This window comes from Arthrobacter sp. TmtSoilC79 (genome assembly GCF_059739405.1).
In genome coordinates, this window is the sequence record NZ_AP046051.1 from 4,624,007 (window position 1) to 4,736,380 (window position 112,374).

The following is a 112,374-nucleotide window of genomic DNA, read 5'->3' on the forward strand; positions in this document are numbered from 1 at the left end:
GCCGGCGTCGGAAGCGCCCGGATAGCACCCCAACGTGAGGCGTTGCTGACCCCGCTGACCCGGACTTTCCGGCGTCGTGCGCAGCAGCGGAGCGCGTTGAAGGTCAACGAGGCCCTGCAGTTCCTGCGGCAGTTTGAGCACGACACCATCGCGCAGTACTCGGACTGGGACCTCATGCTCATGCCCACCTTGGCGCAAACACCACGGCCGATCGGGTGGTTCACCGGTGGCGGCCACAGTGGTGAGCCTTGGCCGAGCGAGTGGGCCGGAGACGCTGATGAGGACTACAAACGGCAGTGCCAATACGCACCCTGGTCCTCCATGGTGAACGTGTGCGGACTCCCGGCCATCAGCATCCCGGTGCACACAACCCATGGCGGCCTGCCCCTGGGGATCCAGCTCATTGGCATGCCGGGATCTGAGCTGCTGCTCCTTCAGCTCGCGGCGGTCCTGGAGAACCGCTGAACCTGCTGTCTAACATATGGAAACTGGTTGCCTCGGGCATATATCGATGTGACAATGCCCGCAGTCAGTGCCAGCATTGAGAAAATGAGCACACCTCAAACCACGGCTGAGTCCGCAAAGCCAGCGGGCGATACGTCATTCTTCGGCCACCCAAAGATGTTGGCCAGCCTCTTCTCCGTGGAAATGTGGGAGCGATTCTCCTTCTACGGCATGCAGGGAATCCTGCTCTACTACATGTACTTCACCGCCGAGCAGGGCGGCCTTTCCATCGACCAGGGCCTCGCCGCTGGTTTGGTGGGTGCGTATGGTGGTGGCGTTTACCTGTCGACGATCCTCGGTGCATGGCTCGCCGACCGTCTCTTCGGCTCCGAAAAGGTCCTGTTCGGCTCGGCCATCATGATCATGGCCGGCCACATTGCGCTGGCACTCCTGCCGGGCATTCCGGGCTTGATCGCGGGCTTGGTGCTGGTGGGCATCGGCTCCGGCGGCCTGAAGGCCAACGCCACAGCCCTTGTAGGCAGCCTGTATGGCGAGAAGGACGAGCGTCGCGACGCCGGCTTCTCCATCTTCTACATGGGCATTAACATCGGTGGGCTCATCGGCCCGCTGGTGACCGGCTGGCTGCAGACGAGCTACGGCTTCCACGTCGGGTTCGGCGCCGCGGCCGTGGGCATGGCGATCGGCCTGGTCATCTACTCGCTGGGTCGCAAGCGCCTTCCCGAGGAAGCCCACCGCGTTCCCAACCCGCTCCCGTCAAAGGACCGCACCAAGTACGGCCTGATTTTCCTGGGCATCCTGGTCATCATCGGCGTCCTGCTCGGCACGGGACTCGTCAACGCCAACAACCTGGCCAGCAGCATGGCCTACGCCGCAATCGGCGCCGCGGTGGTCTACCTGTTCCTGATCTTCCGCAGCCCGCTGGTCACCGGCGTGGAGCGCAAGCGCGTGATCGCGTTCATCCCCTTGTTCATCGCATCGGCCGGGTTCTGGGCACTGTTCCAGCAGCAGTTCACCTTCATCGCTGTGTACTCCCAGGAGAAGCTGGACCGCAACCTGTTCGGCTGGGAAATGCCGGCGGCCTGGGTCCAGTCCATCAACCCGGTGTTCATCATCATCTTTGCCGGCGTCATGGCTGCCCTCTGGACCAAGCTGGGTTCCAAGCAGCCGAGCTCCCCGCTGAAGTTCGCCGCGGGTCTGTTGATCATGGGCTTGGCATTCCTGGCGTTCATCCCGCTGGCCGGCGAAGGCAAGACGCCCCTGCTTGCTCTGGTGGGCATCCTGTTCATGTTCACCCTGGCGGAACTGTTCCTCTCCCCCATTGGCCTGTCCGTGAGCACCAAGCTGGCCCCGCAGGCGTTCCACACGCAGATGGTGGCCTTGTTCTTCCTGTCCGTCTCGCTCGGCACCACCCTCGCCGGCATCCTCGCAGGCCTCTACAACCCCAAGGATGAGCTCCCGTACTTCCTGGGCATTGGAGGCGTGGCTGTGGTCCTGGCCGTTGGCATGGCTGCGGCATCTCCGGCCATCAAGAAGCTGATGGGCGGCGTCCGGTAGCCCGCTCGGCTGACGTTAACCAACGACGGCGACCCTCGCCTCCGGTGGGATTCCCACCAGAGGCAAGGGTCGCCGTCGTACGTTTTTGCTTAGTAGTTGTACCTGCTGGTTGAGGCTCCGATCGCGGCGAAGAAGATAATGCCGAAGATCACCGTCAACGCAATGCCGATGTACCCCATGACCAAACCGGCGATCGCCATGCCCTTGCCTGCGGGCTCGCGCTTGAGGCCGAGGTGACCCAGGATCACTGCGGCGATCTGCGGAAGGATGAAGAATCCGAAGCCCACAAAAATGGCAATTCCACAGCACATGCTGGCAATGCTCAGGCCCTTGGGCTCGGCCTGCATGGCGTAGTACGCGGGCTGGCCGTAGGGTGACTGCGGCTGACCATAAGGCTGCTGGCCGTACGGCTGCTGGTTGAATGCCTGCTGCTGGTACGGGCTGGGCGGCTGGCCGTACGGGGAAGCGGGCTGCTGGCTGTAGTCGCCCGGCGTGTAAGTGCTGGCGGGCGGCTGCGGCTGCGAGTAGAAGTCGTTCTGGCCCTGGGCGTTCTGCGTGTACGGGTCTTGACCGTGCGCGCTCTGCTCGTACGGCGGGAGGGGCTGCGTGGCGTTGGCGCCCTGGTCTGCGTCGGATTGGCCCGCGCTGTAGTCCGGCGTTGTGTCGCCCGGCGTGCTGTGGCCCGGCGTGCTCGATTCGGGGGCGCTGAACTGTGCGGGCGGGACGTACTGGGGCGGTTCGTAGCCCGCCGGCTTGTCTTCGTTGCCCTTGGATGGCTGATCTGACATAGGAATCCCCCTGAAAGTGGTCTTTGCTCCCCACACTACCGCCGTCCGGGGCGCCACATAAGGCAACGCGCACCAAAGCCATGGGTACAACAGCCCATCCACAAAGATTCATGCAAAAGCATGGAATTTTTTCGAGTCCCACTCGGTTTATGAAAGTAGCGACTTAAGCAGCGCTCACCAAAGAAATCGGCGGGATCCGTCCCGCGAAGGAGGAATCATGGGTAACTTCGAAGGCAAGACCGCGCTCGTCACCGGCGGCGGCTCAGGACTTGGGGAAGCGATCAGCAAGGACCTCGCAAAGAACGGCGTCAACGTGGTGGTTGCGGATGTGAACCTCGACGCCGCCACCCGGGTGGCCAACGAGATCACGGCCGACGGCGGCACTGCAGTCCCGTTCCAGGGAAACACAGCGGTGGCTGAGGACAGCAAGAAGGCGGTCGACTTCGCCGTGGAAACCTACGGGGCCCTCAACTACGCCGTGAACAACGCCGGGATCGGCGGTGCCAGTGCGCCTGTTGGCGACGTCGACATCGAAGACTGGGACCGGGTCATTGCCATCAACTTGAGCGGCGTCCTGTACGGCATGCGCTACCAGATCCCCGCCATCCTTGCCGCCGGCGCCTCTGAAGGTGCCATTGTGAACATGGCCTCCATCCATGGCGCGGTCGCTGCTCCGGGCAACGCCGCCTACACCGCCGCCAAGCACGCCGTAGTTGGCCTGACCAAGAACGCCGCAGCCGAATACGGCGCGCAGGGTCTTCGCGTCAACGCCATCGGCCCGGGCTACATCGACACTCCGTTGCTGGCTGCTGCTCCGAAGGAAGTTGTGAGCGGACTTGAAGCCAAGCACCCGCTTGGCCGCTTGGGCACGGCCGAGGAAGTCGCGAACGTCACCACGTTCCTGCTCTCGGACAAGGCCAGTTTCATGACTGGCTCCTACGTGCTGGTCGACGGCGGGTACACCGCCGTCTAGCACTGCTATCGAAGTGCTCCGGCCGGGGGTAAGGGTGGATTTTTCGCCACCGTTACCCCCGATCGGGCCCGCAACCTCTGGAGCGAATCGCGCGAAAGGTGCGCCCCAGGGCCTACGAGCGGCGCGCCAAGCGGGAACAGCTGCACCAAGGTGCGGTCTGAACGGGGAATGAATCTTTGCAGGCTTGGCGGTTTTGTCCTGCCGTAACATCGCCTTTCGGCGTCACAGGGGCCGGATCCCGGACATGTCGTGTCAGCTGACGCCAAGGTCTGGCATGCTGGACCCCATGGCTAGCCGAGCGGGCACAGTTGCCCTTCCCCAGGACCTTGTTGACATCACAGCCCTGCTGGACGCGTATTTCGACGTAACTCCGGACTTGGGCGATCCCGCGCAACGCGTGGCATTTGGAACGTCGGGACACCGCGGATCCAGTTTGAAGGCGTCGTTCAACGAGCCGCACATCCTTGCGATCACCCAGGCAATCGTTGAATACCGCGGCCGCCAGGGCATCACCGGTCCACTCTTCATCGGCCGGGACACCCATGCGCTGAGCGAGCCGGCACAGAACTCCGCCTTGGAGGTGTTGGCCGCCAACGGTGTGACGGTCCTGGTGGACGCCCGCCACGGATACACCCCGACGCCGGCGTTGAGCCACGCAATCCTCAAATACAACCGCGAAGCGGCGCCGGGCACCCCCCAGGCCGACGGCATCGTGGTCACCCCCAGCCACAACCCGCCAGGCGACGGTGGCTTCAAGTACAACCCTCCCCACGGCGGCCCGGCGGACACGGATGCCACAGGATGGATTGCCGACCGCGCCAACCAGCTCCTTGAGAACGGCCTTCGCGGCGTCAAGCGCATCCCCTTGAACGATGCCCTTGCTGCCGACACCACCGGCAAGTTCGATTTCCTCAGCAGCTACGTGGACGACCTCCCGTCTGTGCTTAACCTTGACGCCATCCGCAACGCCGGCGTCCGCATCGGAGCCGACCCCATGGGCGGCGCCTCCGTTGACTACTGGGGTGAGATCGGCGAGCGCCACCAGCTCAACCTCACGGTCGTGAACCCCACCGTCGACCCGCAGTGGGCTTTCATGACCCTCGACTGGGACGAGAAGATCCGCATGGATTGCTCGTCGCCGTCGGCCATGGCGTCCCTTATTCAGCGCATGGCCGCCGGCGCCAACGGCACCGCCGCGTACGACATCGCTACCGGTAACGACGCCGACGCCGATCGCCACGGCATCGTCACGCCTCTTGTTGATGGAGTGGGTGGGCTGATGAACCCGAACCACTACCTCGCCGTTGCCATTGATTACCTGTACCGGAACCGCAGCGGCTGGAACCCGGAGTCCGTGGTGGGCAAGACCCTGGTGTCATCCTCGATCATCGACCGCGTTGCCGGTGGTTTGGGCCGCAAGCTGGTTGAGGTCCCCGTGGGCTTCAAATGGTTCGTGCCTGGCCTCCTCTCCGGCGAAGGGGCTTTCGGTGGCGAAGAATCCGCCGGCGCTTCCTTCAACAAGCTCGACGGCAGCGTGTGGACCACGGACAAGGACGGCATCCTCCTGGCGCTGCTGGCGTCCGAGATCACGGCCGTCACAGGGTCCTCACCGTCACAGCTTTACAAGGGCCTCACCGATCAGTTCGGCGCACCCGTTTACGCCCGCATTGACGCCGCAGCTACCCGGGAACAGAAGTCCAAGCTGGGCAAGCTCTCCGCTGCTGACGTCACCGCCACGTCCCTTGCGGGCGAGGAGATCACGGCCAAGCTCACCGAGGCCCCCGGCAACGGCGCCTCGATCGGCGGCCTGAAAGTGGTCACCGAGAACGCCTGGTTCGCGGCCCGCCCCTCCGGCACCGAGGACGTCTATAAGATCTACGCCGAGTCCTTCAAGGGCGCGGACCACTTGAAGCAGGTGCAGGAAGAGGCCAAGGCGCTGGTCGACGGGGTCATCGCCTAGCCGCACGCTACCTCACGTCCCCGGGGGTTCCAGCCCCACGCTCTCTCACATCCCCCGGGGTCTGCGGCGAGCCCTCTCCCACAACCCCCGGGGTCTGCGGCGAGCCCTTTCCCACAACCCCCGGACATCACGCGAGCCCTCTCTCACCTGCCGCTGGAGTCGGGGCATAGACATCCACTACTTGGGGGAAAACGATGAGGCTTGAGGCATGGCACGTCCTGGTTTTACTCATCCTGCTGGTTGTAGCCATCGTGGTTATCGTGGCAGTGACCTTGCTGGTCCGATGGGTTGTCAGGACGGCCGATCGTAGGGGCGGGTCCAACGGTTCCAAACGCAGGTGATAGAGGGTTCGTCTGAAACCCGGGGGACCTGAGAGACCGTCCGGCCCCAACCCGGGGGACCTGAGAGAGGGCTTGGCTTATGCCCAGGGGATATGCGAGAGGGTCTAGTGGGTTGGGTGGATCCGGGTGTCGAGCAGGATCCGCAGGACTTGTTCAAGCGGTTCGGTGAGTTGCTGCGCCGACGAGGAGGCCAAAGGCTGCACCTCCGTGGCGGTCCGCAGCATTACCAGCCCGAGCATCAACGCGATGGCCATCTGGGCCCGGAGAAGAAGTGGTTGCGAATCGGGGTCACCGGGAGTCCAACCTGCCGCCGCGGCCAGTTGCTCGGTGAAGTGTTCCAAAGTCCTGCGGCGGATCGCGTCGGCATTTTCGTCACCGGATGAGCGGAGCAGGAGCAGGAGTTGCAGGGGGTCGTCCGCGTTCGGAGCCTGGACAACGTGTGCCAGGAGCCGGGCGATGACTTCGTCCACGCTTGCTGCAGATTGCCGGGTTTGGGGATCCAGCTCGTCCACCGTGCGGCTCATGCACGCTTCGAAGAGGCCCTCTTTCGAGCCGAAATATCTGTTGATGAGGGCTACATTGACTCCTGCATCTGCTGCAATATGCCGGACTGTCGTGGCACGGTAGCCCTCGGTAGCGAAGCGCCGTCGGGCAGCGCGAACCAGCGCACGCCGCGTAATGTCCGAGTCCCGACCCGAACGGACCAGTTCGTCGTCCGCCACTGAACCTGCGCCGTCGGGAGTCTTTGCTGCTTGCTTAGCCACTCCCCCACTCTAGCCCGGCCAATCGACAAGTAAACGATTGTTGACATGAGCAACCAATTGGATTTAGAGTCAATGTAATCAACCGTTTACATGCCGAGGAGAACCATGTCCAGCACCATTGAGCGCGCCGCAAGCGCACCAACACCTGGTACGGAGGCCCACCGTAAGCGCGGTTCGGCGATCATCGCCTACCTTTCCCTCGGCGGCCTCTCCTTCGCAGTCCTGCAATCCCTCGTGGCACCCGCTTTGGGCACCATTGGGCGGGACCTTGGCGTGGCTACGAGCGATGCGAGCTGGGTGCTCACCGCTTACTTGCTCTCCGCTTCGGTGCTGACCCCGATCCTTGGCCGCTTGGGTGACATGGTGGGCAAGCGCAAAGTGTTGATAGTTGTCCTCTCACTGCTTCTGGTCGGCGCTGTACTGGCTGCCCTTGCGCCCAACCTGACAGTGCTGATCATTGGCCGCGTGCTTCAAGGCGCGGCAGGTGCAGTGATGCCACTGTCCATTGGCATCGTCCGCGATGAGCTTCCGAAGGAACGCGTGAGCGTCACCATCGGCCTCCTGTCCGCCATCTTTGGCATCGGGGCCGGAGTTGGAATCGTGGCTGCCGGCCCGATTGTTGAAGCATTGTCCTGGCACTGGCTGTTCTGGCTTCCTGCGGGCTTGGTGGTTATCGCCCTCCTGGGGGCGATCTTCGGCATGCCCGAATCTCCCGTAAAGACACCCGGCAAACTTGACCTCCTCGGGACAGGCATCCTTTCCGTAGGACTTGTCGCCGTACTTCTGGCCATCAGCGAAGGCCAAACCTGGGGTTGGGGAGACGGCAAAACCGTCAGCCTGCTCATCGGTGGCGGCATCGCTTTGATCGCCTTTGTGCTGGTGGAACTGCGGGTGGCGGAACCACTGATCGATGTTCGGCTGTTCCGCAACCGCGGCGTGTGGACCGCCCATATCGTCGCTTTGGCGTTCGGCTTTGCAATGTTCGGCACGTTCGTCCTGGTTCCCACGATCCTGCAGCTCCCAACGGTCCTGGGCTACGGGTTCGGCAAGACTGTCAGCGAGGCCGGTATTTATCTGTTGCCGACCGTCGTCGCCATGGTGATTTCCGGCGTCGTTGCAGGTGCCCTCATCCGGAAGGTGGGGCCAAAGATCCCCATGATCCTCGGCGCGGTTGCCGTCACAGTCGCCTTTATCATTCCGGCTCTGGGACATGGTGAGGAATGGCAGATCGTGGTCTCGGGCATTCTCACGGGCATAGGTATCGGCATGGCTCTGGCCGCCACCTCCAATGCGATTGTGGAGAGTGTTCCCGCAACCCAGACCGGGGAAGCCATCAGCGCCAACACAGTGTTGCGCACCATCGGCAGCAGCATCGGCACGGCAGTCATCGCCGCCCTCATCTCCTCCAACATCACCCCTCAGGGCGCACCGGCGGACGATGCTTTCACCATCGGCTTCTGGGTATCCGCAGGTGTTGGCGTGCTGGCGCTCCTCGCAGCGCTGGTTGTACCTTCCCGGGTGAAGCGTCGCCAGAACGCCGAGGCGGCCGGTATCGACGACTTCGACGAAGCCCTCTAACCTCCAGCAACGCAAAAACGCCCGCTCACAGGACAGTGAGCGGGCGTTTTTGCTGCGGAGAACTTGGGCCGTGCGGACTTAGATGGTGCGGACTTGGACGGAGCGAAACTTAGACGGTGCGGACAACGTCTTCGTAAGCGAACTTGGGCTTGGCTTCGCCCCATGCGTCCGGGCCGGGCTGGCCAATGTTGACCACCAGGAAGCTCTTCTGGTCGCCGGCCGGGAAGAATTCGGCGTCGATCGCGGAGAAGTCCGCACCGGTCATGGGGCCGGCGGCGAAACCGAGCGAGCGCACAGCCAGGATGAAGTATCCGGCCTGCAAATGAGCGTTGTTGTTGCCAGTAGCAGCGGCGAAAGCGGGATCGGCGTCGTACATCGCCTTGGGCGCGCCGTACTCGGGAAGGAACTTGTCCCACTGCCCCTGCCAGTCGGTGTCGTAAGAGAGGATGGCGACCAGCGGAGCGGAAGCGGTCTTGGCCTGGTTGCCGCGGGAAAGTGCGTCAACCAGCTTGGCTCGGGCCTCATCGGAGCGGACATATGTCACGCGGAGCGGCTGGGAGTTGAAGGCCGTGGGGCCAAACTTGGTGAGCTCGTAGATGGCGCGGGCCTGCTCCTCGGTGACCTCACCGGCGAAGCTGTTGGCGGTACGGGCTTCGGCAAAAATGGCGTCGACTGCTGCGGCGTCAATGACTGCTTCTTCGTGGGCGATCGTCATTTCGTGAACCTTTCGCTGGGCCTGACCCTGAGCCGGCCGGGCACTTCTGCTTTCCATGGTTGCAACTTCAAGTTCCCTTGTCCTCTTCCCATGACGGCCCGTGACGTTGAGCACACAGCGTGACTCCGCGTGTCGTTTCCTTGCGTTGCGAGGCCCGCTTTGCGCTTAATTCGGTGCGCGAGGCGCGTAGAGCGGGCCCCGCAATGGCGGTAATGTTGCACCGAATCCCAACACTCTTCTGAGGAAGGCCCCGCCATGAGCATGCTCGGCATGAAATGGAAGCTCCACGGTAACGGCAAGTCCATTCGCCCAGGCCACGTGGTTGCACCCGACGAGCGGCTCGCGTGGCCCCTGACCATCGGCATCGGCATGCAGCACGTGGTGGCCATGTTCGGCGCGACGTTCCTGGTCCCCATCATCACGGGCATGCCGCCGGCCACCACCTTGCTCTTCTCCGGCATCGGCACTCTACTGTTCCTCATAATTACCAAGGGCCGGGTGCCCAGCTACCTGGGTTCGAGCTTCGCGTTCATCGCCCCGATCATGGCGTCCCAGCAGCAGTACGGCGTCAGTGGCGCCCTGGGCGGCGTGGTGCTTGCCGGCGTCGTACTGGCGCTTATTGGTGCGGTGGTCCAGAAATTTGGCGCGGAATGGATCAACCGGCTGATGCCGCCGATCGTCACGGGCGCCATTGTGGCGCTGATCGGCCTGAACCTGGCACCGGCAGCGAAGAATAATTTCGACGCCGCACCTGTCACCGCGCTCATCACACTGGTCACGATCATCCTGGTTTCCGTCCTGTTCCGCGGGATTCTGGGTCGCCTGAGCATCCTGGTGGGCGTCGTAGTGGGGTATCTCGTGGCGATGATGCGCGGCGAGGTGTCCTACGAAAAGATGGACGCCGCCGCATGGATCGGCCTGCCCCTGTTCCAGACCCCCGAATTCCACATAGGTGTGGTGGGGCTGTTTGTTCCGGTGGTCCTGGTGCTGGTTGCCGAGAACGTGGGGCACGTGAAGTCGGTGGCCGCGATGACAGGCCAGAACCTCGACGGCGTCTCCGGCCGCGCGCTGATGGCCGACGGTGCCGCGACGGTACTTGCCGGGTTCGGCGGCGGTTCCGGTACCACGACATACGCGGAGAACATCGGCGTCATGGCCGCCACCAAGGTCTACTCGACGGCGGCCTACTGGGTGGCCGGTATCTTCGCCATCCTGCTGAGCTTCTCCCCGAAATTCGGCGAACTTATCGCCACCGTCCCGGCCGGTGTCCTGGGCGGCGCCGCCACCATGCTCTACGGCATGATCGGCGTGCTCGGTGTGAAGATCTGGGTGCAGAACAAGGTCAACTTCTCCAACCCGATCAACCTGACCACCGCTGCTGTTGCCCTGATTATCGGCATCGCGGACTACACCTGGACCATTGGCGAGCTGAAGTTCACGGGTATTGCTCTGGGTTCCGCTGCTGCCCTGGTGATCTACCACGGCATGAAAGGGCTGGCTCGCTGGCGCGGGACCGTGGCTGAGCCGGAGACCGAGCCCGCGGGGCTGCCGCCTGCGGTGAAGTCGGCGATGAACGCTGCGGCTAAGCGGGGCGGGAAGAAGGGGAAGTAGGGTTGCCCTTCAGGATTGCACGCACTGAACGTGGCACTGCGCCGTAACAGAATCGGCAGGCGCACGATGCATTGCCAGCGACGGATCTCGCGGATGCTCTGCTCCAGCTTGGGAGCCAGGATGTGGTGGTCGTCTTCGCACCAGGCTCGGTTGGTGAACCCATCGTCCTACTGAAGGATGAGCCTGAATCCTTTTGCATGACCTGGCTGACAAGTTGAACCCTGCGCCGCACACGGAGGCGTTGCCGTCGATCGTGCTGAGTGACGTCCTGGTTCAGGCGCTGGTTTCCGTGGATCACGAGCAGGCCGTGGAATCGTCGCACCAGCTCACGGCATTGCGCGAGCAGCTGGGGTACTGAGCCCGCCGATCACCATGGCCTACAGTGGACCACTCAAGGCCCTTGCGACTGTGGACGTACTGACTCCCAACGTGTCAGCAATCTCGCTGAGAGTCATCTTCTTACTCCTGAGGTTCCGCGCCGCTTCCAATTTGTGCGGGGTCATCGCCGGTGGCCGCCCACCAAGGCGCCCGAGGGCCCGGGCGGCCGCGAGCCCCACCGTGGTTCGCTCGGACAACCTGCTGCGTTCATAGTTCGCTATGGATTCGAACAACCCGAGGATCACCCGACCGTGCTGGCCTCCGGTATCCAACCAAGGTTCCGCCACTACCCGGAAAGTCACGCTCCGCTCGGCCAGCAGCGCAATGATGCCCACCAAGTCCGAGGTACTGCGTCCCAGCCTCGTCAGGTCACTCACCAGCAGCGAGTCCCCTGGCTTGAGTGCCTCTAAGCAGGCCCGCCATTGCTCCCTGAGCTCAGTTGCCCCGGTTGCACGCTCCTCATAGACATCCACGGCGCCGGCCGCTTTGAGCACTTGGACCTGATCCGCAAGGGACGGACCAAAGTTGCTTTCCCTGGCGTAACCAATAGAAATATTGAGTCTTTCCAATTTCCCAAAAACCCCCATTTTGAGTTGAAACCATTTGAATACCGTATTGGGTTTTGACACATGCGTATCCGTAAATATGCCCAGTAGATACACGGCGCTCACAGGTGCCCGATAATGACTTTTGGAAAGCGCATCCGCGGCTCTGCCATGACTGGAAACACAGGATCTGCCACGCCAGTATGACACAGCGAAATTAGAAACTAAAACAATTTTAAGAAAGTCCTTGATGTCTCTTGTCACATTGTCGACCAGAAGTGATACTCGAGTTACAACCGGCAAAGTGGCCGTGTAATTATCACCTAGGGAGGAGGGATGATGATGAAAAGCAACTATTCTGCTCCGCGTGTAGCGCGGGTGGGTTCGTTCCGTGAAGTGACAAACGGTGTTTGGTTCGGACGCTGGCGCGACATCTTCGGCGGTCGGGCATTCGTTAAGGTCGACATCGGCTGATAGCAGTACAGAGGTACGAGCGGGAGCCTCGTCATCATGACGAGGCTCCCGTTCTGCATCAGGCTTCCATCCGCCCAACACACGTCAGGTGCCAGGACACAATGCCACAACTCTTCTTAGCCAACAGGGGCAGTGCCACGGGATTGATCGACGAATCCACGGCATTGCCGTCCAGCGCCGATGTCATCATCCTCGATTCCAGGCTCAGTGAGCGGCAGCTGAGGGATTCTGTCATCCCCCATCATTCACGTGATAACAATGGAGCAACGCCGGGCTACGCTCGCGCCACCACCGGATCAATCTCAACAGCAGAGACGCTGTACTGGACTGACATCGGCGGAACACCGATTGCCTCGACATCCCAGGGAGCACTGCGGCGGATTGCCCACAGCAAGCTCGATGACAGCCGGGTCCGTCTGGCCCTGTGCACAAATTTGCCCGGCTTCCTGCGCCACCTTTCCTTCTGGGAAGGAATCAATACAGTGAAACCAGGTTCCACGCTCACCTACCACAATGGGCGTCCCCAGGTGCTGGATCAGGCAGTTGCGACGGACCACCCCAACCTGGATCTACCCGAAGCGGCTGAACTGCTGCTCGCTGAGCTGACACGGTCCATAGAACGCCGCATCTTGTCATACGGGACATTGAGCGCTGATGTGTCGGGCGGCATGGACTCCACCAGCTTGGCCTACGTACTGGATTCACTTCAGAAAGACAGCATTTACTACCATGCGGGTACGGACGATCCTCATAACCGGGATAGCCAGTACGCACGTCGAGCAGCATCGGAATTACACGGGGATTTCACTGAGCTAGAGTCGCTGACCGCCACAGCAGGCGCGTTCAGCGAATTCGATCAGAACATCCAAGGCCTCGATGACGGCCCGCTGGCATGGGCGGGGAATTCCAAGCACCTTAGGTTACTGCTCATTGATGCCTCCCAACGTGGGGTCAAGGCTCACCTGACGGGCGTTGGCGGCGACGAATTGTTTGATCCACTTCCCGCGACGGCCCTTGATCTCCTCACGACGTCATCGTGGAAAGCAGGTCTTCGGATAATTCGCCGGCTAGGGAAAATGCAGCGATGGTCCACGCTGGCTGTAGCCCGAGCGGTGGGGTCCAACGTCAACTTTGAAACTGAAATGCTGAGGCGCGTTGAGGCCCCAGCGGGGAACATCGTGGGGCCTGCTGAAGCTTTCTCGTGGGCGCCCGGATTCGGCATCTCCAAATTCGCCACAGCAGAAACCCGGGAAGTAGTGGCGGAAAAAGCCAAGGATGCGCTCAGACAAGGAGCCGGTCCGCACCATAAGGATCGCTTCAGGCATCAGATGACCGAGGCGGTCATGTTCCAAGGCGAAATTGTGCGTCAAGTGAATCATGCCTACGAACACCTCGGCGTTGCTTGGGAGGCGCCCTACTTGGACGATGCGGTAGTCCGTCTCGTTCTGAGTCTGCCTACAGACATCCTCATTGGAACGCGCGACAACAAACCGCTCCTGGCACGGGCGACGGAGCCTGTTGCCCCCCGTTGGTTGTTCACTCGCGAAGACAAGGGTGAATACAGTTCCGACCTGTTCACCGAGTACAAGAAGCGACGACACGATCTGTCCCGCCTTTTCGACGAAAGTTACCTAGTGGACATGGGCCATATCAACGCTGACGCTGTACGCGATGCCTTAAGCATGCCGGTAGTCAGCACGGACGAACTCTTTGAAATCGAACAACTCGCCGGCGTCGAGAGATGGGTCAGGACCATTCAATGAGGAAGAACACAACCCGAACCGTCGAAGCTGGAGACGTATTCCAACCTTCACCGAAAATCACCTTCAACGTAGATGATGACGGGGTAACGGTCTTCGACGCCCGAGGCGGCACTTACTGGCGTGGAAACGCCACAGCGGCCGACGTCATGGCTGCAATCGAGCAAAATCTTCAGGTGGGTGACGTCGTTGACAAAATCTCTGAATCCTACGGAGTTGACCCCCACCGTGTGCGCCGGGACGTCCACGCTTTGATTGGTGAACTACAGCAGTCCGGAATTATCCGGAGGGTCAGCCTATGAGCCTCCCCATTAGTCGACAGCCGACCGTCGTGCCACGGCGGCTGTTCCGGTTTCGGACTCACGCGGCAGTCGGCGTCGCCTGGGTGATGACCTTGCTGCCGCCGACGCTTCTTCGGTCAGTTCTCCATGGCCTTTCGCATCCACACCGTTCCACCAACACCCGTCAAGCACGCCTCATGCGGGCGGCCGTATGTGCCGTTAGTGCCCGCTGCGCCGGCGAGGGGTGTCTGCAGCGGTCGATCGCAGCCTTCATGCTCTGTCGGATGGAAGGTCACTCTCCGGGATGGAAAACGGGATACCAACTTGAGCCCTTCGCTGCCCATGCATGGATTGAAGTGGACGGGGTGCCGATCGACGAGCCGCATCGTATCCGCAGCTACGTCCCTGTCCTCACCGTGGCTCAGCCCGGAGAAACGAGCAACAAATGAAGACCACAGCCAATACCTCTCGACGTGCCGGACTGACTGAATTGTTCCGTCACGTAGCCGTTCAACGCCGACTCGTTGTCCTCATCGTGATCCTCAGCCTTTTGGGATCTGCGCTTTCTTTGGCACAACCTTTGCTGGTCCGTGAAGTGATCGACCGAGTCAGCGCTTCCAAGCCCTTGGAACTCCTGCCATGGCTTGTTGGTGGGCTCATCCTTGTGGGGGGAGTTCTTGGTGGCATCAGGCAGTACCTAATCCAGCGCACCGCCGAGACCGCCATCAGGAGGTCTCGCCACAACCTCATCGACCACATCCTTCACCTTCCGGTTCCCACATTGGACCAGCGCCGCGTAGGCGATCTTGTGGCACGCGTGACGACGGACACCACAGTGATACGGAACATGCTGAGCCAAGGCTTTGTGGAATCCTTCGCAGGTGTTTTCACCATCATCGGCGCACTCGTGGCAATGCTCTTCCTGGACCCCGTTCTGGTGATCATTGCCTTGGGAGCCGCTCTGGTTTCGGTCGCAGCAGTCGTTTGGGTCACCTCCTACATCGAACGCGCCAGCCTCGGCGTACAAACTGCCCTGGGGAAGCTCTCGTCCTCCATGGACCGCGCCATCCGAGCGACACGAACTGTGCGTGCAGCCAACGCAAGTACACGTGAATCCCAACGCGTTAAGGAAGACGCGAACAGCGTCTGGACCATTGGACTACGCGTCGCGGCCACTACAGCATTGGTTTCCCCTATTTCCTCCATCGCCATGCAAGTGACCTTCCTCGCCGTTATAGGAGTCGGCGGGCTAAGAGTGGCATCGGGCGAATTGACGGTGGCCGACCTCGTTTCGTTCATTCTCTTCCTGTTCCTCCTCATCATGCCCCTCGGCCAACTGTTCGGCACCGTGAGTGCCATAGGGGAAGCGCTTGGAGGCGTGGCGCGTATTAACGAAATCCTGCAGCTCCCCACCGAACGGGACACACCCGTCGTGGCGGGCAACACGGTCCCCACCATCAGAGATTCAAGCCTGGTTTTCCGTGGTGTGAGCTTTGAGTACGACCATCCTTCCGAGGAGACGGAAGGGTCCAGTCAGCGGTCAACGTTGAGCGATGTCTCATTCCAGATCGGATCAAGTCAGCGAGTTGCAATCGTTGGTCCTTCCGGGGCAGGTAAGAGCACTATCCTGAACCTCATCGCCCGCTTCTACGATGCTTCCGATGGGCAAATCTTGTTCGGCGGAACCGACGTCAACCAAGTAGCCAGGTCAGCGGTCCGGGCCAACATCGCCTATGTCGAGCAGGACGCACCCGCTGTTGCCGGGACCCTCCGGGACAACCTAAACATAGGGAGTCCGGATGCCTCCGACGAGGACATGATGGCCATTCTTGAACGACTGAATCTCACATCTGTCCTTCGGAGGTCAGAACTTGGCCTCGACGCGGAAGTCGGTGAAGGAGCCGTGCTCCTCTCCGGAGGAGAACGGCAGCGAATTGCTGTGGCCCGGGCCTTGCTTGCAAACCCTTCGATGCTTCTTCTGGACGAATCGACCTCCAACCTGGACGGTGTGAGCGAGGAAAAGGTGAGGGAACTCATCGCCGACGTAACTTCGGGGTGCACCTTGGTCATCGTTGCCCACCGCCTCGCCACCGTGCAAAGCTCTGACTTGATCCTGGTGCTCGATGAAGGCAAGGTCGTGGCAAGCGGTACCCATACAGAATTGATGCAGACGTCGCCTCTTTATCGGGAACTCGCTCAGAACCAATTCCTGACAAATGAGATGGCCTATGAAGCAACGACACCCGAGCACGACGCGCAGCGCTGATCCAGAAAACGTTCGCCCCTCCGTAGTCCGGGAAACGATTATTCCGGTTCTGCTAAACGGTCTGGTCGGCCTCATTGTGGTGGCCGGGCTTTGGATCACCGTGGTTCCGCCGGAATCACCAGGACGGTTGGTCCAGCTGGCCCTGGGGGGCCTTGTTGTCCTCGGGCTCTGCCTTCGGTCCCGGTTTCCATGGCTTGCCGCTGCCTGGACCGGCGCCGTCACGGCGGCGGGGTGGGCGTTAGGAATGACTGAGGATCCTTTCCTGCTTACAGGGCTCTGTCTCTACATCGCCGCGGAAAGATTCGGGACACGCCTCTTTCCTGCATGGTTGATCGCGCTGGAAATTCTTCTGTTCGCATCCTTGCTTCTTGTCTCCGCCGAGGGCGCCGAAGCGCGCATCCGGGGAATTATCCTTGGCGCTGTCATCATCGGGGCAGCGTGGGTCTTGGGAATCCGCACCCAGCGCATGCGGTACGAAACCGAGCGCAATGCCCGCGCGCAGGAACGGCTTCGGCTCGCCCGTGATATTCACGACGTGCTGTCTCACACCCTGGGAGGGATTGGACTGCGGGCAGGTGTCGTGGCCCATGTAAAGTCGTCCACCACAGACGATCTACGATCCGCGCTGCAGGACATCGAGTCCGACGCCCGTGACGCGTTGAGACAACTCCAGGTCTTGATGCGCCGGGAACGCAGTGAAGCGGCTGACGACACTCCCCTGGGAAGCCTTCCGGAACTGGTGCAGGAGCTGTCGCAGCCGGCCATACGAGCCGGGATATCTGTTGTGATCGACGCCGACGAAGGTACCCAGGGCCTTCCGGCCGCGCAGCGAACCACCGCGTATCGGATCATTCAGGAGGCCCTGACAAACGTGATCCGTCATTCCGGAGCAAAAACCTGCCGGATCACCATCAGGACCGAAGGCGACGACCTGCGAATCAGCGTCCTCGACGACGGTTCGGGGGCAGCATTGGCTTCCAAGAACGGTCACGGGCTCACAGGAATGCGTGAACGGGCTGAGTTATTGGGCGGAACCTTCCAAGCAGGACGGGAGGCCAATGGATACGGGGTGGCTGTTTCACTGCCGGGAACTGCAGCGAGGGTGGAACACCGATGAACGAGATCAGCGTCCTCATCGCAGACGACGATGCTCATACCAGGACATCGCTGCGCCTTTTGATCGAGCATGAGCCGGACATGACGGTGACCGCCGTGGTTGTGGACGGCGCAGAGGCCGTAGAAGCCATCATGGATCATCAACCAGACGTGGCGTTGATGGATGTTCGAATGCCCCGGATGACCGGTCTTGAAGCTGCGGGGGTTCTGGCATCACGGAAGTCCCGCACCCGGCTGGTCATGCTGACCACCTTCGATATGGATGACTACGTTTATCAGGCGCTCCGCCAGGGTGCCTCCGGCTTTCTTCTCAAGAACGCACCGTTGCCTGACATTCTCAAGGCAATCCGAACCGCACATGAAGGAAACGCCCTCCTCGCCCCAGAGATCACCCGCCGCCTCATAGACCGCTTCACTCTGGGCCCGGCCGCACACGAACGCATCAGCGAACTGACAGTTCGCGAACGCGAAACCTTGACCCTCATCGGACAAGGCGCCTCCAATAACGAGATAGCAGCGGCCCTGTTTCTCACGCGAACCACTGCGCGGACTTATGTGAGTCGAATTCTGACAAAACTGGGCGCCCGGGACAGGGCACAACTCGTAGTTATCGCCTACGAAAGCGGCTTGGTGGGCCCCTCGACCGTCTAATTTGGGTGACACAACTGTCTACACCTGCAGACAGACAAGCGGTGCCGGGCCGGATTGACTTGAGTCATGCCAGCATCTTCCAACGCGACCTCCGATGTGGGGACGGGATCGCGAACCACCATGATGCGCGCTGTCAGGGCCGAAACCACCAAACTTCTGACACTGCGTCTTTGCCTCAACACCATGGCAGGAACGGTGCTGCTCACGGTGCTTCTTTCCTGGATACTGACCAGCCTGATCGACGCTGCCCATAAAGCAGGGAGACCTGACGAGGCAGCCGGCCTTGAGGCTGGCACGGCCTTTTTGGTCATCCTCCACTATGGACAAATAGGGGTCATCCTTCTGGCGGCATGGTCCATGCACCAGGAATCGGACACTGGCTCTCTTCGGAGCACCTTGATCAGCCTCCCGCAGCGCAGTGTTGTGTTGGCGGCCAAAGCGATCGTGATTGTCGTTGCCGTTTTCGTCACGGCGGTTCTGAGTGTGTTCGGGTCGGCCGGGATTCGTTGCGTGGTCATCGACTGCACCGCCGAAAGCAGCCATATAGCAGCCACTCCACAAGCGGGATCAGGAATCCTGTGGGGCGTGGTCCTTTACTGGATCCTCATCGCCCTGTTCACCTACGCCTTGTCGGTGGTCCTGCGCAGCGGGCTGGCAGCCATGGGTACGGTCTTGGCGATGGCCCTCATTGTCTCCACGTACCTGGTGAACATCACCCCCTTCGCCAAGTTCCTGCCGGATCAGGCCGGAGCCCAGCTCTACCAATTGCCGCCTCCTGCGCCGGGCGACTTGGGACCTGCCACGGGCGGATTGGTCCTCGCGGTTTGGGTGGTCGCGGCTCTGATCGCTGCACTTGTTCTGTTCCGCCGCCAACCAGTTCGCCGCTAAGTGACATCGACTACCAAGGAGATCAATCAGTGATCGAGATCAAGAATTTGAGCAAGAAATACGGGCAGTCGGACGGAATCATCGACGTCTCACTGACTGCCGAGCCCTGGAAAGTTACTGCCTTTCTCGGGCCGAACGGGGCCGGCAAATCGACAACTTTCCGTCTGCTTCTAGGCCTCGATCGGGCGGACAGCGGGTCCGCTCTCATCGAGGGAAAACCCTACCGGGACCTCACCGCCCCCCTCTGGACCGTAGGAGCTCAGTTCGACGGCTCGGGAGCCCACAAAGGCCGCACGGCCAAGGCCCATCTCACCTGGCTTGCGCAATCCAACGGCATTCCGCAGTCGAGGATCGGTGAAGTTCTGGAGGTCGTCGGGCTTTCGGACGCCGCCCGGAAGCGCGTGGGAGCGTACTCACTGGGTATGGGTCAGCGACTGGGGATCGCCGCGGCCCTCCTCGGCGATCCACGCATTATTGTTCTCGATGAGCCGACCAACGGCTTGGATCCCGAAGGCATTCGCTGGATCCGGGGGCTCCTGAGGACCCTTGCAGCCAACGGCAAGACGGTTCTTATTTCCAGCCATCTTATTAATGAGGTCCAGCACGTCGCTGACCACATCGTGGTCATTTCCGGTGGCCGCATTGTTCAGTCCGGAAACGTCGATGATCTGGTAGCCGGTCACCATGACCTGGAAGCCGCCTACTTCGATTGGACCGGCAGTGCGGCTAAAGGAAACGCCGTATGACTACGCTGGTGGACACTACCCGGAAGTCCAGCCTATTCCGCGCCGAACTCACCAAACTCATCACGTTGAGGTCCGTATGGATCACTGCAGCCCTGACGTGGCTCATCGTTGTTCTCATCGGGTGGTCCCAGGCGGCCCCGGTGGGAGACGCACTCCGAACCAACGACCCCGGGCTTGCACCAGGAGCGAGCCCGGAGACGGTGGGTTTTGACTGGGTTGCGCTGGGACTGATCGGAATCATTGTCATCGGCGTCATAGCCGCATCGAGTGAATACGTGTCGGGCCAACTGCGGAGCAGCCTGGTGGCCGCGCCGAACCGCGAGCGCCTGTATTGGGCGAAATGCGCTGCGTTGACAGTGTTCGTCACACTGCTGGGGCTCGTGACCATTCCGCTGTTGAGCTTGCTATCCCAGTCTGGTCTCGGCGAACTTTCCGTCATCAACGGGACCGTTCCGGCAGGCCTCCTTCTCCGCTGGGTTGGTGCCATAGCTTTCTGGGATGCCATAGCCCTCATTGGGTTCGCACTGGGCATCCTGCTCAAACAGACGCTGATACCGCTGTTTACGCTCATTGTGGTGTCGCAATTGTCGTTGATGTTGCTGCTGCTGACTCCAGCTTTTGCCTATTTACCCACTGTGGCCGGGGTCCTGCTGTTCGACCCAGGCCTGGTTACAGGTTCCTATCCGAATGCAGATCTGGGTTCTCTCACCGCCGCGATAGTAACCTTCACCTGGACAGCCGGCCTCGTGGCTTTTGCAGGGTTCAGGTTCAGCACGCGTGACGTCCGCGGCTGACTGAAGCACGACGGCGGTCCTCACCGACTGCTCGGGCGTGGATCGCCGTCGTGGTTCTCAATAGAACGTGCGGCGACGCCGTGTTCTTTCCAGTCACTGACCCGCTCCAACCACTCACCAAGGAGGGCCGCCGTTAGCTCCGGCTGGTCCAAATGCGCGTTATGCCCGGCCCGATCCAAGACGGCGGTGGTGGACTGTGCGTAGCTGCGCGCCAGCGCAGTCTGATCCTCAAACCCCACCACATGGTCCTGGCGCCCGGCGAGAATCAGCGTGGGCCCCTTAAAGCTGGCGAAGCGATTTTCCGGCTCGGTACGGAGTGCGTAACTGCTGGAAATCCGCTGGACTGCTGCCTGATCAAAGATTCGAAACCCCGGCAGAGCCGCGTCTCGGAAACGAAGCCAATTCTCGGGGGATTGGACCACGGCCATGGCCTCATAGTCGGCCGCATCCGCGGGTTCCAAGGCCGCCAAAAGGGTCGGGTCTGTTTGGAGCACTGTCTTGGCAGGCAGAGTTCGGGACCCGTTATCCGCAACGACCACTGGGCAAAGGAGTGCCAGGCCAAGAACCTGCTCCCCGAATTCTGCGACCATGTGGCGGGCGATCATGCCGCCGAAGGAGTTTCCGAGGACTGCGAACTTTTCGGCACCGAAGCTCTGCCGGGCAAAGGAGACCACTGTTTCGGCCACGGCATCCGCGCTATCGATCTCGGGTCCTGCCGCTGATTGGCCCATGCCCGGCAAGTCCACGTAGACCCGCCGCCACTGACCGTGAGCTTCGAACACGGGGTCGAGCCCCAGCAGTAGGCGATGATCGACACAGAATCCGTGGATGATCAGGATTGGGGTCCCCGCCCCGCAGTCAACAGAATGCACCCTCGAACGCTAACACCGGCGGCATGTGATCGCGGGTCAAACGTGACGAGTTGAGGACTCGTGAGCATCAACAATGAGCGGTACTCAGCCACCGAGGGGCGGGTTCTCGGCAGAAAGAGCCCCCAATACCCCCGAGAACTAACCCCTCACCAACTTGAGATCTAACCCCTCGGCGGCGGGGAGGAGCGGCCACACCGAGGGGCGGGTTCTCGGCAGAAAGAGCCCCCCAGTACCCCCGAGAACTAACCCCTCACCAACTTGAGATCTAACCCCTCGGCGGGCCGACTCACAACGACACAGAACCAACCCCAGAGAGCGCTCTCTTGACGCGAGTGACCCACAGCACATACTGTGAACCCACATCCCAGAGAGCGCTCTCTCGCCCTAGGCGTACGGTCGCTCGAACACACAAAGGAGTGATCGTGGAGTTTTCGCGACTAAGGAAATTCACTGCCCTGGCGGGCGTAGCCTCACTGGCCCTCGTGGCAGCAGGCTGCAGCGGCGGAGGCGATAAGGCGGCGAGCGCCGACAACCCCGTCACGCTGACAGTGACCACGTTCGGCACTTTCGGATACGACGACCTGTATGCCGAATACGAGAAGCAGAACCCCGGCGTCAACATCGAGGCCACCAACATTGACCGTGGTTCCAACGCCCGGACCGATGCGTTCACCAAGCTGGCCGCCGGCTCCGGACTCAGCGACGTCACGGCCATCGAGGAAGGCTGGCTCGGCTCCATCATGGAGGTCTCGGACCAGTTCGTTGACCTCAAGGAGTACGGCGCCGAGGACATCAAGGACAACTGGGTGGACTGGAAGTTCAAGCAGGGCACCGACCCCAACGGCCGCGTGATCGGCTATGGCACGGACATTGGACCGCAGGCCCTGTGCTTCAACGGCAAGCTCTTCGAAGCAGCCGGTCTGCCGAGCGACCGCGAGAAGGTCGCGGAGCTTTTCGGCGGCAAGGACGCGAGCTGGGATACGTACTTCAAGCTGGGCCGCCAGTACAAAGAGGCAACCGGCAAGGCCTGGTATGACCAGTCCGGCTTCGTGTGGAACTCCATGGTCAACCAGATGGACGAGGGTTACTACACCAAGGACGGCAAGCTGAACGTTGAGGGCAACAAGGAAATGCGGGCAAAGTTCGACATGCTCGCTGCCGGCACTGCCGATGGCCTGTCCTCCAACCAGACCCAGTTCGACTGGGGCAACGGCAAGGCATTCGTTGACGGTTCCTTCGCAACCCACGTATGCCCGGCCTGGATGCTCGGCACCATCAAGGGCCAGCTCGAGTCGGCAGGCGGCGGCGCAGCCAGCGGCTGGGATGTAGCCGACGTCTTCCCCGGCGGTGCCTCCAACTGGGGCGGTGCTTTCCTCTCCGTTCCCAAGAGCTCCAAGCACCCCGCTGAAGCAGCCAAGCTGGCAGCATGGCTGACCGCACCCGAGCAGCAGATCAAGCAGTCCGCTGCGGCGAACAACTTCCCCAGCACGCTGGAAGCACAGGCAAAGATCGTTGAAGCAGCAAAGCCGAACGAGCTGTTCAACAACGCTCCCTACGGCGCCATCTTTGAGTCCCGCGCCGAGGGTGTCATCGCCCAGTTCAAGGGTCCGGATGACTCTGTAATCCAGGAAAACGTCTTTGGTCCGGCCCTCAAGATGCTCGATTCGGGCAAGGGCAACGCCGATCAAGCCTGGAATGAAGCCGTCAAGCTCCTCAACGACCTCGTGGTCAACAACTAGCAGCACCCGGCCGTGGGGCCTCCGGGAAACCGGAGGCCCCCTCACAGAGTCTGAGAACCGACCATGACCACCACATTGAACCGCCCGGCCGCCGGTAGAACGGCCGCCACCAAACCGAAACCGACCTTCCGCCAACGCCTCAACGTGTTCGACATGAAGGCGTCCCCCTACCTCTACATCGCCCCGTTTTTCATCCTGTTCGCCTTGGTGGGCCTCTTTCCCCTGGGCTACACGTTCTTCGTCTCCCTCTTCGACTGGCATCTCCTCAAAGGCCAGGGAGAGTTTGTTGGGTTCCAGAACTTCGTTGAGGTCCTTCAGGACCGTTTCTTCTGGAACTCCCTGTTCAACACCGTCAGCATCTTCCTGATCTCCACCATCCCGCAGCTGATCATGGCCACCATCATCGCCGCGGTCCTGGATCAGAACCTGCGCGCCAAGACCTTCTGGCGCATGAGCATCCTGCTCCCCTACGTTGTGACTCCCGTGGCTGTCGCCATGATCTTCACCAACATGTTCGGCGAGCAGTACGGGCTCATCAACAACATCCTGTCCAGCTTCGGCATCGATCCGATCATGTGGAAGAACGACACCCTCCCGAGCCACATCGCCATCGCCACCATGGTGAACTGGCGCTGGACCGGCTACAACGCGCTGATCCTCCTGGCCGCCATGCAGTCAGTACCGCGCGATATCTACGAGTCCGCTGCAATCGACGGCGCCGGCTCCATGCGCCGCTTCTTCAGCATCACGCTGCCGAGCATCCGGCCCACAATGGTGTTCGTTATTGTCACAGCGACCATCGGCGGACTGCAGATCTTCACGGAGCCCAGGCTGTTCGATCCCGTTGCGGCCGGCGGAACGGCCCGACAGTTCCAGACCACCGTGCTGTACCTGTGGGAGATGGCGTTCCAGCGCCAGAACTTCGGCAAGGCCTCCACCATCGCCTGGCTCCTGTTCCTGATCATCCTGCTCTTCGGCATCGTGAACTGGCTGATCTCCCGCCGCATCGCCACCAACGGCGACGATCGCGGAGCAGCTAGCCGCCGCCGTCGTCAGCGTTCTTCCGCTGCGAAAACAAAAGCGGACGACGCCGGCCTCGCCGCCCAGGCGGTCACCGCACCGGCAGCGGCACCAGACTCGACCCCGAGGAGCGGGAAATGACCCTCACGCAAAACCGGCCGGCAGCACCGGCTGCCCAGCAGAGTTCCCGGGCCCTGGCCACGCGGAAAGCCCTCTTCGGCAACGGCCGGCGCCCCGGCTTCCTCACTTACGGGCTCCTGATTGCGTTCTTCCTGGCCTCGGCCTACCCGCTCTGGTGGTCCGTGATCATCGGCAGCCGCTCCAACGAAGCCCTCGGTGAGACCTGGCCGCCGCTGCTCCCTGGCGGCAACTTCTGGACCAACGTGGGTGAAGTCTTCGACACCGTCCCGTTCTGGCTGGCACTGGGCAACAGCGTGCTGATCTCCGGCATCATCACCATCTCCGTGGTGGGGTTCTCCACCCTAGCCGGATACGCGTTCGCCAAACTGCGCTTCCGCGGCCGGAACTGGCTGATGGTTGCAGTGATCGCCACCATGGCCATCCCGACGCAGCTGGGCATCATCCCGTTGTTCATGCTGATGCGCACGCTGGGCTGGACAGGTGAGATCGGCGCCGTCGTGATCCCTACTCTTGTCACAGCGTTTGGCGTCTTCTTCATGCGGCAGTACCTCGTGGACGTGATCCCGGACGAGCTGATCGAATCGGCACGCATGGACGGGGCATCCATGATCTCCACGTTCTGGCATGTAGCGTTGCCCGCGGCGCGTCCGGCCATGGCAATCCTCGGCCTGTTCACGTTCATGACGGCGTGGACCGATTTCCTCTGGCCCCTGCTGGTGCTCGACGCCGGCAACCCCACTTTGCAGACGGCGCTTAGCCAACTGCAGTCGGCCCGTTACGTGGACTACTCGATCGTCCTGGCCGGCGCCGTCATGGCAACACTTCCGCTACTGGCCCTCTTCGTCCTGGCGGGACGTCAACTCATATCCGGAATCATGCAAGGAGCAGTGAAGGGCTAATGCCATTCGAAGCAACAAACCACCCCGCGACCCCTCCCTTTAACAGGGTGTGGCCCGAGGGCTTCCTCTGGGGCTCGGCTACCGCCGCAGCCCAGGTGGAAGGTGCCAGCCATGAAGGCGGCAAGGAAGATTCCGTCTGGGACGCTTTCGCCCGCGTTCCTGGCGCCATTGCCAACGGCGAGACGTTGAAGAACGCGGTGCAGCACTACCACCGCATGCCCCAGGACGTCAGGATCATGAAGGAGCTGGGCCTGGATTCCTACCGGTTCTCCACCAGCTGGTCCCGCGTCCGGCCCGGCGGCCGCACTGCGAACGCCGAGGGCTTGGACTTTTACTCACGCTTGGTGGATGAACTGCTCGACGCCGGCATCCTCCCTTGGTTGACCCTTTACCACTGGGACCTGCCGCAGGCGCTGGAGGAGAAGGGCGGCTGGGCCAACCGCGACACCGCCTACCGCTTCGTCGACTACGCGAACGATGTCTATTCGGCCCTCGGCGACCGTGTTCAGCACTGGACCACGTTCAACGAACCGTTCTGCTCATCCCTGCTTGGCTATGCGGCGGGCGTGCATGCACCCGGCCGCCAGGAACCGGAAGCAGCCGTCGCGGCCATCCATCACCAGCACCTCGCCCACGGTCTGGTAGTCAATGAGCTGCGGGGCCGCGGCGCCCAGCAGCTGGGGATCACGCTCAACCTCAGCAACTCCATTCCGCGGGATCCTTCCGACCCCGTGGACCTCGATGCCGCACGCCGGTTTGATTCGCTGCAGAACCGGATCTTCCTGGATCCGATCCTCCGCGGCGCCTATCCGGAGGACACCCTCAATGACCTTGAGCAGTTCGGCATCCGGGATGTCATCAAGCCCGGCGACCTGGACATCATCGGTGCACCCATCGATTTCCTGGGCGTCAACCACTACCACGATGACCTCATCAGCGGACACCCCACTGCTGAACACGGCGACGGCCACTCGGGCGGCGCAACCCGTCCGACGTCGTCGTGCTGGATCGGTTCGGAAGACATTTCCTTCCCGAGCCGCGGCCTGCCGCGTACTGCCATGAACTGGGAGGTCAACCCGGACGGACTGCGGAAGCTCCTGGTGCGCCTGGGCGAGGAATACCCTGCGCTGCCGCCGCTGTACATCACCGAAAACGGCGCTGCCTACGACGACGTCGTCAGTCCCGACGGCGCGGTCCACGACGCCGAGCGGACCCAGTTCGTCCTGGACCACGTCACGGCGGTGGGGGAAGCACTCGACCAAGGCGCCGACGTGCGCGGCTACTTTGTGTGGTCCCTCCTGGACAACTTTGAGTGGTCCTGGGGCTACGGCAAACGATTCGGGGTGGTCCGCGTGGATTACGACACTTTCGAGCGCACGGTCAAGGACAGCGGACTGGCCTACTCCCGGGTCATCGCAGCGGCCAAAGCATCATCCGCTGTCACCGCGAACGCCTAAAGTAGCCTTCAGAGGCATACTTTTCTTTACGTTCCGGAGATGACCATGACGCAGGACACCAGCGGCCCCCGGCCGGTACCCACCCTTGAGATGGTGGCTGCCTTGGCCGGGGTGTCGCGGGCCACCGTGTCCCGAGTGGTCAATGACAGCCCGAGTGTTGACCCTGAAATGGCGCAGTCGGTGAGGAAAGCCATCCTCGCACTCGACTACACGCCAAACCGTGCAGCCCGCTCCTTGGCCAAACGGCGGGCGAATGCGGTCACCCTGATCGTTCCGGAGTCAACGTCCAAGGTCTTCGCGGATCCGTTCTTCGCCTCCGTGGTCCAAGGCATCGCCCTGTATCTCACCGATACCGAGTACACGCTGAACATGGTGATTTCCTCGGAGTCGAAGCCGGAAAAAACCCGCAGCTTCCTGCTCGGCGGCAACGTGGACGGGGTCCTGGTGGTCTCGCACCACAGTGGTGACAACTCCTGGACGCACCTGTCAGGATCCCTTCCCATGGTGTTCGCAGGACGCCCCTTGGTGGGTGGCAAGGAAAGCTACTACGTGGACGTGGCCAACGAACAAGCTGCCTACGAAGTCACCAAGTTATTGACCCAGAGCGGCCGAAGGAACGTGGCAACCATTGCCGGCCCGCAGGATATGCCCCCTGGCTTGGATCGCCTGGCCGGATGGAGGACTGCAATGAGGGAGGCGGGTCTTGGGGAGGGCTTGATGGAGGAAGGCGACTTCACCTTGGCCTCCGGCGCTAAAGCCATGCACCGTTTACTGGGTCGCGGTGTTCCCCTTGATGCCGTATTCGCTGCTAATGACCAGATGGCTGCAGGCGCCTACACCGCAATCCAAGGGCGGGGTCTTCGCATCCCGGAGGACATCGCCGTCGTGGGTTTTGATGACGATTCCTTTGCCACCTCGGTGACCCCCGCCCTTACTACTGTCCATCACCCGATTGTTGAACTCGGCAAGAAGATGGCCGAGACCCTGGTGAACCTGATCGAGGGTAAACCGGCAGAACGTGTCACCCGAATGCCTACCTCGATCGTGATCCGCGATTCCGTTTAGCCCCATGCCTTGAAAGGCCCGTCCATGCTTCCTGCTCCTGTCAGCACCGTCGCGCCTTCGGTCGCAACCGGCCGTCCGATCCGTTGGGGAGTAGTTGCCACTGGCTCCATTGCCCAACGCGTGGTGGAAGACCTTGCGCTCCTTGAAGACGCCGTCCTCCAGGCTGTCAGTTCGCGCTCGGAGGCGTCGGCCAAGGCCTTTGCGGCGAAGTTCGGATTCGCCACGGCTTACTCGGATATGGGTACGACGCCCGGCTACCAGCGGCTGCTGGCTGACCCCGCCGTCGACGTCGTCTACGTCGCCACGCCGCACGCGCAGCATCACGCCGTCGCGCTGGCCGCCCTAACTGCGGGGAAGCACGTCCTCTGCGAGAAGCCCATCGCCATGGATGCCTCGCAGGCGCGGGAGTTGGCTGAACTGGCCCGGGATAAGGAGCTTTTCCTGATGGAAGCCGTGTGGACACGGTTCCTGCCCAGCTTCTGCCGCGCCGTCCAGATCCTGAGGTCAGGGGAGATCGGGGAGCCGCGCTGGCTCCAGGCCGACCTCGGTTTCGTGCCCGCCTACGATCCCGCTGCGCGGATCTGGGACCCGGCCGCCGGGGGTGGGGCGTTGCTGGACCTCGCCGTGTATCCGCTGACATGGGCGGATGGAGTCTTCGGCGAGCCGGGCAGCATGGTTGCCAGTGGTGTCCTGACTCCCGAGGGCGTGGACCTGCAGAATTCCCTGGCCCTGAACTACCCGGGCGGAGCGTATGCCCAGCTCATCACCTCAATCGGTGCGGAGTGCCCCAGCGTAGTGACTGTGGGAGGTTCCGAGGGTTGGCTGCGTTCGTCCGCTCCCCTGTTCAACCCGGCCGAGCTCATCATTCAACCACGCAGCGGCACGTTGCGGACGGAGAAATTCGAGGTGCTCGGGCATGGGTTCAGCTACGAGCTGCGTGAGGTGACCCGGTGCCTGCAGACCGGACTGACCGAGAGCCCGTTCATGACCCCTGGGGAGTCGGTTGGGATGATGGAACTGCTGGATGAGGCTCGTCGGCAGATGGGTCTGCGGTATTCGAGCGATCATCAGACTCCCACCGCAACAAATCCCCCGGCTGGCACTCCAGTACCTCGCACAGCGCTTCGAGCGTTGTAAACCGCACGGCTTTCGCGCGACCGTTCTTGAGCACAGCCAGGTTGGCCGGCGTAATTCCGACGCGTTCGGCGAGCACTCCTACGGGCATTTTGCGCTTGGCAAGCATGACGTCGATATCCACGATGATTGCCATCAGATGACCTCATCCAGCTCAGCCCGCAGGCCGGCGGCTTCGACGTCCCGGGCTACGGCTTGGGCGAGCAGGGTCCGCATGACCAAGACAACCAGGGCCACTCCACCGATCATCAGCGCTGCCCCGCAGATCAGCATGACGACGCCGGGCGCAATATCGCCGGGCGCCAGGATCACTGCTATGCCGAACATCAGTACTGCTGCGGCAGCGATGGCGCCGAAGATCACGTCCACAAAACGGAACGCTCCGTGGGAAAAGACAGTCCCTCGCCGCACCATCGTCAGCAGCCGCCACACACAAACAGCAACCACCTGCACACAGAGGATCCCCAGGACCACGATCACCAGCAGCGCCACGCGAGGACCGTCGGGCGCCCCGGCTTCAACCAGATCAGTTGAGAGCAGGGGAACCATCCACAACTGCACGAACAGTGAACCCGCCAGCACCATCGCGATCACTATCCGCAGTGCGAGGACCGTTAGCTTTCCCATGGCAACTCCTTTATCGAACAACAACCTGATTCTATCGATATTCGATACTTAAGCAACTAACGCCCCTCCTGCAGTATTAGTCAGCTTGCTTACTAACGCGTCCTTCCCTAGGCTTGAACAAGTCAGACAAACAACTCTCACAGTGGCGGCCCACGCTCAAAAAGCACCCGCCGCGCAATGGAGGAGGAACAATGTCAGAACACAACATCGCAGGCAAGAAGGTCGCATTCCTGCTGACGGACGGCGTGGAGCAGGTGGAGCTCACCAGCCCATGGCAGGCAGTCAAGGATGCCGGCGGCGAGCCGACTCTCGTAGCTCCCTCCAAGGGAAAACTCCAGGGGTTCAACGGCGTGGAGAAGGGTGACACCTTCGACGTCGACCTTGCAGTGGCGGATGCCAACGCCTCCGATTTCGACGCCTTGGTACTCCCTGGAGGCGTCGTCAACGCCGACCATCTCCGCGTCGACAAGGACGCGCAAAACTTCACGCGCGCCTTCTTTGAGCAGCACAAACCGGTGGCCTCGATTTGCCACGGTCCGTGGATCCTCATTGAAGCCGGAGTGATCAAGGGGCGGAATGTCACCTCGTATCACACGCTCCAGACCGACCTGAAGAACGCGGGTGCCAACTGGACCGACGAGGAAGTGGTGGTGGACCAAGGCCTGGTCACCAGCCGCAACCCTGACGACCTTCCCGCCTTCAACAGCAAGGTTGTTGAAGAGATCTCGGAAGGCCAGCACGCCGGCCAGACCGCCTAGCGGTCACCGACCCCCATACGGCAAGTGCCGCCGTCGTACTTTCACAAGAAGTACGACGGCGGCACTTGCCTTTTCCGTACCTCTCACTGCCCAGCTGGGCTAAGAAGCCCAGGGTCTCCGGCCCACGCACCGCGGATCCCCTGGCTGAGAGGAAGATACCTCGCGACGCAGCTTCCCTATCAACCTGGATGGAACTAATAGTGCAAATTATTTGCTAATTTATGTTCCGCCACTTTCGGCTAGTGACACACTCTGACTGCGCCCGCTTAATGTGGGGGCTTGCTCTTGTTTAATGATGGCGGGTCGGCTAACAATACGAACCTGAGCCCGCACCCAGCGAGGTGCACGGCCAGATTTCAATATTGACTGAGGCTAACCGTCCTGGTGTTGGATATTGGCCTCCAACAAAGGGGGAACGATGAAATTTTCGAAAATTGCCACGCCGAGGAATTCCAGGCGATCCGGAATCATTCTCGCAGTGAGCCTTCTCTTCGGAGCCACGATGCTCTCGGCGGCACCCGCACAGGCAGCCAACGGCGGCTACTGTTCCAAGCAAGTCATCATGTGGGCAGCAGATAACAACTACTACACGGTTCCGGCTGATTCGAACTTCAACATACTCTGCCGCTTGGACCAAGGAGCCAACTCCATCGCCGTGAAGTCCCTCCAAGCAGGTTTGAACGGCGCTTGCGCCGTAAGGGCAGGGCTCGTGGTCGATGGTGCTTTCGGTCCGGCCACACGGTCCGCACTGATCCGGGCTCAACAGAAGTTCGGGGTGACGGCGGACGGTATCTACGGTCCAAACACAGCCAAGGCATTCCGATGGACGTCGGGCAAAGGAAATTGCTACTCACATCCGAACGGGTAACTGATCGATCAGCAGCACTGCCCGTGGGTGCCGACGTCAACAACAATTTTGGCGTCGGCACTCGCGGGCAAACAGCCTAAAATCGGCAAGGATCCGCACCAGGCTGAATGGATGCATGATGAGATCCAACGCATAACGGCTCTAGGCGCCAAAAATATCAGGATCAACCAAAAACAAGTGGATTTTGGCTCTACTAAGGTGCTTGGTAACAACCGCCCAGACCTTCAATTCGACTTGGGTGGGAAACACCACGTGGTGGAACTGGATAGGCCAAAAACGGACTTCAGTGATGACACTGACCGGGGCATGGGTCACTTCCTGCGGATCCTGGCCAACGACCCGTCCTTGGCTAAAGACCAGCTTCGAATACTGCCGGTAGGGGATCCGATTAAAAAGTGGTGGCAGTGAGACTGGTCAACGGAGAGGAACGGAGGAGGCCGTGGTGGTAAGAAGTGTCAGTGATGGTGACGCGCTGGCTGCTGAGCTGTTGCTGGGCAGCCGATGGGCGCCTATCACCAATCGGCTTTCGTTCATCAACCTGCCCCTGGAGGACGCCGCAGGCATTTGGCGTGAGTGGGAGGAGTCCAGGGACTACGAGGGCAAGGAAGGGGTTGTCACATCGGCCCATCATGGTGGGCTTGAGGACCTGCTAGGCACACTCCTGCCCTTGGGATCGGTGACAAGAGTTCTCTTTTTGGAGACGGCCAATCCCAACTGGACCCTGGCAGTAGAAAATTCCTCCAGGAGTCCGGACCTTCATTCGGTCTTGACCGTCCAATACGGGCAAAAGAGGAAGATCAGGTCCGTTATCGTAACCGAGATCCCCCACACGCTGGAAAAGAAAACTCGTCAAGATCAATACCGAGGCTGCTACGGGGCCCGTAAACTCCAAGTGGTCGGGCCTGGAGGTTTCGCACGCACGGTTGCTGTGATCAACGAGGACAAATGGGTCTTCATCTCCAACGGCGACCCCTTCGACTTCGAGAACACAGCAGCTTATGGCCGGCCGCGAAAGGCGGAGCGTTTCACCCATGAAATGTTGGTGGACTACTGCCGGCACTTGGGACTCGATCCCTTCAATGAAAGCTTCTACGTTCCCAACGGTCGCGCCATTCTCGTGGAAAGCATCGTCAGTTACCCCGTAAAGGAATACACCTTGGCCGAAGCGCGGGCCGGTAACGAGGACCGGGACGTTCCACGAACCTGACTCGACCGGGCACCTCAATCGACCAACTGGACTACGAAACAGCGACGCTCAACGACCGTTCGTTGCTCGAGAAAGATCTGCGAATCGGCAAGCGGAACTACAACTTAGACAGCGCCCGTCCCGCCAGCGTTGGGACGACGGAAACGAGGAACCGATTCATGCAGAAACAGTTGATCCAGGCGGAGCAGCTTGCCTCCCAGTTGTTGCTTGGCAGCAAGTGGGCGCCGGTGACGAATACGTTGTCGTTTATCAACGTGCCCCTGGAGGAAGCAGCCAAGGTTTGGCATGAATGGAATCAGTCGAAAGCTCAAAATAAGGACGATGCCTTGATGATCGAGGCCACTGGGACTTTGGAGGAACAGTTCGCCAGGTTGGTGCCGCTGGACAGTGGAGGGAGGCATCTGTTCCTGGAGACCAAGAACCCAGAATGGACCGCTGCTGTGAATAACTCCGTCTCAGGTCCAGACCTTAGCTCGATGCTCTATTTTCGATACTCACAGGCACGGGGCATCCGCTCGGTGACAGTCACGGAGATCCCACACTCTGTGGACAAGAAGAGCTATCCCGAGTACCGGGGAAGATATGGTGTCCGCAACATCATGGTGATGGGGTCTGAGGAATTCGCTTCCTATGTCAGCTTGGTCAACGATGACAGATGGGTGTTCGACAGGGACGGTACGGCGTTCGCTGATTTTGAGGACAAGGAAGCCTACAAGTCAGTCAGGGCCACCGATCGTTTCACTCACGACATGCTCGTCAGCTATTGTCGCCACTTGGGCCTTGATCCCTTCAACGAAGACTTTTACGTCCCCAACGGGCGCGGGATACTTGTGGACTTCAACAATCACTCAACAAACAAAACCTTCACCCTGGCCGAAGCCCGCGCCGGACGGGAAGACAGGGATGTTCCTTCTGTCGGACGCTAAACGACGGAGTCCTCGAGCCACGGAAATGACAGGAAGAGACGTGACAACGGTGGACGAGATTCAAAAAATTCTCACCGGACAAGGGTTTCCCTCTCCGGTCCAGGCAGTGACCCCGGCCGGTGCGCCGGCGCTGGTCTGGGACCCCGAGCTGGCCGGCGAGGCATCGTGGCAGGTTCAGCGGGAGCTCACAGGTAAACTACCGGGCTGGCATGTCTTCACCTACGGAGTGGAACCCTCAGACCCTGAGGAACTCGCCGAGGCATGGGAAGAACAAGGCCCCGAATCCGACGACATACCTCCCCTGTTCGATCCGGACGCTGAACAGCAAGCACTGCACGAGTTCACCGTCACACCCGCCACGAGTGAAGAACCCGCGGACGCCGTGGCCCGCTCGGCGGTTCTGCCGGCAGAGGTTCCGGCGTACAGCGTCAGTGTAGGGAACCTGGTTGCTGTCCAGGTCGAGAATCCCGGTGACGTCGTCCACGCCGTTGAATGGGAGGGCGCCGACAACCTGGGCACACGGACCGAACTCGCGGTGCTGCTACGCCGCTGGAACCGGCTGGCCGGCGCTGTGCCAGTGCACCTCTCGGACACAGACAACGCCATCCTCGTCCTGGCCGTCCCGGACCTACCTAAAATCCAAGACGAACTGGAACAAGCCTGCGACGAAATCGCCATCATCTCCACTAACCCAGGCAGGACCGCTCTCATCGAACTCTGGTGGGACTAGCACCCAAACCCAATGCATAACCGAGATTTGACGCAGGCCCCGGGACCCTGGCGTCAAAGGTTCGGCGTGCACGAATACGAACGATTCCGTGCACATCCTCCGGAGTAAGGTAAGGACATAAATCCACGGCATCGCTCGGACGCGGACACCGTGGCCATCAGGGGCACGGGTGGCTGCGATTGCTGGCCGTCGAGGAAGCCGGCACAGGTCAGAGATGAAGTTGGTCCGCCAAGGAGCGGAAGGGCAAGGCAGCTGCTGAATGAGTGTCCCAGTTCCTTGGAACTGGGACACCCACGTTGGGACGGTCCCACCAGGCTGTTTTTGGCCGTAGCGGCACCCCGCCGCCGCGAAGTACCCGTTAGGCGGACTTGAAGAGCGTCCACTCCGGGGCATCTTGCAGACGGCTTCAGGGCACTCATCAAGGCACTTTTGAGCACTGGTGCATTGCCGATTGAGCATCCACGTAACATTTCAGTCCCGTATGTTGTCCCAAAACTTCTCTCACAAACAACAGTCACAAAGACAACTTCCGGGACAGTTGGGAACGTGGCTCATCAGCCCACATCCAAGCATGGGTTCGCAATGACCGACCCCAACGATCTTCGGCCGCGGCTGCCGACCCCCGACCGCCCACCGCCACAATGTTGCGCAGGTCACACATGCCACATACGCTGGGGGACGCTGCAGCGTGGCAGCAAGGATGAAAGGCAGTACATTGGCCAGCGAGAAGCTCTCCGTTGTTGTTCGGGTCGACGTTGACGGCGAACAAATTCAGATCGCCGCGACCGGTCGTGTGACCACTTTGAGCCTTCAGGGTCTTTACCCCGTGGTTCAGCGCACCAAGAGCCTGGGCGGCGGCTTGGGAGTCGAGATGGACCTGTCCCAAGCCACCATTGATGAAGACGCGTTGCGCCAACTCCATGTCTACTCCGAAATTCATGAGGTCCCCGTGCGACTGAACCCGCACCACAACAACGTGACCGCCCTGCCATCCCGTGCACTCCAGACGTCCGGCCGCGCCGCCTGACGTCGCCACTCAAACCCGCCACACAACAGGAGAAACTGATGCGTAAAGTTACCGCCGGGCTGTTCCATTCTGTTGACGGGGTGGTCCAGGACCCCTTCAAGTTCCAGTTCGACAGCTTCGATGAGGACCTGGGCAAGGGACTGAGCAAGATGATCACCACCGTGGACACAGTGGTCCTGGGCCGCGTCAGCTACCAGGAATGGGCTGGATACTGGCCCAACGCTTCGCAGGATGATGATTTTGCTGCCTTCATCAATCCCGTGGAGAAGTTCGTCGCCTCGCGCACCCTTACAGAACCGTTGGAGTGGGAAAACTCGCACCTTATTGAAGGCGACGTGCAGCAGTTCGTCACCGACCTGAAGAGCCGCGACGGAGGCGAAATTGCCGTCTGCGGCAGCATCTCACTGGTTCGCCAACTCTTTTTCGCAGGCGTCCTCGACGAACTCACCCTCATGACCCACCCAGTGGTGGCCGGCAGCGGGCGGCGCATCTTCGAGGAAGGCGACCCCCTCCACCGCCTCACGTTGGAGGATCAGTACGCCACCAGCAAGGGCAACGTGGTCAGTACGTACAGCCTGCGCAAGGATTGAAGGCACGACGCCGACACTCGCCTCCCGCCGTCAGCCCGCCTCGGCGGTCACCCCAGCAGCAACGCCGCGCCCAGCTCGCTCCTGAAGTAGAGCACGCTGCGGCCGTAGCGGGTGGAGGTCACGAGCCCGGCGTCCCGAAGCACCCTGAGGTGCTGGTTTACAGCAGATGTTGAGACGCCAAAACGCAGCCCCAGCTCTGTGGACGATGCCGGTGCAGCCAAGGCCGTGAGCAGGCTTGTCCGGACCTCACCCAACACGGCCACTATGGCGGCTGGGTTCGTCACGCGCTCCGCTTCCCACATGGCACCTTGCCCACGCACCGGGTACATCAGCATGGGTGGGTCGCCGTGGTTTACGGGTGCAGACGCCCTGCGGGTGAACATGGTGGGAACAAGCGTCAGCCCCAGGCCCTCAGTCTTCTCGGTCCTCGATGCCGGGTTCTTCAGCCTCACGGAGATCACCCGGCCGTCGAATTCCACAGCACCGGACAAGTCGTTGAGCATGGTGAACAGCCCGCCCTGTGCAATCTGCCGGCCGCGGTAGACGATGTCCGCTTCCAGGATGGTGCGCATGCGCAGCCAATGCGGCGCGAAACAGGCGTCCCAAAATTCCCTGAGGATACGGACCAGGCGACCGACCGCCGGGCCGACAGGTCCGGAAAAGATGGCCGGAACGGTGCCGTGCACCCTGATTAAGTCTCCATGAAACTGCTCCGCAGAAATCTGCTCCAAAACCGTGAACTCGTCATCGATCCGAGTAAGTGGGGACTGAGGGCGGGGGTTCAGGAAGTCCGGCGTCCAGAGCCGATCATCAACCAGGGCAAGCAGTCCATCGAGGTCCAACCGGGACCGGGCCTCTTCAGTCCTGCGCAACCAAGGCAACTGAAGCGGATAGTGGCTGGGGTCGCGGATGGCCCTCAGGGAAAGCCCGAGTTCGCACAAAGGTGAGATGCCAAAACGCACACCACCCAGGTCTGCCTCTGACAACTCGTACTTCAACATGAAGCAATACGCTACATCAATACCGCGCGCCGTCCATGGGTGACAGAACTATGGGGTGACCAAATCCTCCGCAACCGCTGCCCCAGCCGCAGAGCACAGCCTCCGCATGGCGCTCTCTGACCCCACCCTCAGGATCCTCGCTTCTGCCATCCTCGTCGCAACAGTAGGACGCGGCATCTTCCTTACGTTGACGGTTCTGTATTTCAGCCGTTTCGTTGGGCTGAGCGCCGTGGAAATCGCCGTGATCCTCTCGGTTTCCAGCGGCGTGGGAGTCGCGACGTCCTATATCGGCGGCCGGCTCGCTGACCGCTTTTCCGCCCGTCGACTCCTGGTGGGCATGGTTGCCATCGAAGGTCTCGCGATCGCGACCTATACGTTCGCTGCGAACTTCAGCACCGCCGTCGTGATTGCCTGTATCGCGGTAGGCGTGAACCGGGGTGCGAACGCCACGCGTTCGGCGATCATTGCCCGGGCTTTCGAGGGTCCGAACCGTGTGAATGCCCGCGCTGTCCTCCGCACAGTAACGAATCTTGGTATCGCACTGGGAGGCATGATCGCCGGACTCGCGCTGCTGGCCGGAACTGCCGAAGCCTTCCGGGCAATGATGATCGGCGCCGGTGCGGTCTACCTCCTCAGCGCGCTGCACCTGCGCCGCCTCCCCACCCGCGTGGACGCACCGCGCCATGACCCGGCCAGCCCGCTTCCGCAGCGACGCGTCTCCCCCTTTCGGGACCGCCGCTATCTGGTCCTGACAGTCCTGTCCGGCATCTTTGGCATGCAGTTCGGCCTTGCCGAAATGGGTGTGCCGCTGTGGATTTCGCAGGACACCAGTGCGCCGGATGTCCTGATATCCGTCATTCTGGTCATCAACACGCTGTGTGTCGTTCTCCTGCAAGTCCCACTCTCCCGCGGCACGCACGACCCACGGCACGCAGGAAAGATCGTCATGACGGGGGGAGTGCTCATGGCCCTGGCTTGCGTGCTCTACGCAACGGCAGGAGGAGTGCCGGTGGTGGCGGCCGTGTCGCTCCTGTGCGGCGCCGCGCTCCTGCACTCGTTTGCAGAGATTCTGTCGCAGGCGGGAGCGTGGGGACTGAGTTTTGAGCTCGCCGACCCGCTCCAGGCAGGGGCTTACCAAGGAATGTTCGGTATGGGATCTGCCCTCGGAGCCATGCTCGCACCGCTCGTGGTGACCGCCACCGTCGTCGAACATGGAGCGTTGGGTTGGGGCATCCTGGGTGCCGTCTTCCTTGGGTCTGCGGCAGGAGTCACGCTGATCGCGCGGAAGGCATCAACGACGCCGGCACTCGCCTGAGAGCGGTCGGCCAGCAAGAGGTGCCTCCCGCCGAATTGATCCTGCGGGAGGCCCCTGATGCTGATGGAGCCAGGGTCAGTGGCTACCGGTCACTTCCTGCCAGGGAAGCCGGTGTCCGTTGCACAGCTGACTGGGCGATTCCCCGGCCGCAGCCAGGTCTGCCTTGAGTCCCTGGCGGACCAGCTGACCGTAGGACTGCACCCTGCCGCCCTCGGGAGCGGCGGCATTGGGGGTGTCGTTCTGACCCGAATACGAGCAAATGGAATTGGCGTTATCCGGGCCGCGTTCCACTTGTCCTGCGGCGAAAGCCGGTGTGGCCGACAACGCCGTCAGCGCACCTACACAGAGGGCAGCAGAGAGAAGTTTGATTCGCATTGTGTTACCTCGATTTGTTGTGACGTGGCGTGCGCTCCCCAGCCAGCCCGACGCAGGTGGGAATAAGATAGCGCAACTCCGCGCCGAGGGTAAGGGCTTTTCGGTGGCGCCCCGGGGCAGCCCCGCCCTTACCCGTAGTCCGACCGAAGGGAAGTGCAGGCCTGACGCACCACAACAACAACCTTGCCGCAAATACTAAGCATGCTTATGGTAGTGGTGGCAGGCCCAATTCGACAGGCTCGAAAGGAGTGCGACCATGTCCATGACCGAGGTAGCCGACGGCGTCCATCGCTTCTCGGACGCCTTCGTAAACTTTTATGTGGTGGAAAGCAGCGATGGCTTGACCCTGGTGGACTCCGGACTCCCGGCCATGTGGACACCCCTGGAGAAGTCGCTCAAGGCTTTAGGCCACTCCCTCCAGGACATTCGCGCCCTGGTCCTGACCCACGCCCACTTCGATCACTTGGGACTGGCCAAGCGCCTTCATCAAGAGTTGGGCATTCCCGTGTGGGTCCATCGCGAAGACTCCTACATTGCTGAACATCCCTACCGCTACAGGCACGAACGCTCGCGGTTCATCTTCGCCCTGACCCACCCCAAGGGCCTGCCCGTGATGGCCAGTATGACCAGGGCCGGCGCGCTCAACGTCAAAGGCGTCAGCGATCTGCGGCACTTCCCCGGGACCGGCGCGCTGCCAGTCCCCGGCAGTCCGGAAATTGTCTTCTCCCCGGGCCACACGAGCGGCCATTGCGGACTCTTCCTTAGGGAACGCGGAATCCTGTTCAGCGGCGACGCCCTGGTAACCATGGATCCCTATACGCAACGAACCGGGCCGAGGATCGTTGCCGGGGCAGCTACTGCGGACAGCGCACTGAACCTTGCATCACTCAAGCAGTTGGCGGACACCCGGGCCGGCCTGGTGCTTCCCGGGCACGGCGAGCCTTGGACAAGGGGCATTGAAGAGGCGGTAACCATCGCCCGGGCAAACGGTCCGGCCTGAAGTGCTACTTCTTGCCGGCTTTCAAATCCGCGACCACCTTGGCAATTCGCCGCGCACGCGTTTCCTCGGTCTTGGCATCGGCGATCGGTTCGACGTAACGCCGTTGGGCGCTGTAGTTGAGTGTTCCGTAGAAGGCCTTTGCCTCGGGCTCAGCGTCCAGTGCGGCAGCCAGGTCATCTGGCACCTCCACCACGCGGGGCTCGGTATCCACTTCAAGGCCAACACCCACCGTGTCACCTGCGGCAACGCCGGTGAGCTCACGGTTCGCCGAGCTGACGCCCACCATGTATTTCCCGGCCATCACCGCGATGCTGCTGCGGTAGCTCTTACCGTTGATGGTCACCACCACCGGGGGTCGCTTGCCGGCACCGAGGGCATCCACCACCTCCGGGGGAACCTCGATGCCTGCCTTGTTTCCATCGCCGACGATCGTGGTTGTGAATTCCATGTCCCCAGTATGCCGTCAGGCACCGGTAGACGCACTGCACGCACAGGACTACTTTCGAGATAACCGCAATCCAACAAGCCAGCCGCAAGGAGACAGGTAATGGACAACCAGGATCTTTTGGAACGCATCCAGTCACTGGTCGAGGAGGAGCACCGCCTCCGCGACTCCGCAGGGTCAGAACACGACGGCGACGACAACCGCGCCCGCTTGGCCCACCTTGAGGCCCAACTGGACCAATGCTGGGACCTGCTCCGCCAACGCCGCGCCAAGAAGGACGCCGGAGAGAACCCCGACGAAGCGGAGCCAAGGCCCGTCAGCGAAGTGGAGGGCTACCGGCAGTAATAACGCCCCTTCAAGGAATTACGCTCCTTCAAGGACCTGGCTGGTAGCCCACGCGAGGTACTTCGCCGCGTTGGCCACGGCGTCCGCCACATCCGGGACGCCGTCTTTGCGCTGTGCGACGTCCAGCAATTGGGCGGCGGCAACAATGCCGTGCTTGGCCAGGTCCTCAGGTGTGACAGTAATTCGCCCCGCCACGGCGATGACGGGGATCCCGTGAACGCTGGCAGCATCGGCCAAGGCGATAGGGGCCTTCCCGGTAAGTGACTGCTCGTCCATGGAACCCTCACCGGTGATGGCCAAGTCAGCCTCGCCGAGGTGCTTGGCCAAGCCCGTGAGGCCGGCCACCAGCGCGAAGCCACCCTCCAGTGCGGAGTCGGTAAAGGCAAGGAACGACGCCGGGAACCCGCCTGCCGCTCCCGCACCAGGTACGTTCACATCGCGGCCAGTTGCTTCCCGAAGGAGCGACGCCCAGTTGCGAAGACCGGCGTCGAGCTTCTCCACCGCATCCTCGTCCGCACCCTTCTGCGGACCAAAAACATGCGCCGCACCATCGGGCCCGTAGAGCGGATTCTGAACGTCGACGGCGATCCGGAACTTCACGGCGGACAGTCGCGGATCCAGTTCGGAGGCGTCCAGGGCAACGACGTCCACCAAGGAACCTCCCCCGAGCGGCACCACGTTCCCGGCCGCATCAAGGGGTTTGAGCCCCAAAGCACGCAAGGCTCCACTGCCGGCGTCGGACATTGCCGAACCGCCCAAGCCGAGGACGATTTCGGTGGCACCTGCATCCAGGGCTGCGGCGATCAGCTGGCCGCAGCCGTAGCTGTGGGCGCGGAGCGAATTCTCCGGGGTGGGTTCCATGTGCGCGAGGCCGGAAGCCATGGCGGTCTCAATGACAACGCTTGCCCCGCCGAAGGCGTCTTTCCGGATGGCCCATGATGCTCCCACCGGCTTCAGGATCGGGCCGACAACAGCGTTGTTCCGCTCCTCATATCCGGCGGCGATGGCCGCATCCAGGGTGCCTTCGCCGCCGTCGGCCACCGGGAACTGGGTGGTCACGGCGTCAGGGTAAACACGGAGGGCGCCTTCGGCCATGGCTGACGCGGCTTCGGCGGCGGTCAGTGATCCCTTGAACTTGTCCGGGGCGATGAGGATACGCATGGGTCCATCTTGCCAGCTTTGCTCGGAAAGCGCTTGCCCGCCCGTAATGTGGGCGCCGGGACTATCCGCTGATCACCCGGACCGGGGCCCCGTCCAGCCACCCCTTCACATCTTCAAAAGCCCCGCCATAGAACTGGCGGTAACTCTCATGCGTCACGTAGCCGATATGCGGGGAGAGCACCGTCCGCGGGGAATGAAGCAACGCATGGCCTCCCGGAAGGGGTTCATCGTCGAACACATCCAGCGCAGCTCCGCGGATCCACCCCTCTTCCAGCGCCTGGATCAGCGCAGCCTCGTCCACCAAAGGACCACGCGCAGTATTGACCAGTACGCCTTCGGGTCCGAGCAAGCGCAGTTCCTTGGCCCCCACGATTCCCTCTGTCCGCTCGGACAACCGGAGGTGGAGCGTCACGACGTCGGACTCACGGAACAGTTCCTCTTTGCTGACCTTGCGGGCACCGGCTGCCTCTGCGGCGTCGGCCGTGAGGTTTTGGCTCCACGCCAGGACGTCCATACCGAACGCCTTGGCATAACCAGCCATTCGCTTGCCGATCTTGCCCAGGCCCACGATTCCCAGCGTCTTGCCTTCAAGCTCAAAGCCGACGCCGGTCTGCCAGCCCCCGGCGCGCAGCGAGTTCTCCTCCACCGTCAGATTCCGGGCAAAGGCCATCAGCAAAGCCCACGTCAGTTCGGGCGCAGCGGCCGGCGATCCACTTGTTCCGCACACCACGATTCCCCGCTCTGCCGCTGCCTCCAGGTCAATGGCTGCATTCGCCATGCCAGTAGTGACCAGCAGCTTCAGGTTGGGCAGGGCCTCAAGGACATCCTGCGGGAAGCGGGTTCGCTCGCGCATCGCCACAATGATGTCGAACGGCGCCAAGGCGGCCACGGCCTGCTCTGCCGAGACGAAAGGTGCGCTGAACACGCTCACCTTTACGCCGTCGTCGAGCAGTGAGTCCCACGGGGCATAATCGCCGGAGACCTGCTGGTAATCGTCCAGGATGGCTAAACGGAATCGGGTCACGTCCCTTATCCTCGCGCGGCGGCCGGTGGTACTCAACCCCATCTCGCGTTAGGTTTTTGAGTGTGAGCCAAAATGTGACGTCCACCATGCCCAAGCCCGAGCACCCCCGCCCACAATTGGTCCGTGAAAACTGGCTGAACCTCAACGGCACCTGGAGTTTTGAGATCGACGCCGGTGACTCCGGTCTGGAGCGCGGCCTCACCACCCGCGAACTCAACAGCGAGATCCTGGTTCCGTTCGCACCTGAATCCGCCCTTTCGGGGATCGAGCACGTCGATTTCATGGAAGCCGTCTGGTACCGGCGGACAGTGAGCATTCCGCAGGAGTGGGCCGGGCAGAACGTACTGCTGCACTTTGGGGCCGTAGACCACGACGCCACCGTGTGGGTGAACGGGGTTGAAGTTGGCCGGCACCGCGGCGGTTTTACGCCGTTCACCGCGGACCTCGGAGGAGTAGCCGAGCCCGGTACGGAAGCAGTAATTGTGGTGCGGGCCAGGGATTCCCGGCACGAAATGCAGGCCCGCGGCAAGCAGGCCACGTGGTACAACAACACCCACTGCCAGTACACCCGGACCACCGGGATTTGGCAGACGGTATGGATGGAGGCCGTGCCCGAGGTGCACATCAAACGCCTCCGGATGACGCCCAACCTTGCAGATTCCAGCATCACCGTGGAGGTGCCCGTCAACCGGAATCGAAGCGGACATACCGTTACCGCCGTGCTCAGCGACAAAGGCGATGTACGTGTTGAGGCCAAGGCAAAAGCGGACCTGGATCTCACGCCATCTCTCCGCCTGAACATCCCTGAAGAATCCCTGCGCCCCTGGTCCGTCGAAGACCCCTTCCTCTACGACCTCGAGGTCAGCGTGCGGGACTCCTCCGGCACTGTGGTTGACCACGTCAGCAGCTACGCAGCGGTCCGTTCGGTTGCCCTGGACGGCAAGGTTGTCCGCATCAACGGCAAGGCTGTCTTCCAGCGACTGATCCTGGACCAGGGCTACTGGCCCGAGTCACTCATGACCTCGCCGGACGACGCTGCCTTGGTCAAAGACATCGAGTTGTCCATGGCCGCAGGCTTCAACGGCGCCCGGCTGCACCAGAAAGTCTTCGAGGAGCGCTTCCTCTACCACGCGGACAGGCTCGGCTACCTGGTGTGGGGCGAGTTCGGAGACTGGGGAGTTTCCGGCGGAGGAACTGTGGGGCACAACCAAAAGCCCACAGCGAGTTTCGTGGCTCAATGGCTGGAAGTCCTGAAGCGCGATTTCAACCACCCCTCCATCATTGGCTGGTGCCCCCTCAATGAGACGCACCAAGTGATGCATGATCGCCCCACCGTGCTGGATGACGTCACCGAAGCCATGTTCCTGGCCACCAAGCTCGCCGATCCCACGCGCCCGGTCATCGACGCCTCCGGCTACTCGCACCGCATCCGGGAAACCGACATCTACGATTCCCACTCCTATGAGCAGGACCCGGACCGCTTCCGCCTGGAACAGCAGGGCCTCGCTGACGGCAAGCCCTACATCAACCGGGCGACGGACGGCCAGGAGTACTCAGTTCCCTACGCCGGGCAGCCGTACTTCGTCTCGGAATTCGGCGGGATCTGGTGGAACGAAGTTGAGGCACGCCAGGCCGTGGACGGAAGCGACGTCTCCTCTTCATGGGGATACGGCCAGCGGGTCAGCAGCGAGGAAGAGTTCTACACCCGCTTTGACGGGCTCTGCTCCGTGCTGCTGGAAAACCCGGACATGTTCGGTTATTGCTACACCCAGCTGACGGACGTTTTCCAGGAGAAGAACGGCATCTTCACCTTCGATCGCAGCAACAAGTTCGATCTGGAGAGAATCCGGGCCAGCCAAGTCCGGCCAGCCGCGATCGAAACCCGGAACCAGCCCCGCCGAGGTGGCAATTAACGGCAATGTGGGCGCCTGGGATTGTCATCAAATGCCACTTCGGCGGGGGTTTTAGACCCACTGGCCGCGGCGAACCATAACTCCCTTGAGCAGGTCCAACCGGTCCGACACCAGCCCGTCCACGCCAAGGTCCAGCAGCCGCTCCATCTCCCCCGGCTCGTTGATGGTCCACACATGCACCTGCCGTCCCAGCCGGTGGGCACGACGGATAAATCCCGGCGTCACCACGGGCAAGCGGCCGTACCGGACGGGAACCTGGAAGACGTCGACGCCGGAGAGCAGCTTGCGTGCCACAGCGGCAGGAAGTACTGGGCCCAGAAGGACGAAGAGCGCGGTCAAGGAGCTGCCGGCCGAGGACGCTGCACGCCGCGAAAGCCTGGACAGGACGGCCCGCCGTCGCCTGTCCGAGAAACTGGTGACCAAAACCCTGTCGTGGATGCCGTGCTTCTCGATTGCCGTAGCCATCGGGCCCACGGAGTTCCAATCCTTAACGTCCAGGTTCAGCCGGGCACCCGGCAAGGAAGTGACAAGCTCGTCGAAAGTTGGCACCGGCTCCACCCCGCCAATCCGGGCGGCTGCAACCTGGGCGGCCGTGAGCTCGGAAATCCTGCCCACGGAATCCGTCACCCGGTCCAGGGAAGAGTCATGGAATACCAGCAATACCCCGTCCGCGGTGGTGTGGACATCCGTCTCCAGGTGCGCGGTCCCCAGGTCCACAGCGGCACGGAAGGCGGACATGGAATTCTCCAGGCCATTCAAGGAGAATCCCCGATGGGCGAAAGCCAAAGGGCCCACCGAACCGTCCTTGCGAAGGAAATAGGGCAGCGTCACTCCCGTAGCGTAGCCCATTGCCAAGGTGCGGCTAGGACTCCTGCGGAACCGCCGCCGTCGTCGGTTGTGGAACGATCGCAACGCCGTCGCTGACGTGGACCAGCGTGCGGCCGCGGCCGCCGTCGAGCTCCACCCACACTGCAGTGGCATCACCGGTGACGGCATCCACCACCCCGGACGATTCGTAGCCGGGCATCAAGGTGATGTTGACGCGGTCACCCTGGCGCAGCGAACGCCAATGGTGGTCCGGTTCGATCCGTCGCAAAGGCGCGGTATTGATGCTGCTGATCCGACGCTTGGCCATGATTTCCCCTACACATTTCAACGAGACGATTTCACCGTGCAAATTTCACCGTGCAAACGGGTTCTTGGCTGGAAGCCTACGGAGCCAAGTTGAACGCCGGTTGTATGGAAGCTGGGAACTGGGTGACACTGCGTGCTGGCAAACTGGGGGAATGACTGTGTTGATTGCCGGCTGCGGCGACCTTGGAACCGAAGTTGGACTGCGTTTCGCCGCTGCGGGACATGACGTGGTGGGCCTGCGCCGCTCCCCCGAAAAGCTGCCTGCCGGGATCCGCGGTATGTTCGCCGACATCTCTACCTCCGTGCCGGAACTGCCCGGGGACGTGGACATTGTTGTGGTGGCTGTTGCAGCGGATTCCTCCACGGAAGAGGCGTATCGCGCGGCGTACTTGAACGGGGTGAAGAACGTCCTGGATGCACTGGAGCGGCAAGCGATCGAGCCTCGACGGATCCTGTTCGTCTCCTCCACGGCTGTGTACAAGGACTCCGGTGGGGCTGTTGTGGACGAGTCGACGCCCACTGAGCCCACACGGTTCAGCGGCAAGGTCCTGGTAGAAGCGGAAGAGCTGTTGTTCAGCCGGACGCTCGGAACCAGCACCCAGCCCATATCCCTGCGGCTGGGTGGAATTTATGGGCCGGGTCGAACCCGGCTGATCGACCAGGTCCGCAGCGGCAAAGCCGCGATCCCCGCCCAACCGCGGCACACCAACCGCGTCCACAGGGACGACGCCGCGGCAATGATCGTGCACCTCACCACCATGGAGGCCGCTCCGGAGTCCGTCTATGTTGGCGTCGATGACCTGGCAGCCGAAATGGGGGACGTCATGCGCTTCCTCGCCGCTGAACTTCACTGCCCGGAACCCCCGACGGCGGCACCCGGCGACGCGTCCGACGCCGGCCCCGGCGACAAGCGCTGCAGCAACACACGGCTCCGGGCCACAGGTTTTGATCTCACCTTCCCCACCTACAAAGAGGGCTACCGCGCACTGCTGGCAGGCGAGGGCGTACGGCACCCGTGAGCTCGGAGGGCCCTGCCCCTTCGCGGGCACACGGGTGGGGCCGGATCTACTTCGCTGTCCAAGCTCTGGCTGGGCTCGCGTGGTGGGTTGGAGTTTTCCTGTCACCGGCCATACGCGCAGCCACTCTTGGCCGCCTGGATCCCGTCTCTGTAGCCGCCTTCGACATTCCCTTGTTCGTCATCGCCTCGGGTGTCGCGGCCTTCGGCGTCAGGGCAGCAGCAGTGGTGGCCACTGGTTGGACTGGAATCGTTGCAGTTGCCTTGGCTGTCTACGCCACCATCACTACCGAGGCGGGGTGGGGCGTCCTGATCATGTTCACCGCCGCCGCATGCTCAGTGGTTGCGCTGTTCTTTGTGGCGCAGGGACGGGTGCCCACGGAGTTGATCCTGCGGGGACCGTTCGCGTTCCGGCCAGCGCCTACCCGCCGCGGCACTGCGGCCAACGTGGGGTCAACCATGGGTCAGTTGATTCTCTTCTGGGGTTTCTTCCTGGTGGTACTTCCTTCAGTCATTTGGTGGTTAGAGCAGCGGTGGGGCGTCTCCCTGCTGTTCCCCTCGGCGGCCGCACCCGTCGGCTTCGTGGTGCTGTTATTGGCCAGTTCCCTAGGTGTCGCTTCCGCGGTGACTATGTCCTCAATCGGAGGTGGCACTCTACTGCCTTCTGCCATGCCCAACCGCCTGGTCATCGCCGGGCCGTACCGTGGGTCCGGAACCCCATGGCCGTGGCCGGCATTCCCCAAGGAGCAGCCATGGGCGTGATGATGCTTCTATGTCTTGTCAAGCGATAGGAGGGGGCCTCGGCAGGTGATCAACCGTGTTTCCCTCCACCGTTGTTTTGGCTGCTGGCGAAGCTTGCGGAGCTGTGCCCGACGAAGGCCTGTCTACCCTTGGGCAAGGGGTGGGGTAATTCCCGGAGGAAATCAGCGACGAAGGAGCGCCGCAGGGACATTTCCTGCACCGCAGGGCTCCGACGAAGGAGGGGCTAGACGGGCCCCAACGAAGGAGGGGCTAGACGGGCCCCAACGAAGGAGGGGCTAGACGGGCCCCAACGAAGGAGGGGCTAGACGGGCCGGAGCGGACACGTGCAATCCGAAGGACAGCAGCCAAAGCAAGAAAAGGGGCCTTTTTGCAGCCCGAGCGGAGCGAGGACCAGCACGCAGCGCGCAGCGTTGCATGGCTTGACGGGTCGGAGCGGGCTGGTACAGACCGTCAGGGCAGCAGCCAAAACAGCAGCCGGACGAAAAGAGATCCGCGACGCGCGACCTAGCCCAAGCGGCCAGCCACGAAGTGAAGCAGGGTAAAAACCCGATCCCCCGGTTCTTCCGGGCATCGCTGAGCCTTTAGCAGTTACAAGTTGGGACTTATTTCGTGCCCAGAATGACTTAAAAGTGAACCCCCCGGTGCGAACACTAGGATAAAGCCGGACAAACTAAAGAATGGGGATTTAAATGCGTTTGTGGTTTAGCAGGAAGGCTAATGTTCTCGGCCTCGTCTTGGCCGTGTTATGCGTCCCCATTGCTGGGTGCTCGTCGGCTGCGGAGCAGCGAGCCAAGGAGGCAGCCAACGAAGCTGCTGTGGATGAAGCAATTGAAAAAATCCTCGGGCCCACAGAAGCACAGAAAGCAGAGGGCTTCGTGCATGCTGGTGACGGGGTCTTGATCCGTTGGGCGACAGAATCCGAGAAGAAAACCGCTCGTTCGAACTGTCTCTCCGGCCTGTCTTGTTTCATCGTGACAGTGGAAATGAACGGCAGCTGCCCCGGCGGTATCTACATCGAACTGAAGCTCAAGGATTCTAGTGGCAACGTCGTGGGACGCTCAAACGAGATAACGCCAGCGATGCGTGAAGGCGATCGTGGAGTCTTTGCGATCACCGGGGCAACAAAAGCGCCCAAGGCCGCATTTGGCGAAGTCAATTGCAACGGCTAGAAACGACCCGGAGATAAGAGCCTGCTCCCCGAAGCCAAGGCATGCTCTTCTTCGACTCCTGGGGCGATGCTTGAGCGTACCCAGTATGTTTCGACGTTCACCGCTCCGATGTGCCTCGTAACTAACGACCAGTGTGCCGATGCCAGACGGAGGTTTGTGGATGCAGTTGTGAGAATGCGGTGCGCTGAGAACCTTCCTAAGTTGCAGGGGAACATATGGCAAGGGTTATGAGGCGCCAGGCCCTAAAGATTTTTGGATTCCGGCATCAATTCCCAGAGTGACGGTTGGAGGCTGCTTCGTCCTTGGCTTTCAACCCGGCGCCGTTAGTAGGGGACCAGGTGGCGAGCAACTGCAGCCCATCGTGGGACCGGGGTCCTGGGCGCGGTAAGACAAAACGTCCGGGACCACCGGGCCTGTCACAGGGCCGCGTTCGCAGAGATGGTCAGCCCTCTTGGCCTTCCCGACGATGTGGCCGAAGACCTCATGCTGCTCCGCGACGGAGCGATGGTCGCCGGGTATTTGGACAATAGCGAGGCCCTCGCGGAGTCCTTTCTCCGTAGCAGCCGCCCTCACGGGCTCTCACTGAAAACCAGCTGCCCCTACCGGAACGGACCCCCCAAATATCGGCAAGCGGGTGAGGCGGCCAGCTCCGGCGAGGTACGCAACTTTCAGACACGAAGCCGGTCCACGCCCCGTCCTTCAGTAGGCTGGAGGCGAAGGGCTGCCCAAAGGCTGAGAGTATGCGGGCAAAGACCGATTCTTCACACGGTGCGTTCCCGGGTAGGTCCGGGGCCCTTCTTCCTCTCTGTTTCTCAGAATTCCCCATGAAAGAACCTACGAACATGTCTTTACTCACCGACCTCCAGGATTATGCCAAACGGACACACGCAGGAGTGTGGACGACCCGCAACGGTCAGAAGGTCCCCGCGACGGAAGACATCAAGCTCGGCAATGAGGCCGTGAAGGTTGACGCGACCGTCCTTTATGCCGACCTGGCAGAATCAACCCAGCTGGTCAAGGGAAAAAAGGACTGGTTCGCCGCAGAGGTCTACAAGAACTACCTCTACACCGCCGGAAGGATAATCCGGGCACAGGGAGGCGTGATCACTTCATTCGACGGCGACCGCATCATGGCCGTCTTCATCGGAACCACCAAAAACACCGACGCGGCTAAATGCGGGCTGAGGATCAATTGGGCGGTTCAAGAGATACTCCAGCCTGCCATTAAAGCCAAATACCCCAAGTCCACCTACCTGCTGAAGCAGAAAGTAGGGGTCGACACCTCAGCCCTGTTCGTCGCCCGAACGGGTATCCGGGGAAGCAATGACCTCGTCTGGGTGGGAACCGCAGCCAACAACGCGGCCAAAATGGCTGCGCTTCCCACCACCTACTCCACTTACATATCAGCAGCGAGCTACAACATGCTCCTGGACTCCTCCAAGTACGGCGGATCCAGCAAGAAGAACATGTGGACAGACCTCGGTAAGGATCAGTTGGGTTACACCATCTATGGATCGACTTGGCGCTCGAGCATTTCCTAACATCCACCGGCACTGAGAGAAGGGACCCCTAGGCGTGGGACTGCAAGAACAAGTCGTGGAAGGCGTCAACGGCGTGCTGGCACCTGATTGGGCCATCCGCAATGGGCAGAACGTACCAGAGACCACGGAAATCGCACTCGGCAACGGCGCGGTACGGCTGGACGCGACCTACCTCTATGCCGACATGGCCGACTCCACGGGCCTGGCTCAGGGGCACCACGACTGGGCGGCGGCAAAGATTATCCGGTGCTACCTGAATGCGGCATCACGAATCATCCGCGCCCGGGGAGGCCAAATCCGAAGCTTCGATGGCGACCGAGTCATGGGCATCTTCATAGGGCCCGACAAGAACGCCCACGCCGCCAAGGCCGCCCTGAACATCTCCTGGGCAGTTAGAAACGTGATCAATCCTGCCCTCAAGAAAAAATGGGACAGCCTTCAATGGACCATGGGGCATGGAATAGGCATCGACACAGGCACGGCGATTCTCGTGCGTGGCGGAGTCCACGGACAGAACGACATCATTTCCATCGGACATGCTCCCAACGTCGCAGCCAAGCTCAGCGAGATCCGTAGCGGCAATGCCATCAACATCACCGCTGCTGTCCTCCAAGATCTGAGCGATGAAACCCGGTACACGAAGGGCGTGGACATGTGGAGTTCGGCCGGCACCCAAGCCTACGGATCAAAATCGGTAACCGTTTACGGAACCACTTACCATTGGCAACCGTGATCACATTCATCAAGAAACAGCTGCGAAGAGCCGCACCGGCTGACCCCGAACCCGTCAAATCTGATAAAGAGGCCCTCGAAACCACCTGGAAGATACACGCAGCGCTGGTGGACTGGACCGGCAAGGTTGACGCCAAAGCCGCTTTCGCTGTCGCACTGGAATCAGCCGGGATCACCACCATCGTTGCTCTCTCCGCGGAAGGCCGCCTGTTCGGAGCCCTGCAGGGATGCCTGCAACAGGTCACCTACTACCTGGCTATCGTCGCGCTGGTAGTCGCCGCTGGTTGCGCCATGTGGGTTGTCATGCCCCGGCTGCGGATGCGCCACGTGGGCAAAGAATGGCCTGAAAACTTCATCTACTTCGGACACCTTCGCTACTGGGACGCAGGACCGCTGCAAGAGAAGATCAAACAGACGGATCTGCTGCCGGTACTGACAAAACAGCTCATTGGCATGAGCCGAATCGCATGGACCAAGCATCTGCTGGTGAAACTGTCCATGATTTTCGCCTCCATCGGCGGGATCAGTCTGCTGACCTGCGGACTGCTCGTGCGGGCCTCCATACAGTAGCGGCGCGAAGTGTCGCCCCTGTCCCAGGGCGGGCAGTCAGATACCACCCCCTCGACGGCGGGTGGCCTGGCGTCCCGGCAGCTCGGTCCCAGCTCCCGCGCAGGCAGGGTGCACGGCCCTCTGCCGGGAGCTAACGTGACAGTTCGTCCAACAGGGCACGAAGTTCTTTGCTTTGTTCGAGGGCGAACTCTTTGCGCAGTTCCTCCTTGGCCAGCCGTCGCCGTTTGGTCGCTTCGTTCTTGTCGATGGAACCGGATGCGAGAAGGTTTCGGCCGTGCATAGCCTTCTCTGTCACTCCTGGCCTCTCCGTCTCACCGGCAAGTATGGCGTTGCAGAACTCTTCCCCGTGGACCGAGCACCACCCGCTCTTCAAGGATTGGCCAAACTTTTCATCATCGGGGATGTGTTCCAGCGTCCGTGCCTCCCAGAGCAAACTGGGTGATGCTGCTCCTGGTTTACCGTCGTCACATCCGCACGAGAACACAAAGTAATCGTTGTCTTCGATCTCATCCCACACGCTTCCTGTCACCAGGATGTCTTCGGGGTCGGTTTGCTGTGCTGCTTTAGCTGCGTAATTTACCGGCTTGCCAGCCCAGACCGGCTCCTGCAAGTCGAGGTGTCTGGGTAATCCAACCTTTTTGACGAGGATCGAACCACTCGCAACGCCCACTTTGAATCCTGTGGATGGCGCTTCAGGCCACTTCTTCTCAAGCTTCTGCGTGAAGTCATGGCTGAATGTCCGGATGGAGATCGCTGCGCACATTGCCTTTTCGTATCTCCCTTCGCCCCAGAACAGCCCGAAACCACCGTCCCCCTGGATATCGACGAAGTCCGCGCCGAACGCATCGAGGATTTTCACCACACCTCCTACACCGGCGTCATAGATGCTTGCCGTGCTGGCAGCTCGGCGGCCCTTCTCCAGGCTGGTAGAGGACTTCAGATCAAAGAAGACTGCAACGAGATCATGGAGACGGTGCCAGGTTTTGGCGTCTACCGGCAAACTGTCCAAGTCCAGTGAACTTTTGTGCTCGACGGTGGGCATGCGCCCGAACCGGTCAGCGGTTCGCTTGCCAACAGCATCCAAGAGTTCTTCAAGTTCCACGACGTCTTGCTCCTTAGTAGTTACTCAAAGATTAGCGTCGGGGACCGACAGTAATGATGGAATTGGCCTGTGTTGCGGTGTGACTCTGAGTCCGACTGACGCCCTCGTGGTTTGTCTTCATAATGATCTGTCCGCCGTGACGCACGCTGGAGTAAGCGCGGCGGCAAGGGTGGACATGACCTCATAGGAGCCTGCTCAAAGAATCCCCTTACTGTCTTGTCTGACCACCCGGCCGGCGTGCCCTTCATGTTCCATTGCACGCAACAGAAGGTCAGGGCAATTTCATCATGGCAAAACAACATCGGAAAGTCGTCGCTGGGATCGACACGCATGCCGATACCCACCACGTCGCCGTCATCAGTGAAACCGGACGGCATCTAGTGGACAAAGAGTTCCTCGCTGTCGTTTCCGGCTACCGGCAGATCGTGGAGGGCACGGGCAGTTACGGAGCGGAGCTCGCATGTGTTCTGAGTCGGGAGCATTTCTGGGTCCGTCTCCCATCGACGGAGCATCCCTTGACCTCGACGCGAGTGTCCCGCTTCCTCAGAAATGGGACAAGCTCTACGGGACACTCCCACATTCGTTCAAAGTTGTCATTTTCCGAAGTCGTCTGCACACGTGGCCCTGAAAGTGCGCGAGCTGTGTAGGCGAGTCTGGACATTCGGTGTCCGTACTCGCCTGCACAAAGAGTCGTTTGGTCGAAGAGGCGTGATGCTTGACGGCGCTATGTTCGTCAGCGAGGGCTCGTGACCGCCTGTAGAACGTTGCTCGGGACATTCCGAGATCCCGCCGGACCGAGTAAGTGAGACGTCTCGTATCCCCAGCCTTATGAGCCAGCGCGTAACGCGGGTGCGACATTCAGCGATCAGAGAACGCCGACATTTATCGCCTTGTCGCCGAAAGTCACACCCCCGGACGGCGATGCGGTCCGGGGGTGTGTTGTGAACGGCCGTCCGCAAAACATGTGCCCAGCACCTCGACGGGATGCCGCCCAAAATAGGAGTGAGCTGAAGCACGTGGCACGTTCCGTGCAGAACAGAATCGACCATCCCTGGAATAGGCTCTGCTCATGCGAACTTGTGTTTTCTGTGGTGGAGCACCGTTGACAAGGGAACACGTATTCCCCCAATGGCTCCGGCAATTCTCCGGTCCTCAATCTTTCATAAAACGTGCCGGCGCCTACAAGTCCGGGTCCCCCGAGTTAGTGGTCCGGAAGGATTCGCGCGGCAAGTATGTCGAGGTGCTGGAGCAAAGGGGAACGAAGACACCTAACTTGCACGAGATAACCGTCAAGGCAGTCTGCGCACCATGCAATAACGGTTGGATGTCGGTACTCGAAGGAGATGCTCGACGCATACTTAAGAAACTAGCTAGCCATCAGAATATGGTTTTGGACCGGAGCCAAAAGGCTACCTTGGCGGTGTGGGCTCACAAGTGTTTCCTTATGTACGACCTGTATCAGGATTCGCGTGATCGCGCGTTTGGTGATGATGACCTGGGGTTCTTCATGAAGACGAAGCGGCCCCCAGTAACAGCTCGCTTGTATATGGGAATCACGGACTCACCCTTTGCCCCGATCTCCCTCTGGCATCAGCCCAGGCTGGTCATACCGGCGGGAACAGTGGCTGACCCGCAATCCGTCCTCGGAACAAGCAACATGTCCAGCTCTTCCCTGTGCGTTCAGGGAATCTACTTCATTGAGCAGTATTTTCGGCCTGATATTCGGTGGAATAGCTTGCAACGTCGGGCCATAGACTCGCAGTCGCGTATAGCTGTCGAGTCCATCCCGGCACAGGCTCTTTGGCCATTAGACAGCAAGCCGCTGCGCTGGCCCCCAAGAGTTACCACGTTGCGGGAGTTTGAAAGAGGCCGGTTGGCCCTGCACAACGTGCTAGCCACATTGCCTACGGCCGTCGAACGGGCCAACTCACTCCGATAGCACCGTACGCCAGGTTGATGGCCTCCGGCACACAAAGGGAAGGGACTACGCCTGGCATTATTCGTACTTTGCTTCGCTTGCCTCTAATTGCTCCAAGAAGAGGTCCCGCTAGGCCGCCTATGGAGTTAGCCGGCTGCGGCCAACAGAACACTCGACCGAGTATCACGAGGGCCCATCAGCGCTCCCGGCGCCGTGGCCTCGGCAGAGTAGAAGGTGTTGAGTCTGGCGGTAGAGGGTTCGGGCGATGTAGCGCTTGAGAGATCTGCGTATTTCTCGGTAGCTGCGGCCTTCTTGGGTGCGTTTGGCGACGCACTCCCGCGTTCCGGGATGGTGAATCATCCGAGTCATGGCGATGGCGTGCAGGGCTCGGTTGAGTCGCCTATCACCTCCTCGGTTGAGCCTGTGCCGGACGGTGTTGCCGCTTGACGCTGGCAAGGGATTCACCCCTGCAAGTGAAGCGAAGGCTGCTTCGCTGCGGGCCCTTCGTAGATGCGACCAGCCCGTCAGGACGGCAGCGACTGATACGGCGCCGGCGCCCACCATCTCCAACAGCGGGGCGGCGGGGCTTTGCCGGATCAGCTCAGTCATGCGCTTCTGGTTAGCAGCCAGTTCAGTGGTCACTTCGAGAACGCGGCGTGCCAAGCGAACCGCTTCCTCCCGTGCGATCGCTAGTTCCATCTGCTCCTGTCGTCCCCGCCATCTGCTGATCAAGGCGATCTGAGCGGGAACCAGAGGTTTTCGGGCGTCGATTCCAAGGTCATGTGCCCGGAGTAAAGCGATGAGTGCATTAACATTCATTGTTCGTTCCCGCGTCAGCTGATCCCGGGCTGCACTCAGGATCCTGAGTGCAGCCCGGGTTCCTTCATCCTCTCGCGGAGCCCGGAACTGGGCTTCCTCCAACCTCAGGACAGCGGTTCCGATGGCGGTGGCGTCCAGCGGGTCGGATTTGCCTATCCACCGGCGGCCTCGGGCGTTCATCCGTGGAGCGTCGGCGATGTCGTAGCCTGCGTCGGTTATGGCCCTGGCCAGCCGTGCTCCATAGGAGCCGATACCTTCTACGGCCCATAGACAGGCCATATCGCCGTCTGTCCGTCGGCCTACCCAGGAAAGTGCGCGGGAGATCCCTGCCGCGGTGGTCGGAAATTGCTCACACGCGACCTGTCGGTTGGTACTGGCTTCGATAATGGCATAGGTGTGGGTGAGGGCGTGACAGTCCACGCCGATGATGAACGGGCCGTTCTGCGCAACGATAGTCAATGCGGACACCCTCCTTCCTTTTGAACGGATAAGACTGGCCGCATCACGGCCGACGTCGAATCTGGGAAGAGTCACTTCGAGGCAAAACTGTGATGAGCCACAACCCGCGGAGGCTGGGCAAGCTTCTAATCAAGCCACCGACGTGCGACAGGTCAACGCCGACCGCTCCACCCAGCGCGGACAAATCGGGGGAAATGCACCCTCAAGGGCAACTTGTTTTTCGAGTCATGCGCCAAGCAGAACGACCAGCACCAACACTGCCAGCTAGTCCCAGACCAACCACTGCAAGACTCACAGTTGGGCTCGTGGTTGGTGGTTGCCTACGCGGTGCTCGGCTCGCTGCTGTGGAATTACGCTGTAAGGCCGCACGAAGAAGCGGACTTGGAGCATCGGTTCGGCGCCGAGTTCCAGCGATACCGTGAGTCAGTACGCTGCTGGGTTCCCCGCTGGTGAATGGACTGCCCTTGCAGTGATGGGGAGGCCCCTCAGTTCTTCGTCGACGAGTCCATCAAGCCATTGAGGAAGCCGTAATCCAAGGCTTCCGCCACCGTGGTGTACGTGCCCGTAGTGTTCAGCTCTTCAGTTGCCTGCTGCGCCACAGCGTAAGCGGCTTGGGCGATGCTGGATCCCAGGCTGACCCGGCCCACCCCCAGCTTTCCAAGCTCACCAACGCTGAGCGATCCCGCTCCGACCATGACATTGAGGGGGACGGAGATCCCGGCGGTCAGGGCGGCGATGGTCCCTGCCTCTGATGCTCCTGGGACGAAGATGCCGTCGGCACCTGCCTCAATGTACTTTTCTGCCCGGGCCAGGACTTCCTCGATCTGCTCCTCAACAGTGCCGGCACCGGCCAGGAAGACGTCGGTGCGTGCATTGATGAACAGGTCGCGGCCTGCGCTCCGTGCGGCATCCCGCGCTGCCGAAATCCTGGCGCAGAATTCCTCCGGGCGCCTGGAGCCGTCCTCCATGTTGATTCCCACCGCACCGGCTTCAAGAATCCCGGCGACTGTCGTAGCGATTCCCTCGAGCGTTTCGGAGAATCCGCCCTCGATGTCCGCAGTGACGGGTACGTTGACGGCCTCCACGATGCCGGCAACTACGGCCACGGCGCGCTCCCGGTCCAGCCGGTCGCCGTCGGGCAGGCCCAACGACCAAGCGACGCCCGCACTGGTAGTGGCAACAGCGGTCGCACCGGCTGCCGCAGTAACGACGGCGCTGGCCACGTCCCAGGCGTTGCTCAACGCCAAGGGCTTTTGGCTCGTGTGAAGGGATCGGAAGTGGGCGGCCGTTTGGTGATGTTCGAAGTTCATGAGTTCATTCGATCAGCCGGTGTGGAATCTGGCTGGCGGGAATCGGACATTACCAGTGCAGCGCCTGACTAGACCCGCTGCTCCGTCAGCATTGCCTCGAGAACCTGGGCCACGCCGTCGTCGTCGAAGTGCGGCGCCTGCTGCCCGGCGGCGAGGATGGCCTCAGGGTGCCCGCTGGCCATCGCGTAACCGTGACCGGCCCAGCGCAGCATCTCGATGTCGTTGGGCATGTCGCCGAACGCCACAACATCAGCGGCTTCGATCCCCAGGGACTCAGCGTATTTCGCCAGGGTGACGGCCTTGTTGATGCCCGGAACGGACATCTCCAGCATCGCCGTCTGCGGCGCCGAGTGCGTTGTGCTCACCAGATGCTCCACCGCCGGCTGGACCTCGGCCAGGAACTCGTCCGGAGTACCCTTGCGGGTTATTGCCAGGAATTTCACGACGGCGTCATCCGCCGTGAGCGTCTCGGCAAGCGGTGCGGGGGTGAACTCGGCCAGAAGCTCGCTGGTTTCGTTCTCGATGAAGCCCGGCTCCAGCTGGAAACCCGTGAGGGTCTCAACGGCGAAGAGTGCATCGGGCCGGATGGATTTGATGATGCGGCGCGCTTCAAAAACGGACCCGGCATCAAGGACAGACGAGGACAGTGCCTTCTCAGATTCGAGATCCCACACCACGGCGCCGTTGGAACAGATCACGATCCCGCTGTGACCCAACTGCTCCTGCAACGGGTACAACCAGCGCGGCGGGCGACCCGTGACGAAGACGAGTTCCACCCCTGCGTCGCGGCACGCCTGGAATGCCTTGATGGTGCGGTCACTGATTTTGCCGTCGTGACCGAGGATGGTGCCGTCAATATCGCTTGCTACGAGCCGCATCATGCCAGTCTACGTGGGTAGCCCGTGCGTCCTTCACCGCTACAGCTGGTCAGGTTCATAGTCGAAAAACGCCGCTCTCGGGAGCACCTGCTTTTCCCAGAGCCTCTGTTTGTCTGCCCTACCCAGCCGTGCAATATCGGCAGCAGCGTCCCAATTGTCACGGATACTCGACACGAGATTGTCAATAATCTCCCGGCCTTGTGCTGCGCTGAGCCCGTATGTCTCGGACTCGCCCACCAAAGCTGCGAAGTTGGAGACCTTCGCGCCGCGATCACCGCGTCCGTAACGCATCGCCTGTTCGAAAGTATCGCCGGACCTCTGCCCTGGGGCCAGATCGTAAGCCGGTGTCAGTTCCAAATGTTTCCCGTCCCAGAACGCCGCGTGATTTCGCGCGTGATCGTCGTTGTTGCTAATGGCAATATTCATCGCGATGCGTTGAAACAGCTCTGGTCCCGGCTTGGTGGCATCCTTGGCGTACTCGCGGAGCACATCAAGGATCTGGGGGTATGACACGTATCGTGCGTACATCTCGTCCGTCTGGGCCATGGTCAGGCCCGACACTGCGTGGCGTCTCCCGCCCGCCCCGTCACGGTCGAATCGCTGGACAAGAAGGACTTCCCGTCCGAGAGACGGCACAACCTTGCTATCGGCCACGTTCATACCGGCGCGCCGGGCTAGTTCAAGCATCGCCCCCTCAGCGTTTACCACCGAGAAGACGCGGTCGTCGGACGAGGAAAACTTTGCGAGCCACTCGCTCCCGTCATCCTCAGTGAGCGTCGCCTTGGGACGCGCACCTCCGAGGCTGGTGCCATGAATCATGGCTGCCTCAAGACTTGCCGAAAGCTCGCCGCCTTCATCGAGGATCGTGGCGGCCCTGTGCAACTCGTCCAAGGTTGCCGAGTCATCCCTGGCCACGTACTCATCCCGATCAACTTGGAAGTCCAAAGCGCCGAAGCGGTTCGAACCCGAACCCAGCATGTAGTCGATCTCGCTAAGGGAGTTTGGGGCAACATTCCGCCTCCTCTCAATGACACCGCGACCCCACCTATCGGGGCTGCCATCCCTGAGAACGCCAGCGATGCTCAGTCCGTCTGAAGGCTCCTGCACTCCTGGCCGAAGGGGAAGCTCAGGGGCGAACAGGCTGATGGCGTCCGGGCGGGATCTGTAATTCAGGCCGTAGATGAACGTGACGAGCGGCCCGGTTTGCTCCACCCTCCCGGCTACCACAGGCTCGGTTCCGCCCGGCAGCCAAATCCAAACGTAGAGCTCGTCAGAAATCGTCATCCACACTCCTGCTCTTCGGTCGGCGCACACGACTGGGTAGGAGAGCCAGCATCTCCTCCCCACGCTGACGACGAATCGCCAGCTCTGCACGGTCTTCAATACCAAAGATGGGAACGCCAACGAGGTCCGCGAGTTCCATCATGGTACCTACGGCCGCACCACGGCTGCCGGCCTCAGCTGCGAGTACCGTCTGCTCCGAGACATTCGCACGAGCCGCCAGTTCCTTTGCGGTCCATTTTCGTTCTGTTCGTCCTTGGCGGATGAGTTGCCCCCACACGGTTAGGGCGTCCTGAATATGAGGACGAAGGGGGACGCTACGCTTCGCCATAACCAGCCTTCTTAAAACATCGCTTATAGCCCTTTAGGGATGTTTTATTATAGCGTTACCACCGCCTTCAAGACGATGCTTGTCTGGAACGGAGGGAGTTGTCTGGAGAAAGTCCAGATCCGGGGCATAGTGTGAAGCCATGAGTGAGAAGACCAGCGAAGTCGAAGAACACAGCACCCGCGGTGCGTACGTCACCGGCAGTGAGTTCACCCGGGACACCAATTACATCGAGGACAGAATCACCCGCGACGGTGCCGCCGGACCCAATGGCGAGCCTGGCTGGCCTGTTGAGCCGGGGCGGTACCGGTTGATCGCAGCAAGGGCGTGCCCGTGGGCCAACCGCGCTGTCATTGTGCGCAGGCTGCTGGGCCTTGAGGACGTCATCAGCCTCGGCCAGCCCGGCCCCACCCACGACGCACGCTCCTGGACCTTTGACCTGGATCCCGACGGCAAAGATCCCGTGCTCGGCATAGAACGCCTCCAGGAAGCATTCTTCCGCCGTTTCCCGGACTACCCGCGGGGCATCACGGTGCCGGCGCTTGTGGACATCCCGAGTGGCCAGGTGGTGACCAATAACTTCCCGCAGATCACCCTCGATTTCTCCACGGAATGGACAGAATTCCACCGTCCGGGCGCACCGCAGCTGTACCCGGAGCACTTGCGCGAGGAAATCGACACGGTCAACAAACGCGTCTTTACCGAGGTCAACAACGGCGTCTACAGGTGCGGATTCGCCGGATCCCAGGAAGCGTACGACGCCGCCTACACCCGGCTCTGGAACGCTTTGGACTGGCTCGAGGAGCGGCTGGCGGGGCAGAGGTACCTGGTGGGCGATTCCATTACCGAGGCCGATGTCCGGCTCTTCACCACGTTGGCGCGCTTCGACGCCGTCTATCACGGCCATTTCAAGTGCAACCGGAACAAGCTCAGCGAGATGCCGGCGCTTTGGGCCTACGCCCGGGACCTGTTTCAGACACCGGGGTTCGGGGACACCATCGACTTCGTGCAGATCAAGCAGCACTACTACATAGTTCACGAGGACATTAATCCCACGCAGATCGTCCCTGCCGGACCCGATCTATCCGGCTGGATCACCCCGCACGGACGCGAAGCCCTAGGCGGGAGCCCGTTCGGCGAGGGAACTCCGCCGGGACCGGTGAAGGCCGGGGAGGAAGTAGCTGCAGGGCACGGAGCGGGCTAACCGGTCTGGGCTCATGCCCGCTCGGCCGCTGCGTTTATGCCTCGTCTATGCCACACCGTGGTTAAGCTCGGCGCGCGTGGGCGGGTTTGCGCCTGCCCGTGACACCGTAACTGCCGCCGCCCGTGTGGCGTGATCCATGATGGCTTCCAAGGTTTCTGCAGGCATCGCCCGGAGCTCTGCGCGGTTCTGCGCGCCATCCAGCCCGTGGTCCACAATCGCGGACAACAGGCCGGCCATGAATGAGTCGCCCGCACCCACTGTGTCCACCACGTTCACGGACGGGGCGGCAACCTGCGCTTCCCCTGCCCTGGTCACACCCCAGGGACCCTGCGAACCCCGCGTGACCACTACCAAAGCCGGGCCTTCCGAGCCGCCCAATGCCAGCCAGCGGCGTGCGGATTCCACCGGATCAACACCGGGGTAGAGCCATTCAAGGTCCTCATCCGAGGCCTTCACGACGTCGGACAGCACCACGAAGCGCTCGGCTTGGGTCCGTGCGTATTCAACGTCCGTAATGATGCTCGGACGGCAGTTGGGATCGAAGCTGATGGTGCTGTTCGGGTGGGCATACTCGACGGCGGCAAGCACCTCCGCTGCGCCAGGCTCCAAAGCGGTGGCGATCGAACCTGTATGCAGCAAAGTGGCACCCTGGAGCATCAGCGGCAACCGCGCGGCGAGTCCGGGCAATTCCCAGGCGAGGTCGAAAACGTAGGTGGCGGCGCCGTCGTCGTCGATCTGCGCTGTGGCCACGCTGGTGGGCTTTCCGTCGGGCGGAAGCGGCACCATGACCGAACTCGAGCGCAAATGCGCAGCAATGGAATCCCCGTAAGCGTCCTTGCCGTAGCGGCCGATGAACTGCACAGGGTGGTCCAGGCGCGCCAAGCCGACAGCCACGTTCAGCGGACTGCCGCCAACGTGCGCCTCAATCCCGGACGGACGTTGCACCACATCAACAAGGGCCTCACCAATGACTGTCAGCATGGGACAACTCTGCCAGAGGTCGGGAGCGCCCGACCAACAATTACGAGAGCAGCCGTTGCACCAATTCCCGGCACTTCTTATATGCCACGGCTTTTGGATCAATCAGGTCGAAGTGGTCGCCGGGTACGCGAAGCAACTGGGCTGCGCTTCCAGCAGCCGTAGCCGCAGCAACATATGCCTCGGACTGGCTGGCGGGAACGTCCTCGTCATCCGTGGCGTGAACGGCATATACGGGGACATCCAGCGGCAGCGAACTCATGGGATCCGCATACTTATGCCGTTTGGGGTATCTGGCGGAATCGCCGCCCATCAGGTTGCACACGGCGCCGTTGCTGAGGTTCAGCTTCTCCGCGGCGGCGAGGTTCAGGAGGCCGGACTGACTGACGACGCCGGTCAGGTGCACGGCTTTGTCCTCCGGGCTGCGCTGGAGCTGGCGATCGGCGTCGGGCGTTCCGATGTCCGAGAGCCGCTGCCGGCCAGCAGCCCAAACAGCCAAATGGCCGCCGGCAGAGTGACCCAGGGCCACCACTTTGCCGAGCTGGAGGTTGTGGTCGCCGGCAATGGTGGACAGGTGGTCGATGCCGGCCAGGATGTCCTCGAAAGTATGGGGCCAACCACCACCGTTACCGGCCCGCCGATATTCGAGGTTCCAAGCAGTGATGCCGTGCGCTGCCAGATCCCGCGCGAGGGGCTCGCCGAGCTCCGCGCCGTACTGTGAGCGCCAATAACCGCCATGGATCACAACAGCGATTCCACCGGCAACCGCAGACGCGCCACGATGGTTTCCGTTGGACGGTTCAGGTATGAAGAGTTCGCCCCATTGGCTGGGGTGTTCGCCGTAGCTGTACTTGTGCCGCAACATTGCGCCCTCCTTTGTACTGAGCCTATCGTGACGATTCACTGGTTTGGCTAGAGGCACCCCGACGGCGGGTGGCTCGGTTCAGTGTCGGACCCGCACCGTAAGCTGGGGGCATGGCAAGCAATTGGGACAGCCTGGACCGGGAACAGCGCGACGCGGTAGAGGCGAACGTGGCGCTCTATGAGCGTGTCCGCCCTGCTTTGAAGCGGGTTACGCGTGATGTGCTGCTGACCTTGAGGGACATGCTGAACGACGCCGAGGTGACGCCTTTGTTCGTCACGGGTCGGACCAAGACGGTGGAGTCATTCCGGGAAAAGATTTCCCGGACGGACGATCCCTTGGAGCCGGGCGGGCCACGGTTGCTGAAGTTCCCGGATCCTTTCCGCACCTTGAACGACATGGTCGGCATCCGCGTGATCACCAAGTTGCCGGCCGAAAACGCTGCCGTTGCCAACATCATCAAGCGCCAGCGGCAACTTTTTGATTGCCGGGGAGACCGGGAGAAGGACATCGGTTCAATCGAGTCCGGAACCTACGGTTATTCCAGCCGCCACCTCATTCTGCGCACCATCCAGAACGAGGCCGTCAAGGAGTACCAGCACGTCTTCAACCCGGAAATGCCCGCCAACGGCAGCTACTTCTTCGAATGCCAGATCCGCACCGTCTTTGCGCACGCGTGGAGCGAGATCGAGCACGATATCCGTTTCAAGGCCGAAGACCCGCGCGCCTGGACCCCGCATTTCGACCGCCAGTTCACGGCCACTGCAGCCATGCTGGAAACGGTGGAGAGTGCCTTCGCCGATCTTCACGAGCGGTACGAGGAAGTCCGCGGCTACTGGGACCTTGAGGGTGAGGGCGGCTCACCGCTGACGCCCAACAGGGTCCGTGACGTCTGGCGTACGCTCCTTCCTCACGTTGACCGTAAAGTTGATGATGACTGGGGATGGGCTGCCGAACTGCTTGCCGCCCACGGACTGACCAAGACCGTGGAGCTCGCCGGACTGCTCAGCGCCAACCGGATCACCGAGGTCCGCAAGGCCCTGGACCATCGCTATTCCCCAGGCCCGGACCGCCTTTTGGATGACCTCCTGCTGTGGCAGTACGGAACCGGACACATCGATCTCACCGCTGAGGCGCCCGACGTCGTCCCGCACCCGCGGCGCGACAGCCTCCAGCGGCGCCTTAAGCAGATTGAGCGCTACCGCCAGACTGCGCTCTAGGACAACTGCACTGTAAGGACCCATGACTCCCGAGCAACTCATGTCACTGCGGGCGACGTTCCGCTCGCCCCGCCGCCTCCTGACTGAATCCCTCGCGGGGCTCGTTGTGGCCCTGGCTTTGATCCCCGAAGCCATTGCGTTCTCCGTGATTGCCGGAGTGGATCCGCGTATTGGCCTCTTCGCATCATTCACCATGGGCGTGGTCACGGCCTTGGTCGGCGGCCGTCCCGCCATGATCTCCGCGGCCACCGGTGCCGTGGCCTTGGTGATCGCCCCGGTGATGAAGGAACACGGGCTCGACTACTTGATTGCCACGATCATCCTGGCTGGCGTTTTCCAGATCATCCTGGCGGTCCTGGGTGTCACCAAACTGATGCGCTTCATCCCCCGATCCGTGATGATCGGGTTCGTCAACGCCCTGGCAATCCTGGTGTTCATGTCCCAGATGCCCGAGCTCTTCAACGTGCCGTGGATGGTCTATCCGATTGTCATCGTGGGCTTGGTGATCGTGTTCGGACTGCCCCGCATCACTACCGCCATTCCTGCGCCGCTGGTGGCGATCGTGGCCATCACGCTGGTGACCGTACTGGGTGGCATCGACGTTCCCACCGTCAGCGACAAAGGCGAACTCCCGGACAGCCTGCCCGGGTTCTTCCTTCCCAACGTGCCCCTGAACCTGGAAACCTTCCAGATCATTGCTCCCTTCGCGCTGTCCATGGCACTGGTTGGCTTGCTGGAATCGCTGATGACGGCCAAGTTGGTGGACGACATCACGGATACGCGCTCCAACAAGACACGGGTGTCCTGGGGCCAGGGCGCGGCGAACATCGTCACCGGCTTCCTTGGTGGCCTGGGCGGGTGTGCGGTGATCGGCCAGACCATGATCAACGTCAAGGGCTCAGGGGCCCGAAGCCGCCTCTCGACCTTCCTGGCCGGCGTGTTCCTGCTGGTGCTGGTGGTTGTCCTGGGCGATGTTGTGGGCATGATTCCCATGGCGGCCCTGGTGGCAGTGATGATTTTCGTTTCGCTGATTACCTTCGATTGGCACTCCATCCTGCCCTCCACGCTCAAGCGACTCCCCAAATCGGAGACGGCGGTCATGCTCATCACCGTTGCCGCGGTGGTGGCGACGCACAACCTGGCGGTGGGTGTCGGCGTCGGCGTCCTGACCGCCATGGTGCTGTTCGCGAGGCGTGTAGCCCACTTCGCTACGGTGGAGCGGACCGAACTGGAGCTCAACGGCGAGCATGTTGCAACGTACACCGTGGACGGCGAACTCTTCTTTGCCTCGTCCAACGATCTGTACACGCAGTTCGACTATGCGAAAGATTCCTCAGAAGGCATAGATCGGGTGATCATCGATCTCCATGGCTCACACATCTGGGATGCCTCCACGGTGGCGGTGCTGGATTCGGTGATCGAGAAGTACCGGAATCATGGGCGGGAAGTGGAGTTCATCGGGCTCAACGAGGCCAGTGTTCGGATGCGTGAGCGCCTGGCGGGGAAGCTCAACTCCTGACCCAACCAAGTGACATATACGCTCCGCCGAATGTCACGAAGTCGCGGGGCCGCCGGGGTGAATGTGAGCATGGATGAATGCTTGAGGCAACCAATTCCCCGTCGAAAACCGAAGAAGCCGCTACCCCTGCCAACCCCGCGCTTGCTGCGGAAGCCCGGATTGCACGCATTGCCGTTACCGTATTCCCCATTTTGGTAGTGGTTGCAGGCGTGCTTGGCTTCCTGCTTCCGGACCTCTTCAAACCGATGGGCGTCGCGGTTCCCTACCTGCTGGGCGTCATCATGTTCTGCATGGGCCTCACGCTGACTCCGCCCGACTTCGCCTCGGTGGCCCGGCGCCCGTGGGCTGTGGCGCTGGGTATTATTGCCCACTACGTCATCATGCCCGGTGCCGGCTGGCTCATTGCAGTGCTCCTGCAGTTGCCGCCGGAACTGGCCGTCGGCCTGATCCTCGTCGGCTGCGCCCCGTCCGGCACTGCGTCCAACGTCATGGCATTCCTGGCCAAGGGCGATGTGGCGCTGTCCGTGGCCGTTGCCTCGGTTTCCACCTTGATCGCACCGATCGTAACGCCCACACTGACGCTTTTCCTGGCAGGCTCCTTCCTGCACATTGACGCCGGGGCCATGGTGATGGACATCGTGAAGACCGTCTTGCTGCCCGTGATCGCCGGACTGTTGGCCCGGCTGTTCCTTTCGAAGCTCGTCGCGAAGGTCCTTCCGGCACTTCCTTGGGCCTCCGCCGTCGTGATTTCACTGATCGTGGCGATCGTCGTGGCGGGCAGTGCCAGCAAGATCGTGGCTGCCGGCGGGATCGTTTTCCTCGCAGTAGTCCTCCACAACGGATTCGGCCTGGGCCTTGGGTACTTGGCGGGCAAGCTGGGCAGGCTGGATGACAAGGCACGCCGGGCCCTCGCCTTTGAGGTTGGCATGCAGAACTCCGGCTTGGCCGCGACCCTGGCCACCGCACACTTCAGTCCCCTGGCTGCCCTGCCATCCGCAGTGTTCTCGCTCTGGCACAACATCTCGGGGGCGATCGTGGCAGCCTGGCTGGCACGCCGGCCCCTGAAGGACTAGCTCCTAAGACTGCGTGGTGCCGCGGTGGTGCAGCTTCCACGGCGATGCCACCCGGATGCCCTCCGCCGGGGTGGTGCCCGCCAAGCGGTCAAGCAGCATCCTGACTACTTGCTCGAACATCGGCTCCGGACCCACGGTGGTCAGCGCCGGATCATATTCCTGGCCTTCGGTAGAGTTTCCCACTCCCACGATTTGGACGTCCTCCGGGACCCGTAGGCCGAGGCGGTAGGCGGCGCGAATGGCTTGCAAAGCCTCCATGTCGTCCGTGCAGAAGATGGCCGTGGGCCGGTCCGGAAGTTGGAGCAGCTGCAAAGCCGACTGGTACGCGGTGGCCGGCTGATGCTGCGATGTCCTGACCAAGGACTCATCCAGGGGTATGCCTGCTTTCTTCAGTCCGGCTGCGTAAGCATTGAACCGGCTTTTGGGCCGGCCATCCGGAGCGGCCCTGCGGATGCAGGCGATCTGACTGTGGTTTGCAGTGAGATATTCCATGCACTCCGCCAGCCCTTCGTCGGATTCGGGAGCCAGGACATCGAACCCGGCGGGCTTCATGGTTCCGGAGATCACCACTTGCGCAACCCCGCGGCGGGCCAATTCGGTCACTGTTTCATCCTCGGAGCGCGCTTCCGGGAAGTAGCCGATGATGACGCCGTCGGCGCCGCCGGACATCATGAACTTCCTCCAGTCGTCGCCCAGGAGGATGACCGGCTGGTAACCGTGCCCGGGGAGAATCCGGGCTGCGGCTGTTGCGAGGGCCCGGTCCCACGGCCAGTCCAGGTTTCCAATGGCCACCGCCACCACATCCGTCTTGCCGCGACGCATCCCGCGGGCAGCTTGGTTGGGCACATACCCGAGTTCTTTGACCGCGGCCAGAACCCTGTCCTGCGTGGGCTGGCTGATCCGGGTGGTGCCGCCGTGACGGCCGGAGAGAACGTAGGAAACTGTTGTCAGCGATACATCCGCCGCCATCGCTACGTCCCGGATGGTGGGCTTGGATCCCTTGCTCACGTTGTGACTCCTGGTAGACGGCCAATCTCTTGAACTCTAGCCGCAACCGGCGTGGACTCCCCTTGACGCAATTAGTTGAGAACGTTAACAATTGCGGGAGCCTACAAATACGAGCGGGAGATCTTTCGATGAAGAACTGGGCAGGAAATCTTGAGTACTCGTCTGCGGACGTCCAGCGGCCCACATCCGTGGAGCAGCTGTGCGGGCTGGTAGCCAAGGCAACGCAGATCAAGGCCCTTGGTTCCCGGCACTCCTTCAACACCGTTGCCGATACCGAAGGCACCCACCTCCTCCTCGATGCCCTTCCGCAGGAGGTCGTTTTGGACACCGCCAAGGGCACGGTGAAAGTCAGCGGTGGCATCAGTTACGGCGCCCTGGGCCGCGCGCTCGAGGAACAGGGCTACGCCATCCACAACCTGGCCTCGCTCCCCCACATCTCCGTTGCGGGTGCCATCCAAACCGGCACGCACGGCAGTGGAGTCAACAACCCCTCCTTGGCTGCCGCCGTCGTCAGTATTGACCTGGTGCGCGCCTCCGGCGAGCTGGTGACCCTGACCGCGGACGACCACGAATTCCTCGCCAGTGTTGTGGGCGTGGGAGCCCTGGGCATTGTCACGGGACTGGAACTGGCAGTCCGGCCGAGCTTTGAGGTCCGGCAGCGCGTGCTTACCGGGCTGTCCTGGGATGGCGCTTTGGCGAACTTCCAGGCCATTGCTTCGAGCGCGTACAGCGTCAGCTTCTTCACGAACTACACCGGCGACACCATCCCCCAGGTTTGGCTCAAGGCGCTGGACTCCGAAGCTCCCCTGCCTGATTTGTTCGGGGCAACGGCTGCGACGACGGCCCTGCACCCTTTGCCGGACATGTCGGCCGAAAACTGCACGGAACAGCTGGACGTGGCTGGGAAGTGGCTCGACCGCTTGCCGCACTTCCGCCACGAGTTCACTCCGAGCAACGGAGAAGAACTTCAGAGCGAATTCCTTTTGCCACTCGACCAGGCACCGGCTGCCCTGCAGGCCGTCCGGGCCCTCGCCCACAAACTGGCCCCGCTCCTGTTCATCTCGGAAGTCCGGACCATTGCGGCTGATGAATTCTGGCTCAGCCCCTTCTACCAGCGGCAAAGCGTAGCGCTGCACTTCACGTGGAAACCCGTGCAGCAAGAGGTGGAAGCAGTGCTGCCCGAGCTCGAGGAAGCCCTGCGCCCGTTCGGTGCCCGGCCGCACTGGGGCAAGCTGTTCACGCCCGGCCAGTACGATTTTGCCGCACTGTACCCGCGGTTTGAAGACTTCCGGGCTCTGGTGCAGGCCCACGATCCCTCGGGGAAGTTCCGCAACGAGCTCCTGGACAGCGTGCTGGGCGTAGCCGTTAAGTCCTAGCCCCCAACCACGTTGCCAACCCTCTGTTCCCCTCGCTGGCTGCAACGGGAAAGGGTTGTCAACGTGGTTGGCGGGTTTAGGAGATGTGCGCCAACACGGCGCCGGCAGTGACCACGCCTCCTGGCGCGGACACGACTTCCGAGAGCGTTCCTGTGCGGTGGGCGGGGACCTGGGTTTCCATCTTCATGGCCTCCAGCACCACCAAAGGGTCACCGGCGGATACCTCTTCGCCGGGTTCGACGAGCCACTTCACTACTGTTCCGGCCATGCTGGAGACGAGTGCTGATTCGGCCGGGGAGTCACCTGTGCCGATGACAGAACCCGGCGTATCGGTCGATGGTGAAAAGGCCGGAACACGCTGCCCGGAGCGGGCCCAACCATCCAGGAGGTCAGCCGGGAGCCCCACCGCGAGGCGTTTTCCGTCAATGTCCACGGTGATGGTTCTGCGCTCACCCTCCGGGGCCACCACTTTGAACTCCGGGTCCACCGGGATCTGGTCTGCGAAGTCCGTCTCTATCCAGCGGGTGTGGACCCGCATTCCGGCAACGGAGGTGAAGTCCTCGGACTCCAGGACTGCACGGTGGAACGGCAAGACGGTCGCCAGGCCGGTGATGTTGATTTCGGCCAGTGCCCGGCGTGCACGGCGGAGTGCCTGTTGGCGGTCAGCGCCCGTCACGATCAGCTTGGCCAGCAGTGAGTCGAACTGGGGCGCCACGAATGATCCGGAACGGACTCCGGTGTCCAGGCGGATGCCCGGACCGGTAGGTGCCTCGAAGAGGGCGACGGTGCCTGGTGAGGGAAGGAATCCGCGGCCGACGTCCTCGGCATTGATGCGGAACTCGAAGGAGTGGCCCCGCGCCACAGGATCTTCCAGGACGCTCAGCGGCAGGCCGGCGGCGATGCGGAACTGTTCCTGCACCAGGTCGATACCTGCGGTTTCCTCCGTGATGGGGTGCTCAACCTGGAGCCGTGTGTTCACCTCAAGGAAGGCCACGGCGCCGTCGGCCGAGACAAGGAACTCCACCGTTCCGGCACCGTAATAGCCGGCTTCGCGGACAATTGCCTTGGCACCTTGGTAGATTTGCTGCCGCTGCACGTCACTGAGGAACGGGGCGGGAGCCTCCTCCACCAGCTTCTGGTGGCGCCGCTGCAACGAGCAATCGCGGGTGCCCACTACAACGACGTTCCCGAGTTTGTCTGCGATGATCTGTGCTTCCACGTGCCGCGGCCGGTCGAGGTACTGCTCCACGAAGCACTCGCCGCGGCCAAAGGCGGCAACAGCTTCACGGACTGCGGAATCGAACGCTTCCTCAACTTCGCCGAGCTCCCGGACCACCTTCAGCCCGCGGCCACCGCCGCCAAATGCGGCTTTGATGGCGAGGGGAAGTCCGTGCTGCTCAGCGAAAGCACGGGCCTCCGCAGCCGACGAAACAGGGCCGTCGCTGCCGGCAACCATGGGTGCGCCCGCGCGGACGGCAATCTCCCGTGCCGTGATCTTGTTACCCAGCAAGCGGATGGACTCCGGTGAGGGGCCGATCCACTCGAGGCCGGCGTCGAGTACCGCCTGCGCGAAGTCCGCATTTTCGGACAGGAAGCCATATCCGGGGTGGACGGCGTCCGCACCGGACTGCGCTGCGATATCGAGGAGTTTCCCTATGTTCAAATACGTTTCAGCCGGCGAGTTTCCCACCAAGCTGTAGGCTTCGTCGGCAGCACCGGCATGCATGGCATCGGCGTCGATGTCCGCGTAGACGGCGACAGACTGTATGCCTGCGTCATCGCAGGCTCTGGCGACGCGGACTGCTATTTCGCCACGGTTCGCGATCAGGACCTTGCGCATCAAATACTCACTTTTCTGGGGACTTGTTGGTGGTGAAATCCGGGGAATCCGGGACAAGGCGGAAGCGGATCCTTCCGCCGATGGGAACCTGCGCGGCGAGGTCAAGGTGTTCGTCACGCACCACGCCAATCACCGGGTATCCACCCGTGATGGGGTGGTCCGCCAGGAAGAGCACCGGCAATCCGGCCGGTGGGATCTGGAGGGCTCCGGCCATGGTTCCTTCACTGGGCAGTTCGCCATCCCGCGTGCGCTGCAACGGCGTTCCGTCCAGGCGCATGCCCACCCTGTTGGACTGCGGTGTCACCAGCCATTCCTGATTGCAGAGCGACTCCAGGGCATCGGCGTCGAACCAATCCGCCCGCGGCCCGGGAATGACGTCGAGCACAGTGGCTCCCGTTCCGCGGAGGTCCGGGAAATCGGGCTGGAGTTCGGGGCTTCCCACCGCTGTGGAAGCCGTTTCGTCACCCACAGCAAGGACCTGCCGGATGGTCAGTGGGGCGGGTCCGATCCCGCTCATGGTGTCCGCGGACCGGCTGCCCAGAACCTTTGGGACATCCACACCGCCACGGATCGCGATGTAGTTCCGGAACCCCGCTTCCGGAGCGCCCACGGTGAGGGTTTCGCCGTCGAGCAATGCGAAAGGAGCGGCCATGGGAACGGTCCGCGTCGCACCCGGCTGGGCGCCGGCGTCGTCCGACTCTTCGTCCTCAACCCACGACGGCGACTCGATGGTCAGCGTCGTCGGCGCACCGGTCACAGCAATCACCTGATCGCCAACAGCTTCCACTGCCAGCCCGCCGTTGACCGATTCGATGGCCGCAGCTAAAGCGGCGTTCCCGACCAGCCGGTTGGCCCGACGCAACGAGGCCCTGTCCAGGGCGCCCGCAGCCGAGACACCGAGGGGACCGTAGCCTCGGCGGCCGAGGTCCTGGATAAGGCTCTGCGCGCCTGGGTTCAGTATCCGCAGGCCGGGCTCAGCATGGTCTTCCTTGTCGGGTTCGCGCGCTGGGGATTCAGCAGCCGTGACGACCTCGCGGACGGCCCGGTACTGGACCCGGTCACCTGGCCGGACAAGGGCCGGTTGTGCCCGGTCCAGGTCCCACATCCTTGAACCGGTGCGTCCAATGAGCTGCCAACCGCCCGGAGACCGGCGGGGGTAGACCGCGGAATACTGTCCGCCGAGAGCTACGGATCCGGCCGGCACAGCCGTCCTGGGGGAAGAGCGTCGTGGAACCGTGAGGACCTCATTTTCGCCCACCATGTAGCCGAACCCCGGCGCGAAGCCTGCAAAGGCAACAGTCCAGATCTGGCCCGTATGGGCTGCTATGACGCCCTCCACGCTCAGGCCGGTGAGCTCCGCGACATCCGCCAGGTCCTCGCCGTCGTACACGGTATCGATGACCACCAGCCCGGAATCGGTCACGTCCGGCGCAATGAGCTCCAGCTCCAGCAACCGTGCGCCGATTGCCCGGGTGGCCGCTGCGGACTCACCCACCACCATGACAGTTTCTGCGGCGGCCAGAACGTCCACTTGTCCCGGCAGCGGGGACTTGTTGAGCATGTCCTGCAAGGCAAGGACGTCCGGGAGTCCGTCCAGTTCCGCCAGCACGGCACGGGTGCCCACGGGCCTGACGGAGCGAACCCTCTTGGCTGTGGCTGTGTGCATCACGGTTCCCATTGTTCGTTACGCCGCCGGCTGGGCGTGCGTCCCCTGCATGAGCCGGACGTCTTCTTCCGGCTTCGGGTCGCGGCCGAGGAGCATGCCAACGATCGTGACAATGGCAGCGAGGAGGATGTAAACGGCAATCAGGTACCAGCCACCGGTTCCTCCTCCGTAAAGGAGGGTGAAGATCACCGGGGCGAATCCGCCGCCGATGACGCCGGCCAGGGTGTATGCCAGCGAGCTGCCGGCGTAACGAAGCCTTGCCGGGAATTGCTCGGTGATGAAGGCAGCCTGCGGACCGTACATGAAGGCGTGGAGCGCCAGGCCGATAACAGCGCCCAGGATCAGCATTCCAACGGACTTTCCTTGAATCATCAGGAAGAATACCGGGATGTAGGCCGCGGTTGCAGCGGCAGCGATGCCGTAGACCCAGCGACGGTTGAAGCGGTCCGTCAGGGCGCCGGCAAGCGGGATCAGGAAGAGCTGGAAGGCCGAGCCGATCAGGATGGCGGACAGCACGTTGCCCGTGGTCATTCCCAGTTCCTTGGTGGCGTAGACGGCCACGAACACAGTGAACAGCGAGTAGAGGATGTCGGGGCAGATGCGGGATAGCGAGGCAGCAATCAGCGCCCGGGGCTGGGTGGTGAAGACTTCTTTGATGGGAGCCTTGGGACGGTCTCCCTGGGCTTGGATGGCCTTGAACACTGGGGTTTCCTCCAGCTTCAGGCGGATCAGCAAGCCAAAGACCACCAGCACTGCCGAGGAGAGGAATGCCACACGCCAGCCCCAGGAGAGGAAGGCCTGGTCGCTGAGCGAAGCCGCAAGAATGGCGAGGACGCCGTTGGCCATCAGGTTTCCTGCCGGCGGGCCAATCTGCGCCGCCGACGACCAGAAGCCGCGCCTGTTGGGGTCGCCGAACTCACTCGAGAGCAGTACGGCGCCACCCCACTCGCCGCCGACTCCGATGCCCTGCGCGAGGCGCAACAACACAAGGATGATCGGGGCCGCCAGGCCAATCACGGAGTAATCGGGCAAGGCTCCGATGAGGACTGTGGCTGCGCCGATCAGCAGCAAGGTGAAGACCAGGACGTATTTGCGGCCGATCTTGTCGCCGAGCCGGCCAAAGATGACGCCACCGATCGGACGCGCAAAGTAGCCAACTGCGAAGGTGGAGAAGGACAGGATGAGCGCAACGAATTCGTCGTTGCCCGGGAAGAAGATCTTAGGGAACACGAGGGCCGAAGCCACCGAGTAGATGGCGAAGTCGTAGTACTCAAGCGAGGTGCCGGTGAGGCTGGCGATGTACGCCTTGATGGCGCCGGCCGGTGGCTTCCTTGTCACGGCCCTGGCTGCCTTGTTGGTGCTGGTCATGATTTCCTCCGGGGGGATGAGGGATGTGATGCAGAGTCTTGTTGCAGTTAGAGGAACGAGCCGACGGTAACGCCGGCCTCGCCCAGAGCGGACTTCACGGCGGTAGCCATTGCCACGGCTCCGGGTGAGTCACCATGCACGCAGATGCTCTCCGCGCGGATTTTCAGGATGGAACCGTCACGGGTCTTGACGGATTGTTCGGTGGCCATGCGCAACACGTGTTCAGCCACTTCTGCGGGGTCATGGAGAACCGCGCCGGCTTGTGAGCGTGCCACGAGTGTTCCGTCCGGGTTGTAGGCACGGTCCGCAAAAGCCTCAGCAACGCCACGAAGTCCTGCTTCTTCAGCGAGACGCAGCACTTCGGAGCCCGGGAGGCCGAGAATCGGGAGGTTGGGGTCCACCGACTTAACAGCATCCACCACGGCACGCGCCTGGGCCGTGTTCTTGACGATGGCGTTGTAGAGGCCACCATGCGGCTTGACGTACTGGACGCGGGCACCAGTGGTGGCGGCAAGCGCCTGCAGCGCACCAAGCTGGTAGACCACGTCATCAGCCAGTTCAACAGGATCGATGTCCATGAAGCGGCGACCGAATCCAGCGAGGTCCCGGTAGCCAACGTGGGCACCAATAGCGACGCCGGCCTTGGCCGCCTTTTCGCAGGTGCTGCGGATGACACTGGGATCGCCGGCGTGGAAGCCGCACGCAACGTTGGCGCTGGAGACGGAGGTGAACATGGCAGCATCATCGCCGAGCGTCCAGCGTCCGAAAGACTCTCCGACGTCGCTGTTCAGATCGATGGTTGCCATGATGTGATCCCTGCCTCGTGATGTGCGTTACATCCAGCATGCACCAATCTGCTGGATTGTTCAACAATCCAGCGATCCTATTTTTCGGCAATCGTGTAATTTTGGAGTTATGGCCAGTGAAGATCAGGAACCAAGCGAACACGCTGGCTTTGACGGTGCGCGGGCACGCGTCCGCATGAAAGTCCCCTCCGTGGCAGAGCGGGTCGCTGAAGAACTGCGCTACCAGTTGGCCGAAGGCTTCCTGGTTCCTGGCGCCAAACTGACCGAAGCCACCATTGCCGAGGATTTGGGCGTCTCCCGGAACACGGTCCGGGAAGCTTTCGCGGAACTGGCCGGGGAACGGCTTCTCCTGCGCCAGCCCAACAAGGGCGTCTTTGTGGCAACCCTTGAAGCAGGCGATATCCACGATGTTTATACGGTTCGCCGCGCCATCGAAGTCAGCTCCATCCGGGCGGGGGGTTCACCGGAGCGCATTGCCGCCGTCAGGGCCGCCGTCGAAGAGGGCAAGCGGGCCGCTGCGGCCAACGACAACGAGGGCCTGGGCAGCGCCAACCAGCACTTTCATGGCGCAATCGTCGCCCTGGCCGAGAGCACCCGGCTGGACACGATCATGGCCCAGATCCTGGCGGAGATGCGGCTCTACTTCCACAAAGCCACCATGAACGCCCACTTCTACAGCGATTGGCTCAAGGAGAATGAGCACATCTGTTCGGCGCTGGAAGCCGGCGAACTGGAGCGCGCCGCGGATCTGCTCCTTGCCTACCTCAACCGCTCAGAGCAGCAGCAAACAACAATCCACGGCGAGTAGTCAGCGCTCCTCCCCAGTTGGTCACCCCAAATGCGCCAAATTCCCGCTACTTGGGCGCAGGAACGCATCAATTTCCCCACAAACCGGGCAGGAGCGTCACGGCGGAGTGATCCAACCGGGCAGGAGCGTCACGGCGGAGTGATCCAACCGGGCAGGAGCGTCAGCGTTTGCCTTTTTTGCGTGAACCTTTGCCCCGGCCCTTGTCCGGATTCGGAGCGTAGCGCTGCGCGACCGCAGGCTTCCTGGGGCCTCCACCGCGGCGATCCGGCTTGGGTTCCTTCTTGGGCTTCTCCTGCTGCGCCGAGGGCTGGCGCGAACTCTGTGCGGTTCGCCCACGGACAATGCCGATGAATTCCTCGATCACCGGGCTGTCAGTACCAATCAGCCATGCCAGGCCAATCTGGGTGGTGGGGGCGCCTGTCAGGCGGCGCATCACAGTGTCCTTGGCATTCAGGTGCCGTGCCACCGACATGGGCAGGATTGCCAGTCCGGCGCCGGAGGCAACCACTTGGAGGGCCATGTCCGGCCCGCCCATCTCGTCAATGTCGAGGAAGTTCTCCTCGGAAAGATCGTCGAGGGCCACCTCTTCAAAAACCGAAATCTCGTGCCCCTTGGGAGCCACAACCACGGGCTGTTCTTCATACAAAGGGATGACGTTCAAGCCTTCGCGCTCAACGGGCAACCGAACGAAGCTGAGGTCGGCGGAACCGTCACGCAAAACCGAAACCTGGGCGGCGTCGTCGGACATGAAAGAGTGCAACGGGAAGTTCGGCATCCGTTCTTCCCACCGCCGGATCCATTTCCCAGGAGTCACACCGGCAACATAGGCGAAGCGGAGGCCGGCTAGGGGTTCGGTTGTTTCGGCGGAATCTTCAGCGTCTGGCACACACTCACAGTACCGGCCAGATACCCTTGAAGCATGACGTCCTCGAACTCCCAGTCCATGAAGCCGGCAACAGTTGCCAAGAAACTCGGCATCTACCTGCCCGCAACACCCCAGGAGTTCCAGGATTCGTCCATCTCCCGCGAAGAATTCGCTGAACTCCAGGCCAACCCGCCGGAGTGGCTCGCCGAACTGCGCCGCAATGGCCCGCACCCGCGCCCGGTGGTGGCGCAGAAACTGAACGTCTCCATCAGCGGCCTCGCACGCGGCGGCGTCGAGGATGCGCTGACGACGGCGGAGATCACCGAGCTGCTGCAGACTCCGCCGCAGTGGCTGGTCACCGAGCGCGCCACACACGCCGCTGTCCGGTCCGAGGCGCAGCGCGTCAAGGACGAGGCCGCCAAGAAGGCCGCAACGAAGGAAGCCCGCGACAACGCTGCCGCAAAGCGCGATGCTCCGAAGACCTCCAAGCGCGACCACGCGTAGCTTTCACGAACTGTGGCCGGGACCTGCGTCCCGGCCACAGTTGTTTAAGCTCAGTCCTGGTGGAGCTGGACGAAGTTCCCGCAACCGTCGTCGAAGACTGCGCTGACGCCGAAAGGGTCCTCGGAAGGTTCGCCTTGGAACGTCACTCCGGCGGCAAGCAGACGCTCGTACTCAGCCCTGACATCCGGCACGCCGAAGCTGATGGCGGCCAGGCCGGACTCGTGCAGGGCGTTCATGTAGTTCGAGGCGATGGGGTTGTCACTGGGTTCCAGCAAAAGCCCTGGCGAACTGCTGTCTTCCGCGCCTGGATCCTTGATGATGTACAGGTTGTACTCGGGCATGGCCATCAGGGTCTCGAAGCCGAGCGTCTCCGTGTAGAAAACGTGGGCGGCGGCGGGGTCCTTGACGTGGATGCTGCACATTTTCAGTCTCATGGTGCCTAGGCTACGCCCCGGGTCTGACAACCTGACCGCGAAGGGGCATACTCTAGAGGCGTGAGCATCAAGGAGTAAGCCCTTGAATCGCACCAAAGAGCGCATCGCGCTGAACAAAGACCCGATTGCCGTCGGGTCTTTTGTTTGTTAACGATGCGGCAGGATCTTGCCCACTGCCACAGAGTCTACCGAGAGTTGACTATCTGAATAGCAGGCCACTCCGAGCCACCCCTCGCGCCCACGCAGTCACTGCCGCATACTGAATTCAAAGCAGCGAATTCGCCTGGAGGTGGTCCGATGCCCGCCATGATGCTCCTGTGGGGTGTTGCCCTGGTTCTTGCAACCGCAGCAACCACGTATGTCCTGCACAGGAAACTGACCCACGGCCGCGGCCCGGAGCCGGACGGCGTGTTTTGGGACTTGTTCGGGGGGCTCGTCGTCATAGCGCCCGCCATCATTGTCCCTGCCGTCCATTGGTCTCCCGCCGGGCTCATCATGGTTTTTGTGGGGGTCGCTACTGCGGCCGGAACCCTGCTGAGCATCCGCAAAGTGGAGCGCCTCCACGCAGCTGAGCCCCGCCGTCGTGCTGGTTTCCCGGACGACGCAGCCCGCCACGAAAACATTCTGGAGCAGTGGCGCCAATACGAGCTCGATCCCGCCCGGACCATCGATTTTCCTGCCATGACGGACGTGAGGGCTGCCGAAACAGCGGCGCTGACGCGGGCCATGCGCGAGGCGGAGTACTGCAAGGTGACAGCCGGGACTGACTACCGTGCCGCCGTCGAGCGTCTTGCCGAAGCGCTGGCCGCAGCCGAGCGGGCCGCCGGCGTCCCTGCACCCGCCCTCCCCTCGCCCAGATGACACTTAACGACAATCCCAGTGATCAGGATTGTCGCTAAGTGCAGTCTCGGCGGGGCGGCAGGAACCTACAGAACCTTGCCCTTGAAGAACTCGGGCCGCACCCGGTACATCACCAGCATGATCACCACGCCCAACAGGATGACGCCCATACCCAGGACGAATACCAGCCCGACGCCGCCCACCGATGAGCCCGAGCCGTATTCCGGATCCAAAGAGTCGATGGCCGTCTTCACGAACATGACCAGCAGGATGACGCCGCCCACCAACGGTGCCAGGAACTTGAAGAAGAACGAGCGCGCACCGCGGAAGGCCTCTGCACGGAAGAACCAAACGCAGGCCAGCGCGGTGATGCCGTAGTAGAAGCAGATCATCATGCCGAGGGCCGTGATGGTGTCCCAGAGTGCATTCTCGGACACTGTCCTGGTGATCACATAGAACGCCGCAGCGGCTATGGCGGCCGCGATCGTGGCGAAGCTTGGCGACTTGTAAGTGGGGCTGATCTTGCCGAACTTCGGCGAGATGGCGCGGTAGTGGCCCATAGCCAGCATGGTGCGGGCCGGGGAAACGAACGTCGACTGCAGCGATGCTGCGGAGCTGCTCAGGATGGCCAGCGACATCAGGATCGCGAACGGGCCCATCACCGGACCCGCCAGTACGGCGAAGATGCTGGACTGGTTCTCCGGATTTCCTGCGCCCAAACCGGTCTCGCCAACGCCGGCGAAGGACAGGGTTGCCAGCGCGACGGTCATGTAGATGATCACAATGACCAGCACCGTGATGGTCGCTGCACGCCCCGGGGTCTTCTCCGGGTTCTTCGTTTCCTCGTTCATGGTGAGGGTGACGTCCCAGCCCCAGTAAATGAAGATCGAGAGAGACACACCTGCGGCAAAGGAGGAGAAGGAGTCCACGGCGAACGGGTTGAACCAGTCCGGCGAAATCGCGGTGGCCTCGAAAGCCGTGCCGTTGGCGACGTGGGCGAACGCAGAGACCGCGAACCAGCCCAGGACCAACAGCTGGAAGGCCACCAGCACGTACTGGACGCCTTTGGTGGTCTCCATGCCCCGGTACGAGATCCAACATGCCAGGGCAATGAAGACCAGGGTGGTGGCGATGTTCAGCGGCAGGATCTTGCTGAGATCGGCCAGTTCCGGATTGCTGAAGATCTGGGCGAGCATCAGGTAGAAGAAGTCCACCGCCACGGCCGCCAGGTTGGAAAGCACAATGATGGTGGCCGCGATCAGCCCCCATCCGCCCATCCAACCGATCCACGGACCGAATGCGCGGGTGGCCCACGTGAAGGAGGTACCGGCGTCGGGCATGGCGTTGTTCAGTTCGCGGTAGCCCAAGGCCACCAGCAGCATGGGGATGAAGCCCACCAGGAAGATGGCGGGCAGGTGCACGCCTACTTCGGACACTGTTGGCCCCAGGGCCGCGGTCAGCGTATAGGCGGGCGCGATGCAGGAAACGCCGATCACGACGGCGCCGATGAGGCCCACCGATCCGGCCTTCAGGCCCTTTTCACTCAGGGCCGGCGTTTCTTTCGACTGGACCGTCTTTGGTGCAGTTGACATGGGTTTTGCCTCTCAGGCGATTGCTAGGCGCTTTGGCGCGTGTAGTCGCGGGGAACCACGATCATGGGGACGGGGAGGGCACGCAGGATCCGGTTTGCGGTGGTGCCGAGGAACGTGGCGCGCTGTTGGGCCAGGCGGCTGGAACCGATGAGCAGGATTTCGCCGTCCTCCCAGTCGAGCCGGTCCACGGCTTCTTCGATGGTGCGGCCTTGGGCAACGACGATTTCCGGTTCGGGCGCACCGCTGGAAGCGTCCGTATCCGGGGAACCTGCGGAACCCACGACGGCGGCAAGCCGGGCGGTGGCATGCTCCCGGGCGGCGTCGGCCAACTCAGGCGAGTCACCGCCGTCGAGCGCCAACAGGGAGACGAGCCGCAGCGGAAGGCCGCGATCGCGGGCGGACTCGACGGCAACATCCAGGAGCTCGTCTGCGCCCGGACGCGTGCCGAATCCGCAACTCATGCGGGTGATGGGATCGGTCCGGTGGTAACCCTGGGGTGCCAGCACCACTGGAACCGGCGATGAGTGAAGCAGCGAGCTGGCAACGGAGCCGATGGTGAAGCGCTTGAACAAGCCGCTGTTGGTGGCACCGATGACCAGAGCCGCGGCATCCATTTCCACAGCGGCATCGATCAGGGTTTGGGCCTCGGAGTCACCGCGGCGGATGTGTCCGCGGGCGGTGACATCGGCCGGAACCAGGGCGAGGCCTTCGTCCAGCCAACGCTGCGCCTGTTCGGTCAGGATGTCGTTGTAGCCGGTCTCCGGTGGGTAGACGGCGTTGTATGGGGAATCCTCCGGCACCACCAGGACAAGGTCCAGGCTCACATCGTGATTCCGGGCCAGCGCAACGGCGAGGTGAACGGCGTCGTGCCCCCTCGCGTTGGCGGTGTAACCCACTACGTAGCGCATGGTGGTCCTTTCCTGGGTGGTGCTCAACTGGATGGTTATTCCAACAACGGTGCCGCTTAAAAAGTGGAGCCGGCAGGCCGGGCATTGTGCTCCCGGCCTGCCGGTTTGATGCTTGGTCCTAGGCGACCGGGACAGCGCTCAGTTTGTTGGCTTCGACAATGCGGGCGGCAGTTGCCTGGCCCATTCGGACCGCGCCGTCCACGTGCTGGTAGCCCTCGGCTGCCAAATCGGACGAGGACCAGTAGATTGGTCCGACATTCGCGTGCTGGTCCTTGCCGTAGCGGTGCAGGCCGCCGAGGTCGTAGCTGGATGCGTAGGCACCGCGGGTCCATTCTTCGGAGCCCCAGTCGGACTCGTAGTAGACCTCGGGGGTGAGGGCCTTGTCGCCGAGGAAGCCGGCGATCGACTCAAGGATGGCCTTCTTGCGGTCTTCGGCGCTGAGCTCGAACACGGCGTCGGCCTTTTCGTCGGAAACGAAGCCCACCAAGGTGCCGCGGGTGTCGCCGTGGTTGGTGTTGTCGTAGACCTCCTGGACCAGTGCGTCGGCGCTGAAGCCGGTGCCGGAGAGTCCTTCTTCACGCCAGAACGGAGTGTCGTACACAGCGTGGACCTTGATGACCAAACCCAGGGACTGGTGCTGGTGCATCTGCTGCTGGCGGCGCGGCAGCGGCGGGTCGAAAGAGACGCGGGAGTACAGGTTGGGCGGCACGGCCATGATGACGAAGCGGGCGTTGACGGTTGCCTGCTCGGACACGACGGTCACGTTGTTGTTGTGGTCCCACTTGATGGTGCGGACAGGGCTGTTGAGGATGACGTCGTCGCCCAGCTCTGCTGCCTGCAGGAGGGAAACCTGCTGCATGCCGCCGATGACGCGCTTGTCCAGGATGAAGTCCTCATCCGTCAGGTGGCTGAAGGATCCGGCCGAGGCAGCCATGAGGACTGCCTGCAGAGCGGAGAAGGCGTGGGCCGGCTTGGTGAGCATGCCACCGGCGATGAAGAGGCCGATGTTGTTGCAGGCTTCCTCGTCGCTGGAGTTTTGCCGCAGCCAGTGGTGGAAGGAGATGGTGTCCAGCTCGCGTGCCTTGGGGTGGGCCCAGGGTTCGGTGGGGCCGATCTCGGCTGCGAGGCCGTCCAGGATGGCCACGAGCTTGTCCATCTCGGCTTTGGTGGTTTCATTCACCGGGAAGGTGTCACCGGTGTACTGGGTGCGCTTGCCGTCTGCGCCGATGTAGACGGACTCGCCGTCGCGGTAGCGCGAGTACATTTTCAGTCCGAGCTCGTCCAGCAAGTCCATGAGGGCTGTCTGGTCCGGGGAGACCCACTGGCCGCCGATTTCCAGCATGGCGCCATCGATGGTGTCGGTCCAGGTGCGGCCGCCTACCCGGTCGCGTGCTTCGAGCACTGCAACGCTGAGTCCGGCCTTCTTCAATTCGCGTGCGGCCGTCAACCCTGACGGTCCGGCGCCGACGATCACAACGTCGCGATCAAGATTCTGCATGTTGTCCTCTCCGTGGCCGTCCGTGGTGGCTGACCAATAAATGAATGGCATTCATTTACATCCATAGTAGCGCCGGAGTCAGCCCCTGTGAAGACCCAGTGGAATAATGCTTGGGACACAGGCAGCAGAAAGGCTCCCGATGCCCGCACCCACCCCCGCTACTTCCAGCCCTGCCGGTGCTGTGCGCCGACGCGCCGGACGACCCACTGCGGCCATCCTGGACCAGGACGGGATTACGACGGCGGCGCTCCAGTTGATCAGCAACAAGGGCTACAACGGACTCACCATGGCGGCCCTTGCGCGCTCCTTGGGCGTTGCACCCTCCGCCCTCTACAACCATGTGGCCTCCAAAGACGACGTACTGCTTCTGGTGGAAGACCACTTGGCCGCGATGGTTGACGTCTCCGCTTTTGGGGTGGAGCCCTGGGATGAAGCTGTACGCCGCTGGGCCTGGTCCTACCGCGACGTTTTCTCGGAGCATACGCCGCTGATCCCCGTCATTGCTGTACTTCCGGTGGCCGATGCACCCAAGACCCTGGCCATGTACGAGGCCGTGACGGCGGGATTCCGCGATGCCGGATTCCCTGAAGAAAAGATCATCTCGGCGATCGTCGCCCTGGAAGCTTTCGTGTTCGGCGCCGCCTACGATGTCAACGCGCCGGAGGACATATTCGACGCCGGCAGCCTCGCCGGGCAGGTCCCCAACCTCACGGCCGCAGTGGACCGGTTGGCTTTGGAACGGCATGAGCGTCCCACTGACGTGGCTTTCAGCTTGGGGCTTGAGGCACTGATTGCCGGATTCGGGGCTTTGCGGGGATAGCTTTCCGTGGTTACCGGGTTGAACCGCTGAGGCTGAGGTAGCGAATTTCGGTCGAGTTGTCGGTATACGTCACCTCTACGGGAACGCTTTGGCCGGAGGAGTTCGGCAGTTCCCCGCCCGGGAGCCAAAACGCGAACTGGCCTTTGGACACCGTGGCCGTGATCTTTTCCCCGGCCCTGCTGGTGTAGGCCATTGCTGCAATATCGGGGCCAACCTGGCCCGAAGCCATGGAGAGGGGATTGTCTGCAATGACGCCGGTTCCCAGTTGCGTCGCCTTGATTTCGCGGAAAATGGGTTTGCGTCCATCGGCGGGCTTTCCCACTGAGCCGAAGGATCCCTTCTTAAACCATGCTGCGGTGGAGTCGGTGGTGCAGGTGGCTTCGAAACCATCAGGGCCGGTGAGGACAACCGTGGTCCAGGCCCCGCGCCTCTCGGCAATGGCAACTTCCGCCGCGTCAACATCGCCGGCGAACATGCCATCACCAACACCCTTACTCGATCGGACGCAATCGGAGACCGCGCTCTCCCTCTCGGCACCGACCAATCCACCCGGAGCGGCGGTCCACGTTGCGAAGGCAGGGTCACCCCCCGAAAGTGCCGGCACCACCAGGAACCCGGCCGTCGCGGCAACAGCAACGGCACCCAAAGCGAAGGTTCGACGACGACGGCGGCCTAGGTGCGGCGTCGTGGTTATGTATCCAGCGACTCCGGGATTCATGCCCGTAGAGGTCGGATGGGACCTGAGGATACGTTCCAGATCGTTCTGCGAACGGCGCGGGTCGGGAGCTGCACTCTGCCCGGCTGCGTCCATGGAGCGCAGAAGTGTGTCGATGTTCCGGTTGTTTTTCATGGTGTCCTGGCCTTTTCGGAAAGTGTTGCGGGCAGTTCGTCCTGGGGGACATGGTCCAGAAGGAGCCGCAGGGCCCGCCTTGCGCGGGTAAGGCGGAGCCGAAACGCCACCGGAGAAATACCCACCACCTGGGCTGCCTGGGGTGCCGCCAGGTTCTCGAAGACTGCAAGCCCCAGGGTCTCTTGATGGACCTCGGAAAGAAGCGCCCAGGCCCTGCCCAGATCAACGCGGCTGCTGACGAGGTCAGCATGGGAATCAACGTGGGATGTGTCTGTTGCCTCAGCCAAGCGGACACCAAGGGCTTGCCGCCGCTGCTCTCCGCGGCGGGAATTCAGCATGAGATTGCGTGTGATGCCGAAGAGCCAGGCCCGGGCGTCATCCTGGTGCTTCGGAGCTTCCGAAAACCGGCGCCAGACTATAAGGAATGCCTCCGCCACTACGTCCTCGGCGTTCGCCGCGTCCGTGCGGCGCTGCACAAAGCCCAGGAGGTCGGGGTAGGCGGATTGGTACAACGACCGAAAGGCCTCTTCCCGATCCGGGGCTCTCGAAAGGTAGCTCATACCCTGTACCTGTCCGCCACGTAGCCAAGTGTGTTGCAAAGGCACGGAAAAACGAAAGTAATCGCCGCGTACCAATGACGTGGAACCGGAACCCTGCCCTCCACGTCTGCCGCGCCTCCGCCGCCCGCTGGGGCGTGATTCCGAAGGCGATGAATGATTCACTTGACTATGGCCATGGGAGAACTTCGCACCGCGAAAACCGAGGACCTTGAGGTTGCCTACTACGACAACGGCCCGGCGGACGGAGCAGTCGCGGTACTCCTCCACGGCTTCCCCTACGACGCCCTCAGCTTCGAGGTCGTTGCCTCCATGTTGGCGGACCGCGGGATCCGTTCCATAACCCCGTACCTGCGGGGCTACGGCCAGACCCGTTTCCTTAGGTCCTCGACTCCTCGCTCCGGACAACAAGCCGCCGTCGGACAAGATCTGCTCGACCTCATCGATGCCCTTGAATTGCAGCGTCCAGTGGTGGCCGGGTATGACTGGGGCGGCCGCGCTGCCTGCATTGCCGCAGCCGTCCGTCCCCTGGACATAGCCGGCCTGGTGACTGTCGGGGGCTACGCCATCCAGGACATTGCTTCGTCGATTAAGCCCGCGGAACCACTGGACGAGTATCGGGACTGGTATCAGTGGTACTTCAACACCGATCGCGGACGCGCCGGCCTCCAAGCCAACCGCGACGAATTGTGCCGCCTGCTTTGGCAATTGTGGTCGCCGGAGTGGGCCGACGCCGACGAGGCATTCAACTCCAGCAAGCCCAGCCTGCACAACCCCGATTTCGTTGATGTCGCTGTGCATTCCTACCGTCACCGCCATCGTGCCGCGGTTGGCGATGATCGATTCAACGAGCTCGAAGCATTTCTTGCGAAGTCACCGCCTATCCCTGTACCAACCATTTCGTTCGACGCCCTGGCTGACGGGTTCGGGCCGGACGACTCCGCGCGGGACAGGCAGCATTTCGCCGGTCCTTTCGAAGTCCGCAGGCTACCCGGAATAGGTCACAACGTGCCTCAAGAGGCACCCCAAGCATTCAGCAACGCTGTCGCCGACCTTCTGTTCGCTGCTATCTGACTTGAAGGGTTTGCCCATCAGCGAAAGGACTCCAGCCGGACTGGGCAACTCTTGTAATACAAGTCTACAACTTGTAGCCTAAGTGGCAGGCAAGGACGCCGCACCCACTAGGAGAACCATGAGCACCGTAGACCTCATTCGCCACGTCAAGCTATCCACGGCACGTTTGCCCCTCACCGTGCCCATCAGCGATGCCAAGGTCTTCACCGGCCGGCAGAAACCCATGACCGAAGTGGTGTTCCTGTTTGCCGAGATCACCACGGAACAAGGGCACAGCGGCATCGGCTTCAGCTACTCCAAGCGTGCAGGCGGCCCCGCCCAGTACGCCCACGCCAAGGAAGTCGCCGAAGGCATCATCGGCGAGGACCCCAACGACATCGGCAAGATCTACACCAAGCTCCTCTGGGCCGGTGCCTCGGTGGGCCGCTCGGGAGTGGCAACGCAGGCGTTGGCCGCAATCGACATCGCGCTCTACGACCTCAAGGCCAAGCGTGCCGGGCTCCCCCTGGCTAAACTGCTGGGTTCCTACCGCGACTCCGTGCAGACCTACAACACCTCCGGCGGCTTCCTCAACGCAACGCTGGACGAGGTCAAGGAGCGCGCCACACGGTCCATCGACGAGGGCATCGGCGGCATCAAGATCAAGGTTGGCCTGCCGGATTCCAAGGAGGACCTGCGGCGCGTGGCCGGAGTCCGCGAGCACATCGGCTGGGACGTCCCGCTCATGGTGGACGCCAACCAGCAGTGGGACCGTGCCACGGCGCTGCGCATGGGCCGCCAGTTGGAGGAATTCAACCTCATCTGGATCGAAGAACCACTGGATGCCTACGACTTTGAAGGCCACGCCCACCTTGCCCAGGTGTTGGACACCCCGATCGCCACCGGTGAAATGCTCGCGTCCGTTGCAGAACACAAGGGACTCATCAATGCCAACAGTTGCGACATCATCCAGCCCGACGCTCCGCGCGTCGGCGGCATCACCCAGTTCCTGCGCCTCGCAGCATTGGCGGACGAGCGGGGCCTCGGCCTGGCACCGCACTTCGCCATGGAAATCCACCTCCACTTGGCCGCCGCCTACCCCCGCGAGCCGTGGGTGGAGCACTTCGACTGGCTTGACCCCTTGTTCGAGGAGCGACTGGAAACCAAGAACGGCCGCATGATCGTCCCGGACCGCCCCGGTTTGGGTGTCACCCTTAGCGAGCAGGCCCGCGCGTGGACCACGGAATCGGTGGAGTTCGGCGCGTAATCTTGAACCCATGAGCCGAAACCTGACCGCGGATCTCGCCGCCGACCTTCGCAACCGCATCGTCGACGGCGCCATCCAACCAGGCGAGAAGCTCCCCAGCGAAAACACCCTCATCACCGAGTTCGGGGTGAGCCGGACCGTCGTCCGGAGCGCCCTGACCCGCTTGCAGGCCGAAGGCCTGGTTGAAACCGAACGCGGGCGCGGCAGCTTCGCACTGACCCCGCCCGCGGAAGGTCCGGCAACAGCACCAGGAAGCCGGCCCGTTTCCAGCATGGAAGACCGGCTGCAGATGCTCGATTTCCGTATCGGCGTCGAAACTGAAGCCGCAGCATTGGCGGCCAAAAACCACAGCGAACACCAGCTCAAGGCTGTTCATGGCGCGCTGGAACAGTTCACCGCGAGCTCAGGCCACCCGGCGCACTCGATGAAGGCGGACTTCGAGTTCCACCGGGCCGTTGCAGCGGCCACCGGCAATCCCTTCTATACGGACTGCATCTCCGCATTAGGCCAGACCATGATCACCATGCCACGTCCCCGCCTCGTGGCCAGCGAAGACCAGGACTCCCCCGAACGCTTCGCGCAGGTGGTCCACGAACACTCCTCTATATACGCAGCAATTGCGGAGGGCGACCAAGTGGCTGCCGCGGCGGCCATGCGCCTGCACCTGAGCAACTCACGACGCCGGTTCACCGGTTCTGCGCGCAGCTGACGGATTGGTGGGAGGCCTCAGCCAACCAAGTAACAGCAACTGCTCCAGTGGAGCGTTATCTGTCACCCAGTTGGGACAGCAGAGAAAACAAAAGAGCCCCGATCCTAAGACCGGGGCTCTTTCAATTGCGTGCGCGAGGGGGGATTTGAACCCCCACACCCTTTCGGATACTGGCACCTGAAGCCAGCGCGTCTGCCGTTCCGCCACTCGCGCGCAACTTCTTTTTCCGGACTTCAGCGGGTTTCCCAGCTTCGTTTCCTTCAAAAGCAGCGAGATCAAGCATAACGGACATTCCGGGCAAAACACCAATCGGGAGGATGCGACCCCCCTCCTGCATGCGTCGGAGCCCCCAAAAGACCCCCTATCAACAGGTGAACCCAACGAAAATTTCATGGCCCGACTCCCGCACCAACAAGGGCCGGAACCGAACTTTTCCGGGTCGTAAGGCGTTGTGGATTAAGGCCATTCCCAGTCAGTCCCAGTAGTATCGGGAAGTGGAAGGGCCGTCAGGCGCGTACTTCGCTGTGTGCACAGGCGGACCAAACGCACGGACTATCGGACCAGGCACAGCGGTGCCGCGGCAAGGAAAGGAGAAGGACATGGGTTTGCTGGACAAAGTCGAGCGCGGCATTGAAAAAGCCGTTCGCAACGTCTTCTCCACAGGGTCGCGGGCACGTGTTGAGCCGGTGGAGATTGCGAGCAAGCTAAGGCGCGAGTTGGACAATAAGTCCCTCACCATCGCTGCCGGGCGAACGCTCGCTCCCAATGTTTTTGATGTCCTGCTCAGCGACGAGGATTTCGCCAGGGCCCAGGAATGGGGAACGCCGTTGGCGGAGGAGTTGTGCGACGTCGTCATTCAGCACGTCCGCAGCCAGGGCTACACCCTCCAGGGCCCTGTCCGGATTTCGTTCCGGCGCAATGACGAAGAACGCGCCGGTCACTTTGAAATCAACTCCCGGACAGAAAAATCCTCCGATGACGCTGCTCCCGCGGCCCCGGCTCCACGGGCCAACGTTCCGGCGGCCCCGGCACGGCAGCCCACCCGACTCCAGCCTGTCCTGGACATCGGCGGCCAGCGCTATTCCCTCAACGCCCAGTCGGTGGTACTGGGCCGCTCCTCGGAGGCTGACATCCTGGTGGATGACACAGGCGTCTCCCGAAAGCACCTTGAGGTCCGGACGCAGAACGGCAGCACATGGGCCGTTGACCTTGGCTCCACCAATGGCAGTTACGTCAACGGGCACAAGGTAAACGGCAGCGTGGAACTTACAGACGGCTCAACCATCACGATGGGACGTACCAAGATTATTTTCCGCCTTCTCCCCCAAAACCCGGGTGGCAACGCGTGAACGACGTCAGCGAACTGACCATCACAGCGCTTCGCTTCGGATTCCTCCTGCTGCTGTGGGTCCTGATCTTCAGCATCGTGTCCACCATGCGCCGCGACTTCCAGATCGGCCGGAAAGCCGTCACCGGCGTTCCGACAGCCCGCGAAGTGCGCAAACATCCGGAGCTGGCAGCCTCACCGCCGCCGGCCATCCAGCACGCACGCACCCTGGTGGTCACCGAGGGGCCGCTCAAGGGCACCACTGTTCCTTTGGCTGCCAGTCCCATCCTGCTTGGCCGCGCGCAGGAAGCCACGCTGGTCCTGGAAGATGACTACGCTTCGGGAAGACATGCCCGCCTGTTTCCACAGGGCAGCCGCTGGTTCATTGAGGACCTCGGCTCCACCAACGGCACCTATCTGGCCGATCAACAGCTCACCCGCGCATTGCCGGTTGAACTTGGCGTCCCCGTGAGAATCGGCAAGACGGTCATTGAATTGAGGCCATAGTCCATGGCCTCCCCCGAGACCCCCGAAGGCAAGGAAACGCCTGCGGAGCGCCCACTGATCATGCGCTACGCAGCCCGTTCCGACGTCGGACGGATCCGCTCCAAGAATGACGACTCCGCGTATGTGGGGCGTCATCTGGCGGTGGTTGCCGATGGCATGGGTGGTCACGCCGGCGGTGACGTTGCTTCGGCCTCAACGGTCCTGGACATGATCCACCTGGACCACGACGACTATCCCGACGGCGCCGAAACCGTCCTCGCGGACGAGATCCAGACCGCCAATTCCTTGCTCTCGGAACTGGTTCACCAGAACCCCAAGCTTTCCGGCATGGGAACTACCGTGACTGCCCTTCTGCTGGAAGACCGCAAGCTCCATTTTGCGCACATCGGCGACTCACGCGCTTACCGGCTGCGTAACAAGAAGTTCGAGCAAGTAAGCATCGACCATACGTTCGTGCAGCGCCTCATTGACGAGGGACGCCTTCGTCCGGAGGAAGCCGAAACGCATCCCCACAAGAACGTGCTGATGCGCGTCCTTGGCGACGTCGATGCCAGCCCCGAGCTGGATCTTGACGTCCTTGATGTAGAACCGGGAGAACGCTGGCTCCTTTGCTCCGACGGCCTCAACTACGTAGCCGGGCATGTTGTGGAGCGCATGGTCCGCGAGACCAAGGACCTCCGCGAATGCGCTGAGATCCTGGTTGACCTCACGCTGGAAGCCGGCGCCCCGGACAACGTCACCGTCGTGATGCTCGAGATTGTGGAAGAGACCGACGACGACGTCAACACGGCCGCCGTCGACGTCGTTCCTGCTGCGGCGCTTGCCGTAGTTGACGAACCCGCTCCGGTCACTGGCTCCACGTCTTCCGAAGGTCCGTCCGCCACCAAATCCGCTGAAGATGCGATCTCCGACTCCAGGGCGAAAGCAGCCCGGGAGGCCGACGCCGGATCGTCGTTCAGTGCCGGTGACCCCAGTGACTCAGACGAGGAAGCGGATGAGGCATCCTCATCCGCGGACGAGTCCAAAGAACCTCCCACCACCACTGATCCACACCTGGGCGAGCACCTGTCGGCCGAGGTCCTGCGCGAAGAATTGGCCAGCCGTCCCCATGAATTGGTCGGTGCCGCGGCAACGGCTGCGGAGACCGGCTCCATCCCCACGGTGGCGGGACGCACCGTTGCCCGAAGGGCTGCCACTGTACTGACCCACAAGGCCGAACAGGATCGCGTGGAAGAGGACGAGCCCGTCAGGCGCCGCGTCCGCTGGCTGATGCCGGCCGTCGCCGCGGTGCTTGTAGTAGGCGTAGTGGTTGGGCTCTGGCTCGGCTATGCCTGGACGCAAACCCGTTACTACGTGGGCGAATTCGATCAGCGCGTGGCAATTTTCAATGGAATTTCGCAACGACTCGGCCCCATTCAGCTTTCCCGGCTCGAGGCCGTAACCGACATCAGGGTGGATTCATTGCCGGAATACGGCCAGCAGAGCGTGCACCAGACGGTTCCCGCGGGTGACCTCGACGACGCGCAGGCCATTGTGGAGAACTTGAAGAACACGGGCAGCGCTTCGGCCAACTGCCCCACCACGACGGCGACAGCCACGCCGTCGCCGTCGCCGTCGCCCACCGCCACTGTGCCGGTTCCGAGTACTGCGGCCGTCGCCACGCCTACGCCCACCCCGACTCCCTGTGAGGCGGCCAAATGATCCAGACTGATACTGCTCCCAAACCGCGCCGGAATGTCGAGCTTGTCCTCATAGTCCTGGCCCTCGCCGTCGGTGTCGGCGCAAGTGCTTTGGTCAGCATCAACTCCGATGTCGGACTGGACCGTGACTTCTGGTTCCAGTCGAGCTTGCTGGCTGTCGCGGCCTTCGCCTTCCACATGGTTCTCCGGCTCCGGGCGAAGTATGCCGATCCGGTAATACTTCCTATCGTCGTGGCCCTCAACGGATTGGGGCTTGCCTTGATCCACCGCATGGACGGGCCCGGGGACGATACCGGCAACAACCAACTTCGCTGGACCCTGATCGCCATGGCTGTCTCGATCGCCGTGATCTGGTTCCTCAAGGACCACCGGATTCTGCGCCGTTTCACGTACATTTCGCTGGCAGCGAGTGCGTTCCTGCTGGTTCTTCCCCTGATCCCGGGCATTTCCGCCGGTGAAATCCTGGGTGCCCGCGTATGGATCCGTGTTGGTCCCATGACCTTCCAGCCAGGCGAAATCGCCAAGATCACGCTGGCAATATTCTTCGCCGGGTATCTTTCCTCGAACCGGGACCTCATCCTCTTGGCCGGCCGCAAGATCGGCCCCATGCAGTTCCCGCGTTTCAAGGACCTCGGGCCCATGATCACCGCTTGGTTGGTCAGCATCGGCGTCCTGGTCTTCCAACGCGACCTCGGGTCGTCCATTCTCTTCTTCGGCCTGTTCATCGTGATGATCTACGTGGCCACCAGCCGTATTTCCTGGGTGGTCATCGGCCTGTTGTTGATCCTCGGTGGCGGCTTCATCGCCTCGCAGATCTTCTCCCACGTGGCCTTCCGCATCGACAGCTGGATCAATGCTTTCACCCCTGAGGTCTTCGGCAGGTCCCCGGGCGGCAGCGGTCAGATCGTCCAGGGCTTGTTCGGCATGGCCGATGGCGGCCTGGTAGGAACAGGGCTTGGCCAAGGCCGGCCCGATCTGGTTCCTTTCGCCAACAGCGACATGATCGTGGCCCTCATCGGCGAGGAGCTTGGCCTGATCGGTCTTTTCGCCGTCGTCATGCTGTATTTGCTGCTCTTTACCCGAGGCTTCCGTGCTGCCCTTGGCACCCGCGATGCTTTCGGAAAGTTGCTGGCATGCGGTTTGTCCTTCGCGATCGCCCTGCAGTGCTTCGTGGTGATCGGCGGCGTCACACGGCTCATTCCCTTGACCGGCCTGACCACGCCGTTCCTGGCAGCCGGTGGTTCCTCGCTCCTGGCCAACTGGATCATCGTGGGTTTGCTGCTCATGATCTCCAATACGGCCCGCGGGCCGGTGGACACCACACCCATGGTGGGCAAATCCCCGGCCAGCAGCAGCGCGCCCGCACGTAAACCGACCACAGGCCAGACACCCAGCGCACCAACAGAGGCGGTGAAGCAACAATGAACCAGGCTATTCGCAGCTCCTGGATGGCAGCCGTCGCCATGTTTGCGTTGATCTTCGGCGCCATCAGCTATGTCCAGGTCATTGGCGCTGACGATCTCAATGCCAACCCCTGGAACCAGCGCGCCATCCTCGCCTCATTCTGCAACGACCGCGGTGCGATCATCGTGGGGGGCAAGCCGGTTGCCGAGTCTGTTACCGGCACCGAGTCCTGCGCGTTCCAGCGCAAGTACAACGAGCCCGAACTCTACGCAGGCATCACGGGTTACTTCTCAAAGGGCTTCGGCTCGACGGGTCTTGAACAGTCCATGGGCGATACTTTGGCCGGAAACTCGGACCAACTCTTCCTGGACCGCATCAGCCAGATGTTCCTGGGCAACGAGCCCAAGGGCGCGTCGGTGGAACTGACCTTGGACCCCGAAATCCAAAAACTGGCTTTCGACCTCATCCCCGATGGGCAGCGCGGATCCATCGTGGTCACCAACCCCAGGACCGGTGCTGTCCTGGCGATGGTCTCCAAGCCGTCCTACGACCCCAACCTGATCGCAACCCATGACACCACCGCCGCAGCGGCGAGCTATGCAGAACTGAACCAGGTCCCGGGCATCAACCTGAACCAGAACGTCAGCGGCCCCACGGGAAACCTGCTTTCCCCGGGCTCGGTGTTCAAACTCATCGACACTGCTGCTGCGCTGAACTCGGGCAAATACAACAAGGACAGCGAGCTGCCGAACCCCAGCGCCCTGCCGTTGCCTGGTTCCAGTGCGAGCCTGCCCAACTATGCCGGCGGTAACTGCAATGTCCGGGAGACGGCGTCGTTCGCTTTTGCTTTGGAGCAGTCCTGCAACACACCGTTTGCCAGCATTGCGCTGGACCTCGGCCAGGATGCCATCCGGGAGCAAGCCCAAAAGTTCGGCTTTGGTGAGACCTTCGGCGATCAACTCAAGCTCCAGCAGGCCCCGAGCATTTTCCCTGAGGACCTCGACCAGGCCCAGCTCGCACAGTCTTCCGTGGGCCAGCGCGACGTCAAGGCCACTCCGCTGCAGATCAACATGATGACCGCGGCGATCGCCAATGGCGGAGTGCAAATGAAGCCCAACCTGATCAAGACGGTCCGCGCTCCGGACCTCCGCGTCATCAGCGAACTCAGGCCCGAGGCCCTCCGCACCAGCACTACGCAGCCCATCGCGGCACAGATCACCGAGTGGATGACCAGTGCCGTGGACAACGGCATTGCCAAGGGTGCTGCAGTGCCCGGCGTGAAGGTGGCCGGCAAGACCGGTACAGCCGAACTCGGTGATTCAGGTTTGAACAACTCATGGTTTACCGGGTTCGCCCCGGCAAACGATCCGCAGGTAGCAGTCACCATTGTCATGGAGAGTGTGGATGTGCTCAGCGGTGCCCAGCTAACCAGTCCGAACGCAAAGAAGATTTTTGAGGCGGTGTTGAATAAGTGAGGCCTACTTCGGGAATCACACTCGGCGGCAGGTTCCAACTGACCAGTCGCATTGCGATTGGCGGCATGGGCGAGGTCTGGAAGGCCAAGGACCAGATCCTTGGCCGGATCGTTGCCATCAAGGTGCTCAAAGAGGAATACACGGGCGACCCCGGCTTCCTCCAGCGGTTCCGTGCCGAGGCACGTCACACCGCGCTGCTCAACCACGTGGGCATCGCCAACGTCTTCGATTACGGCGAAGAAGCCGGCTCGGCCTATTTGGTCATGGAGCTCGTTCCTGGACATCCCTTGAGTGGAATCCTTGAGCGCGAGCAGGTGCTGTCCCCGGACATGACCCTGTCCATCATTTCCCAGACCGCACGGGCGCTGGCAGTTGCCCACGCGCAGGGCCTGGTCCACCGGGACATCAAGCCGGGCAACCTGCTGATCACCCCTGACAACCGGGTCAAGGTCACCGACTTCGGCATCGCACGCCTTGCAGACCAGGTTCCGCTGACACAGACCGGCCAGGTCATGGGCACCGCCCAGTACCTGGCTCCCGAGCAGGCAACCGGCCAGACCGCCACTGGTTCCTCGGATATCTACTCCTTGGGTGTCATTGGGTACGAGTGCCTCACCGGCCACCGTCCGTTCTCCGGCGAATCGCAGATCGCCATCGCTTTGGCACAAGTCAACGACGCTCCGCCGCCCCTGCCGGAAACCCTGCCCACTCCCGTGCGGGCCCTTCTGATGTCCATGCTGGCCAAGGACCCCAAGAACCGTCCCGCCAACGCCATCAAGCTGGCCGAAGCCGCCGACGCCATCCGCAACGGCGACATCGCCACGGCCCATGCCGCCGTACCCGGCATGTTGCTGTTCGAGTCCACTACCGGACCCATCACTGCGCCGGTGGACACCGCAACGGCCCCCACCGGCGTCGTTACCTCGCCTTACGGTAAGGAGCAGTCGTCGACGGCGACCTCCGCACTTCCGGTGCTGGGCGCAGGTGCAGCCGGTGCTGCCCTGGGAGCAGCAGCTGCCTCTTCTGATCACCCGCTGTCACGCGCCAATGCACTCGAAGCAGAGCGCCAGCTGAACGACGAAGAGGAAGTCGCCTACACCGAAGAGGAAAACTTCGACGATCGCGATCCCGAACGCAAGAAGCGCAGCCCCTGGACCTGGCCCTTGGTTGCCTTGATCCTGCTGGTGCTGTTTGCGCTGGTTGGATTCCTGATTTCGCAGTCCGGATTCTTCTCACCCAGCCCCAGCCCGAGCCAGTCCACTTCTGCAAGCCAGAGCCGGACGGCGAGCCCTACATCCACCTCGGCTACGCCAACACCAACGCAGACGTCTGAGGCGCCGTCTCCGACGCCGACGCAGTCGACACCGCAGACCATTAATTTGATTTCCGCTGAGTACCTCGGCAAGCCCTTTGATACCGTCAGCGCCCAGCTCGCCGCCCTCGGCCTCCAGGTCAGGGGCGAGCAGGTCTTCGATGACGATGCTGCAGTCGGCATCGTGACCGACATTAATCCAACGGGTGCTGTTCAGCCCGGCGAAGTGATCACTGTGCAGTATTCAAAGGGTCCGCAGGCGCCCGCGACAGTCGCAGTTCCTGCCATCGGAGTGGGCGTCGACGAGGCACGGGTACGGGCTGCGATCGAAGGCGCCGGCCTGCGATGGGTAGCTGGAGATCCCGTCAACGGAGCCGTGGGCCAACAGCCGGGCACGTTCGTGAGGTCTTCACCTGCCGCCGGGGCCGAGGTTCCCGAGGGCTCCACTGTGACCTACTTCCTGTCCAAGGCTGCCGCACCCACCAGCCCCGGTTCCTCCAGCGCCAGCCCCAGCGGCAGCCCGAGTAAATAACTGATCCGCCATGTCTACCCCCCGCCAAGGTCCCGCGCATCGAGAGGAGAGCACACCTGTGTCTTCACAGCGCATCCTCAATGACCGCTACGAACTCGGTGACCTGATCGGTCGTGGCGGGATGGCGGACGTATACCGCGGAACGGATACATTGCTGGGGCGGACCATTGCGGTCAAGATCCTGCGTGCAGATCTTGCCCGTGACCCCCAGTTCCAGGCCCGCTTCAAACGCGAAGCCCAGGCTGTAGCGGCGTTGAACCACCCGTCAATCGTGGCCATCTTCGATACCGGCGAATACTCCGTGCCCGGAGGCCCCGGCGAGGACGTCCGTGTCCCGTTCATCGTCATGGAATACGTGGCCGGCCGCACCCTGCGGGACATGATCAAGGCGAACGAGCTGGGGGTTGAGAATTCCATCGGCTTCACCCTCGGTGTCCTTGCGGCCCTGGAGTACAGCCATCGCGCAGGCATAGTCCACCGCGACATCAAACCGGCCAACGTCATGGTCTGCGCAGATACGGGAGACGTCAAAGTCATGGACTTTGGCATCGCGCGTGCCATGGCGGATTCCGCTGCCACCATGACCCAGACACAGGCAGTTGTAGGCACGGCACAATACCTTTCGCCGGAGCAGGCCCGCGGCGAAACCGTGGACGCCCGCAGCGACCTCTACTCAGCTGGTTGCCTCCTCTACGAGCTGCTGACCAGCAGGCCGCCCTTTGTTGGAGACAGTCCCGTCTCCGTGGCCTACCAGCACGTCCGTGAAATCCCGGACATGCCCAGCGCCCACAACCCCGATGTCTCCGAAGCCCTCGATTCGGTCCTGGCCAAGGCTCTTCAGAAGAGCCGGACAGACCGCTTCCAGGACGCTTCGTCCTTCCGGCGCGCACTCCGCGCTGCAAGCAACGGCATTCCAGTTCCGGCTCTGCCGGCCAGTGAGGCGCCTACAGATCCGAACGACCTCGTGGATCAAGAGGACCCTGCTACCCAGCTCCTGAGCTCCACCGCTGTCGGTTTGCTGTCAGCGGATGAATTCAAGGACGCCGAGTACAGGGACGAGCCTGTTGACCAGCAGCCGGATGAGCCGCTTCCCTTGGGCCTCCCACCGGAGCGCGAGCGGTCAGCGGGACAGAACAAACGCCGTCGAACCTGGATCGCTACCCTGGTGATCTTCACGGTCATTGTCCTGGCAGGCGGCGGTTTCTGGCTTTACAACCTCATGAACACACAGCCACCGCCCCCGGCGAAAATCGCCGTGCCCGTGGTGGCCAATATGTCGGAATCCCAGGCAATTCAGGAACTGTACTCAGCAAAACTGGTTCCCAAGAGCGTGCGGGAGGCCAGCGATACGGTGGCCAAGGACATGACCATCGGCACGTCGCCTACGGCCGGTTCCATGTTGGATCAAGACGCCGAAGTTGTCCTGAAGATCTCAAGCGGACCCAACTCAGTGACCATTCCTGCGGACATCGTGGGCCGGACAGAGGCGGACGCACGTGACTCCCTGCGCAGATTGGGCATTACCGGTGACATCGTCACCGTCCGGACCCACAGCGCTACCGTCCCCATCGGACTGGTGATCAACACCGGCCCGGCCCCCGGCGGAGCCATTGCCATCGGCACCAAGGTGGAGCTCCAGGTCTCCTCCGGCAAGGTCCTCATGCCCCAGCTGATAGGCCTGCCCCTCGCCGAGGCGGAAGCCGCACTGAAGACAAATGGCCTGCCGATGGTGGTGGTGGAGCAGGAAAACTCCGAGGTGGCTGCAGGCACAGTGACCGCCCAGAGCGAAACGTTCAACACCGAAGTGGATCAGGGTAAGTCGGTCACCGTCACGGTAGCCAAGGCCCCCGCGCCCAGCCCCACACCCACTCCGACTCCAACGGAAACCGAGACGGACAAGCCGACCCCCAAACCGACGCCCACCAAGAAGTAACGGGAGGACCGCCCGCCGCGACCGCCAACCTCCGCGTGCGTCAAAGCGAGGAACGAGCTGGCACGCCGAGGCCGCGGCTACGTCCGACCGAAGGCAGCGGGCCGGCGCCCGGAAGCGTGCGTCAAAGCGAGGAACGAGCTAGCACGTGGAGGGCGGCGGCCGCTGCCGACCGCCGCAGCCGCGCCAACTAGTGCTTGATCAGCGGGCTCAGCTTGGAGGCGCGTTCAGCCGCTCCGGTCATGCCCAATGACTCCAACCAGTTGCCGAGCATCTGGTAGCCGCCTTCCGTGAGGACCGATTCCGGGTGGAACTGGACCCCGCAGAGGGGTGCTGTCCGGTGCTGGAGACCCATGACTACGCCGTTGGTGGTTTCAGCGGTGATCTCCAGGACGTCCGGGATGGAATCGCGAACCGCGGCGAGGGAGTGGTAGCGCGTTGCCGTGACAGGCGAGGGGAGTCCGGCGAAAACGCTCTTGCCTTCGTGCTGCACGGGAGATGTCTTGCCATGCATGAGCTCAGGCGCATGGGTCACTACGCCGCCGTATGCTTCGGCCAGGGCCTGATGCCCCAAGCAAACGCCGAACATCGGCTTGCTGTTCTCACCACACCACTTGATGAGCTCTATGCAGACGCCGGCTTCCGCAGGGGTGCCTGGACCCGGCGAGACGAGAACGCCGTCGCGGGTTGCTGCGAGCTCGGTGGCCTCGGCGAGTGTCACGTCGTCGTTGCGGACCACGGTGGTCTCGGCTCCGAGCTCCTGGAGGTATCCCACCAAGGTGTAGACGAAGCTGTCGTAGTTATCCACTACAAGAATTTTTGTGCTCATGGCTGCTGCACTAAACCAATCGTTGAGTCAGTCAAACTGGTGAATTGGGAGAACCAGGGAAAAAGGAACTGGACCATCAGTACCAGGGCTGCTGCCACCAGTACCAAACAAGTCAGGATCCGTACCCAGACCGGTCCCGGCAAGTTGCGGAAAATCCATGCGTACATCCGCTACCCCTTTCCTTGTGCCTTGGCTACTTGGGCGGCAATTTCCGACGGCGGTCCTGCTGATGCGGGCTGCCACCCCTCCATCACGGAGTAGGCGATGATGCGTTCCTGCGACCCGAAGCGCGGGTTGCAGCTGGTCATGGTCAGGATTCTTTCTTCCGGCGCGACACCCGGCTGGGTGGGGACGGGCAGCAACACATCGGTCCGGTTGGGGAGGACGATTTGGTTGTTGCGGAAGACGTAGGTGTAGTACCCGTCAACGGTTTGAACGTAGATCTTGTCCCCGGGAACCAGCGTATGGATGCTGTCCAGGACGGCTCCATGCGTTTGCCGGTGGCCTGCCACCGCGAAATTGCCGATGGAGCCGGGCATGCTGGTGCTTCCGTAATGGCCAAGGCCCAGCGTGTCCAGGACATCCGCGCCGGTTCCTTCGATGATGGGACGGGTGTAGTCGGCACCGAAGCGGGGGATGTACATAATCCCGATCGTTTGCCCATTGCCGGGGGCTGTACCTATTACGGGATCACCGAAGTCAGCCGGGTTGGCCGATTCTGCCGGAGCAACCGGCCCGGTGAGCTGGTGGGAGAATTCCTGGATGGCTTCGGTCTGCTTGGCGTTCGCCTCGACGTTGGTCCACCACAGTTGCCAGCCCACAAACAACAGCAGGACAACGCCGCCGGTGATGAGCAGTTCGCCCAGGATCCGGCTGAATATTCGAACGACGTCTGAAGCACGGAGGCGCTTGCGGGGAGCTTGTTCCTGCCCCCGACGCCCGGACGGCACGGCAGAGGCCGCCGTCGTCTGCTGATGCGCCACAGCGTCTCCTTGGATCGGGCGCGGGCGCGGCGGGCGGGCCCCCGGTTGCGGCTAGACTTGACAGCTAGAACCAACCCGGAACGCCGCGTGGCCGTTAACCGCTGGAATTTTCCTTCCTGCAGGATATCAAGGCTGGCTGGAACGGGTATCAACGTACAGCCAAGGAGGATCCGTGCCCGAGTCCAAGCCCCGCAAGCGGCCTGCCCGTCAGGACCAGCAGGCTTCCACAGCGCAGCAGTACAAGCCAAACCCGGTTTGGTACAAGGCCGTCATGTTCGGACTGATGATCCTCGGTCTCATCTGGATCATCACTTTCTACATCACCGAGGGTCAGTTCCCGGTCCGCGACTGGGCGTCATGGAACATCGTTGCCGGCTTCGGCATCGCGATCGTGGGCTTCCTGATGACCACGCGCTGGCGCTCCTAGGAAACCTGCACCTCACATCTGCGTGCCCGTGGACGTCTACAAGATATGAGCATCCGGCACACCACCATGGATTCCCCGTTGGGACAGTTGACGTTGACTGCCAGCGGGGAATTCTTGACGGGCATTTTCTACGAGGGCCACTGGCATATGCCTCCTCCCGATTACTTCGGGGTCCCCGCAGGGCTTGAGGATCCGGTTTTCGCCCATACCCGGCATGAACTTGGCGAGTATTTGGGTGGCCACCGCACTGTTTTCAATGTCCCGCTCCAAGCCCACGGAAATCCCTTCCAGGAGAAGGTCTGGGCGCGCCTTCAAGATATCCCCTTCGGCGAGACCGTCAGTTATGGCGGGTTGGCCGTTGAATTGGGGGATCCGCACTTGGCACAGGCCGTAGGTTCGGCTGTTGGCCGCAATCCCATCAGCATCATCATTCCGTGCCATCGCGTGGTGGGACGTACGGGCCAATTGACCGGGTACGCGGGCGGTCTTCGGAACAAGCGCTACCTTCTTGAACTGGAAGAGCCTGCTGCAGTGAAAGAAGGAAAGCTCTTCTAATGGGTAAGAGGCAGGCGGTCAGCAAGAAGCCTTTTGAGACGGTGGTAGAGGAGCAGGGCGCCACCGTCCTGCGGGTATGCCGCGCGGTCCTGGGAGTGCACGACGCCGACGACGCCTGGTCTGATACCTTCCTTGCTGCCCTTCAGGCTTATCCGGGCCTTCCACAGGAGGCCAACGTGCAGGCCTGGCTGGTCACTATCGCCCACCGAAAATGCATTGACCATCTGCGCGCGGGCAACCGGCGTGCAGTCCCGGTGGATTCCCCGCCTGAACACCCTTCCCCCCTTGGCATTCCCGGAGCGGACCATGCCGAATTGTTGGACGCGGTGAACCAGCTTCCCCCCAAACAGCGGCAGGCAGTGGCGTATCACTACCTTGCCGGACTTCCCTATAAGGACATTGCCACACTTTTGGGGGGTACTCCTGAGGCTGCACGGCGTGCTGGAGCGGACGGCGTCAAAGCCCTTCGCAATGCACTGGCTTCTCTACCGGCGTTGGTTGATGTGCCTGCGCTGGTGCATTCACTTCCAAAGGGAGAAATCCGATGACCCTTGACCCAACCACTGACCGCCTGGACGTGCTGTCCCTCCTGGAACCCCTCGATGCCGGGCTGGAGCCCGCACTTGAGAGCCTCCGCGCCCGCCTTGCCCGGGACGCCCAACTGACCCACACCTTGGATGTCGCCTACAGGGTAGTGGACTCACCTGTGGGAAAACTGCTGTTGGCTGCCACTGACCGGGGCATAGTCAGGGTGGCCTTTGATGTGGAAAACCATGCCGAGGTCCTGCAGCGCCTGTCCGAAACCATCAGCCCCCGCATTCTTCAAGCGCCGGCGCGGTTGGATGATGCCGCATGGCAACTCGAGGAGTACTTCAACGGCAGCCGGAAAGAGTTCGATCTCACCGTGGACTTCCGCCTGTCCCGTGGGTTCCGGCTCAATGTGTTGCAGCACCTGCCCCGGATTGGCTACGGGCGCACCGAAAGCTATGCGCAGGTGGCGTCGGCCGCGGGAAGCCCCAACGCTGTGCGGGCCGTTGGAACCGCCTGTGCCACCAACCCGCTTCCCGTCATCATTCCGTGCCACCGGGTAGTGAAATCGGATGGCAGTTTTGGCGGCTACCTCGGCGGGCCGGAGGCGAAACGCGCCCTGCTGATCCTGGAGGCAGCAGCGTGAACGACGACGCCCTGTTCCCGTTGGAGTTGGTCCAGGCAGAAGCGCACGACGCCGGACCCCGGCTGATTGCCCCGGGTGCGGTTCATGTTCCCGGCTGGCTCACGGCCGAACAGCAGCGGTGGATTGTGGGTCGCTTCGGTGAATGGACGCAGGGGCCCGTGCCGTTGCGGGCCGCAACACTTCCGGGCGGCCGCAAGATGTCAGTACGAACCGTCTGCCTTGGGTGGCACTGGCAACCGTATAAGTACACGCGGGAAGCCACCGACGTCAACGGCCGCCCCGTGCTGGATTTCCCTGATTGGATGGTTCGTTTGGGGCGGAAAGCCGTTGCAGACGCCTATAAGTCCGGAATCGACGGTGAGGAAGGCCTGGGTGCCGTCGCCAAGGACTACACACCGGACGCCGCGCTGGTGAATTTCTACGACGACGGTGCTGCCATGGGTATGCATCAGGACAAGGACGAACATTCCGGGGCGCCCGTCGTGTCCCTCAGCATCGGGGAAGACTGCCTTTTCCGCTTCGGCAATACGGAGACCCGCACCAAGCCGTACAAGGATGTACGCCTCCGCTCGGGAGACCTGTTCGTCTTCGGTGGGCCTTCCAGGTTTGCCTTTCATGGCATTCCCAAAGTCTTCCCCGGAACTGCTCCGAAGGATTGTGGCCTCACGCACGGCAGAATCAATATCACCATGAGGGTCACGGGGTTGTCCTAGAACCCTGAATGTCAGAGCCACACGGCAGAATATCTCCAAAAGGCACAACAACTGGCCGGGGTTCCAGCAACCTCGGCCGCGGAGGAGCATGCATGAGTCCGGACAACGGCACCGTCATTGGTGAAGACGGGCTTGCACGGCCCCTGTGGGCTGCTTCAGACCCTCTTATGCGGGCTTACTACGATCACGAGTGGGGAATGCCTGTCCGGGATGAGCAGGGCATGTACGAGCGCATCAGTCTCGAGGCGTTCCAAGCGGGGCTTTCCTGGGCCACTATTCTCCGGAAACGGGAAGCATTCCGGGCGGCGTTCATGGACTTCCATCCAGAGAGCGTTGCAGCCTTCACTGAAGAGGACGTTGAACGTCTCATGATGGACGCCGGCATTGTTCGGAACCGTCTCAAGATCCGTGCCGCCATCACCAATGCCAAAGCAACCATTGCACTGCGCGAAGAGGGCGGGCTGGTGGACTTTGTTTGGTCTTTCCAACCTGAGACCACCCCGGCACCGCATACCTTTGCAGACATCCCCACCACTTCTCCTGAGTCGATTGCGCTGTCCAAGGCACTCCGGAAGAAGGGCTTCGCGTTTGTTGGGCCCACCACCATGTACGCGCTCATGGAAGCAATCGGCATCATCGACACCCACCTCTTGGACAGTCATCGCCGTGGATCCTCAGGAGTGTGGGTCTAAGCTCCCGGCTCACAGGGCCGTCGGATCGCCGAAGGGCATCCTTGGCTCATATCCCCGGCTCTTGTCCACAGAAGTGCGCAACTTTATCCACAGGCGTGGATAAACTCTGTGGACATCCATGTAAATGCCCCCATGATCGCCGGATTGGCGCCAAATTTGCGCACTATCTGCGGCGAGGACAGTTATACCCACTGTGTACGGTGCTGTGGATAGTGATCCAAGCTTCACTCAAAGTTCAACACCGTGGGATTGCCGGTTTTGCTTTGGGGGGAGCTTCCGGGGACAACACCACATCAACGAGGTTGACTCGGAATCCCCTGACTCCACAGCGAAGGACGATGAAGTCGACGCCAAGTCCACCGAGCACTCGTGGGTTACCCACTTAATAACAACCGCCTACCCACAAGTTATCCACAGATGGGGAAAACTTGTGGGTTTCACGACGCAGATCCGCGCCATGACGGACCGTAGGGGCCTTCCCGAGTGGTGAACTACACCTTTGTAAGTTATTAACAATGTTGATAAGCCTGTTGATAGACGGTGCTCCTGGAAGTGATTAACAGGGTTGTCCACAGTTGTTGGTATCAAGCCCTATTTGTCCACATTTTTGCACCCGACGGGGACAAAGTTATCCACAGGTGTGGAGAAATTCATGCCATTCGGGGGATATCTACGGATCTGGCGGCTCTTGAAGAGGGTTTTGGACCTAACTACACGCTTGTAAGTTACGCACAGTGTGGATAACAGCTGTGGATAACCAATAACTACGGCCCCCCTTGCACCGGGTGGGGACCGGGCCGCCACATGCGGCCACCCGGCGGCGTACCGTGGTCCCATGAAGAGCGACTTCAAGAAACTGGTCCCCACCTACAGCGCCAAACCCGGGATATTCGCGGTGGTTACAGTCCCCAAACTGCAATTCCTGATGATTGACGGCCATGGTGATCCCAACGGCTCCCAGGCATACAAGGACGCTCTGCTCACGCTCTATCCGGTGGCCTACAAGCTAAAGTTCTTCAGCAAAGAGCAGCTGGGGCGGGATTATGCTGTGATGCCGTTGGAAGCCCTGTGGTGGGCCGATGACATGGAGTCCTTCACCTCGGCCAGGGACAAGTCCCAGTGGGACTGGACGTTGATGATCATGGTCCCTGAATGGCTCGGACCGGATCATTTTGCAGCTGCACGCGAGGCCGTTGCCGGGAAGGGGGAGGCCGTCGCGTGGGACGCTCTCCGCTTGGAGCACCTTGAGGAAGGCATGAGTGTGCAAACACTTCATATAGGGCCCTACGACGACGAAGCTCCGGTCCTCCAGGAGATGCATGGAAGCTTCATTCCCGGGCAGTCATTGGCCATGACAGGCAAGCACCACGAGATCTACCTCAGTGATCCCCGCCGCACGGCTCCCGAAAAGCTCAAGACGATACTGCGGCAGCCGGTCAGGCCGGCTGAAAGCTAAGAGGGCAGCAGCCGGAAACGACTTCCCGTCGGGCCCGACCCCATCGCCGGGTGCTGCTAAGCAGCCAGCGCGGTCAAGTCAGTTGGCGCGGTCAAGACAAGCGGGCCCGACCCCATCAGCCGGCGCAGTTAGCCAAAGCGAGCGGCTAGTCAGCCGGAGGTGACGCGGAACCACGTGGCCACAGCCAACAGGCCAGCCACCAAAACGAGGCCGCCGGCTTGGAGGAGGCCCCGGTTCTTGCCCTGAGGGGCATAGGCGATCACTGCAGCAGCGAGACCGCCTGTGATCAGACCGCCCAGGTGCGCCTGCCAGGCAATGCTGGGAACAAAGAAGCCGATGGCACCATTGATGGCAATCAGGACCCAGAGTTGTTTGGTTTCGCCGCCCCGGTGTCGTTGGACCACCAGCATGGCGCCGAAGAGGCCAAAGATGGCACCCGAAGCACCCACGACGCCCACCACGGGCCGGTCGGGAGTCAACAAAAGGAAGCCCACTGATCCGCCGATCGCGGACAGCAGGTACACGGCAAGGAATCGGATCCGCCCGAGCAAGGGCTCAAGGGCCTGTCCGAAGATCCACAGCGTGTACATGTTCAGGACAATGTGGAGCAGGAATCCCTGGGAATGCAGGAATGCGGCGGTGAGCATGCGCCAAGGCTCAGTATCGGCAAAAACGTTGGCAAAGGCGAAGTTTTGGAACACTGCCTCGCCGGGCACAAGCCACTGAAGGACAAAGACCAACAGACACAGGCCGATGATCGTGTACGTCACCAAAGGCTTGCCCCCAGCCAGGGCGCCGCCGTACGGGGACCGGTAGACCGGCGTCGTACGTTTTTGTTCGTTGATGCAATCAACGCATTGGAACCCGACGGCGGCCGCCCGCTGGCACTCGGGGCATGCAGGGCGCCCGCAGCGCTGGCACCGCACATAGGAGGGCCTGTCCGGGTGCCTGGGGCACACCGGAATATCAGCGGACGGCTCTGCCGACGGGATTCCGTAACTCATGAGCTCAGGTTCAGGGTGTGACTAGAGCTGTTCGATGTCGATGCTGTTGATGACGACGTCCTCGACGGGGCGGTCGCCCATGCCGGTACGGACGGCTTCAATGGAATCCACAACCTTGCGGGATTCCTCATCGGTGACCTCACCGAAGATGCTGTGCTTGCCGAACAGCCAGTCGGTGTTCACGGTGGTGATGAAGAACTGTGACCCGTTGGTGCCCTTGCCCATCTGGATGCCGGCGTTGGCCATGGCCAGCTTGTAGGGAGCGTTGAAGGTCAGCTCGGGGTGGATCTCGTCGTCGAACTGGTAGCCCGGTCCGCCAACGCCGCGACCCAGGGGATCGCCGCCCTGGATCATGAAGTCCTTGATGATGCGGTGGAAGATGGTGCCGTCGTACAGCGGCGTTCCGGTCTTGTCCTCGCCCGTCTCGGGGTGGTTCCAGGACTTTTCGCCCGTGGCCAAGCCAATGAAGTTGGCGACCGTCTTGGGCGCGTGGTTGCCGAAGAGGTCAACCTTGATGTCGCCGAGGGTCGTGTGGATCGTTGCTTTTGCGGTTGCGATGGTCATGGCCCCATTCTTCCATGCAGGGTCAACGCCGGTGCAGTTGTAAAGCCGGTTCCGCGCTCGGTGAAATCCGGGACGAATCCGGCAGATGAATAGCCGGTGTTCGCCAAGCGACGTAGGCTAGCAACAAACGAGCATGTGTATCGGGAGGTAGTTGTGAAGAAATCAGACCGTATTGCCCGCGACCTCGAACAATCCGTTGTGGCCGGTGTAGACAACGCCCGCGACTGGGCGGCACCCCGTGTGGAAGCCGCTGTCAACTGGGCTGTTCCGCGTATCCAGCACGGCATTGATACCGCTTCCCCCAAGATCCAAGAGGGGCTGAAGTCCGCGGCGCACAACCTCGCCGACGGCGTTGCTGTTGTTACGCCGCGGATTCAGGATGGATTGGCGCACCTTGCGCCGAAGATCCATGACGTAGTGGAGGACGCAACGCCCAGGATCCAGGAGACGCTCAACAAAGCCACTCCGGCCCTCGGCATCGCCCGGGACAAAGTAGTGGACGAGTACCTGCCCAAGCTGTCCGAGCAATTGGGCCAGGCTTCGGTAGCCGTTCACCACGCTTTGGAGAATGCACCGGCACAAGTTGATGCCGTGGCGCAGAAACTGGTCGATTCCGGCGTTGTACACAGTGTCCAGGAGCAGGCCCAGGCTACAGGCAAGCACATCAAGGCTGTTACGGATCAGGCCGGCAAGGCAGTTTCCACCGCTTTGGTGAAGGAGCAGCCCAAGCCGAAGAAGCGCGGCTGGCTGATCGTGACCGTCATTGCTGCGGCCGCTGCCGCCGGTGTTGCGGCCTGGAAGGCTTCCAAGCCTGTGGAAGACCCGTGGAAGACGCCTTCCCCGGTCACGCCGACGCCGGCTCCGGTTCCTGCTGCCCCGGCAGCTGCTTCGGCAGCGGATGATGCCCCGGCATCAGCAACGGCCGCCGCGTCCACTGGGTCCGGCACCGCCGACATCACCCCTGAGGAAGCCGCGGCTGAGGCAGAGCAGGCCACCAAGGATGCCTTCAAGAACGTTGAGGACTCCTCTGCGAAGGTGGCAACCGACGCCAAGACTGCCGTGAAGAACATTGCGGCCAGCTTGCACAAGGACTCTGAAGGCTCGGACTCCGATGCCAAAGGTGCACAGAACTAAGCACTGACATGAGGCCTTGAGCAGGCCAATACGTCAACAAACTGAAGGGATCCCGGTCATGGCCGGGATCCCTTCAGTGTTTGCCGGCTTGTAACCAAAGCCTCCGCGGGTGGCGCGGCCCCGGGTGTTAGATTTGGAGTGATGTCAGCCGATAGACCCTCTGCGGGTGCCCAACAGGATGGTCCGGTGCCCCCGGGCGTGTCCATCGTCATCCCGGCGTATAACGAAGAAAGCGTCATTCGCCAGTGTCTCATCGCGGCCATTTACCAGTCCGTTCCTGCTGACGAGATCATCGTGGTGGACAACCTCTCCACGGACCGGACCGCACGTATCGTGCGCCAGATGCAGCAGGAATATCCCGAGAGCCCCATTATCCTCCTGCGCCAGGAAGCCTTTCAGGGGCTGATTCCCACCCGCAACCATGGGCTGAACAACGCCACAAGCGAGGTGGTGGGACGCATCGACGCGGATTCCGTCCTGGAGCCGGATTGGGTTGAACAGGTCCAAAAAGCGTTCATGGACCAGTCGGTCGCTGCCGCAACGGGTCCTGTTGTCTATTACGACATGCCCATGCGCCGCTTCGGCCTCAAGGCGGACGACAAGATGCGCCAACTCATGCTGCGCCTGGCCAAGCACCAGTACCATTTCCTCTTCGGCTCCAACATGGCTCTCCGACGTTCAGCTTGGGAGACCATCCGCGACGAAGCGTGCCTGGACCCCAAGGATGAGATGCACGAGGATATCGATCTCTCCTTGCACCTCTTCGAGCACGACCTCAAGGTGCAGTATGTGCCACAGATGGTTTCCGGGATGTCCGCCCGCCGGTTGGAGGATTCACCCCGCGATTACCGCTACTACGTGCAGCGCTTCGACAGGACCTACAAGGCCCACAACGTCAAGAAGATGGCACTCAAAGCACCCATGGTGGTGTTCTTTTCGGTATATTTCCCGGCCAAGATACTCCGCGCCATCCACACGTCCAACGCCGCGCAGGGCGCCCGCCGCGGTGGCCTTTAGCGGTACAGCGACAAAGCGCCCGCGCCCGACGGCGGATCCTCAGTCAGTGCCCAACCCGGCTTCGCGTCGGTCTGCTTCAGCCCGGCCCCGCCGCTGCCCGGCGACAACTACAGCCAGGCCAACCAGGATCAGCGCCAGTCCTGCATAGGTCCCGGCAGGCAAGGTCTCAGCAAGGAAGACGGCTGCAAGGATCGCAGCGCCCGGAATCTCCAGCAGAATGATCATGGACACCAGCAGCGGACTCATTGTGGCCAGCAAGTGGTTGAAGGCCGTGTGTCCTACCAACTGCGCGCAAACGGTGATGGCGATAATGCCAAGCCAGCCTCCGGCGTCGAACCCTGTCAGTGGCTGGGCGCTGAACAAAGCCATCACCGCCACAATCGCCGCGCACATGCCGTAGCAGAGCGTGGTGTAGGTACCGGTTCCCATGGATTGGCGGGCCTTTCCTCCCGCCAGCGTGTAGAGGCCGGCCAGTGCTCCGCCTGCCAGGGCCAAGAGGTCACCCAGCAGTGCTTCAGGGGATGAGCCCATGTCGAATCCCGTGATGGCCACGACTCCGCCGAAAGCGATGCCCAAGCCAACCAATACCGGCCAGCGGTGCCGCGTTCCCCGGAATAGCTGGAACACTGCAATCCACGCGGACTGCAGGCACACCAACGCCGTAGCGGCAGCCACCGACGTCAACTGGAGGGCGGTAATGAAGCAGGCGAAGTGGAAGGCCAGTGCGACGGCAGCGACAGTGGACCAGCCAAATTCCCGCCGGGTGATCCTGCTGAACGCTTTCGGCTCGCGGATAGCCACCGGAGCTGCCATGACGACGGCACCAATCGCGTTCCGCCAGAAAGCGATCGCCAAGGCCGTCACTGAAGTAGCTCCCAGGGTGCCCGCGATGAGCGGTCCGGAAGAGGCGACACCCAGGACACCCAGGGCGGCAATGAGAAGGGTCACGGATCAACACTAGTGGGGCGCGGGTGCGTTCCAGACCCTATCTGATGCTCCAACAGTGTGATTGTCTTGACTCAACATTCCAGTGAGCCGGTAACGGCGTACCCAAGGGGTTATCTGATTGAACACCGCACCCGCCGGCTCCGGCACCAAGCGCCGGCGGTCTCTTCTGCTGCTGGTGGCAGGGTTGCTCGCAGCTGCCCTGGTTGCCGCCGGCTGGTTCGCTGTTTCACGTGAGCGTCCCGATGGTCCAGGCGGAGCCGAAGTCAGTACAGGTGTTCCAAGCATCTTCCCGGTACCTCAGCACGCCCGGTTGGGGAATGGGGCCCCGGTCCCCATCACCGGGCACGTGTACGTTGTGGCACCCGCCGGAACGGACCAGGCCTCGACTGCCGCCGTCCGGGACCTCGTTGCTGCCTCAGGAGGAACCGCGGAGGTTGTGACAGCCCTTCCCTCCCCACAGGAAGGGTCATCGGCCATCCACCTGGGCACTGAGTCCGCGGTGGGCCCGGTCCTCAAAGCCTTGCAAGTGGACGGCGACTCCTCAGTCCGTGATGCCCTTGGACGTGCTGAAGGCTATTCGATCGCGACCGGACAGTCCGACGGGATTCCGACGGCGGTTCTCGCCGGACGCGACGACGACGGCGTTTTCCACGCCGTCCAGACCCTCCGGCAGGTGCTCAAGGACGGCGCTGTGGCCCCGGTCCGGGTAAGTGACTGGCCGCTGATGGAAACACGTGGTGTGATCGAGGGCTTCTACGGAACGCCTTGGTCCCACGAAGCCCGTTTGGATGTCATTGAATTTGCGGGCAGCCAGAAAATGAACACCTACATCTATTCGCCCAAAGACGATCCCCTGCTCCGGGACAAATGGCGTGAGCTGTACTCGGACAGGGAGCTCAGCGAGCTGCGGGAATTGATCGACGCCGCGGCCGCCAACCACGTCCGGTTCAGTTACGCCCTCTCGCCGGGGATTGACGTTTGCTATTCCCGTGAAGCGGACCTTGAGGATGCAGTGGCAAAGCTTGAATCCCTGTATTCGCTGGGGGTGCGCTCGTTCGTGATTCCCTTGGACGACATCGCCACCAAGGTCCAATGCGCGGAGGACCTCCGGGAATTCGGCGCCGGACAGGTGAACCTGGCGAAAGCGCAGGCATCGTTCGTCAATGACGTCAATGCCAAGTTCATCTCCGGCAAAGCAGGTGTCCTGCCGCTCGAAACGGTCCCCACCTTCTACAACGGATCCGGAAGCACGCCGTACAAGAAAGAACTTGGCCGCGCACTGAACCCCGAAATTGTGGTGCAGTGGACGGGTGAAGACGTGGTCTCCCACCGGATCACGACGAAATCGGCGGAAACTGCGGGCGATACCTACGGGTCACCCGGCAAACCCCGGAGCCTGGTCATCTGGGACAACTATCCGGTTAATGACTTCTCCCAGGACCATCTCTTCCTGGCGCCCGTGATTGGCAGGGACGCCGACCTTCATCGATCCATCAAGGGAATCGTCACCAACCCGATGATCCAGCCCTACCTCTCCCTGCCGGCAATCTTCAACTACGCAGATCTCTCCTGGAATGGGCCTGCGTACAAGCCCGGGCCATCCATGGATGCCGCGCTGTCCTTGCTCGCAGGCCCCGACCCCGAAGTGCGGGCAGCCGTACGGGCTTTCGTGGACCTGAACCAGGACTGGCAGGACGACGAACTCACACCCTCAGCACCGGAGCTTCGCCGGGATATCGACCAGTTCTGGTCGGAGTACGACGCCGGCAAGTCACCATCGGCGGCACTGAGGAACCGTGCTGGGCTGCTTCAAAAGCTTCCCACGCTCCTGCCACGCATGGCCGAGCCCGGATTCGCGCAGGATGGCACTGCATGGATTGCAGCGGCGTCGGAGTACGGGCGGGGCGTGGAAGAGGCGATCACCATGCTGGAGGCAGCCAAGCGCGGGGATACGCAAGCCGCTACTGCGGCCCGGTCCGTCGTGGAGGGTGCCCTGAAGACAGCCGGAGCCAAGACACAGCCCACCTTGGAGCTCGGCGTTGTGACCCCCGTCCTGGGCAACGACGAGCTGGCGGCTTTCATCGAGCGCGCCCTGCAGCAGGTTCCGGCAGCCTGAACGGTTGATTGCTGGGCGCTGGGCGCTGGTTGCTGAGCGCCTGTTGCGGGACAGCTAGGATCCTGCGGACTGCGGGACAGCTGGTTGCGGGACTGCAGGACAGCTGGGTCCTGCGAACTGCGGGACAGCTGGGACCTGCGGACTGTAGCCCCTACCCGTGAGCGGACCACTCCCCGGGGTTCTCTGGCCTGCCGAATAATCAACACGCCCCATCTTCTGGTTAGTTAAGAGCACCCGGTCTTCTGGTTAAAAGCAAAAGTCCCGGTCATTTCTGACCGGGACTTTTCTTATGGTGGAGGCACGGGGACTCGAACCCCGAACCCCCTGCTTGCAAAGCAGGTGCGCTACCAATTGCGCCATGCCCCCATAAGAAGCAACCCGTCAATCATACCCCATGTCCAGGCTGGTAATTACCAGTTCGGACCGGGCCCTTCGGCTAGTCGACCGTGTCGGTTGACTTGCTCCAGACATCTTTCCGGGCCTCGGATTCCTGCGCCTTTTTATAGACCAGGACACCTGCGACTGCCGCTGCTACAACTACCAGCAACTTCTTCACAAGTACCTCATTCCGATTCAGTTTTACCTGAACCTCTTTCGGTTCCGTGGGCGTACCAGGACTTGAACCTGGGACCTCTTCGTTATCAGCGAAGCGCTCTAACCGCCTGAGCTATACGCCCCGATGCCTCATCGGGCCGAGATATGACTGTACAGCACATCCCGGCCCGATCTCAAATCGAGGCATTTCCGAGAGGGAATTCCGCCTCTTTGGGCGGAATTCCGCGGATTTTTCTTAGTCGTCGGTCAGGGTGACGCCGACGCCACCAACCAACGTTGCGGAAATGTTATAGAGAACGGCGGAAAGCATGGACAGTGCCGTCAGCAGGACCACGTTCACCACGGCAATAATCGTGGCAAAGGACGCTACCTGGCCCAGCGAGGCAATCTTCTTCAGTTCGAATCCACTGCCTTCTGATCCCGCCAAGGTGCCAAGGAGGCTGTCCACCTGGTTGAAGATGCCTGTGAGATCCAGCACAGTCCACAGAACGATGGCAGCCACTACGGTGACGATGCCCAGTGCAACGGACAGGAGGAATGCCATCTTCAGCACGGACCAAGGATCCACCTTGCTGACCAGCAGGCGTGCGCGGCGAACCTTTGCCTTGGGGGCAGGCTTTACCAAGCCGGGAGCACCCTGCGCGGGGCGCTGACCCGACTGGGCGGGACGTTGTCCGGGCTGCGCCGGGCGTTGTCCGGGAGCACCCTGGGCGGGACGCTGACCCGACTGGGCCGGCCGCTGGCCGGGAGCACCGGTAGGACGCTGCCCGGAGCCGGTCCCGGTTGCGGGTCGTGCGCCTGCGGCATCGGATCCGGAAGCCCCGGATCCGGGACGCTGCTGGGGCCGCGCGGGCGTTCCTGCCTGGGCGCTGCCTGAGGGCTGCCGGAGTCCGCCGGGGACACCTGTGCTCGGCTTGGGATATGAGTCGGAATTACTCACTCGTTACCTCCGGTGTTGTCTTCGTTCAGCTCCGCGCCCGTTTCAGTTTCCGGGTCTGCGTCGTTTTCCGTTTCGGCCGTCACGGTCGCCTCAGAGGCGCCGTCGTTTGCAGCCAACGTTACGTCATCGTCGAGTCCGTCTTCTGACTCT

At 62.0% G+C, this 112,374-nt stretch carries 110 protein-coding genes, 3 tRNA genes and 2 pseudogenes (1 of these 115 running past the window's edge); 71 read left to right on the forward strand and 44 right to left on the reverse strand.

The genetic code is table 11. The features are described 5' to 3' along the window. Nucleotides 1-465, forward strand: the 3' end of a protein-coding gene (locus AC6JA3_RS21235) for an amidase (protein ID WP_347782239.1). 939 nt of this gene lie to the left of the window's left edge; only the last 465 of its 1,404 coding nucleotides appear in the window; its start codon lies off the left edge, out of view; it ends in the stop codon at nt 463-465. A 54-nt stretch (nt 466-519) separates the two neighbouring features. After that, a complete protein-coding gene (locus AC6JA3_RS21240; protein WP_026540909.1) occupies nt 520-2,019 on the forward strand; it encodes a peptide MFS transporter in 1,500 nt (499 codons plus the stop codon). 89 nt (nt 2,020-2,108) lie between these two features. On the opposite strand, the gene AC6JA3_RS21245 is transcribed toward AC6JA3_RS21240, so the two are convergent. Next, nucleotides 2,109-2,807: a DUF4190 domain-containing protein gene (locus tag AC6JA3_RS21245; protein WP_347782240.1), complete on the reverse strand. Its 699-nt coding sequence runs from the start codon at nt 2,805-2,807 to the stop codon at nt 2,109-2,111. 217 nt (nt 2,808-3,024) lie between these two features. On the opposite strand from AC6JA3_RS21245, the gene AC6JA3_RS21250 reads away from it, so the two are divergent. After that, the gene (locus AC6JA3_RS21250) at nt 3,025-3,780 is read left to right on the forward strand and encodes an SDR family NAD(P)-dependent oxidoreductase (protein WP_026547188.1); all 756 of its coding nucleotides are present in this window, start codon (nt 3,025-3,027) and stop codon (nt 3,778-3,780) included. 286 nt (nt 3,781-4,066) lie between these two features. After that, on the forward strand, nt 4,067-5,740 hold the full coding sequence (pgm, locus tag AC6JA3_RS21255; protein ID WP_347782241.1) for a phosphoglucomutase (alpha-D-glucose-1,6-bisphosphate-dependent): 1,674 nt from the start codon (nt 4,067-4,069) through the stop codon (nt 5,738-5,740). Nucleotides 5,741-6,185: 445 nt separating this feature from the next. Here the strand turns inward: pgm and AC6JA3_RS21260 are convergent, their stop codons facing one another. Then, nucleotides 6,186-6,845 carry a TetR/AcrR family transcriptional regulator gene (locus AC6JA3_RS21260; RefSeq protein WP_202900163.1) on the reverse strand — a complete coding sequence of 220 codons (660 nt, stop codon included), beginning with the start codon at nt 6,843-6,845 and terminating at the stop codon, nt 6,186-6,188. A 105-nt stretch (nt 6,846-6,950) separates the two neighbouring features. Here AC6JA3_RS21260 and AC6JA3_RS21265 point away from each other — a divergent pair, with 105 nt between their 5' ends. Beyond that, nucleotides 6,951-8,423, forward strand: coding sequence for an MFS transporter (locus tag AC6JA3_RS21265; RefSeq protein ID WP_026540914.1), 1,473 nt, complete (start codon nt 6,951-6,953; stop codon nt 8,421-8,423). Between the two features lie 109 nt (nt 8,424-8,532). Here AC6JA3_RS21265 and AC6JA3_RS21270 read toward each other — a convergent pair whose 3' ends face one another. Next, on the reverse strand, nt 8,533-9,138 hold the full coding sequence (locus AC6JA3_RS21270) for a malonic semialdehyde reductase (RefSeq protein WP_026540915.1): 606 nt from the start codon (nt 9,136-9,138) through the stop codon (nt 8,533-8,535). Between the two features lie 255 nt (nt 9,139-9,393). Between AC6JA3_RS21270 and AC6JA3_RS21275 the strand changes: the two genes are divergently transcribed. Both AC6JA3_RS21275 and AC6JA3_RS21280 read left to right on the forward strand, forming a co-directional pair. Continuing rightward, nucleotides 9,394-10,749 carry a uracil-xanthine permease family protein gene (locus AC6JA3_RS21275; RefSeq protein WP_026540916.1) on the forward strand — a complete coding sequence of 452 codons (1,356 nt, stop codon included), beginning with the start codon at nt 9,394-9,396 and terminating at the stop codon, nt 10,747-10,749. Between the two features lie 193 nt (nt 10,750-10,942). Then, nucleotides 10,943-11,107 carry a hypothetical protein gene (locus AC6JA3_RS21280; protein WP_155854590.1) on the forward strand — a complete coding sequence of 55 codons (165 nt, stop codon included), beginning with the start codon at nt 10,943-10,945 and terminating at the stop codon, nt 11,105-11,107. A 19-nt stretch (nt 11,108-11,126) separates the two neighbouring features. Here AC6JA3_RS21280 and AC6JA3_RS21285 read toward each other — a convergent pair whose 3' ends face one another. Beyond that, the gene (locus tag AC6JA3_RS21285; protein ID WP_081733323.1) at nt 11,127-11,714 is read right to left on the reverse strand and encodes a recombinase family protein; all 588 of its coding nucleotides are present in this window, start codon (nt 11,712-11,714) and stop codon (nt 11,127-11,129) included. Nucleotides 11,715-12,014: 300 nt separating this feature from the next. Here AC6JA3_RS21285 and AC6JA3_RS21290 point away from each other — a divergent pair, with 300 nt between their 5' ends. From AC6JA3_RS21290 to AC6JA3_RS21335, 10 genes are all read left to right on the forward strand, one after another. Beyond that, nucleotides 12,015-12,146, forward strand: coding sequence for a keywimysin-related RiPP (locus AC6JA3_RS21290; protein WP_235036171.1), 132 nt, complete (start codon nt 12,015-12,017; stop codon nt 12,144-12,146). 101 nt (nt 12,147-12,247) lie between these two features. Beyond that, nucleotides 12,248-13,909: an asparagine synthase-related protein gene (locus AC6JA3_RS21295; RefSeq protein WP_497920566.1), complete on the forward strand. Its 1,662-nt coding sequence runs from the start codon at nt 12,248-12,250 to the stop codon at nt 13,907-13,909. Further along, nucleotides 13,906-14,208: a PqqD family protein gene (locus tag AC6JA3_RS21300; protein WP_026540919.1), complete on the forward strand. Its 303-nt coding sequence runs from the start codon at nt 13,906-13,908 to the stop codon at nt 14,206-14,208. The genes AC6JA3_RS21295 and AC6JA3_RS21300 overlap by 4 nt, the downstream gene beginning before the upstream one ends. Then, entirely contained in the window at nt 14,205-14,636 is a 432-nt protein-coding gene (locus tag AC6JA3_RS21305) for a lasso peptide biosynthesis B2 protein (protein ID WP_081733309.1), read from the forward strand. The genes AC6JA3_RS21300 and AC6JA3_RS21305 overlap by 4 nt, the downstream gene beginning before the upstream one ends. Further along, complete coding sequence (locus tag AC6JA3_RS21310) at nt 14,633-16,453, forward strand: ABC transporter ATP-binding protein (protein ID WP_026540920.1); 1,821 nt, start codon at nt 14,633-14,635, stop codon at nt 16,451-16,453. The genes AC6JA3_RS21305 and AC6JA3_RS21310 overlap by 4 nt, the downstream gene beginning before the upstream one ends. Before the next feature lie 244 nt (nt 16,454-16,697). Next, on the forward strand, nt 16,698-17,570 hold the full coding sequence (locus AC6JA3_RS21315; RefSeq protein WP_162150847.1) for a sensor histidine kinase: 873 nt from the start codon (nt 16,698-16,700) through the stop codon (nt 17,568-17,570). Continuing rightward, nucleotides 17,567-18,220 carry a response regulator transcription factor gene (locus tag AC6JA3_RS21320; RefSeq protein WP_026540921.1) on the forward strand — a complete coding sequence of 218 codons (654 nt, stop codon included), beginning with the start codon at nt 17,567-17,569 and terminating at the stop codon, nt 18,218-18,220. The genes AC6JA3_RS21315 and AC6JA3_RS21320 overlap by 4 nt, the downstream gene beginning before the upstream one ends. A 66-nt stretch (nt 18,221-18,286) precedes the next feature. Next, nucleotides 18,287-19,108 (forward strand): ABC transporter permease, encoded by an 822-nt coding sequence (locus AC6JA3_RS21325; protein ID WP_026540922.1) that lies wholly within the window; start codon nt 18,287-18,289, stop codon nt 19,106-19,108. 29 nt (nt 19,109-19,137) lie between these two features. Next, nucleotides 19,138-19,854 carry an ABC transporter ATP-binding protein gene (locus AC6JA3_RS21330; protein ID WP_026540923.1) on the forward strand — a complete coding sequence of 239 codons (717 nt, stop codon included), beginning with the start codon at nt 19,138-19,140 and terminating at the stop codon, nt 19,852-19,854. Then, a complete protein-coding gene (locus tag AC6JA3_RS21335) occupies nt 19,851-20,648 on the forward strand; it encodes an ABC transporter permease (protein ID WP_051420847.1) in 798 nt (265 codons plus the stop codon). The genes AC6JA3_RS21330 and AC6JA3_RS21335 overlap by 4 nt, the downstream gene beginning before the upstream one ends. Before the next feature lie 20 nt (nt 20,649-20,668). On the opposite strand, the gene AC6JA3_RS21340 is transcribed toward AC6JA3_RS21335, so the two are convergent. Beyond that, nucleotides 20,669-21,520 carry an alpha/beta fold hydrolase gene (locus AC6JA3_RS21340; protein ID WP_081733311.1) on the reverse strand — a complete coding sequence of 284 codons (852 nt, stop codon included), beginning with the start codon at nt 21,518-21,520 and terminating at the stop codon, nt 20,669-20,671. A gap of 422 nt (nt 21,521-21,942) precedes the next feature. Here AC6JA3_RS21340 and AC6JA3_RS21345 point away from each other — a divergent pair, with 422 nt between their 5' ends. The 6 genes and pseudogenes from AC6JA3_RS21345 to AC6JA3_RS21370 all read left to right on the forward strand — a co-directional run. Then, the gene (locus AC6JA3_RS21345) at nt 21,943-23,259 is read left to right on the forward strand and encodes an ABC transporter substrate-binding protein (protein ID WP_497920567.1); all 1,317 of its coding nucleotides are present in this window, start codon (nt 21,943-21,945) and stop codon (nt 23,257-23,259) included. 63 nt (nt 23,260-23,322) lie between these two features. Continuing rightward, nucleotides 23,323-24,420 (forward strand): carbohydrate ABC transporter permease, encoded by a 1,098-nt coding sequence (locus AC6JA3_RS21350; protein ID WP_497920568.1) that lies wholly within the window; start codon nt 23,323-23,325, stop codon nt 24,418-24,420. After that, nucleotides 24,417-25,319: a carbohydrate ABC transporter permease gene (locus AC6JA3_RS21355; RefSeq protein WP_026547196.1), complete on the forward strand. Its 903-nt coding sequence runs from the start codon at nt 24,417-24,419 to the stop codon at nt 25,317-25,319. Before AC6JA3_RS21350 ends, AC6JA3_RS21355 begins: the two co-directional genes overlap by 4 nt. Further along, complete coding sequence (locus tag AC6JA3_RS21360) at nt 25,319-26,776, forward strand: GH1 family beta-glucosidase (protein WP_497920569.1); 1,458 nt, start codon at nt 25,319-25,321, stop codon at nt 26,774-26,776. The genes AC6JA3_RS21355 and AC6JA3_RS21360 overlap by 1 nt, the downstream gene beginning before the upstream one ends. Before the next feature lie 45 nt (nt 26,777-26,821). After that, complete coding sequence (locus tag AC6JA3_RS21365) at nt 26,822-27,841, forward strand: LacI family DNA-binding transcriptional regulator (protein WP_497920652.1); 1,020 nt, start codon at nt 26,822-26,824, stop codon at nt 27,839-27,841. A 24-nt stretch (nt 27,842-27,865) separates the two neighbouring features. Beyond that, nucleotides 27,866-28,657: pseudogene (locus tag AC6JA3_RS21370) on the forward strand (Gfo/Idh/MocA family protein); the annotation flags it as partial. Between the two features lie 166 nt (nt 28,658-28,823). Here the strand turns inward: AC6JA3_RS21370 and AC6JA3_RS21375 are convergent. After that, a complete protein-coding gene (locus AC6JA3_RS21375) occupies nt 28,824-29,111 on the reverse strand; it encodes a helix-turn-helix domain-containing protein (protein ID WP_081733568.1) in 288 nt (95 codons plus the stop codon). Beyond that, nucleotides 29,111-29,602 carry a DUF2975 domain-containing protein gene (locus AC6JA3_RS21380; protein WP_497920570.1) on the reverse strand — a complete coding sequence of 164 codons (492 nt, stop codon included), beginning with the start codon at nt 29,600-29,602 and terminating at the stop codon, nt 29,111-29,113. The genes AC6JA3_RS21375 and AC6JA3_RS21380 overlap by 1 nt, the downstream gene beginning before the upstream one ends. A gap of 191 nt (nt 29,603-29,793) precedes the next feature. Between AC6JA3_RS21380 and AC6JA3_RS21385 the strand changes: the two genes are divergently transcribed. From AC6JA3_RS21385 to AC6JA3_RS21420, 8 genes are all read left to right on the forward strand, one after another. After that, nucleotides 29,794-30,360, forward strand: coding sequence for a type 1 glutamine amidotransferase domain-containing protein (locus tag AC6JA3_RS21385; RefSeq protein WP_026547201.1), 567 nt, complete (start codon nt 29,794-29,796; stop codon nt 30,358-30,360). Nucleotides 30,361-30,778: 418 nt separating this feature from the next. Beyond that, nucleotides 30,779-31,228, forward strand: a complete 450-nt coding sequence (locus AC6JA3_RS21390; protein WP_217638348.1) for a peptidoglycan-binding domain-containing protein — start codon at nt 30,779-30,781, stop codon at nt 31,226-31,228. A gap of 27 nt (nt 31,229-31,255) precedes the next feature. Then, a complete protein-coding gene (locus AC6JA3_RS21395) occupies nt 31,256-31,636 on the forward strand; it encodes a hypothetical protein (RefSeq protein WP_155854591.1) in 381 nt (126 codons plus the stop codon). Nucleotides 31,637-31,667: 31 nt separating this feature from the next. After that, the gene (locus tag AC6JA3_RS21400; RefSeq protein ID WP_497920571.1) at nt 31,668-32,435 is read left to right on the forward strand and encodes a hypothetical protein; all 768 of its coding nucleotides are present in this window, start codon (nt 31,668-31,670) and stop codon (nt 32,433-32,435) included. A 158-nt stretch (nt 32,436-32,593) separates the two neighbouring features. Continuing rightward, on the forward strand, nt 32,594-33,361 hold the full coding sequence (locus tag AC6JA3_RS21405) for a hypothetical protein (RefSeq protein ID WP_497920572.1): 768 nt from the start codon (nt 32,594-32,596) through the stop codon (nt 33,359-33,361). Nucleotides 33,362-33,401: 40 nt separating this feature from the next. Beyond that, on the forward strand, nt 33,402-34,091 hold the full coding sequence (locus AC6JA3_RS21410; RefSeq protein ID WP_091550453.1) for a DUF4253 domain-containing protein: 690 nt from the start codon (nt 33,402-33,404) through the stop codon (nt 34,089-34,091). 700 nt (nt 34,092-34,791) lie between these two features. Then, nucleotides 34,792-35,118: a hypothetical protein gene (locus AC6JA3_RS21415; protein WP_497920573.1), complete on the forward strand. Its 327-nt coding sequence runs from the start codon at nt 34,792-34,794 to the stop codon at nt 35,116-35,118. 38 nt (nt 35,119-35,156) lie between these two features. Further along, the gene (locus AC6JA3_RS21420; RefSeq protein WP_091550454.1) at nt 35,157-35,708 is read left to right on the forward strand and encodes a dihydrofolate reductase family protein; all 552 of its coding nucleotides are present in this window, start codon (nt 35,157-35,159) and stop codon (nt 35,706-35,708) included. A 47-nt stretch (nt 35,709-35,755) separates the two neighbouring features. Here the strand turns inward: AC6JA3_RS21420 and AC6JA3_RS21425 are convergent, their stop codons facing one another. After that, a complete protein-coding gene (locus tag AC6JA3_RS21425; RefSeq protein ID WP_497920574.1) occupies nt 35,756-36,709 on the reverse strand; it encodes an ArsR/SmtB family transcription factor in 954 nt (317 codons plus the stop codon). A 55-nt stretch (nt 36,710-36,764) separates the two neighbouring features. On the opposite strand from AC6JA3_RS21425, the gene AC6JA3_RS21430 reads away from it, so the two are divergent. After that, nucleotides 36,765-38,024, forward strand: a complete 1,260-nt coding sequence (locus AC6JA3_RS21430; protein ID WP_497920575.1) for an MFS transporter — start codon at nt 36,765-36,767, stop codon at nt 38,022-38,024. Nucleotides 38,025-38,099: 75 nt separating this feature from the next. Here AC6JA3_RS21430 and AC6JA3_RS21435 read toward each other — a convergent pair whose 3' ends face one another. Further along, nucleotides 38,100-38,399 (reverse strand): hypothetical protein, encoded by a 300-nt coding sequence (locus tag AC6JA3_RS21435; protein WP_026540944.1) that lies wholly within the window; start codon nt 38,397-38,399, stop codon nt 38,100-38,102. Nucleotides 38,400-38,655: 256 nt separating this feature from the next. Between AC6JA3_RS21435 and AC6JA3_RS21440 the strand changes: the two genes are divergently transcribed. Then, a complete protein-coding gene (locus AC6JA3_RS21440) occupies nt 38,656-39,399 on the forward strand; it encodes an MBL fold metallo-hydrolase (RefSeq protein ID WP_497920576.1) in 744 nt (247 codons plus the stop codon). A gap of 4 nt (nt 39,400-39,403) precedes the next feature. On the opposite strand, the gene AC6JA3_RS21445 is transcribed toward AC6JA3_RS21440, so the two are convergent. Further along, nucleotides 39,404-39,847 carry a YdeI/OmpD-associated family protein gene (locus AC6JA3_RS21445; protein ID WP_091550458.1) on the reverse strand — a complete coding sequence of 148 codons (444 nt, stop codon included), beginning with the start codon at nt 39,845-39,847 and terminating at the stop codon, nt 39,404-39,406. A 99-nt stretch (nt 39,848-39,946) separates the two neighbouring features. Here AC6JA3_RS21445 and AC6JA3_RS21450 point away from each other — a divergent pair, with 99 nt between their 5' ends. Further along, complete coding sequence (locus AC6JA3_RS21450; RefSeq protein WP_026540948.1) at nt 39,947-40,189, forward strand: DUF2630 family protein; 243 nt, start codon at nt 39,947-39,949, stop codon at nt 40,187-40,189. Between the two features lie 18 nt (nt 40,190-40,207). On the opposite strand, the gene AC6JA3_RS21455 is transcribed toward AC6JA3_RS21450, so the two are convergent. Both AC6JA3_RS21455 and AC6JA3_RS21460 read right to left on the reverse strand, forming a co-directional pair. Then, complete coding sequence (locus AC6JA3_RS21455; protein WP_497920577.1) at nt 40,208-41,350, reverse strand: glycerate kinase; 1,143 nt, start codon at nt 41,348-41,350, stop codon at nt 40,208-40,210. 61 nt (nt 41,351-41,411) lie between these two features. Then, entirely contained in the window at nt 41,412-42,374 is a 963-nt protein-coding gene (locus AC6JA3_RS21460) for a D-2-hydroxyacid dehydrogenase family protein (protein ID WP_497920578.1), read from the reverse strand. 74 nt (nt 42,375-42,448) lie between these two features. Between AC6JA3_RS21460 and AC6JA3_RS21465 the strand changes: the two genes are divergently transcribed. Continuing rightward, nucleotides 42,449-44,287: a glycoside hydrolase family 2 protein gene (locus tag AC6JA3_RS21465; RefSeq protein WP_497920653.1), complete on the forward strand. Its 1,839-nt coding sequence runs from the start codon at nt 42,449-42,451 to the stop codon at nt 44,285-44,287. 51 nt (nt 44,288-44,338) lie between these two features. On the opposite strand, the gene AC6JA3_RS21470 is transcribed toward AC6JA3_RS21465, so the two are convergent. Continuing rightward, nucleotides 44,339-45,136 (reverse strand): glycerophosphodiester phosphodiesterase family protein, encoded by a 798-nt coding sequence (locus AC6JA3_RS21470; RefSeq protein WP_497920654.1) that lies wholly within the window; start codon nt 45,134-45,136, stop codon nt 44,339-44,341. Between the two features lie 13 nt (nt 45,137-45,149). Then, a complete protein-coding gene (locus AC6JA3_RS21475) occupies nt 45,150-45,422 on the reverse strand; it encodes a hypothetical protein (protein WP_026540953.1) in 273 nt (90 codons plus the stop codon). A gap of 151 nt (nt 45,423-45,573) precedes the next feature. Here AC6JA3_RS21475 and AC6JA3_RS21480 point away from each other — a divergent pair, with 151 nt between their 5' ends. The 6 genes from AC6JA3_RS21480 to AC6JA3_RS21505 all read left to right on the forward strand — a co-directional run bounded on the left by AC6JA3_RS21480 (nt 45,574) and on the right by AC6JA3_RS21505 (nt 51,210). After that, nucleotides 45,574-46,440 carry an NAD-dependent epimerase/dehydratase family protein gene (locus AC6JA3_RS21480; RefSeq protein ID WP_497920579.1) on the forward strand — a complete coding sequence of 289 codons (867 nt, stop codon included), beginning with the start codon at nt 45,574-45,576 and terminating at the stop codon, nt 46,438-46,440. Further along, nucleotides 46,437-47,198, forward strand: a complete 762-nt coding sequence (locus AC6JA3_RS21485; RefSeq protein WP_497920580.1) for an isoprenylcysteine carboxylmethyltransferase family protein — start codon at nt 46,437-46,439, stop codon at nt 47,196-47,198. Before AC6JA3_RS21480 ends, AC6JA3_RS21485 begins: the two co-directional genes overlap by 4 nt. An 815-nt stretch (nt 47,199-48,013) precedes the next feature. Next, complete coding sequence (locus AC6JA3_RS21490; protein ID WP_497920581.1) at nt 48,014-48,367, forward strand: hypothetical protein; 354 nt, start codon at nt 48,014-48,016, stop codon at nt 48,365-48,367. 842 nt (nt 48,368-49,209) lie between these two features. Further along, on the forward strand, nt 49,210-49,908 hold the full coding sequence (locus tag AC6JA3_RS21495) for an adenylate/guanylate cyclase domain-containing protein (protein WP_497920582.1): 699 nt from the start codon (nt 49,210-49,212) through the stop codon (nt 49,906-49,908). Nucleotides 49,909-49,942: 34 nt separating this feature from the next. Next, nucleotides 49,943-50,641, forward strand: a complete 699-nt coding sequence (locus AC6JA3_RS21500) for an adenylate/guanylate cyclase domain-containing protein (protein WP_497920583.1) — start codon at nt 49,943-49,945, stop codon at nt 50,639-50,641. Further along, nucleotides 50,638-51,210 carry a Pycsar system effector family protein gene (locus AC6JA3_RS21505; protein WP_497920584.1) on the forward strand — a complete coding sequence of 191 codons (573 nt, stop codon included), beginning with the start codon at nt 50,638-50,640 and terminating at the stop codon, nt 51,208-51,210. Before AC6JA3_RS21500 ends, AC6JA3_RS21505 begins: the two co-directional genes overlap by 4 nt. Before the next feature lie 130 nt (nt 51,211-51,340). On the opposite strand, the gene AC6JA3_RS21510 is transcribed toward AC6JA3_RS21505, so the two are convergent. Then, entirely contained in the window at nt 51,341-52,252 is a 912-nt protein-coding gene (locus tag AC6JA3_RS21510; protein WP_497920585.1) for a hypothetical protein, read from the reverse strand. A gap of 2,161 nt (nt 52,253-54,413) precedes the next feature. Then, the gene (locus AC6JA3_RS21515) at nt 54,414-55,508 is read right to left on the reverse strand and encodes an IS110 family RNA-guided transposase (protein ID WP_497920655.1); all 1,095 of its coding nucleotides are present in this window, start codon (nt 55,506-55,508) and stop codon (nt 54,414-54,416) included. Nucleotides 55,509-55,805: 297 nt separating this feature from the next. On the opposite strand from AC6JA3_RS21515, the pseudogene AC6JA3_RS21520 reads away from it, so the two are divergent. Then, a pseudogene (locus tag AC6JA3_RS21520) lies at nt 55,806-55,961 on the forward strand (methyltransferase family protein); the annotation flags it as partial. 32 nt (nt 55,962-55,993) lie between these two features. Here the strand turns inward: AC6JA3_RS21520 and AC6JA3_RS21525 are convergent. The 4 genes from AC6JA3_RS21525 to AC6JA3_RS21540 all read right to left on the reverse strand — a co-directional run bounded on the left by AC6JA3_RS21525 (nt 55,994) and on the right by AC6JA3_RS21540 (nt 59,308). Then, nucleotides 55,994-56,818, reverse strand: a complete 825-nt coding sequence (locus AC6JA3_RS21525) for an isocitrate lyase/PEP mutase family protein (RefSeq protein WP_497920586.1) — start codon at nt 56,816-56,818, stop codon at nt 55,994-55,996. Between the two features lie 68 nt (nt 56,819-56,886). Then, a complete protein-coding gene (locus AC6JA3_RS21530; RefSeq protein ID WP_026547224.1) occupies nt 56,887-57,696 on the reverse strand; it encodes an HAD family hydrolase in 810 nt (269 codons plus the stop codon). Between the two features lie 39 nt (nt 57,697-57,735). Further along, on the reverse strand, nt 57,736-58,980 hold the full coding sequence (locus AC6JA3_RS21535) for a type II toxin-antitoxin system HipA family toxin (RefSeq protein WP_347782254.1): 1,245 nt from the start codon (nt 58,978-58,980) through the stop codon (nt 57,736-57,738). After that, complete coding sequence (locus AC6JA3_RS21540; protein WP_026540958.1) at nt 58,967-59,308, reverse strand: helix-turn-helix transcriptional regulator; 342 nt, start codon at nt 59,306-59,308, stop codon at nt 58,967-58,969. Before AC6JA3_RS21540 ends, AC6JA3_RS21535 begins: the two co-directional genes overlap by 14 nt. 139 nt (nt 59,309-59,447) lie before the next feature. On the opposite strand from AC6JA3_RS21540, the gene AC6JA3_RS21545 reads away from it, so the two are divergent. Beyond that, nucleotides 59,448-60,509: a glutathione S-transferase family protein gene (locus AC6JA3_RS21545; protein WP_497920587.1), complete on the forward strand. Its 1,062-nt coding sequence runs from the start codon at nt 59,448-59,450 to the stop codon at nt 60,507-60,509. 45 nt (nt 60,510-60,554) lie between these two features. On the opposite strand, the gene AC6JA3_RS21550 is transcribed toward AC6JA3_RS21545, so the two are convergent. Beyond that, complete coding sequence (locus tag AC6JA3_RS21550) at nt 60,555-61,490, reverse strand: carbohydrate kinase family protein (RefSeq protein WP_497920588.1); 936 nt, start codon at nt 61,488-61,490, stop codon at nt 60,555-60,557. A gap of 40 nt (nt 61,491-61,530) precedes the next feature. Continuing rightward, nucleotides 61,531-62,352: an alpha/beta hydrolase fold domain-containing protein gene (locus AC6JA3_RS21555; RefSeq protein WP_497920589.1), complete on the reverse strand. Its 822-nt coding sequence runs from the start codon at nt 62,350-62,352 to the stop codon at nt 61,531-61,533. 110 nt (nt 62,353-62,462) lie between these two features. On the opposite strand from AC6JA3_RS21555, the gene AC6JA3_RS21560 reads away from it, so the two are divergent. From AC6JA3_RS21560 to AC6JA3_RS21570, 3 genes are all read left to right on the forward strand, one after another. Further along, on the forward strand, nt 62,463-63,569 hold the full coding sequence (locus AC6JA3_RS21560; protein WP_026547230.1) for a GTP pyrophosphokinase: 1,107 nt from the start codon (nt 62,463-62,465) through the stop codon (nt 63,567-63,569). A gap of 22 nt (nt 63,570-63,591) precedes the next feature. Further along, nucleotides 63,592-65,088, forward strand: coding sequence for a SulP family inorganic anion transporter (locus AC6JA3_RS21565; protein ID WP_497920590.1), 1,497 nt, complete (start codon nt 63,592-63,594; stop codon nt 65,086-65,088). Nucleotides 65,089-65,165: 77 nt separating this feature from the next. Then, nucleotides 65,166-66,161: a bile acid:sodium symporter family protein gene (locus tag AC6JA3_RS21570; RefSeq protein WP_497920591.1), complete on the forward strand. Its 996-nt coding sequence runs from the start codon at nt 65,166-65,168 to the stop codon at nt 66,159-66,161. A 3-nt stretch (nt 66,162-66,164) separates the two neighbouring features. Here the strand turns inward: AC6JA3_RS21570 and AC6JA3_RS21575 are convergent, their stop codons facing one another. Next, entirely contained in the window at nt 66,165-67,169 is a 1,005-nt protein-coding gene (locus AC6JA3_RS21575; protein WP_223944293.1) for a LacI family DNA-binding transcriptional regulator, read from the reverse strand. 128 nt (nt 67,170-67,297) lie between these two features. Between AC6JA3_RS21575 and AC6JA3_RS21580 the strand changes: the two genes are divergently transcribed. Beyond that, on the forward strand, nt 67,298-68,545 hold the full coding sequence (locus AC6JA3_RS21580) for a D-arabinono-1,4-lactone oxidase (protein ID WP_497920592.1): 1,248 nt from the start codon (nt 67,298-67,300) through the stop codon (nt 68,543-68,545). 76 nt (nt 68,546-68,621) lie between these two features. Here AC6JA3_RS21580 and AC6JA3_RS21585 read toward each other — a convergent pair whose 3' ends face one another. Genes AC6JA3_RS21585 through AC6JA3_RS21600 form a run of 4 tightly spaced genes read right to left on the reverse strand, consistent with a single transcriptional unit; the run spans nt 68,622 to nt 74,225 of the window. After that, entirely contained in the window at nt 68,622-70,385 is a 1,764-nt protein-coding gene (locus AC6JA3_RS21585) for an acetyl/propionyl/methylcrotonyl-CoA carboxylase subunit alpha (RefSeq protein ID WP_497920656.1), read from the reverse strand. 7 nt (nt 70,386-70,392) lie between these two features. Beyond that, on the reverse strand, nt 70,393-72,063 hold the full coding sequence (locus AC6JA3_RS21590; RefSeq protein WP_497920593.1) for a 5-oxoprolinase subunit B/C family protein: 1,671 nt from the start codon (nt 72,061-72,063) through the stop codon (nt 70,393-70,395). A 6-nt stretch (nt 72,064-72,069) separates the two neighbouring features. Then, entirely contained in the window at nt 72,070-73,419 is a 1,350-nt protein-coding gene (locus AC6JA3_RS21595) for an MFS transporter (protein ID WP_026547236.1), read from the reverse strand. A gap of 47 nt (nt 73,420-73,466) precedes the next feature. Then, nucleotides 73,467-74,225 (reverse strand): LamB/YcsF family protein, encoded by a 759-nt coding sequence (locus tag AC6JA3_RS21600; RefSeq protein ID WP_497920594.1) that lies wholly within the window; start codon nt 74,223-74,225, stop codon nt 73,467-73,469. Nucleotides 74,226-74,334: 109 nt separating this feature from the next. Between AC6JA3_RS21600 and AC6JA3_RS21605 the strand changes: the two genes are divergently transcribed. Then, nucleotides 74,335-75,033, forward strand: coding sequence for a GntR family transcriptional regulator (locus tag AC6JA3_RS21605; protein WP_026540971.1), 699 nt, complete (start codon nt 74,335-74,337; stop codon nt 75,031-75,033). Between the two features lie 160 nt (nt 75,034-75,193). On the opposite strand, the gene AC6JA3_RS21610 is transcribed toward AC6JA3_RS21605, so the two are convergent. Beyond that, nucleotides 75,194-75,919, reverse strand: a complete 726-nt coding sequence (locus AC6JA3_RS21610) for a LysR family substrate-binding domain-containing protein (protein WP_026547239.1) — start codon at nt 75,917-75,919, stop codon at nt 75,194-75,196. A gap of 33 nt (nt 75,920-75,952) precedes the next feature. On the opposite strand from AC6JA3_RS21610, the gene AC6JA3_RS21615 reads away from it, so the two are divergent. Continuing rightward, nucleotides 75,953-76,402 carry a DUF5997 family protein gene (locus AC6JA3_RS21615; RefSeq protein WP_026540973.1) on the forward strand — a complete coding sequence of 150 codons (450 nt, stop codon included), beginning with the start codon at nt 75,953-75,955 and terminating at the stop codon, nt 76,400-76,402. A 50-nt stretch (nt 76,403-76,452) separates the two neighbouring features. On the opposite strand, the gene AC6JA3_RS21620 is transcribed toward AC6JA3_RS21615, so the two are convergent. After that, nucleotides 76,453-76,836, reverse strand: coding sequence for a VOC family protein (locus AC6JA3_RS21620; RefSeq protein ID WP_497920595.1), 384 nt, complete (start codon nt 76,834-76,836; stop codon nt 76,453-76,455). A 297-nt stretch (nt 76,837-77,133) separates the two neighbouring features. Here AC6JA3_RS21620 and AC6JA3_RS21625 point away from each other — a divergent pair, with 297 nt between their 5' ends. Beyond that, nucleotides 77,134-77,697 (forward strand): hypothetical protein, encoded by a 564-nt coding sequence (locus tag AC6JA3_RS21625; protein ID WP_223944285.1) that lies wholly within the window; start codon nt 77,134-77,136, stop codon nt 77,695-77,697. 65 nt (nt 77,698-77,762) lie between these two features. Here the strand turns inward: AC6JA3_RS21625 and AC6JA3_RS21630 are convergent, their stop codons facing one another. From AC6JA3_RS21630 to AC6JA3_RS21640, 3 genes are all read right to left on the reverse strand, one after another. After that, on the reverse strand, nt 77,763-79,268 hold the full coding sequence (locus AC6JA3_RS21630; RefSeq protein ID WP_497920596.1) for an APC family permease: 1,506 nt from the start codon (nt 79,266-79,268) through the stop codon (nt 77,763-77,765). A 23-nt stretch (nt 79,269-79,291) separates the two neighbouring features. Continuing rightward, complete coding sequence (locus AC6JA3_RS21635; protein WP_026540977.1) at nt 79,292-80,176, reverse strand: universal stress protein; 885 nt, start codon at nt 80,174-80,176, stop codon at nt 79,292-79,294. Between the two features lie 118 nt (nt 80,177-80,294). Further along, nucleotides 80,295-81,674 carry a flavin monoamine oxidase family protein gene (locus AC6JA3_RS21640; RefSeq protein WP_497920657.1) on the reverse strand — a complete coding sequence of 460 codons (1,380 nt, stop codon included), beginning with the start codon at nt 81,672-81,674 and terminating at the stop codon, nt 80,295-80,297. Between the two features lie 106 nt (nt 81,675-81,780). Here AC6JA3_RS21640 and AC6JA3_RS21645 point away from each other — a divergent pair, with 106 nt between their 5' ends. Next, on the forward strand, nt 81,781-82,494 hold the full coding sequence (locus tag AC6JA3_RS21645; RefSeq protein ID WP_026547245.1) for a TetR/AcrR family transcriptional regulator: 714 nt from the start codon (nt 81,781-81,783) through the stop codon (nt 82,492-82,494). A 10-nt stretch (nt 82,495-82,504) separates the two neighbouring features. On the opposite strand, the gene AC6JA3_RS21650 is transcribed toward AC6JA3_RS21645, so the two are convergent. Continuing rightward, the gene (locus AC6JA3_RS21650) at nt 82,505-83,344 is read right to left on the reverse strand and encodes a hypothetical protein (RefSeq protein WP_497920597.1); all 840 of its coding nucleotides are present in this window, start codon (nt 83,342-83,344) and stop codon (nt 82,505-82,507) included. Continuing rightward, entirely contained in the window at nt 83,341-83,904 is a 564-nt protein-coding gene (locus AC6JA3_RS21655; RefSeq protein WP_026540981.1) for an RNA polymerase sigma factor, read from the reverse strand. The genes AC6JA3_RS21650 and AC6JA3_RS21655 overlap by 4 nt, the downstream gene beginning before the upstream one ends. 153 nt (nt 83,905-84,057) lie before the next feature. On the opposite strand from AC6JA3_RS21655, the gene AC6JA3_RS21660 reads away from it, so the two are divergent. The 3 genes from AC6JA3_RS21660 to AC6JA3_RS21670 all read left to right on the forward strand — a co-directional run bounded on the left by AC6JA3_RS21660 (nt 84,058) and on the right by AC6JA3_RS21670 (nt 86,930). Further along, nucleotides 84,058-84,975: an alpha/beta fold hydrolase gene (locus tag AC6JA3_RS21660; protein WP_497920598.1), complete on the forward strand. Its 918-nt coding sequence runs from the start codon at nt 84,058-84,060 to the stop codon at nt 84,973-84,975. Nucleotides 84,976-85,093: 118 nt separating this feature from the next. After that, a complete protein-coding gene (locus tag AC6JA3_RS21665) occupies nt 85,094-86,221 on the forward strand; it encodes an L-talarate/galactarate dehydratase (protein WP_458108028.1) in 1,128 nt (375 codons plus the stop codon). A 10-nt stretch (nt 86,222-86,231) separates the two neighbouring features. Then, nucleotides 86,232-86,930 (forward strand): FadR/GntR family transcriptional regulator, encoded by a 699-nt coding sequence (locus AC6JA3_RS21670; RefSeq protein WP_497920599.1) that lies wholly within the window; start codon nt 86,232-86,234, stop codon nt 86,928-86,930. A 130-nt stretch (nt 86,931-87,060) separates the two neighbouring features. On the opposite strand, the gene AC6JA3_RS21675 is transcribed toward AC6JA3_RS21670, so the two are convergent. After that, nucleotides 87,061-87,143, reverse strand: a tRNA-Leu gene (locus AC6JA3_RS21675). Nucleotides 87,144-87,529: 386 nt separating this feature from the next. Here AC6JA3_RS21675 and AC6JA3_RS21680 point away from each other — a divergent pair. The 7 genes from AC6JA3_RS21680 to pknB are packed head-to-tail and all read left to right on the forward strand — an operon-like array spanning nt 87,530 to nt 97,120. After that, nucleotides 87,530-88,279, forward strand: a complete 750-nt coding sequence (locus tag AC6JA3_RS21680) for an FHA domain-containing protein (protein ID WP_026540985.1) — start codon at nt 87,530-87,532, stop codon at nt 88,277-88,279. Further along, nucleotides 88,276-88,764, forward strand: coding sequence for an FHA domain-containing protein FhaB/FipA (locus AC6JA3_RS21685; protein WP_026540986.1), 489 nt, complete (start codon nt 88,276-88,278; stop codon nt 88,762-88,764). The genes AC6JA3_RS21680 and AC6JA3_RS21685 overlap by 4 nt, the downstream gene beginning before the upstream one ends. Before the next feature lie 3 nt (nt 88,765-88,767). Continuing rightward, a complete protein-coding gene (locus AC6JA3_RS21690) occupies nt 88,768-90,465 on the forward strand; it encodes a PP2C family protein-serine/threonine phosphatase (RefSeq protein WP_497920600.1) in 1,698 nt (565 codons plus the stop codon). After that, nucleotides 90,462-91,889: an FtsW/RodA/SpoVE family cell cycle protein gene (locus AC6JA3_RS21695; protein ID WP_026540988.1), complete on the forward strand. Its 1,428-nt coding sequence runs from the start codon at nt 90,462-90,464 to the stop codon at nt 91,887-91,889. Before AC6JA3_RS21690 ends, AC6JA3_RS21695 begins: the two co-directional genes overlap by 4 nt. Next, nucleotides 91,886-93,343 carry a penicillin-binding transpeptidase domain-containing protein gene (locus AC6JA3_RS21700; RefSeq protein ID WP_026540989.1) on the forward strand — a complete coding sequence of 486 codons (1,458 nt, stop codon included), beginning with the start codon at nt 91,886-91,888 and terminating at the stop codon, nt 93,341-93,343. The genes AC6JA3_RS21695 and AC6JA3_RS21700 overlap by 4 nt, the downstream gene beginning before the upstream one ends. Continuing rightward, nucleotides 93,340-95,187, forward strand: a complete 1,848-nt coding sequence (locus AC6JA3_RS21705; RefSeq protein WP_497920601.1) for a protein kinase domain-containing protein — start codon at nt 93,340-93,342, stop codon at nt 95,185-95,187. The genes AC6JA3_RS21700 and AC6JA3_RS21705 overlap by 4 nt, the downstream gene beginning before the upstream one ends. A 10-nt stretch (nt 95,188-95,197) precedes the next feature. Further along, nucleotides 95,198-97,120 (forward strand): Stk1 family PASTA domain-containing Ser/Thr kinase, encoded by a 1,923-nt coding sequence (pknB, locus tag AC6JA3_RS21710; RefSeq protein ID WP_497920602.1) that lies wholly within the window; start codon nt 95,198-95,200, stop codon nt 97,118-97,120. Nucleotides 97,121-97,307: 187 nt separating this feature from the next. Here the strand turns inward: pknB and AC6JA3_RS21715 are convergent, their stop codons facing one another. Beyond that, entirely contained in the window at nt 97,308-97,946 is a 639-nt protein-coding gene (locus AC6JA3_RS21715) for an aminodeoxychorismate/anthranilate synthase component II (protein ID WP_026547255.1), read from the reverse strand. Between the two features lie 170 nt (nt 97,947-98,116). Then, the gene (locus AC6JA3_RS21720) at nt 98,117-98,944 is read right to left on the reverse strand and encodes a class E sortase (RefSeq protein WP_497920658.1); all 828 of its coding nucleotides are present in this window, start codon (nt 98,942-98,944) and stop codon (nt 98,117-98,119) included. A gap of 157 nt (nt 98,945-99,101) precedes the next feature. Between AC6JA3_RS21720 and AC6JA3_RS21725 the strand changes: the two genes are divergently transcribed. The 7 genes from AC6JA3_RS21725 to AC6JA3_RS21755 all read left to right on the forward strand — a co-directional run bounded on the left by AC6JA3_RS21725 (nt 99,102) and on the right by AC6JA3_RS21755 (nt 103,946). Beyond that, complete coding sequence (locus AC6JA3_RS21725; protein ID WP_026540995.1) at nt 99,102-99,356, forward strand: cell division protein CrgA; 255 nt, start codon at nt 99,102-99,104, stop codon at nt 99,354-99,356. 45 nt (nt 99,357-99,401) lie between these two features. Continuing rightward, nucleotides 99,402-99,911, forward strand: a complete 510-nt coding sequence (locus tag AC6JA3_RS21730) for a methylated-DNA--[protein]-cysteine S-methyltransferase (protein WP_497920603.1) — start codon at nt 99,402-99,404, stop codon at nt 99,909-99,911. Then, complete coding sequence (locus AC6JA3_RS21735) at nt 99,911-100,459, forward strand: RNA polymerase sigma factor (protein WP_497920604.1); 549 nt, start codon at nt 99,911-99,913, stop codon at nt 100,457-100,459. The genes AC6JA3_RS21730 and AC6JA3_RS21735 overlap by 1 nt, the downstream gene beginning before the upstream one ends. Then, nucleotides 100,456-101,085 carry a methylated-DNA--[protein]-cysteine S-methyltransferase gene (locus AC6JA3_RS21740; protein WP_497920605.1) on the forward strand — a complete coding sequence of 210 codons (630 nt, stop codon included), beginning with the start codon at nt 100,456-100,458 and terminating at the stop codon, nt 101,083-101,085. The genes AC6JA3_RS21735 and AC6JA3_RS21740 overlap by 4 nt, the downstream gene beginning before the upstream one ends. Continuing rightward, nucleotides 101,082-101,798: an alpha-ketoglutarate-dependent dioxygenase AlkB family protein gene (locus AC6JA3_RS21745; RefSeq protein WP_497920606.1), complete on the forward strand. Its 717-nt coding sequence runs from the start codon at nt 101,082-101,084 to the stop codon at nt 101,796-101,798. The genes AC6JA3_RS21740 and AC6JA3_RS21745 overlap by 4 nt, the downstream gene beginning before the upstream one ends. A 92-nt stretch (nt 101,799-101,890) precedes the next feature. Next, nucleotides 101,891-102,490 (forward strand): DNA-3-methyladenine glycosylase I, encoded by a 600-nt coding sequence (locus AC6JA3_RS21750; RefSeq protein ID WP_497920607.1) that lies wholly within the window; start codon nt 101,891-101,893, stop codon nt 102,488-102,490. A gap of 835 nt (nt 102,491-103,325) precedes the next feature. After that, the gene (locus AC6JA3_RS21755) at nt 103,326-103,946 is read left to right on the forward strand and encodes a GyrI-like domain-containing protein (protein WP_497920608.1); all 621 of its coding nucleotides are present in this window, start codon (nt 103,326-103,328) and stop codon (nt 103,944-103,946) included. A gap of 149 nt (nt 103,947-104,095) precedes the next feature. Here AC6JA3_RS21755 and AC6JA3_RS21760 read toward each other — a convergent pair whose 3' ends face one another. After that, nucleotides 104,096-104,950 carry a rhomboid family intramembrane serine protease gene (locus AC6JA3_RS21760; RefSeq protein ID WP_497920609.1) on the reverse strand — a complete coding sequence of 285 codons (855 nt, stop codon included), beginning with the start codon at nt 104,948-104,950 and terminating at the stop codon, nt 104,096-104,098. A gap of 21 nt (nt 104,951-104,971) precedes the next feature. After that, nucleotides 104,972-105,514 (reverse strand): peptidylprolyl isomerase, encoded by a 543-nt coding sequence (locus AC6JA3_RS21765; RefSeq protein WP_026541003.1) that lies wholly within the window; start codon nt 105,512-105,514, stop codon nt 104,972-104,974. Between the two features lie 153 nt (nt 105,515-105,667). Between AC6JA3_RS21765 and AC6JA3_RS21770 the strand changes: the two genes are divergently transcribed. After that, nucleotides 105,668-106,648 carry a hypothetical protein gene (locus AC6JA3_RS21770; protein WP_497920610.1) on the forward strand — a complete coding sequence of 327 codons (981 nt, stop codon included), beginning with the start codon at nt 105,668-105,670 and terminating at the stop codon, nt 106,646-106,648. A gap of 141 nt (nt 106,649-106,789) precedes the next feature. Then, nucleotides 106,790-107,665, forward strand: coding sequence for a glycosyltransferase family 2 protein (locus AC6JA3_RS21775; protein ID WP_026541005.1), 876 nt, complete (start codon nt 106,790-106,792; stop codon nt 107,663-107,665). A 39-nt stretch (nt 107,666-107,704) separates the two neighbouring features. Here AC6JA3_RS21775 and AC6JA3_RS21780 read toward each other — a convergent pair whose 3' ends face one another. Then, the gene (locus tag AC6JA3_RS21780) at nt 107,705-108,613 is read right to left on the reverse strand and encodes a DMT family transporter (RefSeq protein ID WP_497920611.1); all 909 of its coding nucleotides are present in this window, start codon (nt 108,611-108,613) and stop codon (nt 107,705-107,707) included. A gap of 118 nt (nt 108,614-108,731) precedes the next feature. Between AC6JA3_RS21780 and AC6JA3_RS21785 the strand changes: the two genes are divergently transcribed. Beyond that, entirely contained in the window at nt 108,732-110,729 is a 1,998-nt protein-coding gene (locus AC6JA3_RS21785; protein WP_497920612.1) for a glycoside hydrolase family 84 protein, read from the forward strand. A gap of 290 nt (nt 110,730-111,019) precedes the next feature. Here the strand turns inward: AC6JA3_RS21785 and AC6JA3_RS21790 are convergent. The 4 genes from AC6JA3_RS21790 to AC6JA3_RS21805 all read right to left on the reverse strand — a co-directional run bounded on the left by AC6JA3_RS21790 (nt 111,020) and on the right by AC6JA3_RS21805 (nt 112,224). Next, nucleotides 111,020-111,095: transfer RNA gene (locus AC6JA3_RS21790), tRNA-Ala, on the reverse strand. A gap of 70 nt (nt 111,096-111,165) precedes the next feature. Next, nucleotides 111,166-111,285: a DLW-39 family protein gene (locus AC6JA3_RS21795; RefSeq protein ID WP_209320078.1), complete on the reverse strand. Its 120-nt coding sequence runs from the start codon at nt 111,283-111,285 to the stop codon at nt 111,166-111,168. A 47-nt stretch (nt 111,286-111,332) separates the two neighbouring features. Next, a tRNA-Ile gene (locus tag AC6JA3_RS21800) sits at nt 111,333-111,406 on the reverse strand. A gap of 113 nt (nt 111,407-111,519) precedes the next feature. Continuing rightward, nucleotides 111,520-112,224, reverse strand: coding sequence for a DUF3566 domain-containing protein (locus AC6JA3_RS21805; protein ID WP_026541007.1), 705 nt, complete (start codon nt 112,222-112,224; stop codon nt 111,520-111,522). Nucleotides 112,225-112,374 lie beyond the last annotated feature (150 nt).

Coding starts and splice junctions, on each gene's coding strand:
- AC6JA3_RS21695 (WP_026540988.1), top strand. CDS start 90,462: ATGATCCAGACTGATACTGCTCCCAAACCGCGCCGGAATGTCGAGCTT.
- AC6JA3_RS21595 (WP_026547236.1), bottom strand. CDS start 73,419: ATGACCAGCACCAACAAGGCAGCCAGGGCCGTGACAAGGAAGCCACCG.
- AC6JA3_RS21480 (WP_497920579.1), top strand. CDS start 45,574: ATGACTGTGTTGATTGCCGGCTGCGGCGACCTTGGAACCGAAGTTGGA.
- AC6JA3_RS21730 (WP_497920603.1), top strand. CDS start 99,402: ATGAGCATCCGGCACACCACCATGGATTCCCCGTTGGGACAGTTGACG.
- AC6JA3_RS21350 (WP_497920568.1), top strand. CDS start 23,323: ATGACCACCACATTGAACCGCCCGGCCGCCGGTAGAACGGCCGCCACC.
- AC6JA3_RS21535 (WP_347782254.1), bottom strand. CDS start 58,980: ATGACGATTTCTGACGAGCTCTACGTTTGGATTTGGCTGCCGGGCGGA.
- AC6JA3_RS21290 (WP_235036171.1), top strand. CDS start 12,015: ATGAAAAGCAACTATTCTGCTCCGCGTGTAGCGCGGGTGGGTTCGTTC.
- AC6JA3_RS21310 (WP_026540920.1), top strand. CDS start 14,633: ATGAAGACCACAGCCAATACCTCTCGACGTGCCGGACTGACTGAATTG.
- AC6JA3_RS21715 (WP_026547255.1), bottom strand. CDS start 97,946: ATGAGCACAAAAATTCTTGTAGTGGATAACTACGACAGCTTCGTCTAC.
- AC6JA3_RS21445 (WP_091550458.1), bottom strand. CDS start 39,847: ATGGAATTCACAACCACGATCGTCGGCGATGGAAACAAGGCAGGCATC.
- AC6JA3_RS21320 (WP_026540921.1), top strand. CDS start 17,567: ATGAACGAGATCAGCGTCCTCATCGCAGACGACGATGCTCATACCAGG.
- AC6JA3_RS21385 (WP_026547201.1), top strand. CDS start 29,794: ATGTCAGAACACAACATCGCAGGCAAGAAGGTCGCATTCCTGCTGACG.
- AC6JA3_RS21405 (WP_497920572.1), top strand. CDS start 32,594: ATGCAGAAACAGTTGATCCAGGCGGAGCAGCTTGCCTCCCAGTTGTTG.
- AC6JA3_RS21275 (WP_026540916.1), top strand. CDS start 9,394: ATGAGCATGCTCGGCATGAAATGGAAGCTCCACGGTAACGGCAAGTCC.
- AC6JA3_RS21660 (WP_497920598.1), top strand. CDS start 84,058: ATGATTCACTTGACTATGGCCATGGGAGAACTTCGCACCGCGAAAACC.
- AC6JA3_RS21525 (WP_497920586.1), bottom strand. CDS start 56,818: ATGAACTTCGAACATCACCAAACGGCCGCCCACTTCCGATCCCTTCAC.
- AC6JA3_RS21470 (WP_497920654.1), bottom strand. CDS start 45,136: ATGGGCTACGCTACGGGAGTGACGCTGCCCTATTTCCTTCGCAAGGAC.
- AC6JA3_RS21755 (WP_497920608.1), top strand. CDS start 103,326: ATGAAGAGCGACTTCAAGAAACTGGTCCCCACCTACAGCGCCAAACCC.
- AC6JA3_RS21605 (WP_026540971.1), top strand. CDS start 74,335: ATGGCCAGTGAAGATCAGGAACCAAGCGAACACGCTGGCTTTGACGGT.
- AC6JA3_RS21355 (WP_026547196.1), top strand. CDS start 24,417: ATGACCCTCACGCAAAACCGGCCGGCAGCACCGGCTGCCCAGCAGAGT.
- AC6JA3_RS21375 (WP_081733568.1), bottom strand. CDS start 29,111: ATGGCAATCATCGTGGATATCGACGTCATGCTTGCCAAGCGCAAAATG.
- AC6JA3_RS21630 (WP_497920596.1), bottom strand. CDS start 79,268: ATGTCAACTGCACCAAAGACGGTCCAGTCGAAAGAAACGCCGGCCCTG.
- AC6JA3_RS21640 (WP_497920657.1), bottom strand. CDS start 81,674: ATGCAGAATCTTGATCGCGACGTTGTGATCGTCGGCGCCGGACCGTCA.
- AC6JA3_RS21415 (WP_497920573.1), top strand. CDS start 34,792: ATGAAAGGCAGTACATTGGCCAGCGAGAAGCTCTCCGTTGTTGTTCGG.
- AC6JA3_RS21335 (WP_051420847.1), top strand. CDS start 19,851: ATGACTACGCTGGTGGACACTACCCGGAAGTCCAGCCTATTCCGCGCC.
- AC6JA3_RS21360 (WP_497920569.1), top strand. CDS start 25,319: ATGCCATTCGAAGCAACAAACCACCCCGCGACCCCTCCCTTTAACAGG.
- AC6JA3_RS21700 (WP_026540989.1), top strand. CDS start 91,886: ATGAACCAGGCTATTCGCAGCTCCTGGATGGCAGCCGTCGCCATGTTT.
- AC6JA3_RS21245 (WP_347782240.1), bottom strand. CDS start 2,807: ATGTCAGATCAGCCATCCAAGGGCAACGAAGACAAGCCGGCGGGCTAC.
- AC6JA3_RS21545 (WP_497920587.1), top strand. CDS start 59,448: ATGAGTGAGAAGACCAGCGAAGTCGAAGAACACAGCACCCGCGGTGCG.
- AC6JA3_RS21565 (WP_497920590.1), top strand. CDS start 63,592: ATGACTCCCGAGCAACTCATGTCACTGCGGGCGACGTTCCGCTCGCCC.
- AC6JA3_RS21740 (WP_497920605.1), top strand. CDS start 100,456: ATGACCCTTGACCCAACCACTGACCGCCTGGACGTGCTGTCCCTCCTG.
- AC6JA3_RS21620 (WP_497920595.1), bottom strand. CDS start 76,836: ATGAGACTGAAAATGTGCAGCATCCACGTCAAGGACCCCGCCGCCGCC.
- AC6JA3_RS21295 (WP_497920566.1), top strand. CDS start 12,248: ATGCCACAACTCTTCTTAGCCAACAGGGGCAGTGCCACGGGATTGATC.
- AC6JA3_RS21380 (WP_497920570.1), bottom strand. CDS start 29,602: ATGGGAAAGCTAACGGTCCTCGCACTGCGGATAGTGATCGCGATGGTG.
- AC6JA3_RS21530 (WP_026547224.1), bottom strand. CDS start 57,696: ATGCGGCTCGTAGCAAGCGATATTGACGGCACCATCCTCGGTCACGAC.
- AC6JA3_RS21615 (WP_026540973.1), top strand. CDS start 75,953: ATGACGTCCTCGAACTCCCAGTCCATGAAGCCGGCAACAGTTGCCAAG.
- AC6JA3_RS21760 (WP_497920609.1), bottom strand. CDS start 104,950: ATGAGTTACGGAATCCCGTCGGCAGAGCCGTCCGCTGATATTCCGGTG.
- AC6JA3_RS21635 (WP_026540977.1), bottom strand. CDS start 80,176: ATGCGCTACGTAGTGGGTTACACCGCCAACGCGAGGGGGCACGACGCC.
- AC6JA3_RS21420 (WP_091550454.1), top strand. CDS start 35,157: ATGCGTAAAGTTACCGCCGGGCTGTTCCATTCTGTTGACGGGGTGGTC.
- AC6JA3_RS21670 (WP_497920599.1), top strand. CDS start 86,232: ATGAGCCGAAACCTGACCGCGGATCTCGCCGCCGACCTTCGCAACCGC.
- pgm (WP_347782241.1), top strand. CDS start 4,067: ATGGCTAGCCGAGCGGGCACAGTTGCCCTTCCCCAGGACCTTGTTGAC.
- AC6JA3_RS21435 (WP_026540944.1), bottom strand. CDS start 38,399: ATGCGAATCAAACTTCTCTCTGCTGCCCTCTGTGTAGGTGCGCTGACG.
- AC6JA3_RS21240 (WP_026540909.1), top strand. CDS start 520: ATGCCCGCAGTCAGTGCCAGCATTGAGAAAATGAGCACACCTCAAACC.
- AC6JA3_RS21450 (WP_026540948.1), top strand. CDS start 39,947: ATGGACAACCAGGATCTTTTGGAACGCATCCAGTCACTGGTCGAGGAG.
- AC6JA3_RS21265 (WP_026540914.1), top strand. CDS start 6,951: ATGTCCAGCACCATTGAGCGCGCCGCAAGCGCACCAACACCTGGTACG.
- AC6JA3_RS21625 (WP_223944285.1), top strand. CDS start 77,134: ATGCCCGCCATGATGCTCCTGTGGGGTGTTGCCCTGGTTCTTGCAACC.
- AC6JA3_RS21285 (WP_081733323.1), bottom strand. CDS start 11,714: ATGGGGGTTTTTGGGAAATTGGAAAGACTCAATATTTCTATTGGTTAC.
- AC6JA3_RS21570 (WP_497920591.1), top strand. CDS start 65,166: ATGCTTGAGGCAACCAATTCCCCGTCGAAAACCGAAGAAGCCGCTACC.
- AC6JA3_RS21690 (WP_497920600.1), top strand. CDS start 88,768: ATGGCCTCCCCCGAGACCCCCGAAGGCAAGGAAACGCCTGCGGAGCGC.
- AC6JA3_RS21325 (WP_026540922.1), top strand. CDS start 18,287: ATGCCAGCATCTTCCAACGCGACCTCCGATGTGGGGACGGGATCGCGA.
- AC6JA3_RS21315 (WP_162150847.1), top strand. CDS start 16,698: ATGACTGAGGATCCTTTCCTGCTTACAGGGCTCTGTCTCTACATCGCC.
- AC6JA3_RS21300 (WP_026540919.1), top strand. CDS start 13,906: ATGAGGAAGAACACAACCCGAACCGTCGAAGCTGGAGACGTATTCCAA.
- AC6JA3_RS21550 (WP_497920588.1), bottom strand. CDS start 61,490: ATGCTGACAGTCATTGGTGAGGCCCTTGTTGATGTGGTGCAACGTCCG.
- AC6JA3_RS21775 (WP_026541005.1), top strand. CDS start 106,790: ATGTCAGCCGATAGACCCTCTGCGGGTGCCCAACAGGATGGTCCGGTG.
- AC6JA3_RS21600 (WP_497920594.1), bottom strand. CDS start 74,225: ATGGCAACCATCGATCTGAACAGCGACGTCGGAGAGTCTTTCGGACGC.
- AC6JA3_RS21540 (WP_026540958.1), bottom strand. CDS start 59,308: ATGGCGAAGCGTAGCGTCCCCCTTCGTCCTCATATTCAGGACGCCCTA.
- AC6JA3_RS21560 (WP_026547230.1), top strand. CDS start 62,463: ATGGCAAGCAATTGGGACAGCCTGGACCGGGAACAGCGCGACGCGGTA.
- AC6JA3_RS21665 (WP_458108028.1), top strand. CDS start 85,094: ATGAGCACCGTAGACCTCATTCGCCACGTCAAGCTATCCACGGCACGT.
- AC6JA3_RS21495 (WP_497920582.1), top strand. CDS start 49,210: ATGTCTTTACTCACCGACCTCCAGGATTATGCCAAACGGACACACGCA.
- AC6JA3_RS21555 (WP_497920589.1), bottom strand. CDS start 62,352: ATGTTGCGGCACAAGTACAGCTACGGCGAACACCCCAGCCAATGGGGC.
- AC6JA3_RS21455 (WP_497920577.1), bottom strand. CDS start 41,350: ATGCGTATCCTCATCGCCCCGGACAAGTTCAAGGGATCACTGACCGCC.
- AC6JA3_RS21765 (WP_026541003.1), bottom strand. CDS start 105,514: ATGACCATCGCAACCGCAAAAGCAACGATCCACACGACCCTCGGCGAC.
- AC6JA3_RS21250 (WP_026547188.1), top strand. CDS start 3,025: ATGGGTAACTTCGAAGGCAAGACCGCGCTCGTCACCGGCGGCGGCTCA.
- pknB (WP_497920602.1), top strand. CDS start 95,198: ATGTCTACCCCCCGCCAAGGTCCCGCGCATCGAGAGGAGAGCACACCT.
- AC6JA3_RS21580 (WP_497920592.1), top strand. CDS start 67,298: ATGAAGAACTGGGCAGGAAATCTTGAGTACTCGTCTGCGGACGTCCAG.
- AC6JA3_RS21425 (WP_497920574.1), bottom strand. CDS start 36,709: ATGTTGAAGTACGAGTTGTCAGAGGCAGACCTGGGTGGTGTGCGTTTT.
- AC6JA3_RS21365 (WP_497920652.1), top strand. CDS start 26,822: ATGACGCAGGACACCAGCGGCCCCCGGCCGGTACCCACCCTTGAGATG.
- AC6JA3_RS21510 (WP_497920585.1), bottom strand. CDS start 52,252: ATGCCCACCGTCGAGCACAAAAGTTCACTGGACTTGGACAGTTTGCCG.
- AC6JA3_RS21590 (WP_497920593.1), bottom strand. CDS start 72,063: ATGGGAACCGTGATGCACACAGCCACAGCCAAGAGGGTTCGCTCCGTC.
- AC6JA3_RS21735 (WP_497920604.1), top strand. CDS start 99,911: ATGGGTAAGAGGCAGGCGGTCAGCAAGAAGCCTTTTGAGACGGTGGTA.
- AC6JA3_RS21270 (WP_026540915.1), bottom strand. CDS start 9,138: ATGACGATCGCCCACGAAGAAGCAGTCATTGACGCCGCAGCAGTCGAC.
- AC6JA3_RS21305 (WP_081733309.1), top strand. CDS start 14,205: ATGAGCCTCCCCATTAGTCGACAGCCGACCGTCGTGCCACGGCGGCTG.
- AC6JA3_RS21650 (WP_497920597.1), bottom strand. CDS start 83,344: ATGAAAAACAACCGGAACATCGACACACTTCTGCGCTCCATGGACGCA.
- AC6JA3_RS21680 (WP_026540985.1), top strand. CDS start 87,530: ATGGGTTTGCTGGACAAAGTCGAGCGCGGCATTGAAAAAGCCGTTCGC.
- AC6JA3_RS21750 (WP_497920607.1), top strand. CDS start 101,891: ATGAGTCCGGACAACGGCACCGTCATTGGTGAAGACGGGCTTGCACGG.
- AC6JA3_RS21475 (WP_026540953.1), bottom strand. CDS start 45,422: ATGGCCAAGCGTCGGATCAGCAGCATCAATACCGCGCCTTTGCGACGG.
- AC6JA3_RS21440 (WP_497920576.1), top strand. CDS start 38,656: ATGTCCATGACCGAGGTAGCCGACGGCGTCCATCGCTTCTCGGACGCC.
- AC6JA3_RS21655 (WP_026540981.1), bottom strand. CDS start 83,904: ATGAGCTACCTTTCGAGAGCCCCGGATCGGGAAGAGGCCTTTCGGTCG.
- AC6JA3_RS21585 (WP_497920656.1), bottom strand. CDS start 70,385: ATGCGCAAGGTCCTGATCGCGAACCGTGGCGAAATAGCAGTCCGCGTC.
- AC6JA3_RS21390 (WP_217638348.1), top strand. CDS start 30,779: ATGAAATTTTCGAAAATTGCCACGCCGAGGAATTCCAGGCGATCCGGA.
- AC6JA3_RS21645 (WP_026547245.1), top strand. CDS start 81,781: ATGCTTGGGACACAGGCAGCAGAAAGGCTCCCGATGCCCGCACCCACC.